Annotated in this window: 99 protein-coding genes, 12 tRNA genes, 6 rRNA genes, 5 pseudogenes and 3 riboswitches (2 of these 125 cut by a window edge); of the genes and pseudogenes, 16 read left to right on the plus strand and 106 right to left on the minus strand. The window is 45.9% G+C overall.

The window, feature by feature from the left end; genetic code table 11:
* From BV455_RS06955 to gatC, 21 genes and pseudogenes are all read right to left on the minus strand, one after another.
* Positions 1–1,436 carry the 5' portion of an alpha-glucoside-specific PTS transporter subunit IIBC gene (locus BV455_RS06955; RefSeq protein ID WP_042408857.1) on the minus strand. Its footprint begins 166 nt before the window's first position, so 1,436 of the gene's 1,602 nt are visible here — the first part of the coding sequence; the start codon lies at positions 1,434–1,436; its stop codon lies beyond the left edge, outside the window.
* Between the two features lie 287 nt (positions 1,437–1,723).
* Positions 1,724–2,797 carry an ABC transporter substrate-binding protein gene (locus BV455_RS06960; protein WP_042408861.1) on the minus strand — a complete coding sequence of 358 codons (1,074 nt, stop codon included), beginning with the start codon at positions 2,795–2,797 and terminating at the stop codon, positions 1,724–1,726.
* Positions 2,794–3,597: an ABC transporter permease gene (locus BV455_RS06965; RefSeq protein WP_042408865.1), complete on the minus strand. Its 804-nt coding sequence runs from the start codon at positions 3,595–3,597 to the stop codon at positions 2,794–2,796. The genes BV455_RS06960 and BV455_RS06965 overlap by 4 nt, the downstream gene beginning before the upstream one ends.
* Before the next feature lie 4 nt (positions 3,598–3,601).
* Positions 3,602–4,399, minus strand: coding sequence for an ABC transporter permease (locus BV455_RS06970; RefSeq protein WP_218687885.1), 798 nt, complete (start codon positions 4,397–4,399; stop codon positions 3,602–3,604).
* On the minus strand, positions 4,389–5,462 hold the full coding sequence (locus BV455_RS06975; RefSeq protein ID WP_042408869.1) for an ABC transporter ATP-binding protein: 1,074 nt from the start codon (positions 5,460–5,462) through the stop codon (positions 4,389–4,391). The genes BV455_RS06970 and BV455_RS06975 overlap by 11 nt, the downstream gene beginning before the upstream one ends.
* Before the next feature lie 646 nt (positions 5,463–6,108).
* The gene (gene cas6 / locus BV455_RS06980) at positions 6,109–6,858 is read right to left on the minus strand and encodes a CRISPR-associated endoribonuclease Cas6 (RefSeq protein ID WP_017434388.1); all 750 of its coding nucleotides are present in this window, start codon (positions 6,856–6,858) and stop codon (positions 6,109–6,111) included.
* 14 nt (positions 6,859–6,872) lie between these two features.
* Positions 6,873–7,055 (minus strand): annotated as a pseudogene (locus BV455_RS20910) (CRISPR-associated endonuclease Cas2); the annotation flags it as partial.
* A gap of 187 nt (positions 7,056–7,242) precedes the next feature.
* Positions 7,243–7,980 carry a type I-B CRISPR-associated protein Cas5b gene (gene cas5b / locus BV455_RS06985; protein WP_042408870.1) on the minus strand — a complete coding sequence of 246 codons (738 nt, stop codon included), beginning with the start codon at positions 7,978–7,980 and terminating at the stop codon, positions 7,243–7,245.
* A gap of 15 nt (positions 7,981–7,995) precedes the next feature.
* Positions 7,996–8,952, minus strand: coding sequence for a type I-B CRISPR-associated protein Cas7/Csh2 (gene cas7b / locus BV455_RS06990; RefSeq protein ID WP_042408872.1), 957 nt, complete (start codon positions 8,950–8,952; stop codon positions 7,996–7,998).
* A gap of 1 nt (position 8,953) precedes the next feature.
* The gene (locus BV455_RS06995) at positions 8,954–10,669 is read right to left on the minus strand and encodes a TIGR02556 family CRISPR-associated protein (protein ID WP_218687886.1); all 1,716 of its coding nucleotides are present in this window, start codon (positions 10,667–10,669) and stop codon (positions 8,954–8,956) included.
* 957 nt (positions 10,670–11,626) lie between these two features.
* Complete coding sequence (locus BV455_RS07000) at positions 11,627–12,262, minus strand: ABC transporter permease (protein WP_017434392.1); 636 nt, start codon at positions 12,260–12,262, stop codon at positions 11,627–11,629.
* Positions 12,263–12,276: 14 nt separating this feature from the next.
* A complete protein-coding gene (locus BV455_RS07005; RefSeq protein WP_042408873.1) occupies positions 12,277–13,404 on the minus strand; it encodes an ABC transporter ATP-binding protein in 1,128 nt (375 codons plus the stop codon).
* 29 nt (positions 13,405–13,433) lie between these two features.
* The gene (locus tag BV455_RS07010) at positions 13,434–14,300 is read right to left on the minus strand and encodes a glycine betaine ABC transporter substrate-binding protein (RefSeq protein ID WP_174407485.1); all 867 of its coding nucleotides are present in this window, start codon (positions 14,298–14,300) and stop codon (positions 13,434–13,436) included.
* A gap of 489 nt (positions 14,301–14,789) precedes the next feature.
* Positions 14,790–15,275 (minus strand): DUF6803 family protein, encoded by a 486-nt coding sequence (locus BV455_RS07015; RefSeq protein WP_017434395.1) that lies wholly within the window; start codon positions 15,273–15,275, stop codon positions 14,790–14,792.
* Positions 15,276–15,687: 412 nt separating this feature from the next.
* Positions 15,688–16,440, minus strand: a pseudogene (locus tag BV455_RS07020) (pre-toxin TG domain-containing protein); the annotation flags it as partial.
* 130 nt (positions 16,441–16,570) lie between these two features.
* Positions 16,571–16,867, minus strand: a complete 297-nt coding sequence (locus tag BV455_RS07025) for a contact-dependent growth inhibition system immunity protein (RefSeq protein WP_061580017.1) — start codon at positions 16,865–16,867, stop codon at positions 16,571–16,573.
* Positions 16,868–16,899: 32 nt separating this feature from the next.
* On the minus strand, positions 16,900–18,129 hold the full coding sequence (locus BV455_RS07030; protein ID WP_061580016.1) for an RNase A-like domain-containing protein: 1,230 nt from the start codon (positions 18,127–18,129) through the stop codon (positions 16,900–16,902).
* Positions 18,126–18,431, minus strand: a complete 306-nt coding sequence (locus tag BV455_RS07035; protein ID WP_061580015.1) for a hypothetical protein — start codon at positions 18,429–18,431, stop codon at positions 18,126–18,128. The genes BV455_RS07030 and BV455_RS07035 overlap by 4 nt, the downstream gene beginning before the upstream one ends.
* 462 nt (positions 18,432–18,893) lie before the next feature.
* Entirely contained in the window at positions 18,894–20,324 is a 1,431-nt protein-coding gene (gatB, locus tag BV455_RS07040; protein WP_042408883.1) for an Asp-tRNA(Asn)/Glu-tRNA(Gln) amidotransferase subunit GatB, read from the minus strand.
* 13 nt (positions 20,325–20,337) lie between these two features.
* Positions 20,338–21,798, minus strand: coding sequence for an Asp-tRNA(Asn)/Glu-tRNA(Gln) amidotransferase subunit GatA (gatA, locus tag BV455_RS07045; RefSeq protein WP_042408885.1), 1,461 nt, complete (start codon positions 21,796–21,798; stop codon positions 20,338–20,340).
* Between the two features lie 13 nt (positions 21,799–21,811).
* Positions 21,812–22,102 carry an Asp-tRNA(Asn)/Glu-tRNA(Gln) amidotransferase subunit GatC gene (gatC, locus tag BV455_RS07050; RefSeq protein WP_218687887.1) on the minus strand — a complete coding sequence of 97 codons (291 nt, stop codon included), beginning with the start codon at positions 22,100–22,102 and terminating at the stop codon, positions 21,812–21,814.
* A 312-nt stretch (positions 22,103–22,414) separates the two neighbouring features.
* Here gatC and BV455_RS07055 point away from each other — a divergent pair, with 312 nt between their 5' ends.
* From BV455_RS07055 to BV455_RS21050, 4 genes are all read left to right on the plus strand, one after another.
* Positions 22,415–23,212: a VOC family protein gene (locus BV455_RS07055; RefSeq protein ID WP_218688024.1), complete on the plus strand. Its 798-nt coding sequence runs from the start codon at positions 22,415–22,417 to the stop codon at positions 23,210–23,212.
* 71 nt (positions 23,213–23,283) lie between these two features.
* Positions 23,284–23,526, plus strand: coding sequence for a hypothetical protein (locus BV455_RS20290; protein WP_245005338.1), 243 nt, complete (start codon positions 23,284–23,286; stop codon positions 23,524–23,526).
* Positions 23,430–23,699, plus strand: coding sequence for a hypothetical protein (locus BV455_RS20775; protein ID WP_342393771.1), 270 nt, complete (start codon positions 23,430–23,432; stop codon positions 23,697–23,699). Before BV455_RS20290 ends, BV455_RS20775 begins: the two co-directional genes overlap by 97 nt.
* A gap of 103 nt (positions 23,700–23,802) precedes the next feature.
* The gene (locus BV455_RS21050) at positions 23,803–23,985 is read left to right on the plus strand and encodes a zinc ribbon domain-containing protein (RefSeq protein WP_425057547.1); all 183 of its coding nucleotides are present in this window, start codon (positions 23,803–23,805) and stop codon (positions 23,983–23,985) included.
* Between the two features lie 656 nt (positions 23,986–24,641).
* Here the strand turns inward: BV455_RS21050 and BV455_RS07065 are convergent.
* The 20 genes and pseudogenes from BV455_RS07065 to BV455_RS07160 all read right to left on the minus strand — a co-directional run bounded on the left by BV455_RS07065 (position 24,642) and on the right by BV455_RS07160 (position 48,091).
* On the minus strand, positions 24,642–25,166 hold the full coding sequence (locus BV455_RS07065; RefSeq protein WP_218687888.1) for a HEAT repeat domain-containing protein: 525 nt from the start codon (positions 25,164–25,166) through the stop codon (positions 24,642–24,644).
* Positions 25,167–25,211: 45 nt separating this feature from the next.
* Positions 25,212–27,248, minus strand: coding sequence for a sporulation killing factor system integral membrane protein (skfF, locus tag BV455_RS07070; protein ID WP_218687889.1), 2,037 nt, complete (start codon positions 27,246–27,248; stop codon positions 25,212–25,214).
* Positions 27,241–27,966: an ABC transporter ATP-binding protein gene (locus tag BV455_RS07075; protein ID WP_218687890.1), complete on the minus strand. Its 726-nt coding sequence runs from the start codon at positions 27,964–27,966 to the stop codon at positions 27,241–27,243. The genes skfF and BV455_RS07075 overlap by 8 nt, the downstream gene beginning before the upstream one ends.
* A gap of 9 nt (positions 27,967–27,975) precedes the next feature.
* The gene (locus BV455_RS07080; protein WP_218687891.1) at positions 27,976–29,478 is read right to left on the minus strand and encodes a CPBP family intramembrane glutamic endopeptidase; all 1,503 of its coding nucleotides are present in this window, start codon (positions 29,476–29,478) and stop codon (positions 27,976–27,978) included.
* Positions 29,479–29,520: 42 nt separating this feature from the next.
* Positions 29,521–30,756, minus strand: a complete 1,236-nt coding sequence (gene skfB, locus BV455_RS07085; RefSeq protein ID WP_218687892.1) for a sporulation killing factor system radical SAM maturase — start codon at positions 30,754–30,756, stop codon at positions 29,521–29,523.
* A 98-nt stretch (positions 30,757–30,854) separates the two neighbouring features.
* Positions 30,855–31,043 carry a sporulation killing factor gene (gene skfA / locus BV455_RS07090; protein ID WP_218687893.1) on the minus strand — a complete coding sequence of 63 codons (189 nt, stop codon included), beginning with the start codon at positions 31,041–31,043 and terminating at the stop codon, positions 30,855–30,857.
* Between the two features lie 139 nt (positions 31,044–31,182).
* Positions 31,183–31,854, minus strand: a complete 672-nt coding sequence (locus BV455_RS07095; protein WP_218687894.1) for a response regulator transcription factor — start codon at positions 31,852–31,854, stop codon at positions 31,183–31,185.
* A 25-nt stretch (positions 31,855–31,879) separates the two neighbouring features.
* Positions 31,880–32,815: a sensor histidine kinase gene (locus tag BV455_RS07100; RefSeq protein ID WP_245005339.1), complete on the minus strand. Its 936-nt coding sequence runs from the start codon at positions 32,813–32,815 to the stop codon at positions 31,880–31,882.
* A 265-nt stretch (positions 32,816–33,080) separates the two neighbouring features.
* Positions 33,081–34,316, minus strand: coding sequence for an IS256 family transposase (locus BV455_RS07105; RefSeq protein WP_218687209.1), 1,236 nt, complete (start codon positions 34,314–34,316; stop codon positions 33,081–33,083).
* Positions 34,317–34,427: 111 nt separating this feature from the next.
* Positions 34,428–35,702 carry a S41 family peptidase gene (locus BV455_RS07110; protein ID WP_245005340.1) on the minus strand — a complete coding sequence of 425 codons (1,275 nt, stop codon included), beginning with the start codon at positions 35,700–35,702 and terminating at the stop codon, positions 34,428–34,430.
* Positions 35,703–35,708: 6 nt separating this feature from the next.
* A complete protein-coding gene (gene comX, locus BV455_RS07115; RefSeq protein ID WP_166912124.1) occupies positions 35,709–35,864 on the minus strand; it encodes a competence pheromone ComX in 156 nt (51 codons plus the stop codon).
* A 19-nt stretch (positions 35,865–35,883) separates the two neighbouring features.
* Positions 35,884–36,798: a polyprenyl synthetase family protein gene (locus tag BV455_RS07120; RefSeq protein ID WP_218687895.1), complete on the minus strand. Its 915-nt coding sequence runs from the start codon at positions 36,796–36,798 to the stop codon at positions 35,884–35,886.
* 264 nt (positions 36,799–37,062) lie between these two features.
* Positions 37,063–38,610, minus strand: coding sequence for an L-glutamate gamma-semialdehyde dehydrogenase (gene pruA / locus BV455_RS07125; protein WP_218687896.1), 1,548 nt, complete (start codon positions 38,608–38,610; stop codon positions 37,063–37,065).
* A 107-nt stretch (positions 38,611–38,717) separates the two neighbouring features.
* Positions 38,718–39,881, minus strand: coding sequence for a CamS family sex pheromone protein (locus tag BV455_RS07130; protein WP_017434404.1), 1,164 nt, complete (start codon positions 39,879–39,881; stop codon positions 38,718–38,720).
* 9 nt (positions 39,882–39,890) lie between these two features.
* The gene (gene ligA, locus BV455_RS07135; RefSeq protein WP_218687897.1) at positions 39,891–41,903 is read right to left on the minus strand and encodes an NAD-dependent DNA ligase LigA; all 2,013 of its coding nucleotides are present in this window, start codon (positions 41,901–41,903) and stop codon (positions 39,891–39,893) included.
* Positions 41,904–41,919: 16 nt separating this feature from the next.
* A complete protein-coding gene (gene pcrA, locus BV455_RS07140) occupies positions 41,920–44,118 on the minus strand; it encodes a DNA helicase PcrA (RefSeq protein WP_218687898.1) in 2,199 nt (732 codons plus the stop codon).
* A gap of 60 nt (positions 44,119–44,178) precedes the next feature.
* Positions 44,179–44,864: pseudogene (pcrB, locus tag BV455_RS07145) on the minus strand (heptaprenylglyceryl phosphate synthase).
* A 99-nt stretch (positions 44,865–44,963) separates the two neighbouring features.
* Complete coding sequence (locus BV455_RS07150; RefSeq protein ID WP_017434408.1) at positions 44,964–45,290, minus strand: YerC/YecD family TrpR-related protein; 327 nt, start codon at positions 45,288–45,290, stop codon at positions 44,964–44,966.
* Positions 45,291–45,306: 16 nt separating this feature from the next.
* The gene (locus BV455_RS07155) at positions 45,307–46,272 is read right to left on the minus strand and encodes a DUF3048 domain-containing protein (RefSeq protein WP_081160969.1); all 966 of its coding nucleotides are present in this window, start codon (positions 46,270–46,272) and stop codon (positions 45,307–45,309) included.
* Between the two features lie 73 nt (positions 46,273–46,345).
* A complete protein-coding gene (locus BV455_RS07160; RefSeq protein ID WP_061578986.1) occupies positions 46,346–48,091 on the minus strand; it encodes an adenine deaminase C-terminal domain-containing protein in 1,746 nt (581 codons plus the stop codon).
* Positions 48,092–48,184: 93 nt separating this feature from the next.
* On the opposite strand from BV455_RS07160, the gene BV455_RS07165 reads away from it, so the two are divergent.
* On the plus strand, positions 48,185–48,430 hold the full coding sequence (locus BV455_RS07165) for a YgaP family membrane protein (RefSeq protein ID WP_026078391.1): 246 nt from the start codon (positions 48,185–48,187) through the stop codon (positions 48,428–48,430).
* 51 nt (positions 48,431–48,481) lie between these two features.
* Positions 48,482–48,586 (plus strand): EYxxD motif small membrane protein, encoded by a 105-nt coding sequence (locus BV455_RS20780; protein WP_323755019.1) that lies wholly within the window; start codon positions 48,482–48,484, stop codon positions 48,584–48,586.
* On the opposite strand, the gene purD is transcribed toward BV455_RS20780, so the two are convergent.
* The 12 genes from purD to purE form a co-directional block, all read right to left on the minus strand.
* Positions 48,540–49,832, minus strand: coding sequence for a phosphoribosylamine--glycine ligase (purD, locus tag BV455_RS07170; RefSeq protein ID WP_218687899.1), 1,293 nt, complete (start codon positions 49,830–49,832; stop codon positions 48,540–48,542). The genes BV455_RS20780 and purD overlap by 47 nt on opposite strands.
* A 15-nt stretch (positions 49,833–49,847) precedes the next feature.
* Complete coding sequence (purH, locus tag BV455_RS07175; RefSeq protein WP_218687900.1) at positions 49,848–51,386, minus strand: bifunctional phosphoribosylaminoimidazolecarboxamide formyltransferase/IMP cyclohydrolase; 1,539 nt, start codon at positions 51,384–51,386, stop codon at positions 49,848–49,850.
* A 15-nt stretch (positions 51,387–51,401) separates the two neighbouring features.
* Entirely contained in the window at positions 51,402–51,971 is a 570-nt protein-coding gene (gene purN / locus BV455_RS07180) for a phosphoribosylglycinamide formyltransferase (protein WP_218687901.1), read from the minus strand.
* Positions 51,968–53,008: a phosphoribosylformylglycinamidine cyclo-ligase gene (gene purM / locus BV455_RS07185; protein WP_218687902.1), complete on the minus strand. Its 1,041-nt coding sequence runs from the start codon at positions 53,006–53,008 to the stop codon at positions 51,968–51,970. The genes purN and purM overlap by 4 nt, the downstream gene beginning before the upstream one ends.
* Before the next feature lie 15 nt (positions 53,009–53,023).
* On the minus strand, positions 53,024–54,436 hold the full coding sequence (purF, locus tag BV455_RS07190; RefSeq protein ID WP_218687903.1) for an amidophosphoribosyltransferase: 1,413 nt from the start codon (positions 54,434–54,436) through the stop codon (positions 53,024–53,026).
* Complete coding sequence (gene purL / locus BV455_RS07195; RefSeq protein ID WP_218687904.1) at positions 54,412–56,640, minus strand: phosphoribosylformylglycinamidine synthase subunit PurL; 2,229 nt, start codon at positions 56,638–56,640, stop codon at positions 54,412–54,414. Before purL ends, purF begins: the two co-directional genes overlap by 25 nt.
* Entirely contained in the window at positions 56,624–57,310 is a 687-nt protein-coding gene (gene purQ / locus BV455_RS07200; RefSeq protein WP_061578989.1) for a phosphoribosylformylglycinamidine synthase subunit PurQ, read from the minus strand. Before purQ ends, purL begins: the two co-directional genes overlap by 17 nt.
* Positions 57,307–57,561, minus strand: a complete 255-nt coding sequence (gene purS / locus BV455_RS07205; RefSeq protein WP_017434419.1) for a phosphoribosylformylglycinamidine synthase subunit PurS — start codon at positions 57,559–57,561, stop codon at positions 57,307–57,309. Before purS ends, purQ begins: the two co-directional genes overlap by 4 nt.
* Positions 57,549–58,277: a phosphoribosylaminoimidazolesuccinocarboxamide synthase gene (gene purC, locus BV455_RS07210; protein ID WP_409993708.1), complete on the minus strand. Its 729-nt coding sequence runs from the start codon at positions 58,275–58,277 to the stop codon at positions 57,549–57,551. The genes purS and purC overlap by 13 nt, the downstream gene beginning before the upstream one ends.
* 76 nt (positions 58,278–58,353) lie before the next feature.
* Positions 58,354–59,649, minus strand: coding sequence for an adenylosuccinate lyase (gene purB, locus BV455_RS07215; RefSeq protein WP_042408930.1), 1,296 nt, complete (start codon positions 59,647–59,649; stop codon positions 58,354–58,356).
* Entirely contained in the window at positions 59,646–60,800 is a 1,155-nt protein-coding gene (gene purK / locus BV455_RS07220; protein ID WP_017434422.1) for a 5-(carboxyamino)imidazole ribonucleotide synthase, read from the minus strand. The genes purB and purK overlap by 4 nt, the downstream gene beginning before the upstream one ends.
* The gene (gene purE / locus BV455_RS07225; RefSeq protein WP_017434423.1) at positions 60,784–61,272 is read right to left on the minus strand and encodes a 5-(carboxyamino)imidazole ribonucleotide mutase; all 489 of its coding nucleotides are present in this window, start codon (positions 61,270–61,272) and stop codon (positions 60,784–60,786) included. The genes purK and purE overlap by 17 nt, the downstream gene beginning before the upstream one ends.
* Before the next feature lie 111 nt (positions 61,273–61,383).
* A riboswitch (purine riboswitch) is annotated at positions 61,384–61,485 on the minus strand.
* 140 nt (positions 61,486–61,625) lie between these two features.
* On the opposite strand from purE, the gene BV455_RS07230 reads away from it, so the two are divergent.
* Positions 61,626–62,066 carry an Hsp20/alpha crystallin family protein gene (locus BV455_RS07230; RefSeq protein WP_100225059.1) on the plus strand — a complete coding sequence of 147 codons (441 nt, stop codon included), beginning with the start codon at positions 61,626–61,628 and terminating at the stop codon, positions 62,064–62,066.
* A gap of 209 nt (positions 62,067–62,275) precedes the next feature.
* Here BV455_RS07230 and rrf (BV455_RS07235) read toward each other — a convergent pair.
* The 11 genes from rrf (BV455_RS07235) to BV455_RS07285 form a co-directional block, all read right to left on the minus strand.
* Positions 62,276–62,392 (minus strand): 5S ribosomal RNA (gene rrf, locus BV455_RS07235).
* A gap of 35 nt (positions 62,393–62,427) precedes the next feature.
* Positions 62,428–62,574, minus strand: a complete 147-nt coding sequence (locus tag BV455_RS07240; RefSeq protein WP_218687905.1) for a hypothetical protein — start codon at positions 62,572–62,574, stop codon at positions 62,428–62,430.
* 62 nt (positions 62,575–62,636) lie between these two features.
* Positions 62,637–65,567 (minus strand): 23S ribosomal RNA (locus tag BV455_RS07245).
* Positions 65,568–65,654: 87 nt separating this feature from the next.
* Positions 65,655–65,837, minus strand: coding sequence for a hypothetical protein (locus BV455_RS07250; RefSeq protein ID WP_218687906.1), 183 nt, complete (start codon positions 65,835–65,837; stop codon positions 65,655–65,657).
* A 21-nt stretch (positions 65,838–65,858) separates the two neighbouring features.
* Positions 65,859–67,415 (minus strand): 16S ribosomal RNA (locus BV455_RS07255).
* Together the 16S, 23S and 5S rRNA genes form the textbook arrangement of a ribosomal RNA operon.
* Positions 67,416–68,046: 631 nt before the next feature.
* A complete protein-coding gene (locus tag BV455_RS07260) occupies positions 68,047–68,589 on the minus strand; it encodes a GNAT family N-acetyltransferase (protein ID WP_017434425.1) in 543 nt (180 codons plus the stop codon).
* An 85-nt stretch (positions 68,590–68,674) separates the two neighbouring features.
* Entirely contained in the window at positions 68,675–70,000 is a 1,326-nt protein-coding gene (locus BV455_RS07265; RefSeq protein ID WP_017434426.1) for an NCS2 family permease, read from the minus strand.
* A 106-nt stretch (positions 70,001–70,106) separates the two neighbouring features.
* Positions 70,107–70,208, minus strand: a riboswitch (purine riboswitch).
* Positions 70,209–70,305: 97 nt separating this feature from the next.
* The gene (gene guaA, locus BV455_RS07270) at positions 70,306–71,838 is read right to left on the minus strand and encodes a glutamine-hydrolyzing GMP synthase (RefSeq protein ID WP_017434427.1); all 1,533 of its coding nucleotides are present in this window, start codon (positions 71,836–71,838) and stop codon (positions 70,306–70,308) included.
* 63 nt (positions 71,839–71,901) lie between these two features.
* Positions 71,902–72,003, minus strand: a riboswitch (purine riboswitch).
* A 42-nt stretch (positions 72,004–72,045) separates the two neighbouring features.
* A complete protein-coding gene (locus BV455_RS07275; protein ID WP_409993712.1) occupies positions 72,046–74,211 on the minus strand; it encodes a DUF4129 domain-containing transglutaminase family protein in 2,166 nt (721 codons plus the stop codon).
* A 5-nt stretch (positions 74,212–74,216) separates the two neighbouring features.
* Positions 74,217–75,401: a DUF58 domain-containing protein gene (locus tag BV455_RS07280; protein ID WP_061579163.1), complete on the minus strand. Its 1,185-nt coding sequence runs from the start codon at positions 75,399–75,401 to the stop codon at positions 74,217–74,219.
* Positions 75,402–75,408: 7 nt separating this feature from the next.
* Positions 75,409–76,359, minus strand: a complete 951-nt coding sequence (locus BV455_RS07285) for an AAA family ATPase (RefSeq protein WP_017434430.1) — start codon at positions 76,357–76,359, stop codon at positions 75,409–75,411.
* Positions 76,360–76,508: 149 nt separating this feature from the next.
* Here BV455_RS07285 and BV455_RS07290 point away from each other — a divergent pair, with 149 nt between their 5' ends.
* A complete protein-coding gene (locus tag BV455_RS07290) occupies positions 76,509–77,753 on the plus strand; it encodes an Nramp family divalent metal transporter (protein WP_017434431.1) in 1,245 nt (414 codons plus the stop codon).
* A gap of 42 nt (positions 77,754–77,795) precedes the next feature.
* Here the strand turns inward: BV455_RS07290 and fumC are convergent, their stop codons facing one another.
* The 3 genes and pseudogenes from fumC to BV455_RS07305 form a co-directional block, all read right to left on the minus strand.
* Complete coding sequence (fumC, locus tag BV455_RS07295) at positions 77,796–79,166, minus strand: class II fumarate hydratase (RefSeq protein WP_061579161.1); 1,371 nt, start codon at positions 79,164–79,166, stop codon at positions 77,796–77,798.
* A 626-nt stretch (positions 79,167–79,792) separates the two neighbouring features.
* Positions 79,793–81,427 (minus strand): APC family permease, encoded by a 1,635-nt coding sequence (locus tag BV455_RS07300; protein ID WP_218687908.1) that lies wholly within the window; start codon positions 81,425–81,427, stop codon positions 79,793–79,795.
* Positions 81,428–81,672: 245 nt separating this feature from the next.
* Positions 81,673–81,866: pseudogene (locus BV455_RS07305) on the minus strand (recombinase family protein); the annotation flags it as partial.
* A 157-nt stretch (positions 81,867–82,023) separates the two neighbouring features.
* Here BV455_RS07305 and BV455_RS07310 point away from each other — a divergent pair.
* Genes BV455_RS07310 through BV455_RS07320 form a run of 3 tightly spaced genes read left to right on the plus strand, consistent with a single transcriptional unit; the run spans position 82,024 to position 83,585 of the window.
* Positions 82,024–82,503 carry a DUF2975 domain-containing protein gene (locus BV455_RS07310; RefSeq protein ID WP_017434435.1) on the plus strand — a complete coding sequence of 160 codons (480 nt, stop codon included), beginning with the start codon at positions 82,024–82,026 and terminating at the stop codon, positions 82,501–82,503.
* Positions 82,504–82,513: 10 nt separating this feature from the next.
* Positions 82,514–82,735 (plus strand): helix-turn-helix domain-containing protein, encoded by a 222-nt coding sequence (locus BV455_RS07315; protein ID WP_017434436.1) that lies wholly within the window; start codon positions 82,514–82,516, stop codon positions 82,733–82,735.
* A gap of 16 nt (positions 82,736–82,751) precedes the next feature.
* Positions 82,752–83,585 carry a DUF817 domain-containing protein gene (locus BV455_RS07320; RefSeq protein WP_061579158.1) on the plus strand — a complete coding sequence of 278 codons (834 nt, stop codon included), beginning with the start codon at positions 82,752–82,754 and terminating at the stop codon, positions 83,583–83,585.
* 736 nt (positions 83,586–84,321) lie between these two features.
* Here the strand turns inward: BV455_RS07320 and groL are convergent.
* Together groL and groES are read right to left on the minus strand one after the other, a co-directional pair.
* Complete coding sequence (gene groL, locus BV455_RS07325; protein ID WP_017434439.1) at positions 84,322–85,941, minus strand: chaperonin GroEL; 1,620 nt, start codon at positions 85,939–85,941, stop codon at positions 84,322–84,324.
* Positions 85,942–86,024: 83 nt separating this feature from the next.
* Entirely contained in the window at positions 86,025–86,309 is a 285-nt protein-coding gene (gene groES / locus BV455_RS07330; RefSeq protein WP_017434440.1) for a co-chaperone GroES, read from the minus strand.
* Between the two features lie 277 nt (positions 86,310–86,586).
* Here groES and BV455_RS07335 point away from each other — a divergent pair, with 277 nt between their 5' ends.
* Both BV455_RS07335 and BV455_RS07340 read left to right on the plus strand, forming a co-directional pair.
* Complete coding sequence (locus BV455_RS07335) at positions 86,587–87,321, plus strand: CPBP family intramembrane glutamic endopeptidase (RefSeq protein WP_017434441.1); 735 nt, start codon at positions 86,587–86,589, stop codon at positions 87,319–87,321.
* A 3-nt stretch (positions 87,322–87,324) separates the two neighbouring features.
* Positions 87,325–87,519, plus strand: coding sequence for a YdiK family protein (locus BV455_RS07340; RefSeq protein WP_017434442.1), 195 nt, complete (start codon positions 87,325–87,327; stop codon positions 87,517–87,519).
* A 2-nt stretch (positions 87,520–87,521) separates the two neighbouring features.
* Here BV455_RS07340 and tatC read toward each other — a convergent pair whose 3' ends face one another.
* From tatC to moaC, 4 genes are read right to left on the minus strand one after another with little or no spacing between them, the layout of a single operon-like run.
* Positions 87,522–88,268, minus strand: a complete 747-nt coding sequence (gene tatC, locus BV455_RS07345; protein WP_017434443.1) for a twin-arginine translocase subunit TatC — start codon at positions 88,266–88,268, stop codon at positions 87,522–87,524.
* A 20-nt stretch (positions 88,269–88,288) separates the two neighbouring features.
* Positions 88,289–88,441 (minus strand): twin-arginine translocase TatA/TatE family subunit, encoded by a 153-nt coding sequence (locus BV455_RS07350; protein WP_017434444.1) that lies wholly within the window; start codon positions 88,439–88,441, stop codon positions 88,289–88,291.
* 16 nt (positions 88,442–88,457) lie between these two features.
* A complete protein-coding gene (locus BV455_RS07355; RefSeq protein ID WP_017434445.1) occupies positions 88,458–89,096 on the minus strand; it encodes a redox-sensing transcriptional repressor Rex in 639 nt (212 codons plus the stop codon).
* Positions 89,086–89,607, minus strand: a complete 522-nt coding sequence (gene moaC, locus BV455_RS07360) for a cyclic pyranopterin monophosphate synthase MoaC (protein ID WP_026078395.1) — start codon at positions 89,605–89,607, stop codon at positions 89,086–89,088. Before moaC ends, BV455_RS07355 begins: the two co-directional genes overlap by 11 nt.
* Before the next feature lie 119 nt (positions 89,608–89,726).
* Between moaC and BV455_RS07365 the strand changes: the two genes are divergently transcribed.
* Positions 89,727–91,673, plus strand: coding sequence for an ABC-F family ATP-binding cassette domain-containing protein (locus BV455_RS07365; RefSeq protein ID WP_017434447.1), 1,947 nt, complete (start codon positions 89,727–89,729; stop codon positions 91,671–91,673).
* Positions 91,674–91,984: 311 nt separating this feature from the next.
* On the opposite strand, the gene tsaD is transcribed toward BV455_RS07365, so the two are convergent.
* The 21 genes from tsaD to BV455_RS07465 form a co-directional block, all read right to left on the minus strand.
* A complete protein-coding gene (gene tsaD / locus BV455_RS07370; protein WP_017434449.1) occupies positions 91,985–92,998 on the minus strand; it encodes a tRNA (adenosine(37)-N6)-threonylcarbamoyltransferase complex transferase subunit TsaD in 1,014 nt (337 codons plus the stop codon).
* Entirely contained in the window at positions 92,995–93,447 is a 453-nt protein-coding gene (gene rimI / locus BV455_RS07375; protein WP_017434450.1) for a ribosomal protein S18-alanine N-acetyltransferase, read from the minus strand. Before rimI ends, tsaD begins: the two co-directional genes overlap by 4 nt.
* Positions 93,407–94,147 carry a tRNA (adenosine(37)-N6)-threonylcarbamoyltransferase complex dimerization subunit type 1 TsaB gene (gene tsaB, locus BV455_RS07380; protein ID WP_017434451.1) on the minus strand — a complete coding sequence of 247 codons (741 nt, stop codon included), beginning with the start codon at positions 94,145–94,147 and terminating at the stop codon, positions 93,407–93,409. The genes rimI and tsaB overlap by 41 nt, the downstream gene beginning before the upstream one ends.
* Positions 94,144–94,602: a tRNA (adenosine(37)-N6)-threonylcarbamoyltransferase complex ATPase subunit type 1 TsaE gene (gene tsaE, locus BV455_RS07385; RefSeq protein ID WP_017434452.1), complete on the minus strand. Its 459-nt coding sequence runs from the start codon at positions 94,600–94,602 to the stop codon at positions 94,144–94,146. The genes tsaB and tsaE overlap by 4 nt, the downstream gene beginning before the upstream one ends.
* Before the next feature lie 233 nt (positions 94,603–94,835).
* Positions 94,836–94,909, minus strand: a tRNA-Met gene (locus BV455_RS07390).
* Positions 94,910–95,065: 156 nt separating this feature from the next.
* Positions 95,066–95,182, minus strand: a 5S ribosomal RNA gene (rrf, locus tag BV455_RS07395).
* A 43-nt stretch (positions 95,183–95,225) separates the two neighbouring features.
* On the minus strand, positions 95,226–95,354 hold the full coding sequence (locus BV455_RS20665) for a hypothetical protein (protein WP_280638367.1): 129 nt from the start codon (positions 95,352–95,354) through the stop codon (positions 95,226–95,228).
* 62 nt (positions 95,355–95,416) lie between these two features.
* Positions 95,417–98,347, minus strand: a 23S ribosomal RNA gene (locus BV455_RS07400).
* Positions 98,348–98,732: 385 nt separating this feature from the next.
* A 16S ribosomal RNA gene (locus tag BV455_RS07405) occupies positions 98,733–100,288 on the minus strand.
* Positions 100,289–100,555: 267 nt separating this feature from the next.
* Positions 100,556–100,629: transfer RNA gene (locus BV455_RS07410), tRNA-Gly, on the minus strand.
* Positions 100,630–100,647: 18 nt separating this feature from the next.
* Positions 100,648–100,721, minus strand: a tRNA-Pro gene (locus tag BV455_RS07415).
* A gap of 3 nt (positions 100,722–100,724) precedes the next feature.
* Positions 100,725–100,801, minus strand: a tRNA-Arg gene (locus BV455_RS07420).
* Positions 100,802–100,866: 65 nt separating this feature from the next.
* Positions 100,867–100,949: transfer RNA gene (locus BV455_RS07425), tRNA-Leu, on the minus strand.
* A gap of 9 nt (positions 100,950–100,958) precedes the next feature.
* A tRNA-Leu gene (locus tag BV455_RS07430) sits at positions 100,959–101,043 on the minus strand.
* A 4-nt stretch (positions 101,044–101,047) separates the two neighbouring features.
* Positions 101,048–101,123 (minus strand) — tRNA-Lys (locus BV455_RS07435).
* Position 101,124: 1 nt separating this feature from the next.
* Positions 101,125–101,199: transfer RNA gene (locus BV455_RS07440), tRNA-Gln, on the minus strand.
* A gap of 13 nt (positions 101,200–101,212) precedes the next feature.
* Positions 101,213–101,288 (minus strand) — tRNA-Asp (locus BV455_RS07445).
* A gap of 45 nt (positions 101,289–101,333) precedes the next feature.
* Positions 101,334–101,405, minus strand: a tRNA-Glu gene (locus BV455_RS07450).
* Between the two features lie 16 nt (positions 101,406–101,421).
* Positions 101,422–101,514: transfer RNA gene (locus tag BV455_RS07455), tRNA-Ser, on the minus strand.
* Between the two features lie 5 nt (positions 101,515–101,519).
* Positions 101,520–101,591: transfer RNA gene (locus BV455_RS07460), tRNA-Asn, on the minus strand.
* A gap of 331 nt (positions 101,592–101,922) precedes the next feature.
* A complete protein-coding gene (locus BV455_RS07465; protein ID WP_017435865.1) occupies positions 101,923–102,393 on the minus strand; it encodes a SprT family protein in 471 nt (156 codons plus the stop codon).
* Between the two features lie 89 nt (positions 102,394–102,482).
* Between BV455_RS07465 and cmpA the strand changes: the two genes are divergently transcribed.
* Complete coding sequence (gene cmpA / locus BV455_RS07470) at positions 102,483–102,596, plus strand: cortex morphogenetic protein CmpA (RefSeq protein ID WP_017435866.1); 114 nt, start codon at positions 102,483–102,485, stop codon at positions 102,594–102,596.
* Here the strand turns inward: cmpA and BV455_RS07475 are convergent.
* The 6 genes from BV455_RS07475 to acpS all read right to left on the minus strand — a co-directional run bounded on the left by BV455_RS07475 (position 102,591) and on the right by acpS (position 108,801).
* Positions 102,591–104,777, minus strand: coding sequence for a Tex family protein (locus tag BV455_RS07475; protein WP_081161036.1), 2,187 nt, complete (start codon positions 104,775–104,777; stop codon positions 102,591–102,593). The two genes, cmpA and BV455_RS07475, sit on opposite strands and share 6 nt — an antisense overlap.
* A 459-nt stretch (positions 104,778–105,236) precedes the next feature.
* The gene (ndoA, locus tag BV455_RS07480; protein ID WP_003253417.1) at positions 105,237–105,587 is read right to left on the minus strand and encodes a type II toxin-antitoxin system endoribonuclease NdoA; all 351 of its coding nucleotides are present in this window, start codon (positions 105,585–105,587) and stop codon (positions 105,237–105,239) included.
* A gap of 4 nt (positions 105,588–105,591) precedes the next feature.
* Positions 105,592–105,873: a CopG family ribbon-helix-helix protein gene (locus BV455_RS07485; protein WP_017435868.1), complete on the minus strand. Its 282-nt coding sequence runs from the start codon at positions 105,871–105,873 to the stop codon at positions 105,592–105,594.
* 113 nt (positions 105,874–105,986) lie between these two features.
* Complete coding sequence (alr, locus tag BV455_RS07490) at positions 105,987–107,153, minus strand: alanine racemase (protein WP_026078517.1); 1,167 nt, start codon at positions 107,151–107,153, stop codon at positions 105,987–105,989.
* Between the two features lie 192 nt (positions 107,154–107,345).
* Entirely contained in the window at positions 107,346–108,359 is a 1,014-nt protein-coding gene (locus tag BV455_RS07495) for a LolA family protein (RefSeq protein WP_042409268.1), read from the minus strand.
* 82 nt (positions 108,360–108,441) lie between these two features.
* Positions 108,442–108,801: a holo-ACP synthase gene (gene acpS / locus BV455_RS07500; protein WP_218687909.1), complete on the minus strand. Its 360-nt coding sequence runs from the start codon at positions 108,799–108,801 to the stop codon at positions 108,442–108,444.
* 133 nt (positions 108,802–108,934) lie between these two features.
* Between acpS and BV455_RS07505 the strand changes: the two genes are divergently transcribed.
* Positions 108,935–109,552, plus strand: a complete 618-nt coding sequence (locus BV455_RS07505) for a rhomboid family intramembrane serine protease (RefSeq protein WP_081161017.1) — start codon at positions 108,935–108,937, stop codon at positions 109,550–109,552.
* Positions 109,553–109,618: 66 nt separating this feature from the next.
* Here the strand turns inward: BV455_RS07505 and BV455_RS07510 are convergent, their stop codons facing one another.
* The 6 genes and pseudogenes from BV455_RS07510 to BV455_RS07535 form a co-directional block, all read right to left on the minus strand.
* Positions 109,619–109,867: a hypothetical protein gene (locus BV455_RS07510; protein ID WP_042409264.1), complete on the minus strand. Its 249-nt coding sequence runs from the start codon at positions 109,865–109,867 to the stop codon at positions 109,619–109,621.
* Positions 109,868–109,892: 25 nt separating this feature from the next.
* Positions 109,893–111,194 (minus strand): annotated as a pseudogene (locus BV455_RS07515) (DEAD/DEAH box helicase); the annotation flags it as partial.
* Between the two features lie 131 nt (positions 111,195–111,325).
* On the minus strand, positions 111,326–112,021 hold the full coding sequence (locus BV455_RS07520) for an alpha/beta hydrolase (protein ID WP_218688026.1): 696 nt from the start codon (positions 112,019–112,021) through the stop codon (positions 111,326–111,328).
* 91 nt (positions 112,022–112,112) lie between these two features.
* Entirely contained in the window at positions 112,113–113,489 is a 1,377-nt protein-coding gene (locus BV455_RS07525; RefSeq protein ID WP_026078518.1) for a UDP-N-acetylmuramoyl-tripeptide--D-alanyl-D-alanine ligase, read from the minus strand.
* A 15-nt stretch (positions 113,490–113,504) separates the two neighbouring features.
* Complete coding sequence (locus BV455_RS07530) at positions 113,505–114,629, minus strand: D-alanine--D-alanine ligase (protein WP_017435876.1); 1,125 nt, start codon at positions 114,627–114,629, stop codon at positions 113,505–113,507.
* Positions 114,630–114,779: 150 nt separating this feature from the next.
* Positions 114,780–115,343, minus strand: partial view of an MGDG synthase family glycosyltransferase gene (locus BV455_RS07535; protein WP_061580358.1) — the final stretch only. The gene runs 579 nt beyond the window's last position; 564 of the gene's 1,143 nt are visible here — the last part of the coding sequence; the start codon falls outside the window, past its right edge; the stop codon is at positions 114,780–114,782.

The following is a 115,343-nucleotide window of genomic DNA, read 5'->3' on the forward strand; positions in this document are numbered from 1 at the left end:
TTTACACTAACGCGAAGGCGTGTGGCACAATTAGTAACCGACACGATATTTTCAGGACCACCGAGCGCATCTAAAAATTGCAATGCTTGAACTGTATAGCTGTTGCTACTGACATTTTGGTTAGCCTGTTTTTTTGCTTTATAATCTGCTTTCGTATATAATTTCGTCTCTGATGAATCATCCGCTTCGCGTCCCGGCGTCGCAACATTAAATTTAAGAATCAAATATCGGAAAACAAAGAAGTAAATAATCATAAACGCGAAACCGATTGCCCATTGGATGAGATAAGTCGTGCTGTGATATTTAAATAGTGGAATCCAGTTTGCCGTAGCGATTTCTAGCAGTCCCCCGCCCATATTTCCTACAACGCCGAATGCATACATCACCGCTGCCATTGTGGCTGCTAAAATTGCATGAACGGCAAATAACCAAGGTGCCACAAACAGGAAAGTAAATTCAATCGGTTCTGTAATTCCAGCAATAACAGCCGTTAAAGCGGCAGAGATTAATAGCCCTGAAACTTGTTTTCTTTTTTCTGGTTTTGCAGTAACATACATCGCTAATGCAATGCCTGGAATACCAAAGATTTTAGACATCCCATGCAATGCAAATCCGCCTTCTGGAAACATTTGTTTTAAAGAATGGGCAGATGTTGCGTATTCTGATAAATGCTCCATCCAATACTTAGCGATTCCTCCTTCAACAACCGCAGGACCAAAGACAAACGGACCGTAGATGAAGTGATGCAATCCTGTTGGAATAAGGATGCGCTCTAAAAATGTATACAACCAAACCCCAAACACTCCCGAACTTGCTAAAAATCCTTGTAAAGATGCGATGCCATGTTGTACGATTGGCCAAACATATGCTGTTATTAAAGCAACTGGAAGCATCACAAGAAACGCAATAATCACCACAAATGATGAACCTTGAAAAATGCCAAGAAAATCAGGAAGTTTCGTATCGAAATAGCGATTATGAAGCGCTACAACAATAGAAGATATAACGATCGCTCCAATAATGCTCGTATCTAATGTTTTGATTCCCGCAATCATTGTCAAACCGCTAACTCCGCCAGCTTCCTGGCTGAAATCTACACCAAATTTATCTCCCCAAAGAGTCAATATCGCGTTAATAAAATAGTTGAAGGTTAAATAAGTAACAATCGCTTCCATACAAGCTCTCGCATGGGCCTTTTTTGCCAACCCAATCGGAATGCCTATAACAAACAATAACGGCATTTGTCGGAAGACCGTCCATCCACCCTCTTCTACTACCGTCCAAAACTTGTACCACATTCCATTCGGATCAGCAATGGACCCCATGATATCAGGATTTTTAAATAAGATGGTCAAGCCAACGACTATACCAGCGAACGGAAAAAGCAATACCGGTACAAACATGGCCGCACCAAACCGCTGAATTTTTTGCATCATGTCCACTCACTCCCCCTTCTTAGGCTTTCATTTGAAAATGCAATGAAGATGCACCTTTTTGATAGCGCTTTCTTTTTTCTTTATAACATGATTGTTTTTGATAAAACAATAAAGCCGAAGCAAGCTGTTCGTTTTCACTTCTCTTGTTCCTTTTCCCAAAATTCAAGAAAATTCCCGAAATGAGCAGCTATATATATGAGCAGCTATATAATGGAATACTAGAGCTATGCCCACCCCCACTTTTAAGAAAAGAAAACAAAATGGCCTTTTCCGTATTGGAAAAGACCTTATTTCCGATGCATTTTAAACTGCAAAAACAGCTCGTTATAATATGCGAGCATCCGTTTTCCTAAATTCTTGTACACTTCCAAATTCCCGATGGAGTCAAAATCAGGATAAAACCGTTTATCTTCGGTGATCTCCTTTGGCATATAATCAAGCGCTTTTTTATTTGGCGTCGAATAACCGACATACTCTGCGTTTTGTGCGGCGTTTTTCGGGTCAAGCATAAAATTGATAAATTTATGCGCCCCTTCAATGTTTTTCGCCGTTTTCGGAATCACCATATTATCGAACCATAAGTTCGATCCTTCTTTCGGCACGACGTAATCGAGCTTATCATTTTCCGCAATAATTTCCGCCGCATCTCCTGACCAGACGACACCGATCGCTGCTTCTTCATTCGCCAAAAGCATTTTAATTTCATCACCCACAATCGCTTTGACATTCGGCACGAGGCGGTCTAATTTTTCTTTCGCTTCTTTGAGATGCTCCTTGTTCGTATCATTCAGCGAGTAATGCAAGCTGTTTAGCCCCATGCCGATCACTTCGCGCGCGCCATCTACCAATAAAATTTGATTGCGCAAATCCGGATCCCATAAATCATTCCAACTGGTGATTTTTTTGCCGCCAAGCATGCCCGGATTATAGACGATGCCGACCGTCCCCCAAAAATACGGAACGGAATAACGGTTGCCAGGGTCAAACGACAAATTTAAAAAGCGAGGGTTGATATATTTTAAGTTTGGCAATTTGGAATGGTCGAGCGGAATAAGCAGACCGTCCTCTTTCATTTTGCTGATCGCATATTCCGACGGCACGGCGACATCAAACGTCGCGCCGCCTTGAGCGATCTTCGCCATCATTGCCTCGTTCGAGTCAAACGTTTGGTAAATCACTTTTATGCCTGTTTGCTTTTCAAATTTTTTGATGAGCGCGGGATCAATATAGTCGCCCCAGTTATAAACGGTTAACGTATTTTTCCCCACATAGCCTTCCGTCCGATTCAACGCAAGCGAAACATAGTAAAGCAATAGTGCGGCGCCAAATACAGCGGCAAAAAAGATGGTCAGTTTTTTCATCTACGCCGCCCCCCCATTCCGGATACAGCACTTTTTTGGCTGATGAAGTAATAGCCGATGACAAGCGCAATCGTCAATAAAAACAACAGCGCCGACAGCGCGTTAATCGACAGCGAAATGCCTTGGCGCGCCCGCGAGTAAATTTCTACTGACAGCGTAGAAAAGCCGTTTCCGGTCACAAAAAAGGTGACGGCAAAATCATCGAGCGAATACGTCAGCGCCATGAAAAAGCCGGCAAAAATCCCAGGAGTAATATACGGCAGGACGACTTTCGTCAGCACATCCCATTGATTCGCTCCTAAATCACGCGCTGCGTCGATCAATGTCGAACTCATTTCCTGCAGTTTCGGAAGCACCATGAGTACCACAATCGGCACGCTAAACGCAATGTGGGATAATAAGACAGAGGTAAACCCAAGCTGAATGCCGATCATCGTAAACAAAATTAAAAATGAGGCGCCGATGATGACATCGGGACTGACGATCAGCACGTTGTTTAACATCAATAATATTTGCTTCATTCGCCAGCTTTTCACGTAATAAATCGCCAATGCCCCCATTACGCCAAGAATCGTGGAAATCGCTGATGACAGAAGGGCGATGGTGATCGTATTCAGCACAATAATCCATAGCCTCGTGTCATGGAGGACTTCTTTATACCAGTCTAGCGTCACTCCCTCAAAATCATGCATCGTACCGCCGCTGTTAAATGAATAGTAAATTAAATACACAATTGGCATATACAAAATGACAAAAACCACTGCTAAATATACTTTTCCCCATTTGTGATTGCTTCGCATCGCTTCACCCTCGCTTCCGGTTTCCTGTCACAGCGACAACGGCCGCCATGGCGATAATCAGAAACACCGCAATCGTCGAGCCCATGCCCCAGTTTTGCGTGACAAGAAAATGTTCTTCGATCGCCGTGCCAAGCGTAATCACACGGTTTCCCGCAATAAGCCTTGTGATCATAAACAAGGACAGGGACGGGATAAACACCGCCTGACATCCTGCTTTTACTCCATCAAGCGTCAGCGGGAATACAACACGGCGAAACGTCGTCCACGCCGAAGCGCCAAGGTCGCGCACCGCATCGACAAGCGATGGATTCAATTCCTCAAGCGCATTAAAAATTGGCAAAAGCATAAACGGAATAAAGATATACACCGATACAAACACAAAACTAAAATCAGTAAACAAAATTTGCTTGGGGCCAATGCCGACCGCCGCCAATATGGCGTTTGCCAATCCGTAAGTACCAAAAATCCCGAGAAACGCATACACTTTTAACAATAAGTTCACCCATGTCGGTAAAATCAGAAAAAGCAGCCAAAGCTGTTTATGCTTCGTTTTCGTCAGAGCGTACGCGGCCGGATAGGCAATCAACAAGGAAAAGAACGTCACCAACAACGCATACCAAACGGAACTCGCCGCCATTTTTAAATAAATCGGCGTAAAAAACATTTTATAATTGGACAACGTCCACTTTCCTTCAATATCAAAAAAGGAGTAATACACGATCAACAGAATCGGCGCGACGACAAATATCCCTATCCAAACGACATACGGCAATAAATAAACGTTGCGTATGCTAGTTTTCATCGATTTTCTCTCCATCCTCCTCGCTGATGCGCATAACATGAATCGCCTCAGGGTCAAAATAAAGACCGATTTCTTCGCCGACTTCCGCTTTTTTCGTCGAATGGACAAGCCACTCATTGCCATCCTCGTCATAGCAGCACAGCTCGTAGTGCACGCCGCGGAACAACTGCGAATCGACGCGCACTTGCAGCTTTCCTTGGGCGCGCGTCGTTATTTGCAAATCTTCCGGACGGATGACGACATCGACCGGTTCATTCGGACGAAATCCTTTATCAACGCACATAAACCGCTTTCCCGCAAATTCAACGAGGTAGTCTTTGAGCATAACTCCGCGCAAAATGTTGGACTCCCCGATAAAATCGGCGACAAAACGGTTAACCGGCTCATCATAAATTTCTTTCGGCGTGCCGCTCTGCTGAATCTTCCCTTTGTTCAGGACAAAAATTTGATCAGACATCGCCAATGCCTCTTCTTGATCGTGCGTGACAAAAATAAACGTAATTCCTAAACGGCGCTGCAGTTCGCGAAGCTCATACTGCATTTCCGTGCGCAGCTTCAAATCAAGCGCTGACAGCGGTTCATCGAGCAGAAGCACCTCTGGCTCGTTGACGATCGCGCGCGCAATCGCCACCCGCTGCCGCTGTCCGCCAGACATTTCTTGCACACTTCGATTCTCGTATCCTTCCAAATTGACAAACCGGAGTGCTTCCATCACTTTTTCACGAATCTCCGCTTGTTTTTTCTTTTTGATCCGCAACCCGAACGCCACGTTTTCGAACACGTTCAAATGCGGAAACAAGGCATAATCTTGAAATACCGTATTGACCTGCCGCTTATTGGCCGGAATATGATTGACCGGTTTTCCATGAAAATAAATCGTCCCTTCCGTCGGCTCCGTAAACCCCGCGATCAAACGAAGAATCGTCGTCTTCCCGCATCCCGACGGCCCCAGCAGCGTATAAAATTTGCCTCGTTCGATATCAAAGCTGATGTCATCCAACACTACTTGGCCGTCATATATTTTCGTCACCCGCTCAAAGCGAATGATCGCCTCTTTTTCCATCAGCCCTCACCCCTTGTTTCGAAAATAAAATTTTTTATATCATTCCCTACAAGAAAGACCAAGCTCTTCCTACATATTTTCTTATCAATCACTATTAGAACATGCGCACCATAAAGGTGCAATAAAAAACTCGTTTCTCCTTAGCATCGTGCTAGAGAGAAACGAGAATGCGCAAATAGGTCACAACGTGATATTGACATTATGAAGGAAAGACTGCCAGAACCACTATCACAATTGCTCGCAGGTATGATAAAAATGAACAGTTACCATTATCCTATCACGCTGGAACGCTGGCTCAATTTCTTACGATATTAGCACGTTTTCCATTTTTCGTACTTAAGATAAAAACAGAGGTTGGCCGGATGATGCCGATTTCTTTTAATTCCCCATAGGTAAGATAAAACTCACCGGCTTTCGCTTTCATCGTATCCCAATTTCGGTTTTCAATTCCTTATAGTTAAGATAAAAACCTAAAAAACGTTGATGTATCAACGTTTTTCCAATGTCGTTATGTTCAGTATACGCCATTTTGAAAATTCCGTCAATATACGAAAACGCCGATGGCTGTAGGGAGGTAAGGAAAAAATGTCGTCAATCCCCCACGCTTTTTGCACGATTGGAGGTCGACGACAAACAAAGGAAGTGCTCAGCGTTCGAAAAGAAGGCGAAACATGCCGAAACCTTGGGAGTTTCGTCCGCCAATACCTACGCGATACAAAAAGGTTAAGTTGCCTGGAGACGAACGAAGGCGATAATATCCGAGCCAAGCGGTAATATAAAATCCTTTAAAAACCGTTACGACTTTATGCTTTTCGGTTACGCGAATCGGTTCGATAAATAACCGTTCTTTTGGCGGAACGCCGTAATACGCTTCATATTTATTGCGGAAATTTAATTCGACTAAATGAGAAAATACTTCATCATATGGACTAAAAAATTGCGTTTTTTTGCTTCCGTCGACGGTTTCGTACGTGCTGTAAACCGTTAGCGGCGAAAGCATCTCTATTTCAATTTCTTCGCTTTTAATCTCTCGCTTTTCTACGTCAATTCGCTTTACTTCCACAGGCTGTCCACCTATTTGCACATCTGAACGCAACAACAAATATTCCCCAAGCTCTTGCGTTACTTCCGGCAATACGGTGCCGACATGCCAATGGAACTCATCGTAAAACGTAATCGTCTTTCGCTCTAAGTTTAGTTGATGAGAACCGAAAAGACGGCTAAACGTAAACAGTTTGAACGACCGCTTCCCCTTGCGAAATCCGACTTCATGTAAAAAATGAGCGAATGTTGGATTTTGCAAAGAATGATATAGCAATCCTTGCAGTTGTTGTTGATAATGAAGCGGGAGAGTAACCGGCTTCTCTCGCCCGCTCATCGTGATCGTCAATCGCATCGTTTCCCTACTTTCTAAAGGATGAATTCATCTCCACCTTTTTCAATCCCATTTCTTCCCGCATGGAATATTTTTGTGTACGAAAGGTGTAAAAAATGACGGAATCTTCGTCTGGAGCCATGATGTTTTTGTAGTTTCATTTTCAATTTTTGATAATTGGCGACAGCTATTTCGCACTCGAACACAGAATTTTGTACCTAGAAGATACCATTGAAAAAACCATCGCTTTGTTGATGTCATCAAAAACGGCAATCCGTTTGTTCCATTGAGAAAACTATGATTGCTTTGCGATTGAAGTTTTTCGCCGACAAAAACAGGAAGGAGAGATGCTCTACTCGCTCTAAATGTTTAGACAAGTGATAATGAAGATGAGAATACATCTCATCATTCCTTTCCGTGATCGTACAAAAATACAATACGCTCTCCCGTCTTGTTTTCCCAATAATGGGACACAACCGCACGGATGGCTTCTCCGCTCGCTTCAAACAAAATTTCTTCGTAATCGGACACAATTCGTTCCTCGTTGATCTGAAAAGCGAACCGTTCCTTTCTATATTCCTTTCCCGATTCGATACAAAGGGATGTCACATATTTTTCGGGAATCACCGAAGCAATCGAAACAGCCTCCGCATGGTTGTTCACTAAGCGAAATTCCTCCAAAGAAACGTATTGGACATCAGCGATGCACTCACTAAGCCCCATGCAGACAGTATATACACTTCGGTGTTGCTGTATATAATCGATTAACTGTTGAAACAAAGACTGCTCTTTTACATGGACATAGCAGCGAAAATGCGGAAACCGCAAAAACTCGGTACGGATTTGCGTCCGCGCCCCTTCGCGCCGTTGCTTTGGAACCCATATATTTCCCTTCGTATTGACATGGTTCAATCCCATCCGTATTTTCCGAACTGGGCTCATAATGCGAATCGCCATGTTGACCGTTTCATGATTCACATAGCTCAAATATGCGTTTTCCTCTTTTCCCAAACCAATAATGGCCCCCAATATGCCAAAAAAAGATGTGGGCGGAATGATCGAATAAGTCAAAGGCGATGACGTAGAATAGATTTTGCGAAAATGTCCGAAATCCGCACGAATATCAAATACAAGCACATTCATGTCCTTCATTCCTTGCTATTTGACCTCTACTGGAATTCTAGCAGCTTTCAAACTTTCGATAATATCTTCACTGCACACAAGGCGATCATCTTTTTTGATCTCCACTCTTTCAATTTTCTCTTTTTCTTTTTCCATAACACGGATCAATGGTGCAGTATCGAGCACATAGTCGGACACATCGCGGATTTCCTCATCGACTTTTTCTGAGTGCAAAGAAATATATTTATCTAGCTCGCCGATATGAAAATGTTTTTCCTTATAGACAACACGAAGCAATAAGCGGGGAATTTGTCCTGCTTTAGAGCGCGAAATCAAATTTTTCGTGCCATTCCACATCGCATCGAACAACAATTGCACATCTTCTTCCGTCAGTTTCGTATACGCGGCAGCCGTTTCATTGATAACCCCGTAAAAGGCAATAAGGGAATAAGGGAGAACATATTCTTCCCGGAATGTTTTTTGCATCATCCCGCTTCCCGATGCAAAAGCGCCTGTTCCTTTAATATATTCCAGTTTGACTGTGTGAAGCGACTGCCCCATTTTGAATTGAACCGGTCCTGTATGGGTAATAGAGCTTTTTTCTTTTGCGTTTTTTTCGATAGGCAGCGTCACGCCAAACAGACGAACATCAATGCACTGACGCAATATCTCCTCATTAATAATCCGTTTCATCTCGGCAAGCGACAGTTTGGATTTATCCAATTTTTCGCCGTCTTTGACTAAAAAATCTTCCGCCCGCATTTTCGCATCCTGGATGTACTCATTTTCTCCCGCAATTTCGCGCACAAAAATTTCTTGATGACAATAATCATATAAATAGTCTCGAATGGTGCGCTTTAGCCGAACATCTGTTACAATGTTTCTTCCCGTTTCTTCATCAATCCTTGGTTTATTCTCATCAACTGGATCCCCGTTTGGATTGGCCCATTGTACATCATATAAAAACAATAGTTCAGAGCGATTTTGCAGCATATTATGCCTCCTCCTTTGCCATTAATGATTCTCTAACCTTCGAAACTAGATTCATGCCGCAAGCAAAATAAAAATTCAATTCATCTACTGACATTTTCCACCTTGAGGATGAAAACAAAAATAAAGTGGAAATTTCCTCAGCTAACTGCTTATGGATAAAATGATAGGATTCATACTCTTCCAACTTATTGATTACTTTCGGAAGCAGCCCTTTTACGGCCCGCTCATCCATTTTCAGCCCCATTAATTGCTTTAGAAAAGGCTTGCTGCCGTACTTGTTTTGTTGAATGTCGAGAAGCATTTGCGTCAATGAACCAAGCAGAAAAACAGCTTTCTTTTCCGGAGTATCTAGCTGCTTTCCATACTTTTCAAACAGCGCACCAAATTTTTCGCTCATGGCAGTTCCTCCTTTAACCGGCAACACACCAGCCTGCTCTAAAAATACAATTATGGCAATAGCCTGCCTCGTTTTATAAAAGAAAGACGGTTCCCCTGATTGGTAAGCAGGCAATTCTTTGCGCAACTGTTCCATAATGAATTTGGCCAAAAAAGAAATAGAAAGCGACCGCTTTTTGAATACCGACTCGACGATGTGCAAAAAATATTTGTCGTACGAATTATGGAAGAAAGTCCGGATAAATCCAAAATGGAATGAATGATTTCCTTCCGCATATAGATGTTGTTCGACATAGGACTTGGCTTTGAACAGTTCGCTGATTCTTGAAGGCAACACATCTTCGATCAAAAGCAGAATTCGTTCCGCACTTTGAATTTTTTGCAAGAATAATAGCTGGATAGAAACGACATTTTTCATATCCTTCAACATGTCCATGACATCTTCTTCCGTGGTCATAAACGATTCGATCTGCTTCTGATGAATCCGCACTCCTTTTTTATGGGAAGATAAATATTCCAACACCTCTGCAAAACCATCATCCTCTGCAACAGGAACGATCGGCTTGGGGATAAGCAAATAGGAAAATCCATAAAATTGAAAACGAAGATTCTCTTCAATAAATCTTCTTCCTTCTTCAATATATGACTTACAAGAAAGACAAACAGGATAATTTCTCCACGCCTTTTCTTCATCCAATCCTCCGGTGATAAATCCCGGCTTATCAAGCGTATAAAAGCGGAACACCGACATTTTGCCAATAACAGTATCTTTCCGCTGCCCGCAAATGGAACAAACTTGATTAGACGCGGATAATTCCAAATCCTTTTCATTGATCAAAAACAGAAACGCATCACGAAACTCAGGAATATCATAGAGATACGACCCGTCCACCTTTAAAGAAAGAATCGTCCTTTCACTAGAAAGCGCCAACTTGCTTTGTAATTCTTGCAAAATGCGGTCTTTTTCTTTTTCCAATACTTTTTGAATGCCACGGAAGAAGTCATTTCTATTGACTTTGCACATTTTCTTAAACCATCCTAACACTTTTTGCTGGTACGTATTCTCTACTGTTGTGATTTTGGCTGTAGGCGAGTAGTTTACCCCGCGGGAAGAGCCGCTGCGAAATAAATATTTACGAAAATCAGATTTTTGTTCCTCTACTTCACAGCCTTTCCAAGCAAATGCACCGTCGCTCCCTCTTTGAAGAAGAATATGTATGCAATGGGGATAGCCTGGGTTTTCAATAAATTGGTCGATAGCTTCTCGGTACTTTCCTCCCGATTCTATACACCCTATTTGCGCTATTGTCTCTATCAACATACCACCCCATCATCATACTTTTTTACTACATTGTACCAAAATAGCACAAAAAAAAGAGCATTGAATTTTTAAATTTTGTGTTTTGCGAAATGAATGGTTATATCAATGAAAAACAAAAAAGAAGAGGCCGCATTCAACTGCCTCTTCTTGCTTTCACTATTAGTAAAATTTACCTATCACAGCCATTTTCCGGCCTATACCTTTTGGCAAGCAGGATACCAGCTCGATCGGGGAAGAAATTTGATCATTCATTTAGTTCCCATTCCTTATAGGTAAGATAACCGTTTGGATTGGTTAGCTTGCCATCATATTTCTTTCAATTCCTTATAGTTAAGATACAAACTCCTACTTTCAGAATAGTTTCAATTCCTCATAGTTAAGATGCAAACGATATTTTCAATATCATTATATTACTTTTCATTTAGGTTGCAATTCTCCGTCGTTACGATCACCCCAAAAACGGTGATGTATTAACGTTTTTCTAATATAGTTATGTCCAAGTATACGCCATTTTGAAAATTTCGTCAATAGATGAAAATGCTGATGGCTGCAGAGAGGAAAGGAAAAAAGAAGTCCCGTCGATCCTCTGCGCTTTTTGCACGATTGGAAGTCGACGACATTTTTTCGCCATGGATAATATTATATGACAGAACGATCATCCGCTTTAGAAGAAGACATAACGAGCATGAAAGAACGTTTAACCACGTAAAAACAGCTATTTGTGTTTCTCGATGAAAAAGTCAATGAAACAAAAGCAATCAGCGAAGCCGTCCACCATGGTCAAGAAGTCCTCACTGCGAAGTATGGCGCACTCTTCTCTTGATGTCCACGAACGGAAAGGAAAAGCCACCCAAATCATGTGTTAAAGACTAGCTACTTGTCCTCTAATTGGGCGAACAGCGGCAGGCACGTTTACGATAAAAAAGAGGAAGGAATACGGCCCTTCCTCTTTTTTTGCTATGATTTTAAGCCTTTTGGTGTTACTTTATTTTCTAGCTTCCGCAATAAAAGATCAAATAAAATCGCTAAAATCGCTGCTGGGATGGCACCGGCCAAAATCAAATTTTTATCGGCGATCCGCAGTCCGCGGTCAATGAGATCACCTAAGCCGCCGGCGCCGATAAAGGTTGCGAGCGCCGCCACGCCGATCGTCAAAACAGTAGACGTCCGTACGCCTGCCATAATCACTGGCAAGGAAAGGGGAAGCTCGACCATCCATAAAATTTGCCGCGATGTCATTCCCATTCCTCGGCCGGCATCGACAAGCGCGGGATCGACGCCAAGGATGCCTGTATACGTATTGCGCAAAATCGGAAGCAGTGCATATAACGTTAACGCAATAATAGCCGGCAATTTCCCGATTCCAAAGATCGGAAGCATAAATCCTAACAAAGCAAGGCTTGGAATCGTTTGAATAATAGCAGCGATGCCGATGATTGGTTCAGCCAGCTTTTTATATCTTGTCAAGACGATGCCAAGCGGAACGGCGAATAAAATCGCAATGATCATCGCGATTCCGGAAAGCAAAATATGTTCTTGGAAAGCGATCCAAATCTCTTGTTTTCGTTCTATCAGCGTGTTTAGCAAATCCATTTCTCATCCCACCTTCACGGTTGCTTTTGAAACTCCCATTCCGCCAGCCCGCGCATCATGCTCGATCTCGTGATGACGCCGACAAGGCGATCCCCGTCCAATACAGGGATGGCGCTGACGTCCCGTTGATGGAAAATTTCCGCGACGTCCGTCACATCCGCATCCTTTGTTAGTGTCGTCACATCGAAATCAGCAATGTCCGCCACAAGAAGATGTTCCTGATGATAATGTTTTTCTAGTTCTTTTAATGTCACGACACCAAGAAAGGATTGCTTTTTATCCGTAACGATTAAGCTGTCTACTTTTTTCTCTTTCATAAACCGGAAGGCCTCGGCCAATCCGCGCTTTGGCGATACCGTGGCGATGGAATGGGACATTAAATCTTCCGCTGTCGGCACGGCTGTCTGTCTTTGTGCCAGACGGTTCTCTCCAATAAAGCCGCGTACGAATGAGTTGGCAGGACGGCGCAAAATTTGATCCGGCGTAGCAAATTGCACGATTTCTCCGTCTTTCATAATCGCAATGCGGTTGGCAATTTTAATGGCTTCATCCATATCATGGGTGACAAACACAATTGTCTTTTGAATTTCTTCCTGCAATTTCACAATATCCTCTTGCAGCTGTTCACGGCTGATCGGATCGAGCGCGCTAAACGGCTCATCCATCAAAATGATGTCAGGCTCTGCGGCAAGGGCACGAATGACGCCGACCCGCTGCTGCTGGCCACCGCTGAGTTCCGACGGGTAGCGATGTTTAAACGTTGCTGGATCTAATCCGACAAGATCGAGCAGTTCGTCAACCCGTTTTTGATAGGCGGACGGCTCCCATTTTTTCAGTTTCGGCACTAAAGCGATATTTTCCGCAATCGTCATATGAGGGAACAGCCCGATTTGCTGGATGACATAGCCAATGTTGCGTCGAAGTTCCACTGGATTCATTTTTGCAATGTCCTGCCCGTCAATATATATCGTTCCAGACGTCGGTTCAATCAGGCGGTTAATCATCCGCATCGTCGTCGTTTTTCCGCATCCGCTTGGCCCGATTAAAGTGACCAATTCTCCTTTTTGAATTTCGAGATTAATATTTTTCAATGCGACAAAACCGTCGTCATATTGTTTCCATACATTTTCAAAGCGAATCATCCTCATCCCACCTTTGCTATGAGAAAACATTAATCTATCAATCCTTCTGCTTTCAAAAAGTCAATGGCCACTTGTTTTGGACTTTTTCCTTCCATATTTACTTGCGCGTTGAGTTCCATCATTTTTTCATCCGTTAAAACACCTTCGAGCTTATTCAAAACTTTCTCCAATCCAGGGTTGGCATCAAGTGCTTCTTGACGGATAATCGGCACAGCGTGATAAGGCGGGAAGTAGTGTTTGTCATCTTTAAGCACAACGAGGTGGTATTTTTTAATGCGTGCATCGGTCGTATAGGCGGTAATGACATCGATATCGCCGTTTTTTGCCGCTTCATACTGCAAGTCAGGATCAATGTTGGTAGTTTTCTTAAACTTAAAGCCGTATGTCTCAACTAACCCGTCATACCCGTCGCTCCGCTCAAAAAATTCCGCATCGGAGCCGAATACAAGCTGATCAGATTTCTTGGCGAGGTCGGAGTACGTTTTTACACCCAGTTTGTCGGCAAGTTCTTTGCGCATTGCGAGGGCGTAAGTGTTGTTAAAGCCGAGCGGCTTCAGCCATGCGATGTTAAACTTTTCTTTATACTGCTTTTTCGTTTCTTCATAAATTTCTTCCGGTGTTTTCGATGGATCGTATTTGTTTTTTAAAATGTTTAAGTAGCCAGTACCCGTATATTCCACGTATAAATCGACATCTCCCTTTTCCATGGCTTGCTGCAGCATAAACGCGCCGCCCAAACTATCTTCCACTTCTACGTCTAAATCGGTGTTCGCCTTCAAATATTCGGCAAGCAAGTGGGTTAAAATCACCTGTTCAGTAAACTTTTTACCCGCGACAACAATTTTCCCTTTCTCCGCTTTTTCGCCAGCTCCGCAGGCGCTTAAAGTGAACAACATGGCAGCGGATAAAAATAGAAACAAGCATTTTCGCAATGAAATTCCTCCTTTATGTGATTATGCATGCGTTATTGATATAGATTGTGCTGAAGTGATGTGCAGTGGCAAGGAGAGGCCATAAAATGGGAATAACGGGTGAAAACGGTCACAATAATAGCATATCGTCAATTGGATGTTGTTTACAAGTTTGGTATAGAGCTATATCTTTGCATATTTACCAATTTGCCATGTTGACTCAGGAGCAGATTCCGTATTCTTAGAAATGCTCTGATATACTCCCGTATCCTCAAAATTCAATAGGAATTATGGGAAAGAAAACAAAATAGCGATGCATGAAATAAGGGATGGCAACACAAAATGTGAAAATGCCATCCCGAGTTTGTTGGCAACTTTTATCATTCTTGATGCATCAATCGTCAGCCATTCTTCGCCCGTGTATGTAAAAAATAAAGCGGTATGATGCTTCTAAGCGCCATACCGCTTTATTTTTTACATATGCATATGATGAGAATGGCCGCCGATCGATGGATCGAGCATTCCAAAAATCATGGCAATATGGGCTACTACTAAAAATATACCAACGAAAGTGGAATGATATTTCAACTTTTGTTCCTCGCTCCATCTCCGCCCGATTATGCCTAAATCGATTAGACTTAATCCCAATAACGGAAGGACTCCCATTAAATAGAATCCTACCGCAATGATATCAATCCATCCGCGCCATTCCCCATTCAATGTAAACGGAATGACAGCATTAACAAATAAGTAAATAAAAATTACTAAAAAGTAAACACCAACAATGATGCTGCATATTTTGTTGACTTTACGCATCATTCCATCGAAACGGCGAGTAAAAAGAATGGCTAGCTCCGTTATTGCAATGGTCTCCGCAAGAGCAACGGGAATAGCCATAAATAAAATCAAATTCCAAGGTTGATTCACCGCTAACAGTTCCATGTAATGCGTCATGTTCATCCAATCACCCCCGGCATTTTGTTGACACATCTACATCTATTAACTTTAATCCCAATTTGTGCATTTTCTTTGGAAAATTTAAGAATAATTTATGGCAAAATTCACTGAATCCTCTATGTTGCAAGCGCCAGGTGGAGGAATATAGGAAGCACCGAAAAACGGTGATATGGATGTGATTGCCTCCTATACAACAGATGCATCCGTATTAAACCATTTGGATATTGGACGATGACCGGCCTGTTGGCGTCATCATGCGTTCAAGCATGATACATGGCCAGTGGAATGAGAATTTCGCAGATAAGTGAAGGAGGCTGACTCAAAGGCGAATTCAGCGACCTTTTGAGCCAGCCTCATATCATATGCTTATTTGATTACTGTTACGTTTCTCATGTACTTTAGACTTTACCTCTACCGCTTCTTTCTCTCTTCGCTCCATCCATACGCAGGGCGCTGGGCCGATTCCCGCCAAGTCCGGCTGCCACGGACAAATGGAATGCTGGCGAGAAGGTCATTTCATTGCTTTTTGAACGAACAGATTGTGTTGGTAATCGGCGCTTTTACCACGTGGAGATACGCCGCTTGAAGGGCAGGCATAACTTTATCATAGCGGAGAACATGTTTCGTTTGCGAGACTAATTGGAAACATCCGCTGCGGTTTCCGCCGCTTTCGCTCCTTTGATCCCCGCTTTGCCGGCTATTCCTATCCCTTTGACCGGAGGAATAAGAGAAGCCAATAGCATTCCTCCCGCCAGCCAGCGGTCTCCTGCCGAAATCCGTTCTCCGGTGATCGGTCGTATTCTCTAAACAATCGCTGCAAGTCATACCAACCACTAAGCTCCAGACCGAATTCTTTCATGTTGTCGGCAAGCGTTTGGTCTGCTTGTCTTATTGCCGCGGCCGTCCGATACAGCAGCTCCTCCGCTTCATTCAGCTTTTCTTCATAGCGGCGGAGCCAATGAAGCAGTTCGTCCTTGAGCTCATGAATGGCTCCAAAGCCGATGACGGGAATCTCCATGGCTAAAGAAGGAAGTGTCCAAGAAAGAGATTCCTGCGCACGCTGGCAAGCTTCTTCCGCATTTGGGATATGCTTTGCTACCGTTTCCAACTCTTCTGGTTTGACTAGAATCGTCGTCGTTGCAGTTTCTCTATATTTCGCTGTATTCAGGTGACTTCCTTTCTCATTTCATAAAAGTGTATAAGTTGTTGCTTTCGAGTTTTATTCGTCACTTCCCTCTTAGTAAAAAGAAACCTTGAAAGAGTTTTCACTCAGTCAAGGTATTCAAAAATTTATAGTCCTATTTTGTTTTTACAGCTTCTTTTAATTGTTCAATTACGTTTTCCAACCATTCTAAAGGTGTTAATCCCATAGCAGGAAAATAAATTTCCGCATGAGATTTAATGAATTCTTCTTTTTCTTTTTCGGTTGTATTTGTTCTCATAAAAACCAGTAAACTTTCTAAGGTAAACTCTAAACATTCCTTTGTGGATTCAACTATAAAATCAGCTAATGCTTGTTCTGGTGACCCCATATCTTGATGGAAAGTTCCAGCTAAAAAGTCAGCTACTTCCTCAAAAGCCTGATGATCATTCATTGATATTTCTCCTTTATATTGATATTTCTCTTTTATTTGGTTGGATAACCTGTCAGAATAAAGTTACCCTTTCCATCTTTTTTTAGCACGATTTTTGCGTTAGTTACATTTTCAACAACATTTGATCCTCTTTCAACGCTTCGTCCAATAACCTCGCCATCCCCTTTATATCTTAATGGTAAGGTCGGTCTACTATTAGGATTTGATAGCCACTTTTGTATTTTTTTTATGTTTTCTGGATCGTTTAGAACTTTACTAACAATTTTCTCAGCAGTAGCTCTATCTTTAAAAGTTGATGCACCTGTTATTTTAGGGTCATCTTTTAACCGTTGCAATAACTCAGCATCTGTCTTTCCAACGTGTTTGGCAATCAAATGCCCACCCTTTGCTTCATGTGCCGCTAGTCCGCCACCAGGTGCAATAGGACTACTGTCCCCGGGCTTAACATTACCCGTATCCTTATGTGCAACACCACCCTTTCCTTTCCCAATTACTCCATCCCCGGCTTGACTCATCGAAAAGCGTATGGAACTGGCGGATTCTTCTGCGGTCTCCTGTATCCCTGCCCTTGACACTGGACCTATCCCTGCAAATGCCGGTCGCCATTGGACAGATGGAACGCTGTCAAGAAGGTTGTCCCATTGTTTCTTAAATGAGCGGATCGTTTGAGTGATTGGCGCTTTTACAACTTGGAGGTATATCTCCCGAAGGGCAGGCATGATTTTATCATAGTGGAGGACATGTTTCATTTGCGAGACCAATTTAGAAACATCCGCTGCTGCTTCCGCCGCTTTCGCCCCTTTGATCCCCGCTTTGCCGGCGATCCCTGCCCCTTTGACTGGAGGAATAACCGAAGCCAACAGCATTCCTCCCGCAACCAGGCATCCCCATCCGGATATCCGTTCTCCGGTGATTGGGTCGTATTCTCCAAACAATCGCTGCAAGTCATACCAACCACTAAGCTCCAGACCGAATTCTTTCATGTTGTCGGCAAGCGTTTGGTCTGCTTGTCTTATTGCCGCGGCCGTCCGATACAGCAGCTCCTCCGCTTCATTCAGCTTTTCTTCATAGCGGCGGAGCCAATGAAGCAGTTCATCCTTGAGCTCATGAATGGCTCCAAAGCCAATGACGGGAATCTCCATGGCTAAAGAAGGAAGTGTCCAAGAAAGAGATTCCTGCGCACGCTGGCAAGCTTCTTCCGCATTTGGGATATGCTTTGCTACCGTTTCCAACTCTTCTGGTTTGACTAGAATCGTCGTCATTGCCGTTCCTCTATCTTTTGGCGAATCTGGGCGATTTCCCTGGTTATTTCATGAAGAAGACCGTCTGCCGTTGCATCCATCATTTGCCGCAAGCTCCCGGATATCGACTCATGCGCTTTCCCCGTTTTTTTCTGCCAATTCGGGACATTCTCGGCACTTACGGGATAAAATGCTAGAGTCCCATGCCGAAAATCCCCGATTGTTTCTTCGACCTGCCTCTGATAAGACTTAAGACCATCCATCATCGTCTCGTAGTCCTTGCGTTTCACTTCTTGTTTGATCGATTCTGATAAAGACGCCACCTTGATTTTCTCCTCCCAATTTATACCTTCTACTTAAATGGTAACATAGGGAAAATCAGGATAAATCATGATATATTCCTGTTTTGCCAGATGGCAATCAGGACTTTTTCCTTATTGATGATTCTGCCATGTGAAACATGTCAAAGTTCCTCCGAAAACAACCTGTTTGCGGAACAAACTTTTTCATACATGGAACGATCACGTTGAAGAGGATGATCAGAAAGACCAAAATGAAAAAACCAAACAGCCATGCAGAAACGATGATGATGTCCGTTCCGCCCCATCCAATGGTTGACGAGACGAAATAGATTGTTCTTCGCCGGAAGAAAACAATCCTAGTTTCTTTGCTTTGGCGTAATAGTATTCCTTTCTTTCACGCATGTGGATTATCCAAAACATCAATAGGAAGTTTTTTAAAATAAAGTAAAAGCTGGCTGTATATAACAGCCAGCTTTTGATTGTTTATCGTTTATTCATTTCTTCTATTAGCAACTTATTAACAAGCGGCGGGTTGGCTTGTCCTTTTGTCGCTTTCATCACTTGGCCAACTAAGAAGCCAAGCGCGCGGTCTTTACCGTTTTTATAGTCTTCGATCGATTGCGGATTGGCGTCGAGCACTTCAATGACGATTTTGCGCAATGTCGCTTCGTCGGAAATTTGCACAAGCCCTTTTTCTTTGACGATTTTTTCTGGGTCTCCGCCTTTTTCAACGAGCTCTTTAAATACCTTTTTCGCGATTTTCGATGAAATCGTGCCATTTTGAATGAGCTTAATCATGCCGGCCAAGCTTTCCGGCGTCAACGCGATCTCATGCAGTTCTTTTTGCTCGGCGTTTAAGTATCCCGACACTTCGACCATGAGCCAGTTGGAAGCCAGTTTCGGATCCGCTCCGTTTGCCACCGTCGCTTCGAAAAAGTCGGCCATTTCTTTTGTCAGCGTCAGCACTTTCGCATCGTATTCCGGCAGGCCAAGTTCTTCGATGTAGCGTTTTTTGCGCGCATCCGGCAGCTCTGGAATCGATGCGCGGACGCGCTCTTTCCATTCGTCATCGATATACAGCATGACAAGATCCGGCTCTGGGAAGTAACGATAGTCTTCCGAACCTTCTTTCACGCGCATGAGCACCGTTGTTTTCGTCGCTTCATCAAAGCGCCGCGTTTCTTGCTGGATGACGCCTCCGGAAAGCAAAATTTTCTCTTGCCGTTTCGCTTCGTATTCCAAGCCCATACGCACGAAGTTAAACGAGTTTAAGTTTTTCAACTCTGTTTTCGTACCAAATTCGGTCGCGCCAATTGGACGAAGGGAAATATTCGCGTCGCAGCGAAGCGAACCTTCTTCCATTTTACAATCGGACACGCCTGTATATTGGATGATTGATTTTAATTTTTCCAAATACGCATACGCTTCTTCTGGGGAGCGGATATCCGGTTCTGACACAATCTCAATTAATGGAGTGCCTTGTCGGTTAAAATCGACAAGCGAATAACCGTCGCCGGTATGCGTTAATTTTCCGGCGTCTTCTTCCAAATGAATGCGAGTGATGCCGATTTTTTTCTTTTTGCCGTTCACTTCAATTTCAATCCAGCCGTTTCTGCCAAGCGGCTGATCGTATTGCGAAATTTGATACGCTTTCGGGTTATCCGGATAGAAGTAGTTTTTGCGGTCAAATTTCGTTTCGGTCGCGATTTCGCAGTTTAGCGCCATCGCCGCTTTCATCGCAAATTCGACTGCTTGTTTGTTCAACACTGGGAGAACCCCTGGGTATCCTAAATCAATGACGTTCGTTTGCGTGTTTGGGGGCGCTCCGAACGCATTTGGGCTGCTGGAGAAAATTTTCGATTTTGTCTTTAGCTCGACGTGAACTTCAAGACCAATGACCGTTTCAAAATTCATCATGTTTCCCCCCTTATAACGCTGGTTTTTGTTTATGATAGTCGGTCGCTTGCTCGAACGCATGGGCGACACGGTAAATCGTGCTTTCATCAAAATGTTTGCCGATAATTTGTAATCCGACCGGCAAGCCGTTCACAAAGCCGCACGGTACAGAAATGCCAGGAACACCGGCAAGGTTTACTGGAATCGTTAAAATGTCGTTTGCATACATTGTTAACGGATCGTGCGTTTTTTCGCCGATTTTAAACGCTGGCGTCGGCGTCGTCGGCCCGATAATGACGTCGTATTTTTCAAATACCTTTTCGAAATCTTGTTTGATTAATGTCCGCACTTTTTGCGCTTTTTTGTAATATGCGTCATAATATCCGGAACTTAACGCGAACGTACCGAGCATGATGCGGCGTTTCACTTCATTTCCGAATCCTTCGCTGCGCGTTTGTTTGTACATATCAATTAAGTTTTTCGCATTATCCGTGCGGTAGCCGTAACGAACTCCGTCAAAACGGGCAAGGTTCGCGGACGCTTCCGAAGAAGCAAGCAAATAGTAAGTCGCTAGCGCATACTTTGAGTGCGGAAGCGATACTTCTTCCCATGTCGCTCCTAATTTCTCCAACACTTTTAATGCATCAAGTACGGATTGGCGAACTTCTTCTGATACGCCTTCGCCTAAATATTCTTTCGGCACGGCGATTTTTAGGCCTTTAATGTCACCGGTAAGCGCCTCTACATAATTTGGCACTTCTACATTTGCCGATGTTGAATCCATCGGATCTAAACCAGCGATGACTTGCAATAAGTAGGCGTTGTCCTCTACCGTACGCGTAATCGGGCCGATTTGATCAAGTGAAGAGGCAAACGCGACAAGTCCGAAGCGCGATACGCGTCCGTATGTTGGCTTCAAACCAACAACGCCGCAGAACGCTGCTGGTTGGCGAATCGAACCACCCGTGTCAGAACCTAAAGCAAACGGTACTTCGCCTGCCGCTACTGCCGCAGCGGAACCGCCGCTGGAGCCGCCCGGCACACGCTCTAAATCCCACGGGTTGCGCGTCAGTTGAAAGCCGGAGTTTTCTGTGGAAGACCCCATCGCAAACTCGTCCATGTTTAATTTTCCAATCGTAATCGCACCGGCTTCATGCAAGCGCTCCATGACCGTTGCGTCGTAAATCGGGTCAAAGTTATACAAAATTTTGCTTGCACATGTTGTGCGCAATCCTTTTGTCACAATATTATCTTTAATACCAATTGGCATGCCAAAAAGCGTACCGAAATCGTTTTCTTCTTTCGCCAGTTTGTCATCTAACTCTTTCGCTTTCGCGCGCGCGTTTTCCTCATTTAGTGTTAAAAACGCTTGCACTTTTTCTTCCACTTCGCCAATGCGGCGGAATGATTCATCGACTAAATCAGAAACAGAAATTTCTTTTTTATGTAATAAACGATGTAATTCGGAAATTTTATGGTCAAATAATGACATTGCTTCCCCCTCCTTACTCTAAAATCGCTGGCACGCGAAACTGACCGTCTTGGTGATCCGGCGCGTTTTTCAGCACTTCTTCGCGCGGAAGCCCCGGTGTCGGCACATCTTCGCGCATCACGTTTTTCATATCAAGCACGTGCGAGGTTGGCGGAACGTTCTCTGTATCGAGTTCATTTAATTGCTCAGCAAACGTAATAATCGCGTCCAACTGCTTCGCAAACATTTCCGCTTCTTCATCGGTAATCGCCAAACGCGCCAAATGCGCCACATGTTTGACTTGTTCGATGGAAATTCTTGACATCTTTTTCACCTCCAATGAGTTCGACCTACCACAATACTATGATGATACCAAACTTTCAACGAATGAAGCAACATTTGCCATACGTTCTGTACAAGAATATAAAAATGACTTCCAGCTATATTCTTGATGAAAACGAACATATGTGCTAGGATATAGAAAATAATCGGTTTTCAAATTGATGAGCGAGGCATTTTTTCTTCAAGTGCTTGACCGGCTCGGCAATATCGAAAGCATATTGCAACACCACCTTGTATGAGCAGGAACTACATATAATGAAAAGCAAACTGCCTAGTAAAAGGAGAAGCGATGATGATGGATATCATGTTTGATCATCTCGTCCACTTTACGAAAAATCCTGAAGAAGCAAAAACAGCATTTCAGTTAATGGGGTTTCAGGCGATCAACGGCGGAAAGCATTTAGCTTGGGGAACATATAATTGTCTCAATTATTTCCAAGATTTGCGGTATATTGAATGGATCGGCTTTACTGATTTCGAAAAAGCGAAAACCTCGGATAATCCACTCATTCAGCAAATTGTCGAAGATTTTTATAAAGGAGAAGGCTTCTCTCAATTCGCTTTCCGCACGGAGCAGATGGATGAGCTAGTGGCGCATATTGAAGCGAAAGGATTAAAGCCGATCGGTCCGTTTGCCGGAAGCCGTGAGCGGGAAGATGGTACCGTATTAAGCTGGTCGATGCTGTTTATTGAGGACGAGCAGGAAGATACGTGTCGCTACCCGTTTTTTATTCAGTGGGGCGAACCGGAACAAGTGCGCCTGCATGCCATGGCTCCGTTATGGCACCACCCTATCGGCACTCCATTGCTTTCTTCTATTGGAATCGCGGTAAAAGAGTTGGATCGGTCCATCGAAAAATATTGCCATCTCTTTGACGTGCCTGCACCATCGGTGACGTCATGCCAAGATGAATTTGGCGTTTATTCCGAACTTCTGATTGGAAATATAGCGGTACGCCTATATGACATAAAGGACCTTGCCTCTTCAATCGACAGCGCGCTCATCAACCGTCCGTTTTTATGTGGAATCACCGGAATGCTGGAAAATAAAGTTGTCCATATAAAAAATGGGATTTATCATTTTTCCATGTAACGTTTCAAAGCGTATGAAAACGGAAAAATTGAACTGTCGATGGGCATTCATCACGGGAAAAGCCGATCGTCGTGTATGCGTCGCGTCTGCCAAAGGGAGCGATCAAAGAAATCGAATGCTGCTTTGATCACGGTCTTTATTTGACCGTGACGTATGAAGATGGGCAAGAGGTCAAAGCGTATGAACTCGGTTCATCCGTCGAGTCGATCTTGGGAAAGTGTATACCATTGGAGCGTTTTGCGAAAACGGTCAAGCCCTTCTCATCACTGGAAGAAAAATACGCTCCCTTCACCAGTTGGGGAATAAAAAACTGACGGAAATTCAGTTGTGCCAATCTAAATGTCAAAAAGGATCGCGTCAATGGAAAAAGTATGAACGGGCAAAACAATATTTGTTATCAAAATCTGAAAGACAGTTGCGAGATGCGCTACATAAAATAACGAAACAGTTTGTCGACTGGTGTTTAAATAAAGCAGGCCGCCTCTGATGTGTATATCGGAAACGTCGAAGTAGTGCAGCGGAACACGAGAAAGAAAAAGCGGGCAAGCCGCAAACAAGCGCAAAAACTCCCGAATTGGTCATTTGGGAAAGTGAAGAAGTATTTCCCTTATAAGCTGACTCAGCATGGCATTCACTTGCATGCAATCGAAGAGTCATATACCAGACAGACATGTCCTGTCTGTCAAAAGAGAAAAAAGTGTCTTCCTGCCTGTTTGTGTGCCGGTGTGGGTATGAGGAACATCGTGACGTTCATGGAACGAGAAATATCTTAAGCAAAGCACCGCTCGGCACCTTCAAACACTGGAGCATACAAACGAAGATAACGTATCTACGGATTGCGCAAGCAAGAAGTAGTAGAAGGGTTGGACCGCCCCATCGGTGTGGTGCCGATGTTGCTTACGGAATCCATCGGGAAGGCTTCCGATGAATTCATCGAGTAGAAGGAGACCGCGTTCTTCTGCGCAGAAGCTTCTTCGACGGAGATAGTAAGAAACTCCCACCTCTTTATGGAATGAAGGTGGGAGAGGTTCATTTTAGATTGATGTACTTTGGAGGAGATATTTTCGCACATCGGAATGATCATCTAATTCATGCAATTATATACTGTGTGTATGATCTTTTAGCCAATCGATTTGAGAAGAAATATTATTTTTCGGTAAAGCATACGCTTATCGCCTTCTTCTTTTTCTTATCTTTGATAAACGAAGATGGTAAGCGGAAATTCCTCCATGGTTGATGATTTGCTCACCTTTACCATACAGGAAATTTCGCTTTTTTGTATCCTTACGTACCAAAAGACTTGATCGTCAAGTACATTTTGTGGTGAAGAGCCATAAATATATTTTTGTGATTGATCTCCTTTTAAAAAACTTGAATTTGTCTATCACGGATTCAGGTTATATAGTAAATTCCACTTTTTATACTAAACTTATTCTTTCAGTTCGTCGATCTTGCGATTCATCGCTTTGAACAAAGCTTCCGCCGCCGCCAGATGTTTATATTTGTCGTTGCTGTTGTTCCATCCTTCTTGCAAGATCGGGAGAGCATGTAGCTTGGTCGGATTGTTCATGACTAACGCCCAAGCTGCCCAAAACTGTACCTCCTTATCCTCATTTTTTAGACACTGTTCAAGCGCTTCCTCTGCAGCGGGACCGATTCTCATCAGGGACAAGGCAGCAGACATGCGTGCCTCCTGATTGCCATCTTTCAAGAACTGAATAAGTTCAGGGACCGCTTGCGACGCAACAGGTCCAAGCTCCCCGAGCACAACAGCAGAAATTGACCGTACATTGTGATCAGGATCCCTTAACCCTTCGACTAATGCAGGCACTGATGCATCTCCCTGTTTGATTAGCGTTTTAGCGGCCTCCCACATCGACTCCCTTTTTCCCAACGCTTGCACGTAAGAGGTGAGAGCGTTTGTTTCTTTCTTCATCAAATCTTTTGGATCCATATTATTTTCACATTCCTTTCTTTTTAATCATTTTCATCTAGCTTCTTATAAGTTTGGTGGAAACTTATAAGAACTAGGAGGTGTTACCCAGGAAGGGCCAATTTGCAAGACAATTTCCTCATGAGCATCTAAGATTATATTCGACGGGTCGCCTGTATATTCCTTGCCATTGACATAGGCTTTCACTTCCGTACCACTTGGTGCCACCCAATCAGCAACCTGCTTTTTCGACAATGGTTTGTGCCAGATTAGAAAAAATTCGCCTAGCGTATAATCCTTTTTCACTGGCGACTCTACATGAATAATACCGGAATCATCATGAGTATGTAGCCAATACATACAACCACCCTTTTCCGAGATTCCGATAAATTTTGGTAGTGTTTGGTGCTTTCCATCGACATAAATATCGAGATGCACATGGATGTGATAGCGGTCTTGCTCCATCATATCGCATTTGATGCCAGCGATAGCCGGTTGTGGTTCAAGATGAGTTCGGTTATAAATAAGATATCCTGTAAAGGCAAGAACTGCACAAATAGAGATTGCCAAAATGGAGGACGTGTAATCCCATTTTTTGGCCATCCCCGCCTGTCCTCCCTTTAGCGTGCTGCTTTTGAGAAACCGTAGGGCCGCTATCCAAGTCAACCATCCAGCCAGAAGATCACTCACCAACAACACTGGTGCAGGATTGCCGTCTAACCGAACAGTCACTTCCATCAGAAGAAAGTTAAGCAGAATAGCCACGAAAAATAAACGAAAGACATTATAAAAATACGAGACAGGAGTCACTCGACCGTCTTGGAAATTGGCCCGAGCAATGCTCATAATGCGAATACTATATGTAATTACCACCACTCCGATACAAATGGCAAAAAGATCAATAATTCGATCGATCTTCCACTGGGCAGCGAAACCACCCACGACCAAATACATCAACAGGTTAAACAGCGCAAATAACAGATAGGGTATCTCAGAACCGATCACTTTCTTGCTTAGTTTACCAGGCAAAAGCATCAAGTCTCCCGTCTGCAGATGACGCATCGTACCCGAGTAATAGCCGCTGAACAGAGTAGAAAAGGCAACTAGTATCGGCAAAAAATAGAGCAGCAAGGAGTACTTGCGAGCCACCAAAGCTACAACCGCAACCGACAACAGAAATTGAAAAGTCATTCGTAGCCGCCTTCTGCGTAACACTGCTAACTCCATCCATAGAAAAGCCCACTCTTTGCGATACTTTGCGCCCCCCCGCCAAGAAGTGGCGCCTTTCTTATACTTAGTTGTTGACATCGGCATGTTGTTCCGGCTTGCTATGTCTGCCCAATAAATGGCGTCCATCACAGCATTCTCTTTGATTTTGCTCTGCGAGGGAACGAACAAAAAGATCAACCCAACCAGGATGATAAGACCAATCTCCAAAAATCCCAAAGAATTAGTCAATCCAATCATAACTCCTCCCATACCTTGGGCAAGTACGAACAATGAGCCAGCCAACAAACCATGAACAATTTTTCCGTCCTTTAACAGCATCACGACCAAACTTAGGATAAGCAAACCACCAATCAACGAAAACCAAAAGAGCAATTTAGAAAGGAGTTTATGTCCACGGGTGCAGGAAGCTCCTACCTGCCACAAGGAAAGGGCAAAAAGGACGGGTAAACCGTACAGCACACTAAGAAAATCGAAATTTGAAATGCCCTTCAACAATAGATTTGCCAAGTTTGCCATCAGAGCTGACAACAGCCAAATACCAAATCGAAGCAATCCTCTCCAGACGGCAACGGCAAGAGCAACCTTTCGAATTGAATAAGGGGTCGTATATATCCAAAATACATCTTCCATTTTACTTGGCAATTGAGTGGAAGTAGGCCCTATCAATGAAAAAAACAAAAGCATTCCAATAAGACCCCATCCAATGGTAGTGGCACTTGATTGCATATCATTCAAATGGGACAAAACCAAGTATTGAGCGGCAAACGAAAGAGCGAAAAAAACACTCGAAACCAACAGCATTCCACGGACTCCCATCCCGGTGCGAAGTTGACGGATGCTGTTAAGCGCCAAAAGGTGTAGGATCCTAATCATCCTTTCTCTCCCCCTTAAGCAGATTGACAATCTGCTCTTGCCAGTGTTGAAATTTCTCTTCCTCCGTCGGAACCATATCTTCTCTAATCACTTGCCCCTGAGAGAGCACGACAACACGCGTTGCGACTTTACAGAGAAAATCAAGGTTATGCGTAGAAACCAGCACACCCGCTCCCTGTTGAGCTTTGACTTTCAGCCAATCGATTAGCCATTGGATCGAGACGGGATCTAGGCCAGCTGTCGGTTCATCCAAAACATAAAGAGAGGCATTTTGTAAAACCGCTCCTGCCAAAATTACCCGTTGACGCTGCCCACGAGACAACTCGCCACCCATACGAGTTGCAAATTCAAAAAGCCCTACTTCTTGCAAAGCCGCTTCTACAAGCGTCTTAATATCTCCTTTGAGATCAAATGCCTTTGCTCGGAAATAGAGGTGCTCTTCGACTGTCAAGAGCGGATACAGATTCGGATTATCGGGAATAAAGGCAATGGATTTCAAAGCTTCAGGTGACCCAGCTGGTAATTCACCAACTGTCACGCTGCCCGTATCCGGACCTAACAGACCAAGACAACAGCGAATGGTAGTGGTTTTTCCTGCTCCATTCGCTCCTAGTAGTCCCACAATTTCTCCTTGATTCACGGTAAAATGAACATTATGAATTCCTGAACCATTGCGGTATCGTTTGGTTATATTCTTAACAGTCAGAATATTATTCATTCTTCTCACCTATCCTTTAGTCACTGCGTTGTTGATTGGCAAAGCTTTACGATTTATCTTCGATTTGGTTAGAGCAATCGGTGCAAACATCAAAATGAAATTGTGAATGAAATGTGCAACCAATGCAGCAATAAAGCCATACTGTAGGTACAACTCTCCCATGACGAAACCCAATGCAACGATCTCGCTCCATCGGATGATGCGTGGATGCGTACCAGTCCCTGTATGAATAATAGCCCAAAGCAATGACGTAACCAACACAGCTAACCAAGGCTGATGGGTCAACCACACTATAACAGGAATTCCCATTAACCGATAGATCGCTTCTTCTCCGATCGAACTTTGCAAGCTCATGCTTAGGGCACCTTTCCAGTTGTATCCTGAAACAAACATCGTATAGTCAGACAGCTCTGGCGCAATGCGAACTTTTCCTGTCGATTGCAACATAGCATTGAGCCATGTCATTCCACCAAGACAAGCAATACCGGCTGTTACTCCAACAATTATCTGATTGACCGGATGTTCAAACGCGGAGATGCCGATCTGCTCTGTCAAAAATAGGCCGACCGACGTACTGATTAACACCACGCACATCGTTGCGATCGCTTGAAACAGTGACATTACAAGTGTTAGCATACGAATAGCGCGTTGATTGACCCGCACATCATACGAGTTAATCATAGAAAATTCAAATCCATCGTTGGTTACAAGTACAACAGCGAATAAGATGATTGCGGCCAACACTCCACCAAAATTCCAATTCAATTTACCGCCTTCTATGGTGATAATCAGAAGTCCGATCACAGCTGCAATAAAAGATCCCAGCACACCCGAAAGGTTCAGCACTTTATCCAAAAACTCACGTTGCACCACCTGGCTGAGAGTGGGAGCAAAAATCTCTGGCTCCATATGAACTTGCCAGACAATACCCTGATATATCGTAACAGATACGCGTAAACGAACCTTCGGTGATTGAATAAGATACCAGAACGTCCGCTCTTCTTCCCTGTCGGAAATCCCCTCCACCTGTCCCTCGCCAATTAGGCGTGCCTCGCTCCAAAAACCATGCGGGTTATCGATATTAAGTACAGCTAGCAAGTTGCTTGATTCAAACTTATGCACATCATCGGTCCTCAATTGTCCTTCAACCTGCAAATGGGTGATTTCCCCATTCGGTGCAATACCGACCAAAATGGTCGTGTCGTTTTTGACAAAACGCACTCTCCAAGACTCTAACAGACCCCAACGGTGCACCAGTGTCCGTACCTCATCGAGCATACCTAAATGATGTAGGCGATTAATCGTCTCACGATCATGCCAAAAGGCGGCATAAGTGTCCCAGTCAGAAACATCGATTGTTGTCAACCTTTTCACAGCTACAATCGCCCATTCAATAGCGACTTGCTTACTAGGTAGTACCAACTTATCATTCTCTTGTTTGTACGCTCTATCTCTGAATTTCAGAAACAAAAACAAACTAAGTATTGAAACTACAACTGCAATAAGCCACACAAATACCTACACCTCTCTTTCTCCTCCAAATCACCTTTTTTCTTAAACCAATTTACGGAATGGTTGATCCGGTTCCGGCAGTTCCACTCTATGGATACAGTAACAGGATTTAGACTTTGCACGAACCTCCAGCAGTCGTTCTTCCGCCCCTATTTCCAAAACCGAGTCTTTTAAAATATGGCCCATCGAGGCTTCCTCAATCTGGCAAGGTGTAACCATACCATCTGCTCGCACGTACCAGTTTAGGTAGCCAGGTGTACAAAAATCAGCTTCACCACCTTTGTGATGCTCGTTGGAGTCCTCTTCTCGCCAGTCCGGAATCACAATGCGATTTCCCCATTTTTTAATCGCCCGATCGATTTGTTCTTTCACTCTTTCGCGTTGTTCCTTCGATAGAAAAAAAATACCGTCTCCTGCACGCCCAACCGGCAACGTGATCCCAGCCCTGAAAACACGTGCACCAACCGCGCAAGCCTCTTCTGCCACTTTTTCCACATCAAGATAGTTAATTGGAGAGACGGTCATAGCAATAATGAGGGGAATACCAGCCTCGGCAATCTTGCGTGCATTAGACATCGTCTCTTTATAGGCTCCCTTTTTCCCTCGCATTTTGTCGTGTGTCTCCTCATATCCGTCAACACTCACTTGACAACGTACATTGTTAAATTGTTTGACGAAAGCAATATCATCATCCGTCCAGCCAAGCCCGTTACTAAAGAGATGAACGTTTATAAACAGACAGCTAGCAGTAGCGAGAAGGCGATGGAACCCTTTTACTAGTCTTGCTTCCCCTCCGGTGATCGTAATGTCAAAAACTCCGTTAGCAGCTAATTTTTCCATTACAAGAATCCACTCTTCGGTCGTCAATTCTTTTTCATAAGGACGCCCAGAACTTGCATAACAAAATGGGCAGCTCAAGTTGCAGGCATTTGTCAATTGAAGGGTACTTCGAATAGGAAGATACGCCTGAGACGATCCAGTAATCCTAATAGAAGAGGGTAAGATACCTTTTTCCCAAAGCGCTGTTAACGGATGATCGGCAAACATGTCTCGCAGTTCCTCGACCGTCAGTCCTTCTTCTAAACCGTTCATATGACTCCAAACGTACGCTGTCTTTTCCATATCCTGCAGCCGAGCCATCAACATAGCCAGTTCTGCCCCGGCACCACTCAAACGAAAATAGTTCAACGTGTTTGTTTCATAAAGAATGGCGCCACTTGGTTGCAAATGAATACCAAATTGAGGTGCTACCTTTTTCTTTGGTGTTCCAATTACCATGAACGTCGCCTCACTTTCCTTTGATTAGGAGAGGGGACTTTCTTTTACCAAAGGAAAGTCCCCTCCAAATTCATAAATATGTTAGGTAAAATTCTATATTAGATTGCGCATGCCACAAGGCTAATTTCACATTCCCAGCAGGCAGAAGTCAGGGAGATAGACTTCGCTGCCCAACAACCAGCACAACCTGCTGCCTTCACAAGAGGGATACCTGCACCTTTTTTCACGACACTCTTGGTAACTGGTTGCCACTGTTGTCCCTTATGTTCTTCCCTTGTTTTTTCCACATGTACCACCTCCTCCCTTTCTTTACCTCAATTATATCTCTACTTTTTTCCTTCTTCACCGCTAACATAATGTCGCAACTCCTCCATTTTTTGTCGGATCTCCGCCATAAATGGCGGACCTTGGAAAAAGAAAACGCCCTCACCGATCAGATGAAGGCGCTAGTAATATATGAGGCTCTGGAATGAGCCCTAATTGTTTTGCTTTTTCTACTGCTTCTAATCTCGAAGATACATATAGTTTAGTGAAGATGCGCGATAGATGTCTTTCTACACTTCGTTGGCTTATATAGTGTTTTTTAGCAATATCTTTATTGCTTAAACCGCTAGCGACCTCGAATAATATTTCTTGCTCGAGCTGGCTCAGCGCAACCTGTTCTTCATTTTCTGCCATCTTGGCCTTTACTTCGCAAAGATGCAATTGTCGCAGTAAATGCACAGGGATGACTGCTTCATCTCTTAATGCACAACGAATCGCTGTAATCAATTGCTCGCTTGTTGCCGTTTTACTGACAAAGCCTGTAATGCCTGATTCAATCAAATAATTAAAAAAAGGGGCAACATCATATCCGGTATAGATGACAATTTTCGCATTCGGTTGTTTTTGGAGAATTCGCTTACTTAATTCGGTGCCGCTTATATCCGACATACGCCAATCAAGCAAATACACATCGTATGTACGTTGTTCCATTATTTGTGCCGCTTCTGTGCCAGATGTAACGAGTTCTACTTGAAAATCTTGTTCGCTCTCGAGTATGTTCTTTGTCCCTTCACCAACAAGGCGATGATCATCGACAACCAAAATGTGAATCATCTAGTCATTTCTCTCCTTCTCATGCTTATAATGGAATGGTGATCCGTATATCTAGCCCCTCGCCAAGTTGTGGCGTCATCTCGCATGTTCCTCCTAAGCCTTGCACGCGCTCTTTTATGCCAAACAAACCAAGTTTTCCATCATAATGATTTAATTTTTCCATATCTATACCTATACCATTGTCAACATAATGAAGTTGAACTTCCTCATTTTGAGTCTCCAATGTTAGTTGAATATACGATGCCTGCGAATGTTTCAGCGCATTGTTTAATAATTCTTGGATAATCCGATAAATAGCAAGTTCCTGTTCTTCCTCCAATTTGGCTGATAAATGAACATTCCATTCTATTTTTATATTCGCACGTAATTGGAATCGTTGGATTAACTGTACGATCGCTTCCTTTAATCCGATTTGACTAAAAAATGGCGGTCTTAATTCATGGCATATCTCTCTTGTTAAATCAATCATATCTACGATTTCTTCTTCGATGTCGTTTAGCTGCTTTTTCATTTCTTCCATACGCATATTTTGAAAGCGCAAACTCTCCACTTTTCGTTTTAAAACAATTAAATCTTGAAGAATTGTATCGTGCAAATCAATGGCTAACTTTCTTCTTTCCTTTTCCGACCATTGAAAGATCAAACGAGTGAGCCAAACAGAATTGCTTCTCTCCTTTAAGCTACCTAACTCTTTTATGACATCCTCTACTTTTAACATATTTTCAATCGTGACGCTGGCATAATAGACAATGGTTGATAACCAATCTTTTTGTTCTGACCGAAATGGAATAGGATGTTTCTTTTTTCCTATTAATAGTAAAGGACTTTGCCGGAACGAGCCTACAAAAACCGCAAACAAACGCTTATTTTCAATAATTTTTCCAATCGAAAGTGGTTGTCTATCCATCTTTTTGGTTAACTTCGTCCACTCTTTTTCATCGCAATGAAAAGGTGCTTGCATATCTCTGATCGCTAATTGTACAAAAGCCAGATTCTCTATATCTAATACTTCTCGGTCAAGTCCAAATTATTGTGTAAATTCCCCTTTGATAGACAACATGGACCTGATGACTTGACGTATGGTAGGTAAGACCGGCAAGTCTCCCTGCCGGTCGCCTTCCCGGACAAATGATCATGTTGTCAAGGAACAGGCGTGTCAAGGAACTTTCGCGGCATATCCTCGCTTCGCTCCGGTATTCCACGTTCTCCTTGACACGGCGTAGAGGTTATCCCACTTTCTTGATCGCCGAAGCCTCCTGATTCACCGATCGGACTCCTTGCTCTTTCGTTTTCCGCCACTGCCAATATTCAGCCATATCCAAGTATTTGCGCCCTGACATCCATTTTTCATCGATTTCGATCAACACGGCACCAACGAGGCGATACACCGATTCCCGGTTCGGAAAGATGCGGATGACCCGTTCTCTGCGGCGAATTTCTTCGTTCAGCCGTTCCACTCCGTTGGTCGTGCGCAGACGCCGACGATAACGGTCCGGATAGTCCAATACGGCGGTGGCTTCTTCGAATCCCTCTTCGAGGATTTGCATGGCTTTTGGGGCTTTTTCTTCCCATTTGGCCAGCACTTGTTCCAATAACAGCCGGGCCGTTTGCTTATTTGGAGCATGAAGAATCCCACGAATCTCCTCGAGCAAGGCATCCTGCATATACTTTGGTGCGGCATCGAGGATATTGCGAATAAAATGTGTCTGGCATCGTTGCCATGTAGCGCCTTGGAAATGCTTTTCAATGGCTTGCACCAGCCCACCGTGCTGATCCGAGATGATCAAGTCCACTCCCCGGAGTCCCCGGTCTTTCAGCCATCCGAAGAACTCGCTCCAGCTGGACTCCGATTCACTGTTTCCGATTTGCAGGCCAAGAATTTCCCGATATCCTTCCTCATTCACTCCTGTAGCGATCAACACGGCTCTAGAGCGTACTCGTCCATCCTCCCGGACTTTCGTATAAATAGCATCTACTAGCACAAACGGATACACGTGTTCATGAAGGGAACGGTAATTCCAGTCTTGGATAATCGGATCCAGTCCCTTGCACAGTGAGGAGACCGTGGACTTGGAAAACGAAGTGCCGCATAATTCCTCCGTGATTTGAGTGATTTTTCGGGTAGACACCCCGTTTACCACCATTTCCATTAGTGCCAGTACCAGTGCTTGTTCGCTCCGTTGATACCGTTGGAACAGTTCCGTAGAGAACTCCCCATCTCTTGTCCGTGGAACGCGCAAGGTCAACCGTCCCACCCGGGTCGTCAGCTGGCGTGGATACGAACCGTTTCGATAGCCTTTTCGTTCTTCCGTTCGTTCATAACGGCGAGCTCCCAGCTGTTCTTCTACTTGTGCCTCGAGGATTTGATTGAGGACTTGTTCCAATAGCTTAGCTAATCCCTCATCTCTGGTGAATAACCCGTGCAAAAGTTCATCATTTAGGGTAATATGATATTGAGCCATGGTTGCATTCCTCCTTATGTTTGGTGTTTTTGGTCCACTGTTTATTCTACCAAAGGGGAAGCAACATGGCTCTTTTTCTATTTCCCTTTTTACACAATTATATGGACTTAACTATACTTCTCTCACCTCTTTTTCTAGGAATTGTATCACTTCTCGCATGTTTTTCTGTTTTTTTAATGTTTCACCGATTCGATATATACTTTCTTGATAAAAGTTTTTTTGTACATATAACTTCGCTCTTAATGTTCGATCGAAATATCCTTTTAAATAGAGAGCAAGGATATTTATTACATAAATCAGTAAAAACAACAAAACGAGTTCAGCAAGTCTCCCCGCTTTATTGACAAATTTGGCATAAAGCAATGTAACAAGAAAAGACGGAAGTAATGATAAAAAAGCATAGTACACAAAGTGATTGATGGAAAACTGTAATCGAAACAGCCGATCCATACCAATTAAATAAAGAAAGACGGATGGCAACACAAAAAGCGAAGTAACGGTTAATTCGGCTGGTAGTACCCATTTTCCAATGATTAGAACCGGGAGACTATAAAATAAAACAAATGGTGCGGCAGATAGTCCAATGGCTAAAAGCAAACCTCTGACCGTATGTTGCTGTTCATCTTTTTTAAGATAAACTAATCCTTTTCCTAACAAGGCCAAGATCGTAGCAACGTTAAGCAGCAATGCACCTAATAGAAATTTTTTCTCACTTATCCAATGAAGTTTTAAACCAACAAACTCGATTAAATTAACTCCATAAAGAAGAAAAACAATTTTTTTCGTAAACCACACTTTCTTCTCTTTTTCAAAATAATCATAAAGAAAATGCAAAAATATAACAGGTAGAAACAAAAATGTGCCAATAAATATTTGTCTTCCAATCGTTTCATATTTCGCTGATAAGCTAGCACTTATATAGCAAAGACCCGCCAATAATAAAAAATAAATAAGCACTGTAGATGGTTTATCATGTGTCCGCAAGCGAAGTAAAAAGACACTTAAACTAGCAACGAAAATAAAAAAACTTATCGGCAAAATGAGGTAGTACATGAATTGACTGATTAAATTTGGTTCATACGATATTGTGAATACTTGGATTTGATTTCCTCTCTGAATGGTAACGGTTTTTGCTTGCTCAATTGCACCGTATTCCCGAACAGTAAAATGGGACAAAGGGGGCTTTCCATCCACTTTAAGCACTCGATCATGTACTTGAATATTATGATTTTTTGCCCAACCAAACTCATAAATTTCTTTTACAAAGGTTTCCCCATTCTTTTCAACTACATTGATTCCGATTAATGGGTATTGCAAATTTAAAATGGTGAGGTATAAAACAAGAACAGACGCAACAATAAAGGCTATTATAGTTGTTCGATTCATTTTTCTCTACACCCAATATTCGAGTGGCTTAATTGATTCACCAAATACCTCTACAATCGCTTTTACCTCTAACTCACTTAAACCTATCAAGCTCACCGTACCATTTTGTAATTTTTCGATGACTTCTGGATGTTCTACTAAAAAGCGAATGATTTCTTGCATCGCAGATCCCCCTCCAACATTACAAAATAATTGTTTTCAGTGCGGATTTGTACCTATCGTCTACATCCAGTTTCTCGATTTCTTGCAAAGCCTTTTCCTTGTAAATCCGGCTCATCACTTTAGCATAATAAAACGCTCCTTCCTGTTCCATTTGCTGAATCACTTTTTCTTTTTGGGCATAAAGCTCATTGTAATCAATATGATTGCTAAAATACTGTTTCAATAAGTTATCCCGTTTACTTGCCAGCATGTACAATACCGGAAGCGACTTCTTCTTTGCTTTGATGTCGTTCTTCTCATCCCAACGATACAACGCATCGATATCATTGTCGATTTGCGCAGCGATTCCTATATCATTGGCATACTTTTCAATGATGACAGTGTTCCTTTCAGCACCTGCTAATGCAGTTCCGACTAAACAAGCCATTGCTACTAGAGAACCCGATTTTTTCTTCATCACTTCTAAATACTCAGCTTCTGTTTGTATATCATGTGTGAGATCCATATGTTGCCCATTTAAACTTTGAAACAATCGAGATAAAATATATGACTGTGCCTTTACTTTTTTATGATCATCGATGGGTAAATCTGCAATTGCTTTTTGTCCTAGGAGCAATAACCCGATAACGATATGAAGGAAGATGGCAAGAGGTGCATTGCTCCACGAAGTTTCCAAGCCGTCCTGATCAACGAGGTCATCGAGTAGATCCCCCGCTAACATCATCAGTTCTACAGCCGTTGCGATTTGTTCGGCTTCCTTGATGTTTTCGGAAAACATCTGATAATGCACACTAGCTAAGCGACCAAACAAAAAGTCGCTTCGTTTTGCTTGCTCTTTTATCAATGTCAATACCGCTTCTTTTAAAGATGGCGCAGAAAAAGATGCTTCGACGATCTCTCTCATTTTAATCTTAACTGTCTCTTTTTCCATCATTTCACCAACATCTTATATAATATTTCCTAAATAGATAAATTACGACAAAATTTGTAAAATTCCTTCTCCATATCGATAAAAAAATTCTAAAACAAAACCTCTTTGCCATTTGCAAAGAGGCCTTTCAAATTCAAGATTTAACTATTAGGAGCAGTATTTCAAAGAGAACAGTAATAGTTTTAGATGTGCCAGAGGTTAAAAATGAATTTATATCTGTTTTCATAAAGCTAAAACCCTCCCTGCCTGCGCAGAGAGGGTTTTTCATTAGAACATTTCCGATACCGTTTTTGCTTGCATATGAAGAATTAAGTAGTCAGGGCCGCCCGCTTTCGAGTCGGTGCCGGACATGTTGAAGCCGCCGAATGGCTGATAGCCGACGATCGCACCGGTGCAGCCGCGGTTGAAGTAAAGGTTTCCGACATGGAACTCTTCGCGCGCTTTTTCGAGGTTGGCGCGGTTGCGGGAGATGACGGCGCCGGTTAAGCCGTATTCGGTATTGTTGGCGATTTCGAGCGCATGGTCGAAATCTTTCGCTTTCGCAAACGCCACAACTGGACCAAAAATTTCTTCCTGCATGATGCGTGCGTTTGGATCCACATCGGCAATTACGGTTGGCTGAATGAAGAATCCTTTGGAGTCGTCTCCTTCACCGCCAGTCATGAGACGACCTTCTTGTTTGCCGATTTCGATATATTCCATGATTTTGTTATACGCCGATTGATCGATGACCGGGCCCATAAACGTGCTTTGTTCTGCCGGATCGCCAACTTTTAATTGTTTTGTCAGCTCAACGACGCGGTTTAATACTTGATCATACACATCTTCTACGACAATCGCGCGCGAGCAAGCCGAGCATTTTTGCCCCGAGAAGCCGAATGCCGATGCGACAATCGATTGTGCCGCTAATTCTAAATCGGCTTCTTTGTCGACGACAATGGCGTCTTTCCCGCCCATCTCGGCGATGACGCGTTTGAGCCAAATTTGGCCTGGATGCACTTTCGCCGCACGTTCATAAATGCGGATGCCGACATCGCGGGAACCAGTAAAGCTGATAAAGCGGGTGCGTGGATGGTCAACGAGGTAGTCCCCTACTTCCGAACCGCTTCCCGGAATGTAGTTTAACACTCCTGCTGGAAGGCCAGCTTCTTCCAACACTTCCGCGAATTTATATGCAACCACTGGCGTTGCGCTCGCAGGCTTCAGCAGCACCGTATTGCCGGTAACAAGCGATGCGACGGTCGTACCGGCCATAATCGCAAATGGGAAGTTCCACGGCGAAATGACGACGCCGACGCCAAGCGGAATGTAGAAAAACCGGTTCGTTTCGCCTGGGCGGCTTTCAACTGGAATGCCGTCTTTTAATTTCAGCATTTGCCGCGCGTAATATTCCATAAAGTCAATCGCTTCTGCCGTATCGGCATCCGCCTCTTTCCACGGTTTTCCCGCTTCTTTTACCATCAATGCGGAAAATTCATGTTTGCGGCGGCGCACAATCGCAGCGGCACGGAACAAAATATCCGCACGCGCTTCCGGCTTTGTTTTGCTCCACCATTTAAATGCTTCATCAGCAACTTTCATTGCTTTTTCGGCAAGTTCTTTATTCGCTTTCGACACGCGGCCGATTACTTCCGTCTTATTCGCGGGGTTAATCGAAACGATTTTCTCGTCGGTTGTGACCCGTTCACCGCCAATAATGAGAGGATAGTCTTGGCCAAGCTCCGCTTCGACTTTTGTCAGCGCCTCTTCAAACGCTTTTCGATTCGCTTCAACCGTAAAATCTGTGAGCGGTTCATGCTTATAAGGTTGTACCATCCGTGATTTCCCCCTTTACAGAATTTGCAAAAAAAGCGTTTACAACCTCTACCTACCATTCTAACGAATAAATCGGCATGATTCAATTTTTTAGAAAAGCGAAAAAACTATTGATAAATATGGACAAACGGCTGATCTGCCTTCGCTTGCCGAACAATAACGCTTTCCGGACCAACCGTGGAGGTGATATAAATGCTTACATTAATATAATCTGGAAACTTTTCCATCACTAATCCGGTCACGTATTGCGTAAATCCGATCACTTCCGCTTTTCCATAAAACGGCATGGTAATGTTAATCGTTAATTGCTGCAGCTGGTCATTCACATATAATCCCTTTCCAACAACTCCGGTATAATTTGGGAAAAATTCTTCAATATCGGATTTAAAGTTATTAAATTTTAACCAGTCGTCGCGGTGATTTTCCTCCGCTTCATCTGACGGGAATAAATAATATTCCTCTTTAATCGCTTCCCAATCATCAATTGTACTGCTTCCTTCATCGACATGGGTAACGGCAAAAAAGTGCCCTGGAATCACGGAAGCTCTCGGTGCCTGTTTATATAAAGCAATCGTAATCGGAACTTCTTTCAAACTTTTCATGCCGCGAAGCCGGGAGAGCACTTCCGCGGCGATGCGTTTTCCTTCCCGTTCGATGACATCGTCTTTTATTTTTTCTTCGCGCGGGTAGCCTTCTTCCGTTTCATAGTAATGAACCGAATTCAGCGCCAGCCCGATGACAACTCCTCCTAACTTCACTTTATCGTCGCTTATTTTCATTAAATAATCATGCTCTAAAATGCTTGCCAAATAAATCGGGCTTTTTTTGTTTTTCTCTTCATTCGTTCCTTTGTCGCTAATAGGCGGATTCAAACCGACGTTTTCTGATGGTTTCACTTTTTTCTTTTTCAGTTGCTCCGCCGTGAGTTTTCGTTGCAGCCAGCGCTGCACCGTTTCTTTATCTAAATATTGGCCTTCTTGAAATAAATAATCTTCCGGCGAAAAACGTTTTTGTGCGATGCGCATCAGTCCGGTTTCAAACTCATCGACGTCTAGGCGCGTATTTAAATCTTCGACTACTTCTCCGCGCGCTCCCGATGGTTGAAACGGCAACACAACACGGTAATAGGAGTCGGAAATATTGTATTTCGGAATGACAGCCTTTTGCTCTTTATCATTTTTTTTCTGTACTACCTCTTCCTCGCCGAATTTTGGCGCACAGGCGGAAAGAAGCAGAAGCAGAGTCATCCATATCATGAACTTTTTTTTCATGTTTCACACCTACTTATTTTGCTCAATTTCTTGCAGAAATCTCGTTTCATCCCAAATTTCGATATTTAGCTGCTTGGCTTTTGCCAGTTTCGAACCGGCATCAGCACCAGCGATGACTAAATCGGTATTTTTACTGACGCTGCCGGTGACTTTGCCGCCAAGCTGCTCAATTTTTTCTTTTGCTTCGTTGCGCGACAACGATTCCAGCTTCCCGGTCAGCACGACTGTTTTGCCGGCAAAGTAAGAATCAACATCGCCAGCCTTTGGCGTTTTTGGACCTTTATATTCCATGTTGACGCTATAAGCGCGCAGTTCATTTAACAGCTCTTTTACTTCCGGTTTCGCAAAATACGCAACAATCGAATCAGCCATTTTCTCGCCGATTTCGTGAATCGCCATCAATTCTTCTTTTGTCGCATTTTGCAGACGGTCCATCGTTTCAAAATGTTCCGCCAGCACTTTCGCCGCTTTGGCGCCAACATAGCGGATGCCTAACCCAAATAGAAGGCGCTCTAACGAGTTTTGCTTCGATGCTTCAATGGCGGCGAGCAAATTGGTTGCCGACTTTTCCCCCATCCGTTCCAAGTTAATTAACTGTTCTTTTGTCAACCGATAAATATCGGCAACATCATGGATAAGCCCTTCGCGGAACAGCTGGGAGATGACCTTTTCGCCAAGCCCCTCAATGTTCATCGCCTGACGCGAAACAAAATGAATGAGCCCCTCGCGGATTTGCGCCGGACATTTCGGATTAATGCAGCGGAGCGCTACTTCACCTTCGAGCCGGACCAACTCACTGCCGCACTCCGGGCAATGCGTCGGCATGGCAAACGGCACCTCTTGTCCTGTCCTCCGGTCCAATACGACGCTCACCACTTCCGGAATAATATCGCCCGCCTTTTTAATCACGACGGAGTCGCCGATGCGGATGTCTTTTTCACGAATGAAATCTTCATTATGAAGAGTGGCGCGCTGCACCGTTGTTCCCGCGACACGGACCGGCTCTAAAATCGCCGTCGGCGTCACAACCCCCGTGCGCCCGACATTTAATTCAATGCCAATCAGTTTTGTAACGACTTCCTCGGCCGGAAATTTATACGCGATTGCCCAGCGCGGGCTTTTTGCGGTTGCGCCTAGCTGTTCCTGCTGTTCAAATGAATCTACTTTGATGACAATGCCATCGATGTCATAAGGAAGATGCGAGCGTTTTTCATGCCATTCGCTGACAAAGCGAATGACTTCATCGATATTGGCGCATCTCCGCCGTTCTGGATTGACTTTAAATCCGAGCGTTTGTAAATAATCAAGGGCGGCGCTGTGCGAATCGATCCCTAGTTCTTCGGCATTGGCAAGACTGTAGACGAATAAATCGAGATGACGGGACGCCGCGATTTTTGGATCGAGCTGGCGCAGCGAGCCGGCTGCGGCGTTGCGCGGATTGGCAAACAGCTCTTCGCCGCGCTGCTTTCGCTGTTCATTCAGCCGCTCAAACGACGCTTTCGGCATATACGCTTCACCGCGCGCTTCGAGTGTCACGGCTTCCTTCAGGCGAAGCGGCAAAGAGCGGATCGTTTTTAAGTTTTCCGTAATATCCTCGCCGGTCACTCCGTCGCCGCGCGTCGCCCCTTGGACAAAATAGCCGTTTTCGTAACGGACGGAAACAGCCAGCCCATCGATTTTCAGCTCGCACACATAGGCGACATCATCGCCGACTTCCTGGCGCACGCGGCGGTCGAAGTCGCGCAAATCGCCTTCATGAAACGCATTGGCTAGGCTTAACATCGGAATGCGGTGCTCCACTTTTTGAAACGCATCTAACGGTTGGCCGCCGACCCGCTGCGAAGGGGAGTCTTTCGTTTTGAATTCTGGATATTGTTCTTCTAACGCAATCAGCTCTTGCATGAGCCGGTCGTATTCCGCGTCAGGCACGGACGGACGGTCAAGGACATAGTATTCATAATTGTATTTATTTAACAGTTCGCGCAGCTCTTCAATGCGTGTTTGCGCAGCTTGTCGGTCCATATCCGTTCTCCTTTCTTTACACTTTTGTAATCGGAGCGAACTTGGCAAGCAGCCGTTTAATGCCAATCGGGCTTGGGAAAGCAATGTCCAATTCCTGGTCTTCTCCTTCCCCGCGTACGCTGACTACCGTGCCAATTCCCCATTTTTTATGATCTGCTTTATCTCCCACTTTCCACACCGTCGTCCCGCCGCCAGCCGACCCTGACGCCATCGTCGTGCGGAAACCGGTTTGTTTTGCCTGGGAAGCAGCCGCGTGCAATGTCCGGCGGTTGATCATTTCCATTAATTCTTCCGGAATTTCGCGAATAAAACGGGATACTGGATTGACATGGATATTTCCAAACAACGTGCGCATTTGCGCGCTTGTTAAAAACAACTCTTCTTCCGCGCGGGTGATGCCGACATACGCGAGACGGCGCTCCTCTTCCATCTCGTCCTCATCGTCAAGCGAACGGTTATGCGGAAAAATTCCTTCTTCCATTCCGATGAGAAAGACCACTGGAAACTCCAAGCCTTTTGCGGAATGAAGCGTCATTAGCACAACGGAATCTTCGCTATTGCCATTCGCCTCATTCAGCTGGTCAATATCAGAAATTAACGCCAAATCCGTTAAAAACGCAATAAGCGACTTGTCTTCACTCACATTTTCAAAATGCTTGGTGACCGATAAAAACTCGTCAATGTTTTCCAAACGGCTTTGCGCCTCCAGCGTATTTTCCGCCTTCAGCATCTCGCGGTAACCGGACTTGTCCAGCACTTCTTCAACCAGCTCGGTGACGGAAACGTATTCTTGCAGCTGTGCCCATTGTTCGAGCTGGCGGCGAAATTCCAGCAAGGAAGCGGCTATGCGGGCAGAGAGTCCGATATGCTCGAGCTCAGCGAGCGCTTCAAATATCGATAATTCATTCTCGGAAGCATAGCGGACAATTTTATCGAGCGAAGACGCACCAACGCCGCGTTTTGGCACATTAATGATGCGAAGCAGGCTAATGTCGTCATTCGGATTGGCAATAACGCGCAAATAAGCCAAAATATCCTTAATTTCTTTGCGGTCATAGAACTTTAAACCGCCGACAATTTGATACGGGATATTGGACTTGAGGAATACCTCTTCAATGATCCGTGACTGCGCATTCGTGCGGTACAAAATAGCAAAATCGGAATAGCGTCGTTTTCCGCCATCGACATATTCTTTAATTTTGCCGGCGACAAATTGTGCTTCATCTGCTTCATTCATCGCTTCATAATAAACGATTTTCTTTCCTTCCGGATTTTCCGTCCACAGCCTTTTCGGCTTCCGGTTAATATTGTTTTCAATGACTTCGTTTGCCGCTTGCAAAATCCGCTTGGTGGAGCGATAGTTTTGCTCGAGCAAAATCACTTTTGCGTTCGGATAGTCCCGTTCGAACGATAAGATGTTTTGAATGTCCGCGCCGCGCCAGCGGTAAATCGATTGATCCGCATCGCCGACAACGCATATATTTTGAAAGCGCGCCGCCAGCATTTTGACCAGCATATACTGCGCATGGTTGGTGTCTTGGTACTCATCAATGTGGATATATTGAAATTTATATTGGTAGTATTCCAATACTTCCGGCACGCGTTCAAACAGCTGAATCGTCGTCATAATTAAGTCGTCAAAATCGAGCGAATGGTTGCGCAAAAGGCGCTGTTGGTATTCTTCATACACATCGCTGACGATTTTTTCATAATAGCTGCTTGCCCGTTTGGCAAATTTCTCTGGAGTCAGCAACTCGTTTTTCGCGCTGCTGATCGTGCCGAGTATCGTGCGCGGCTCAAACTTTTTCGGATCGATATTTTTTTCTTTTAAAATATTTTTAATCACCGAAAGCTGATCGGTCGTATCGAGAATGGAAAAATTGCGGTTGATGCCGATGCGGTCAATATCGCGGCGCAAAATGCGAACGCACATCGAATGGAACGTGGAAATCCACACTTCTTCCGCTGCGCCGCCTAACAGCGCCTGCACGCGTTCTTTCATTTCCCGCGCCGCTTTGTTCGTAAATGTAATCGCTAAAATATTCCACGGAGCCACATGCTTTTCCGCCATTAAATAGGCAATGCGATGTGTTAATACGCGTGTTTTGCCGCTTCCCGCCCCTGCCATAATGAGAAGCGGTCCTTCCGTCGTTTTCACAGCGGCTTGCTGCTCCTTATTTAAATTAGCCAGTAATTTTTCCGACAAAAAATTCACTTTTATCACCACCAGGAAACATATGTTCTATTTTACATCACTTTTTACGCCTTGACCAGCTTATTGCTTCACCGCTTTGACCGTAGCCAGCGCTTGCTCGATGTCTTCGTAAACGATGTTGCCCACGACGACCGTATCAGCGTATTTCGCCATTTCTTTCGCCTGTTTTGCCGTTTTAATCCCCCGCCGTAAAACAGCTGTGTTTTCATTAATACTTGTTTGACGCGCTGAACGAGCCCGGGGTCCCCATAGGAACCGCTATATTCCAAATAAAAAATCGGCAGGTGATACATATGTTCCGCCATGCGCGCATACGCGACGACATCCTCTTCCTCAAGCTCCGTGTCCGCCGCAGTAAGCATAGCTGCTTTGCAATGTTTATGTAAAATGCAATACCCTTCCATCCATATTTCATCCCAATTCATGACATCGCCAAACTGTTTCACCGCGTCGTGATGCAGATCGATGATCCACTTTGTTTCGCGGCTGTTCAGTACCATTGGGATAAAATAAAAATCAAAACCAGGGGTGATGGACTCTAGATTGGAGATTTCCAACACACATGGAACGGAAAAGCGGCGGACGCGCCCTAACAACTCCAGTACATTTTCTAATGTAACGCCGTCCGTTCCACCGACAATAATGGCGTCCGTCCCTGATTCACAAACACGTTCGAGATGTTCATCGCTAATTTCTTTGTTCGGGTCTAGCTTAAATACATGGCGCCACTCGCGAATATCATACATATAATAAAACCCTCCATTGATTTATCCATTTTTTCATTATAACAAATCGGCAAAAAGAAAAGGAGTTCCTTTTCATTGGAAGGAATCTCCTTGCTTTCATTAGGCGTTATGCGCTTCTTCGGAAGTTTGGCTTGTTTTTTCTTTAATGCGGTCTAATGCCATCGCATACGCATCGTTTCCATAGTTTAAGCAGCGTTTGACGCGCGAAATCGTTGCGGTGCTTGCTCCTGTTTCCGTTTCGATTTTATGATACGTATAGCCTTCGCGAAGCATGCGTGCTACTTCGAGGCGCTGCGCTAACGATTGAATTTCGTTGACCGTGCATAAGTCATCAAAAAAGCGATAGCACTCCTCTAAATCGCGCAAAGAAAGAATCGCTTTAAACAGCTGATCTACTTCTCTGCCGCGTAATTTATCAATTTGCATAAATAGAGATCCTCCTTTACCACTTTACTATATTTAAGTCAGGAACAACGTTGATCCATGTTTTCCCCGGCACAAAGCCGACCGGGTTTCCATTTATAAACGGCAAAATGCGACCGCTGACATTTTTCCATTGTATTTTTTGTACCACACCATTTTGGAATAAGTACCCGTCTCCCCCAGAATTCAGGTCAATGCTGCGCCGCCCTGCCGCATCAATCACCCGGTGTTTGGCGGCAATGACCATGATATTTTGCATGACGATCGGGTCATGCGTATCATAATCGACCGTTTGTTCTCCTGCACTATAGCGATAATAGCTTTTTTGACTCGGGACATACTTGTACTGTACTTGCGCATAGCTGCGATGCGAATACGCAATGGTAACGGTTTCCGCCTTCTCCCCTGTTGTGGCATCTTGGCGAAATGGAAGCGGCTTGACATCGTCTTGCAGCGTATAGCCGTTTTGGGCTGCCCCTTTTTCAATATTGGCAAATGTAATATAAGAATTATGCGGTGCTTTGCGGAACGAAGCCCGCTGAAACAACGTCCCATCATAAAACAAGCCGTTTAAATAATCCGTCGTTCCGTCTTCCAGTAAGGCTTTTGCCTCCGGGCTCCAGCCATGGCAAACATAGAGCGCATGATAGCCATTGCTCAAATCAATATAGTAGTCGCGCGCACTGCGTACTGGACCTACTTTTTCTGGAAATTCACTCTGATATAATGCTAAAAAGCGTGTAATATCCCCTTCTGCCAGTATCTCATAAACGATATCTGCTTTTTGCAGCCCCGACTGCGGCCGCGCTTTGGGATGATTGTTTACCATTACCGCAATAACGCGATGGTTCACCGTCCCCTCCGCTGGCAGCCCAGTTAGTGGAAACACTTGCTTTTTGGAAATGTCCTGCTGTTTTGGCGTTTCGACGGGTGCCGGTTTCGGCGCAGGGGCTTGCTGTTTGTCTTCATGCATACAACCGTTCATGAAAAGGTACAGCACACTAAACGCAACAAACCAATATTTTTTCAACAGTCACACAACCTTTTTCTTTTTTATTTTAACGCATTATCGGCGGAAAGAGTACTGTTTTATTCATTACATCATAAATTCCTCGTTGTGTAATACGCACATAAGGTAAATGGGTCGATTGTAAAAAGAATAGAGAATAAACTGGGTCAACAAAACGATATCCGCGCTGTTTTAATAGTTCCACAAGCTTTTTCTCTTCATCAATCAGCTGTTCTACGCTTTGTTCCGATGCCATGCCATTAAGAGGCAGCGGAATTTCGTGAATGACTTCACCATTTTCCGCCAGCACTATTCCGCCGCCGATTTCGCACATTCGCTGGAAAGCAAGAAACATGTCCTGCTTGCTTTTTCCAATGAAAATAATATCGCCTGTATTGGAATACGAACTGACAAGCCCGCGGACATTCGTAGCAAAACCTTTCAAAATTGTATTTACGCGCCATTTTCCATGACGGTCCATCAGCACCAAAAAGCTTTCATCGTGATCAGTAGACAGTTCATCGCGAGAGGTATCAATCGAAATAGAATATGGTTTCATAATCACCGCGTTTTTCATATGCATTCCCATTGGCATCGAAAATTGCAAATCATCCATCGATAAATTCCAGGATAGATGAAGCGGTTCAATTCCGTAGTCGTCCCACGATATCGATGGCCATGCAATCGAGTCATCTCCCTCCCGCTTTACCCATTTTCCTTTTGCAAGCACTTGCACAGGAGTCGGATCTTCTTTTGCACGTAAAAAGTTAATGTTTGCTATTCTCCCTGTCGCAATGCTGCCGTGAAGGTGCTCAATTCCGTAATGGCGCGCAACGTTCACCGTAGCCATATTGTAAGCGTCGATGACCGGGACGCCATGTTCCAATGCAATGCGAATCAATCGGTCTATTACTCCTTCTTCATAAAAAGATGGCGGCGAACCGTCTGTCGTGAGAATAAACTTATCATATTGATGAATGCCAAGTTCCTTTATTTCTTGGAGAAGCGTCGGTAAATCCGGGCGAATGGACGAATAACGTAATGACACGGTATATCCGTGCAGGAGCCGCGTATATACTTCTGTGCCCGTCATCGCTTCATGATCGCAATCAGCACCAAGAAGCATCATTTTTGTAAGCGTTTTCTCAGAAGCTCCAGGAAAATGGCCTTCAATTTTTCGTTTCATCCGCTTTGCTTCTTGAATCCAATGGAGCATAAGATTGTCTCCGGCAAGAAGCTTCGGCCATCCCGTTAGCTCTCCACCTTGCAATACCGTTTCTTGTTCCAGCCACCGTTTTACTCTGGCGTTGGATAACTGTTCTTCTTCTCTCTCCAGCTCCGTCTGTCCATCAAATCGGCACCACCAGTACATTGATGATGGAAGCGCATTCATTTTCTGCATCAATAAAAACGCCTGGTCATCTGACAATTGCAAAATAAGGAATAAATTATCGTTAATCAATGTTGTCGTTCCATATTTCGATGCATAGTGTGCAAACGTATGGGGATTATATAACTGAAATGAATGCGCATGCGGTTCCATATAGCCAGGAACTAACACATAACCGCTGCAATCAATGATTTCACATTGATCATCAACGTGATCGGGAAACCGCTCCCCGACGTACACAATTCGATCATGGTATATCCAAATATTCCCTTTTAACCATTCGTGAAGATATGAATGTAAATAAGTCGCATTCGTTAACAATTTTGTCGGTGATTTTTTTCCGTCAATAATCGCAACATGTTCACGTAATTCGTGACTTTTCCAACGATAACGTTGTTCGCTCATATACACCCCGTCCCTTTTTTCCTAATCATTCCATATAATCATTTTACCGCATTAAAGTCATTTTCACAATGAAAAAAGGAGGGAAAAATGGCCATGGCCAATATTGGTATCGTCAATGCACTCATTCGTATTACTTTCGGTCTGACCATGCTTGCATGGGCAACGGCAAAAATGACAAGACGTCCTTGGTGTACTTCTTACCTCATTATAGCGATGCTAGCCGCTATGAAAGTAGGCGAAGGAATCACCCGTTTTTGTCCAATGACTGCTTTATTGGAAAATTATCGCCGCGAGCAGGCGACTCGCATAAAAGAGGATGCTACAATCAATCCTACGTAAATAAAGACTGGCGTTTACATAACGCCAGTCCATTCAAAGGAGTGAATAAACATGTTGCTTGAATACATGACAGATATGTCGTTTGTGCTCGCTTCTCTTATTGGCGGCATTATCGCCCTTGCGTTTGTCTATGTGCGCCGGAAGCGCGTTCGATAGCCTTATTTCCAATATCATGGCGATAAAACAGCTGATCGCATGTAATATAGGAAATTTGCTTATATACAGTTTGTTGTGCTTGCTTTAGCGTCTCCCCTTTCGCCGCTACAAGCAGCACGCGGCCGCCGTTTGTATATAAAGTGTTATTTTCCTTCTTCGTTCCTGCGTGAAATAATAATGTTTTTTCCCCTAACTGATCCCAGCCGCAAATAACCGCTCCGCGTTCATAGGCACCTGGATACCCTTTCGCTGCCAATACCACGCCGATGACGGCCTCCTCCGACCAACGCAGTTCCATGTTCCGCCCTTCCATTACGGCTGTGATCACTTCAATAAGGTCATTTTCCAACCGCGGCAGCACCACCTGCGCTTCCGGATCGCCAAAGCGGGCGTTAAACTCGATCACTTTCGGACCTTGACTTGTTTCCATTAATCCCGCGTACAATACTCCGGTAAACGGTCGTCCTTCCGCCGCCAATGCTTTTGCCATCGGCTGAAGGATCGTGGACAGCGCAATTTCCACCGTTTGCTTGGAAATTTGCGGCACTGGGGAGTATGCCCCCATTCCGCCCGTATTTGGCCCTTCATCATTGTCATATGCTCGCTTATGATCCTGGGCAATCGCAAGTGGATAAACATGTTCGCCATGGACAAACGCCATGAACGAAAACTCTTCGCCTTCTAAGTATTCTTCCACGACCACTTTTTTGCTCGCATCGCCAAACTGGTTTTCGATCATCATCGCCTCTAGCGCCTGGAGGGCCTCCGAAAGCGTCGCAGCGACAATCACGCCTTTTCCTGCTGCCAATCCGTCCGCTTTAATGACAATCGGCGCACCTTTTTTCTCGATATACGCTTTTGCTTCCTCATACGAAGTGAACGTCGCATGTTCGGCCGTCGGAATGCCGTATTTTTTCATCAACTCTTTGGCAAACGCTTTACTTCCTTCAATTAACGCTGCATTTTTACGTGGACCGAAAATGCGCAATCCTTCCGACTCGAAACGGTCGACGATACCGGCAAGCAGCGGCGCTTCCGGGCCGACAATGGTAAGATCGATGCCTTCCTGTTTGGCAAAGCGAACAAGCGCGTCGATCTGGTGTTCCTCAATCGGAACAAGCTCCGCAACTTGCGCGATGCCCGGATTGCCCGGGGCGGCGTATAGCTTAGTAACAAGCGGGCTTTGCGCGGCCTTCCAGGCAATCGCATGCTCCCTACCGCCGCGGCCGACAATCAATACTTTCATAACGCTCCCCCCAACTTAATGTTTAAAATGGCGGATTCCCGTAAAGACCATGGCAATTCCGTATTCATCCGCTTTGCGAATCGAATCAGCGTCGCGAATCGAGCCGCCCGGCTGGATGATGGCGGTAATGCCGGCTTTGGCCGCCGCTTCGACGGTATCGTCCATCGGGAAAAACGCATCGGAAGCAAGCACCGCTCCGTTTGTTTTCTCTCCCGCCTGTTCAATCGCGATTTTCGCCGCGCCAACCCGGTTCATTTGTCCGGCGCCAACGCCGATCGTCATTCCGTCTTTCGCCAGCACGATTGCGTTCGATTTGACGTGTTTGACCACCTTCCAGGCAAACTGCAACTGCTTCCATTCCTCTTCTGTCGGTTCACGCTTCGTCACAACTTTCAGCTCAGCATCCTCAAGCGTGTGCGTATCCGCTTCTTGTACAAGCAGTCCGCCTTGCACGGAAACAAGCATTTTTTCTTTTGTCTTTGGAGCCGCGAAATCCACTGTCAAGAGACGAATGTTTTTCTTTTGCGTCAAAATCGCAAGCGCCTCATCGCTAAAAGATGGAGCGATGACGATTTCTAAAAAGATTTCGTGCATTTTTTCGGCCGTTGCTTTATCCACTTCGCGGTTTAAAGCGATAATGCCGCCAAAAATCGAAACCGGATCGGCCTCATACGCTTTTAGGAACGCTTCATAAATCGTCGCACCCGTGCCGACGCCGCACGGATTCATATGCTTCACCGCCACTGCCACCGGCTCGGTAAATTCTTTGACTAATTGTAGTGCGGCGTTCGCATCATTAATGTTGTTGTACGATAATGCTTTTCCGTGCAGCTGTGTTGCTTGCGCAATCGAGAAAGAGGAACAGAGCGGTTTTTTATAAAACGCCGCTGTTTGATGCGGATTTTCCCCATAGCGTAATGCTTGTTTTTTCTCAAAAGTGACCGTTAGCGTTTCCGGATATTCTTCCCCTGTCTTGTTGGTTAAATATTCGGCAATCAGCGCATCGTATGCGGCCGTATGGCGGAATACTTTCGCCGCCAGTTTCCGTTTCGTTTCCGCGGATATATCGCCATGTTCTTTTAGCTCTTGTATGACCATATCATAGTCGGCTGGGTCCACGACGACCGTTACATAGGAATGATTTTTCGCCGCCGCTCTAAGCATCGTCGGACCACCGATATCAATATTTTCGATCGCTTCCGCAAACGTCACATCGCTTTTGGCAATCGTTTGTTGAAACGGATATAAATTGACGACCACTAAATCAATCGGAGTAATATGATGCTCATGAAGTTCAGCTTGATGGCGCTCATTGTCGCGGATCGCCAGCAACCCGCCATGAATCGCCGGATGCAATGTTTTGACGCGCCCGTCTAAAATTTCCGGAAACCCTGTCACTTCGGAAATACCAATGACGGGAATTCCCGCTTCTTCCAGCGTTTTTTTCGTTCCGCCTGTGGAGATAATTTCCACACCTAATTCCACCAATTGTTTCGCCAGCGGTACAATTCCTTCCTTGTTCGATACACTTAGCAATGCCCGTTTCACTGCCATGATCCTCGATCCTTTCTATTGATGTTCCAGTAATGTTTTTAATACAGTGGGATATAGCTCATGCTCCACTTCGTGAATCCGCGCCTCGAGCTGTTCTAGCGGCTCTCCGTCGTAAATCGGGACAGTGCGCTGTGCGATGATCGGTCCGGTATCCATTCCTTCATCAACATAATGAATGGTTACGCCGGTTACTTTTACCCCCGCCCGGTACGCTTGCCCAATCGCATCTTTGCCCGGAAACGCCGGCAACAGCGATGGATGGATATTGACGATTTTTCCTTCATAAGCAGCAAGCAGCGTCGGACCAATAAGACGCATATAGCCGGCAAGAGCGATGAAATCAATATGATGTTTTCGCAACTGGGCTAAAATCGCCTGTTCAAATTCTGCTTTAGCAACATAATCTTTCGGCGAAAAAACGAACGCAGGAATATGCTCTCGCGCCGCCCGCTCAATGACTTTCGCTCCCGGTTTGTCGCATACTAATAATGCGACGCGTGCTGGCAATATCCCCTTTTTGGCCGCATCAACAATCGCCTGAAAATTCGTGCCGCTGCCGGAGGCAAAAACAGCAAGTTGTTTCATGCCATCGCCCCTCCGACAAATGAAACTCCTTTTCCTCGTTTCACACGGCCGATGACATACGCTTTTTCTCCTAGCTCTGTGAAAAGAGCAGACACACGATCCGCCACTTCACGGTCTACTGCCAGCACCATGCCAATTCCCATATTGAAAATAGAAAACATTTCGCCGTGCTCTAGGTTTCCTTTCTCCCGCAGCAGATCAAAAATCGGCGGCACCGGCCATGAACCATCGTCAATTTCCGCGCCCAGTCCTTCCGGAAGCATGCGCGGGATGTTTTCGATAAAGCCGCCGCCCGTAATATGCGCCATTCCTTTTATATCAAATTGTTTCATCACTTGAAGAAGCGGCTTGACATAAATGCGCGTCGGCTTTAATAGCTCTTCACCGAGCGGAACCGTCAGCGGCTCATAGATGCGGTCCAATTCCAGTTTCGCCTGTTCTATCATGATGCGACGCACGAGCGAATATCCGTTGCTGTGAAGGCCGTTGGAGGCAAGCCCGATTAGCACGTCCCCTTCTTGAATATTGCTCCCCGTCACAAGCTTTGACTTTTCCGCAATTCCAACGGCAAACCCAGCGACATCATATTCCTCTTCTTCATACATTCCCGGCATTTCCGCCGTCTCTCCGCCGATCAGCGCACAACCTGCTTCAGCGCAGCCATCGGCAATTCCTTTGACAATGTGTGCGATTTTTTCCGGCACCGCTTTGCCGCACGCAATATAGTCAAGAAAAAAGAGCGGTTCTGCTCCTTGGACGACAATATCATTGACGCACATCGCCACACAATCTATTCCAATTGTATCATGCCGGTCCATCATAAACGCAATCTTAAGCTTGGTCCCCACGCCATCCGTCCCCGAAACGAGCACCGGCTCCTTATATCCAAGCTTCGATAAATCAAACATGCCGCCAAATCCACCTAACCCGCCAAGCACTTCCGGACGCATCGTTTTTTGCACGTGGGGTTTCATCAAAGAGACAGCCCGATATCCTGCTTCAATGTCCACGCCCGCTTGTTTATATGCTTTTGCCACGTCAAGTCCCCCTTTTTATTTAACCGCCGTAAACGGCAAACGCGCTCGGCTGACATTGGTCGGGTAGTTTCCGGTAAAACAGGCCAGGCATTGCCCGCGTAATGGCAGATGATCCGGCCGACCAATCGCCTCTAACAACCCTTCTTGACTTAAAAATGCTAACGAATCGGCGCCAATGATTTGGCGGATTTCCTCGACTGTATACTTGGACGCAATCAACTCTTCGCGCGTCGATGTATCAATTCCGTAAAAACATGGATGTGTAATCGGCGGCGCGCTAATTCGGACGTGCACTTCCGTCGCCCCCGCTTCACGAAGCATCGCCACAATCCGTCTGCTTGTCGTACCACGCACAATCGAATCATCGACCATTACTACGCGTTTTCCGGCGACCACGCCGCGCACCGGCGACAGTTTCATTTTCACCCCTTGCTCCCGCAATGACTGGGACGGCTGAATAAACGTACGTCCGACGTAACGGTTTTTAATCAGCCCAAGCTCATACGGAATGCCGGTCGCCTCCGCGTAGCCGATCGCAACAGAAATGCTTGAATCGGGCACACCGGTGACAATGTCCGCTTCTGCCGGCGCCTCTAGCGCCAGTCGTTTCCCTAAATTTTTTCTTGCCGTATGAATGTTAATGCCATCCACATTGCTGTCTGGACGGGCGAAATAAATATATTCCATGCTGCAAATCGAACGTGGCCGCATCGGGGCGAACCGTTCGGAACGCATTCCTTCGCCACTAATGATAATTAATTCTCCCGGCTCGACTTCCCTTTCGTACGTGGCGCCGATCACATCAAAGGCACACGTCTCGGAAGCAACGACATAGGCGTCGCCAAGCCTTCCGATCGAAAGCGGACGAAATCCGTGTGGATCAAGGGCGATGTATAGCTCCTTTTCCGTCAATAACAGGAACGCAAATGCTCCTTCCACATAGGCGAGCGCCTCTTTTACCTGCTCTTTGAACGTCGGCGCCTGGCTGCGGCGAATGAGATGGGCCAGCACTTCCGTATCGGAAGTCGTTTGGAAAATGCTACCCTGTGCCTCAAGCTGCAGTTTTAAATCGATTGCATTCGTAAGATTGCCGTTATGGGCAAGGGCAATGCTTCCCGTTTGCGAGCGGAACAGAAGCGGCTGGACGTTTTCATAGCCTCCTCCCCCTGCTGTTGAGTAGCGAACGTGGCCGATTGCTGCCGCTCCATTTAGCGCTTGAAGCACCTCGTTGTGAAACACTTCGGTGACAAGACCCAACCCTTTATGGCTTTGCAGCGTTCCTTGATGGACAACGACGATCCCTGCTCCTTCCTGGCCGCGGTGCTGAAGGCTATGCAAGCCGTAATACGTGAGCTGCGCCGCGTTTTCATGTCCCCAAATGCCGAAAATGCCGCACTCTTCATTTAATCCTTTGATTTCAGCAAGCATGGAATAGCCCCTTTCCACACGCTTCTCATTTCTGCGACGGAAAGTTTGATGACTGCTTCTCCGTTTACGCTCTCAATAAGAAGCGTATTGTCGTCGGTTACCTCACCGATTTGCTTTGCTTCCACCAATTGCTCAAACGTTTCGCGATGTTCTTTTTTCACGGAAACGATAAACCGCGATTGTGTTTCACTAAATAGCTCGCTAGTCACATCCCCGGCGATCGTGACTTTCGCGCCAAGTCCATCCGCGCCCATCAAACATTCAGCCAAGGCAACAGCAAAACCACCTTCCGCAATATCATGCGCCGATGCGATCACTCCTGCCTGGATCGCTGTTAACAGTTGTTTTTGCCGTTTTGCTTCCACTGTTAAATCAATGGCTGGCGCTGGACCAAAAATGCGGCCTTCGAGCCATTTTTGCAGCTCGCTTCCGCCAAACTCCGGCTGCGCTTCGCCGATGACATAAATAAGATCGCCCGCACGTTTAAATGATTGCGTCGTAATATGACGAATGTCTTCAATAAGACCGACCATTCCGACAACCGGAGTCGGATAAATCGCTTCTCCGTTCGTTTCGTTATATAAAGAAACGTTCCCGCCGATGACCGGAGTTTCCAACGCACGGCAAGCGGCGCTCATTCCATCGACCGCTTTTTCGAGCTGCCAGAAGATTTCCGGTTTTTCCGGGCTTCCGAAATTTAGGCAATCCGTCAGTGCCAGCGGTTTGGCACCGGAACAGACCACATTTCTCGCCGCCTCGGCTACAGCAATTTTCCCGCCAGTTTCCGGATCTAAATAAAGGTAGCGCGAGTTGCAGTCTGTTGTCATCGCCAACGCCTTATTCGTGCCGCGAATGCGCACAACCGCCGCATCCGATCCTGGCGCAACCACCGTATTAGTTCGTACCATATAATCGTATTGATCATATACCCATTCTTTGCTGGCGATCGTCGGCTGCGCCAGCAACGCCAGCAGCGTTTTTGCATAGTCGGTGACAACAGGAACATACGGCTCCATCGCTTGGAACTCGCGATAATAGGCTGGCTCTTTTGCTGGTTTATGATAAACCGGCGCATCCTTTGCCAAGGCGTCTACCGGAATCTCGGCGACGACCTCGCCGCGGAAATAGAGGCGGAGCATTTTATCATCTGTCACTTTGCCGATCGCTTTTGCTTCCAAGCCGTATTTGGCGAACAAATCGTAAATTTCTTGCTCGCGTCCTTGTTTGACGACAAGCAGCATCCGCTCCTGCGATTCCGAGAGCATCATTTCATACGGCGTCATACCCGCCTCACGCTGCGGCACCAGATCCAAATTCATTTCAATGCCAAACCCGCCTTTGCTCGCCATCTCCGCCGAAGAGCTCGTCAACCCAGCCGCACCCATATCTTGAATGCCAACAAGCGCATCGGATTTCACTACTTCCAAACAAGCTTCAAGCAATAATTTTTCCATAAACGGATCGCCGACTTGCACAGCAGGCCTTTTCGCCTCCGATTGTTCCGTCAACTCCTCCGAAGCAAACGTCGCGCCGTGGATGCCGTCACGCCCTGTTTTCGCCCCTACATACATGACGGTGTTTCCTACCCCAGTTGCTACGCCGCGTTGAATGTCTTCATGGCGAATAATACCGACGCACATCGCATTGACAAGCGGGTTGCCTTCATAAGCAGGATCAAACTGCACTTCGCCGCCGACGGTCGGAATGCCGACACAATTGCCGTAACCAGCGATCCCAGCCACTACATTTTCAAATAGATACTTGACACGCGGGGACATTAACTCCCCGAAGCGAAGCGAATTTAATAACGCAATCGGGCGCGCCCCCATCGAAAAGACGTCGCGGATGATACCACCGACACCGGTCGCCGCCCCTTGATACGGCTCAATTGCCGACGGGTGGTTATGGCTTTCGATTTTAAATGCCACCGCCAAGCCGTCGCCGATATCCACGATGCCCGCTCCTTCGCCCGGGCCTTGAAGCACATGCTTTCCTTCCGTTGGAAACTTTTTTAATACCGGCTTCGAATTTTTGTAGCTGCAATGCTCGGACCACATGACAGAAAAAATCCCTGTTTCTGTGTAATTCGGCAGGCGGCCCAAAATCTTTTCGATCATCGCAAATTCTTCGTCCGTCAGTCCCATTTCCCGATATAATTTTTCGTCTTTAATCACTGTTGGACTTGGCTCAAGCAGTAACGACATGTGTTTCCCTCCAATATTTCACGATCGATTGGAACAGCTTCAACCCGTCAGCGCTGCCAAGCAGCACATCCACCGCCCGCTCCGGATGCGGCATCATGCCAAGTACATTACCTTTTTCATTGACAATTCCGGCAATATCGGATAAGCTTCCATTTGGATTTTCTCCGTAATAGCGAAAAACGATTTGCCGATTTTCGATCAGTCGCTTTAGTGTTGGTTCATCACAATAATAATTGCCTTCGCCATGGGCGATCGGGATCGTAATGATTTCGCCTTGTTCGTACGAAGACGTAAACATCGTTTCATTGTTTTCTACTTTTAACGACACCGGGCGGCAAATAAACTTCAGACTGTTATTGCGGCGCATTGCCCCCGGAAGCAGCCCTGCTTCTAGCAAAATTTGAAACCCGTTGCATACGCCTAATATCGGCTTCCCTTCATCTGCCGCTTTTTGGACCGCCTTCATGACGTTGGAGAAGCGGGCGATCGCTCCGGAGCGAAGGTAGTCGCCGTATGAAAACCCTCCCGGCAGCAAAATCGCGTCAAAACGGTCAAGGTTTTCCTCATCATGCCATACGTATTCGACTTCTTCTTGCAACTCATCAGCAATCGCATGATACATATCAACATCACAATTTGACCCTGGAAACACGATCACAGCAAATTTCACTGCACGACTACCTCCTCAATTTCATAACGGTAGTCTTCAATAACCGTATTGGCTAACAGCTTTTCACACATTTCCCGCACCAGTTTGTCGATATCGCGGTCGCTTTTCTCGATGACAAGCTCCATAAATTTCCCGATCCGCACGTCCTGCACTTCTGTATACGATAAGCTATGCAGCGCGCCTTTGACCGCCGTTCCTTGCGGATCAAGCACACTTTCACGCAACGTCACATATACCTTTACTTTATACATGCTGATTCTCCCCCTAATCGTTGTAAAATCGCTTCGTATGCATCCGTTAAGCTTCCTAAATCGCGGCGGAACACATCTTTATCCAGTTTTTCGTTCGTTTCCATATCCCACAGGCGGCACGTATCCGGCGAAATCTCATCGGCAAGCAATATTTCACCTTTTGCATCGATGCCAAATTCCAGTTTAAAGTCAACCAGTCGCACCCGCCGCGCGGCAAAGTGCTGCGTCAATACGTCATTAACCTTGAAAGCCAGTTCCTTCAAAACGGCAATCTGCTCTGAGGTGGCCAGCTTTAATATGGCGATGTGATCTTCTAATAAGAGAGGATCACCAAGGTCATCATTTTTGTAATAAAATTCGATAAGAGGTTTTTCCAGAGGGGTGCCTTCTGCGATGCCAAGCCGCTTCGCCAGACTCCCGGCCACAACGTTGCGGACAACCACTTCAAGCGGGATGATCGTCACTTTTTTGACAAGTTGCTCGGTAGCAGATACCTTTTGCAGAAAATGATTCGGAATTCCCGCCTCGCAAAGCTTAGAAAATAGCAAACTAGTAATTTCGTTATTTAAGCGTCCTTTGCCGGCAATCGTCGCTTTTTTCTCTCCGTTGAACGCCGTCGCGCTGTCTTTATATTCCACCCACAACGTATTCTCCTCATCCGTCGTATACACTTTTTTTGCCTTTCCTTCATATAGCAATCCTAGTTTTTCCACCATTTCCCAGGCCTCCGATACAGAATATTGGCAATTTTCTTTAGTGCAGATCGGCAAGAAGCTACTTGCCGATCTGCCGTTACGCTAACCCTAACCGTGCAAAAATCGTATCGATATGCTTTAAGTGGTAGCGATAATCAAAGCAATCGTCGAGCTGTTCTTTTGTCAAACGGCTTGTAATCCGCTCGTCCGCTTCAATCAAGGAACGGAACGGCACTTGTTTTTCCCATGCTTCCATCGCTTTCGGCTGCACTAAATCATACGCTTCTTCCCGCGTCATCCCCGTGTCGATAAGGGCGAGCAGGACCCGTTGCGAATAAATCAATCCTAACGTACGGTCCATGTTTTTCTTCATGTTTTCCGGGTAAACTCTCAAGTTCTTGACAATGTTGGCAAAGCGGTTGAGCATATAGTTTAGAGCGATCGTTGCATCCGGCAAAATAATGCGTTCAGCAGAAGAATGGGAAATATCGCGTTCATGCCAAAGCGGAACATTTTCGTACGCCGTCAGCATATACCCGCGGATGACGCGCGCCATTCCCGTCATGTTTTCCGAACCAATCGGATTGCGCTTGTGCGGCATCGCCGATGAACCTTTTTGTCCTTTCGCAAAAAACTCTTCCACTTCCCGCACTTCGCTTTTTTGCAGCCCACGAATTTCAACGGCAAATTTTTCAATCGATGTCGCAATCAGTGCCAGCGTCGCCATATAATACGCATGGCGGTCGCGCTGCAGCGTTTGTGTGGAGATCGGCGCTGGTTTCAATCCTAATTTTTCGCACACATATTGCTCCACAAACGGATCGATGTTCGCATACGTCCCGACCGCGCCAGAAATTTTGCCGACACGCACCGTTTCCGCCGCTTGTTTAAACCGTTCTAAATTGCGCAGCATTTCCGCATACCATAATGCCATTTTCAGGCCAAATGTTGTCGGTTCCGCGTGAACGCCGTGCGTGCGCCCCATCATGACCGTATATTTATGCTCCAACGCTTTCTCTTTCAATACTTGAATAAGATTTTCCAAATCTCTTAATAAAATTTCGTTCGCTTGTTTTAGTAAATAAGACAGGGCGGTGTCCACGACGTCAGTCGATGTCAGCCCATAATGCACCCACTTTCGTTCTTCGCCTAACGTTTCTGAAACAGCGCGCGTAAACGCCACGACATCATGGCGCGTTTCTTCTTCAATTTCTTTAATGCGCGCGATATCAAACGAAGCGTTTTGGCGGATGCGCTCGACATCTTCTTTTGGAATGACGCCAAGCTCTGCCCACGCCTCACAAGCTAAAATTTCCACTTCCAGCCATGCTTTAAAGCGGTTTTCTTCCGTCCAAATTGCTCCCATTTCCGGTCTTGTGTAACGTTCGATCATACGTATTCTTGCCTCCGATCCTTCCAAATTTGCCACGAATCCACCATTTCCAGCGCATCATCCACACGCTCGGCAAGCACCGTGACATGCCCCATTTTTCGCTTCGGTTTTGCCTCTTTTTTGCCGTACAGGTGCAAATGCGCCGCACCAAGCTTTCCAATATTTTGCCGTATCGGCTCGACATGCTCCCCTAAAATATTGACCATGACAGCCGGCTTTAGCAAGGCGGTGCTTCCTAACGGCCAATTGCAGATGGCGCGGATATGCTGCTCGAATTGGGACGTCGCACAAGCATTAATTGTATAATGACCTGAGTTGTGCGGTCTAGGGGCAAGCTCATTAATATAAATATCCCCTTCTTTTGTCAAAAACATTTCGACTGCCAGCGTTCCGACTAAAGAAAAGTAATCGGCGAGCGTTTCCGCATAGCGCATTGCTTTTTTTGCGACATCCGCAGCAATGCGCGCCGGGGCAATGGTCTGATGCAAAATATTATCGATATGAATGTTTTCTGCAACCGGAAATGCCGCCATCTCACCGAACCCATTTCTTGCGACGATCACGGAAATTTCTTTGTCAAATGAAATCCAGCTCTCCAATACGCAAGGACCAATTTCTAACAAAGAAAGCGCCGGTTCCATATCTTCTTGGCAGCGAATCACGTGTTGCCCTTTCCCATCATAGCCGCCACGGCGCGTTTTCAACACACACGGAATACCGATTTTTTCAACTGCAAAAGCAAGCTCTTCTTTCGTCTGTACTTCCGCATATGGAGCGACGGGAAGACCTGCAGCGATGATCTCCCGTTTCTCGGCCGCGCGATCTTGCGTGACGGCGAGCAACTGGCTTCCCTGCGGCACATAGGCGTGTTCAACGAGCCAATGTAAAGCATTAGCATCAATATTTTCAAATTCATACGTAATCACATCGCTTACTTTCGCCAGCTCTGCAATCGCCCCGCGGTCGCTATATTCGGCAGTAATTTCGATATCAGCCACCTGGCCACAAGGGGAATCAGGTGTTGGGTCGAGCACGGCGATACGAAACCCCATTGCTTTTGCCGAAAGCGCCATCATCCGTCCAAGCTGTCCGCCGCCGATAATTCCGATCGTCTGTCCGGGAAGGACTTGCCGCTTATCCAAGTTGATCACTACTTTCCATCACCTGTTTTTTTATTTGCTCTCTTCGCTCCTTTAACGCCTCCATGTATTGCGGATCATGAATGCCTAATATGGCAGCTGCTAAAAGCCCCGCGTTTGTCGCTCCCGCCTTTCCGATGGCAACGGTGGCGACTGGGACCCCGCCAGGCATTTGCACAATCGATAGAAGGGAATCTAACCCGTTCAACGCTTTTGACTGCACCGGCACGCCAATAACAGGGATGGTTGTTTTCGCTGCTACCATTCCCGGCAAGTGGGCTGCTCCGCCCGCTCCTGCGATAATCACCTTAATACCTCTTTCCTCTGCTGTTTCGGCATACTCAAACATATAATCAGGCGTTCGATGGGCAGAAACGACCTTTTTCTCAAATGGAATTTGCAACTCCTCTAATATATCACAAGCATATTTCATCGTTTCCCAGTCTGAATGGCTGCCCATAATTACTCCAACAAGCGGCGGCATAGAATATTCACTCCTTTATCATTCATAACAAAGCCCAGAGCGTACGTTCCCCTCCTTGATAAGGGAAAGTATCGCTCTGGGCATACTCCGACCATCTTGTCGAAAAAAAGCCAAACCGATCCTTTCCCTCATAGTCCAATAATTTACGGTTATTGGGTAGAGACTTTTGGGCCATATTCCCAAAATTATATGAGGGATCATCGACACTATGAAGTTACTATTATCTTAACAATATTTTTCATGAACTGTCAACAAAAATCGAACATTTAATTTATATATAATATAAATGTTCGTGTTTTCTGTCTCACCAAACGGTAGAGAAAACATATGATGAAATAGCGGAGGAGGGAAAAATTGTGAAAGGGAACCCATTTGATCCGTTTTCCGATTGGACAAAACATTGGCAGCAATTTTTCCAAGGAGACTTTTGGGGAAATTTTCAATCATTTTTGCCAACGACAAATAAACAATCAGGCATTAATATATATAAAAAAGACAACGAACTGCTGATCGTTGTCAGTTTGCCCGGATTAGAAAAAGTGGAAGACGCAGAACTTTATATATACTACAAAACATTAGAAATCAAGGCTAATATTAACTTAAACTTTAAAGGATTTGAATTAGTGGAGGAAGGAATCTTTCAAGGCACATGGGAAAAAACGATTCCCCTTCCATTTGCGGTAAAGGAAGATCGCATTGAGGCAACGTATCATAATGGTTTGCTATTCATTCATCTTCACCGTCTGATTCCGGATGAGCAAAAAAAGAAAATCGAAATTAAAAAAGGGGAATAAGCGAAAAAAAGAGGATGTCCCGATCATTTTGGGACACCCTGTTCCGATGTTCCGTTTCCTATACTAAATCAAAAAGGGGGTCTAGGAAACGATGATAACGCTTCTAGTTTTGGGGGAGAGGATTTAAATGGCGTCATTAAAACTTCAATGACCTGACCAGAGATAGGCAAAAAAATTAGAGAACTCATGCAGCTCTCTAATTTTTGCCTGCCTAGCGACGACCTACTCTTGCAGGGGCGCTGGCCCCAACTACCATCGGCGCTGGAGAGCTTAACTTCCGTGTTCGGGATGGGAACGGGTGTTTCCTCTCCGCTATAGTCACTAGGCAAGCTGTTCTATTGGACATATATTATTATATTCATCAGATTAATTTTGTCAAGAAGGAGTTCATTCCTTCAAAACTAGATAACCGTCTGCTTGGAAGAAGCCAAGCGCCTCCGCTTTTCGCGCTGTCTAGCTCCAGCTCACCGCCGCTCGGGGTCAAATAACCTTCGCCTTCGGGATGCAAGCATCCCTCCAGGCGAAGAACATTTGCCCTTCGCGGCGAACCGCTCGCCTACGCTTTTCTGATTGGTTAAGTCCTCGATCGATTAGTATCCGTCAGCTCCACGTGTCGCCACGCTTCCACCTCGGACCTATCGACCTCGTCATCTTCGAGGGATCTTACTCGCTTGACGCGATGGGAAATCTCATCTTGAGGGGGGCTTCACGCTTAGATGCTTTCAGCGCTTATCCCTTCCGCACATAGCTACCCAGCGGTGCCCCTGGCGGGACAACTGGTACACCAGCGGTGCGTCCATCCCGGTCCTCTCGTACTAAGGACAGCTCCTCTCAAATTTCCTGCGCCCGCGACGGATAGGGACCGAACTGTCTCACGACGTTCTGAACCCAGCTCGCGTACCGCTTTAATGGGCGAACAGCCCAACCCTTGGGACCGACTACAGCCCCAGGATGCGATGAGCCGACATCGAGGTGCCAAACCTCCCCGTCGATGTGGACTCTTGGGGGAGATCAGCCTGTTATCCCCGGGGTAGCTTTTATCCGTTGAGCGATGGCCCTTCCATACGGAACCACCGGATCACTAAGCCCGACTTTCGTCCCTGCTCGACCTGTCCGTCTCGCAGTCAAGCTCCCTTGTGCCTTTGCACTCTCCGAATGATTTCCAACCATTCTGAGGGAACCTTTGGGCGCCTCCGTTACCTTTTGGGAGGCGACCGCCCCAGTCAAACTGCCCACCTGACACTGTCTCCCACCCCGATAAGGGGTGCGGGTTAGAATTTCAATACCGCCAGGGTGGTATCCCACCGGCGCCTCCACCGAAGCTGGCGCTCCGGCTTCCCAGGCTCCCACCTATCCTGTACAAGCGATACCAAAATTCCATATCAGGCTGCAGTAAAGCTCCACGGGGTCTTTCCGTCCTGTCGCGGGTAACCTGCATCTTCACAGGTAGTATGATTTCACCGGGTCTCTCGTTGAGACAGTGCCCAAGTCGTTACACCTTTCGTGCGGGTCGGAACTTACCCGACAAGGAATTTCGCTACCTTAGGACCGTTATAGTTACGGCCGCCGTTTACTGGGGCTTCGGTTCGCACCTTCGCTTTCGCTAAGCGCTCCCCTTAACCTTCCAGCACCGGGCAGGTGTCAGCCCCTATACTTCGCCTTTCGGCTTCGCAGAGACCTGTGTTTTTGATAAACAGTCGCTTGGGCCTTTTCACTGCGGCTCCCTCGGGCTCATCACCCAAGAGAGCACCCCTTCTCCCGAAGTTACGGGGTCATTTTGCCGAGTTCCTTAACGAGAGTTCTCCCGCGCACCTTAGGATTCTCTCCTCGCCTACCTGTGTCGGTTTGCGGTACGGGCACCTCTCACCTCGCTAGAGGCTTTTCTTGGCAGTGTAGGATCGGGGACTTCGGGACCGATGGTCCCTTCGCCATCACGGCTCAGCCTTTGCGCCAGACGGATTTGCCTATCTGGCAGCCTAACCGCTTGGACAGGCTATTCCAGCAGCCTGCTCGCCCTACCTTCCTGCGTCCCCCCATCGCTCAAACGGTGAGGAGGTGGTACAGGAATCTCTACCTGTTGCCCATCACCTACGCCTTTCGGCCTCGGCTTAGGTCCCGACTAACCCTGAGCGGACGAACCTTCCTCAGGAACCCTTAGGCTTTCGGTGCAGAGGATTCTCACCTCTGTTTTCGCTACTCACACCGGCATTCTCACTTCTAAGCGCTCCACGAGTCCTTCCGGTCTCGCTTCGGTGCACTTAGAACGCTCCCCTACCGATGACCAACGGTCATCCCACAGCTTCGGTGGCACGTTTAGCCCCGGTACATTTTCGGCGCAGAGTCACTCGACCAGTGAGCTATTACGCACTCTTTAAATGATGGCTGCTTCTAAGCCAACATCCTGGTTGTCTTGGCAACTCCACATCCTTTTCCACTTAACGTGCACTTTGGGACCTTAGCTGGTGATCTGGGCTGTTTCCCTCTCGACCACGGATCTTATCACTCGTAGTCTGACTCCCAAGGATAAGTCGTTGGCATTCGGAGTTTGACTGAGTTCGGTAACCCGATGAGGGCCCCTAGCTCAATCAGTGCTCTACCTCCAAGACTCTTCCCTTGAGGCTAGCCCTAAAGCTATTTCGGGGAGAACCAGCTATCTCCAGGTTCGATTGGCATTTCACCCCTACCCACACCTCATCCCCGCACTTTTCAACGTGCGTGGGTTCGGGCCTCCAGTAGGTGTTACCCTACCTTCACCCTGGACATGGGTAGATCACCTGGTTTCGGGTCTACGACGACGTACTATACGCCCTATTCAGACTCGCTTTCGCTGCGGCTCCGTCTTTTCGACTTAACCTCGCACGCCATCGTAACTCGCCGGTTCATTCTACAAAAGGCACGCCATCACCCATCAACGGGCTCTGACTACTTGTAGGCACACGGTTTCAGGTTCTCTTTCACTCCCCTTCCGGGGTGCTTTTCACCTTTCCCTCACGGTACTGGTTCACTATCGGTCACTAGGGAGTATTTAGCCTTGGGAGATGGTCCTCCCTGCTTCCGACGGGATTCCCCGTGTCCCGCCGTACTCAGGAGCCACTCGGGAGGGAACGAAGTTTCGACTACAGGGCTGTCACCTTCTCTGGCGGGCCTTTCCAGACCGCTTCGTCTACCCCGTTCCTTTGTCACTCCCATCTGAGTGGTCCTACAACCCCAAGAGGCAAGCCTCTTGGTTTGGGCTGTTCCCGTTTCGCTCGCCGCTACTCAGGGAATCGCGTTTGCTTTCTTCTCCTCCGGGTACTAAGATGTTTCAGTTCCCCGGGTGTGCCCTCCATACCCTATGGATTCAGGTATGGATACTGCCCCATTACGGGCAGTGGGTTCCCCCATTCGGACATCTCCGGATCAACGCTTGCTTACAGCTCCCCGAAGCGTTTCGGCGTTTGCCCCGTCCTTCATCGGCTCCTAGTGCCAAGGCATCCACCGTGCGCCCTTTCTAACTTAACCAACATCAGCGCTTCTCGGCTTCTTCCTTTCGGTTATCTAGTTTTCAAGGAACGAACTTATTTTCCGCATCTGCTTATAGATACAGACCTAAACCATTGAAGGAATAACTAATATTCCTTCAAAACTGAACAAGGCTACTGCCTTGAATTCACTTCTTTGCTGCCTTGCGCCGAGGAATCCAGCTTCTTTGAATTCACTGGAAGACGCAGGCGCAAAACTCTTGAAGGAATAGTTATATTCCTTCAAAACTGAACAAAACTCTGCGTCCACCTTTCACGTTAACATCCTTAGAAAGGAGGTGATCCAGCCGCACCTTCCGGTACGGCTACCTTGTTACGACTTCACCCCAATCACTTGCCCCACCTTCGGCGGCTGGCTCCCTTGCGGGTTACCTCACCGACTTCGGGTGTTGCAAGCTCTCGTGGTGTGACGGGCGGTGTGTACAAGGCCCGGGAACGTATTCACCGCGGCATGCTGATCCGCGATTACTAGCGATTCCGGCTTCATGCAGGCGAGTTGCAGCCTGCAATCCGAACTGAGAGCGGCTTTTTGGGATTGGCTCCCCCTCGCGGGTTCGCAGCCCTTTGTACCGCCCATTGTAGCACGTGTGTAGCCCAGGTCATAAGGGGCATGATGATTTGACGTCATCCCCACCTTCCTCCGGTTTGTCACCGGCAGTCCCCCTAGAGTGCCCAACTGAATGCTGGCAACTAGGGGCGAGGGTTGCGCTCGTTGCGGGACTTAACCCAACATCTCACGACACGAGCTGACGACAACCATGCACCACCTGTCACCCTGTCCCCCCGAAGGGGGAACGCCCTGTCTCCAGGGTTGTCAGGGGATGTCAAGACCTGGTAAGGTTCTTCGCGTTGCTTCGAATTAAACCACATGCTCCACCGCTTGTGCGGGCCCCCGTCAATTCCTTTGAGTTTCAGCCTTGCGGCCGTACTCCCCAGGCGGAGTGCTTAACGCGTTAGCTACAGCACTAAAGGGTTTGACCCCTCTAACACTTAGCACTCATCGTTTACGGCGTGGACTACCAGGGTATCTAATCCTGTTTGCTCCCCACGCTTTCGCGCCTCAGCGTCAGTTACAGACCAGAGAGCCGCCTTCGCCACTGGTGTTCCTCCACATCTCTACGCATTTCACCGCTACACGTGGAATTCCGCTCTCCTCTTCTGCACTCAAGTCCCCCAGTTTCCAATGGCCCTCCACGGTTGAGCCGTGGGCTTTCACATCAGACTTAAGGGACCGCCTGCGCGCGCTTTACGCCCAATAATTCCGGACAACGCTCGCCCCCTACGTATTACCGCGGCTGCTGGCACGTAGTTAGCCGGGGCTTTCTCGTTAGGTACCGTCACCGTACCGCCCTATTCGAACGGTACTTCTTCTTCCCTAACAACAGAGCTTTACGATCCGAAGACCTTCTTCGCTCACGCGGCGTCGCTCCGTCAGACTTTCGTCCATTGCGGAAGATTCCCTACTGCTGCCTCCCGTAGGAGTCTGGGCCGTGTCTCAGTCCCAGTGTGGCCGGTCACCCTCTCAGGCCGGCTACGCATCGTCGCCTTGGTGAGCCGTTACCTCACCAACTAGCTAATGCGCCGCGGGCCCATCCGTAAGTGACAGCCGAAGCCGCCTTTCAACCAAAGACCATGCGGTCTTTGGTGTTATCCGGTATTAGCTCCGGTTTCCCGGAGTTATCCCGGTCTTACGGGTAGGTTACCCACGTGTTACTCACCCGTCCGCCGCTAACCGAACAAGAGCAAGCTCCTGCTCGGTCCGCTCGACTTGCATGTATTAGGCACGCCGCCAGCGTTCGTCCTGAGCCAGGATCAAACTCTCCATAGAAAGTTGATTGGCTTATTTTCAGCTTCAGCACCGACACCGCAAGGTGTCGCAGCGCTTCAGCTTTTCTTATTGTCCAGCTTCAGCGCCTAGCTCTCTTGCGCCAAATAACCTTCCCCCCTCGAAGTGCAAGCACTTCTGCGGGTGAAGAACATTTGGCTTCGAGAGCTGATCTCGGCGCTTCCGCTTTTCTATGTGGACGCTTCGTTTTGTTCAGTTTTCAAGGAACATTTGTTTCGTTCTCTAAAAGCGACTCTTATAATATATCACTTTCGATTTAACATGTCAATATGTTTTTTTAAATTTTTTCGCCGCATCAAAGCGGCTTTATTAATATAACATCATCGCTTATTACATGTCAACCATTTATCATAGGTATTTTTATCCACCCAAACGACTTTTTCTGCACTCTATACACCCACACATACCGCCAAACAAACAGCATATGTGTTTTATCCTTTATTATATGTTTCTAAAAAGCACCATATTAGCGGCAATGCCTTCATTTACAACCTGACACGATTGAATCGATTGCTTCTGCGAGGTGTTCCTACTGCAAGTTTAGTCATCAAATCTCTGAACAAAAAAGAAAGATGCCACAAAAGATCATTCATGTGACATCCTTTTCATTCGCTTAACGTTTCCACTCTCTCGATAGCATCCCATAAACAACGTGGTCAACGAAATGATCGTAAAGCCATTCTGCCTCGCGGATCGTTCCTTCATTCGTAAAACCTAACCGTTCCGGAATGGCCCTGCTTCGTTTATTTTCCACTGCGCAGCGGATTTCGACTCGATGCAAATGCTGTTCATCAAATAAATAATCGATACACGCTTTACACGCCTTTGTCATCAGCCCTAGCCCTTGAAACTGCTCTCCGAGCCAGTAGCCGATGCTCGCTTTTCGATTGGCGCGATCGATATAATGAACCCCGATCACACCGGCCAGCTGTCCCTTATGCCAAATCCCTGCTTCCAAGCCGTTTCCGGCGACAAACTTCTGCAATCCTCCGATGATAAACGCTTTCGAATCCTCTATTGCTTTTGTCGAGTCCACCCACGGAAGCCACTTCCGCAAATGCGGACGACACGAATCGACTAACACAAATAATCGTTCTGCATCTTCAGCTGTGAGCAACTTCAACCATGATTCGTCATCCAATCGGTGGATAAACACAACAACACTCTCCCTCCTCCACAAATTTTTCCTATTATTATAGCAAATTTCAATAAAAAAGCCCGCCGTTTCCGGCGGACTTTTTCTATTCTCTTAAAAAGGCAAAGTATAAGATAAAGATGACAAATAACACATATAAAAGCGGATGAACTTCTTTGCCTCGTCCTTTTAAAACCATTGTAATTGGGTAAAAAATGAACCCAACCGCGATTCCTGTGGCAATGCTGTAGGAAAGCGGCATCGTAATTAATGTGAAAAACGCTGGAATTGCTACCTCTAATTTTTTCCAATCGATTTCACCGATCGACGATACCATCAGCACGCCGACGATAATGAGTGCTGGCGCGGTGACTGGCGCAGTCACAACGCTTAGTAGCGGCGAGAAGAATAGTGCCAGCAAAAACAAAATTCCTGTCACAACTGCGGAAAAACCGGAACGTCCGCCGGCAGCGACACCTGCTGATGATTCGACGTATGAAGTCGTCGTTGATGTTCCAAGCACAGCGCCGACCATGACCGCTGTCGCATCGACAAGCAATGCTTTTCCTGCACGCGGCAGCTTATTATCTTTTAACAGACCCGCTTGGTTGGCCACCGCAAGCAACGTACCGGTGGCGTCAAAAAAGTCGACAATGAAAAAGGTTAAGACGACACCAAGCATTTTTAACGAGAAAATGTCTGGCAAATGTTCAATCGCAACACCAAATGTTGGCGAAATATCCGGAATGGCGCCGATGATTTTATCCGGCACGTCGATTAAGCCGAATATCATGCCGACAATCGCTGTAATGACCATGCCGTAAAACACGGCGCCATTAACTCTTCTTACCATTAAAATGACGGTCACGAACAAACCGAAAATCGCCAATAGCGTGTTGCCATCTTTCAAATCGCTTAACCCTACTAATGTTGCTGGGTTATCGACGATGATTTTCGCATTTTGCAGGCCGATAAATGTAATAAACAGCCCGATCCCCGCACCGACCGCATATTTCAATTCCACTGGGATCGCATCAATGATTTTCTCACGGATGCCTGTTAACGACAAAATCGTAAAAATCACTCCGGATACAAATACTCCCGCTAACGCCGTCTGCCATGGAATATGCATATGGAGCACGACAGTAAACGCAAAAAACGCGTTCAGCCCCATTCCTGGAGCGAGCGCAATCGGGTAACGCGCCAAGACGCCCATTAAAATACAGCCATATGCGGCAGCGAGCGCCGTGGCCACAAATACAGCCCCCTGGTCAATCCGCAGTTCGTTTGGAAAATCTTTTACCGCTCCTAAGGAAAGCGTGAACGGGTTGACAAATAAAATGTATGCCATTGACAAAAAGGTTGTCAGCCCAGCGATGATCTCTGTACGGTAATTCGTGCCGAGCTCTTCAAATTGGAAATATTTTTTCACTTCTTGTCCCCCCTATTAAAATAAAAACGCTTCTAGTAAGCTACCAGAAGCGTTGACTAAGAAGGAATAATGAACATAGAGAGGACGCGCAAGCCAAAAACACGCTCTCTATCCCATTATACCTCGTAGTCAAGCTATTTACGGTAGCTTGGTAGAAACTCCCGAGCCATATTCCCGGGATTATACGACGTATTTTGACAATATTCGCGATCTAGGTACATTGTATCAGCACGATAGCTTTATGTCAATAAAAAAGACGAACATTTAATAATAAATGTTCGTCTTTTGTTCGCTTTTTGTAGAAATCATTCCCACTCGATCGTTGCCGGTGGCTTGCTCGTAATGTCGTAAACAACCCGGTTCACATGCGGCACCTCGTTGACGATACGCGTGGAAATTTTCTCAAGTACTTCCCATGGAATGCGAGCCCAATCGGCGGTCATGCCATCGACCGATGTCACAGCGCGAATGGCAACCGTATAGTCATAGGTGCGGGCATCCCCCATGACACCGACACTACGGATGTCCGGCAACACCGTAAAGTATTGCCAAATTTCACGGTCTAACCCTGCTTTTTTGATTTCTTCGCGCAAAATCGCATCCGATTCGCGGACGATTTCTAATTTTTCCTCTGTCACCTCGCCAAGTACGCGGATGCCTAAGCCAGGACCTGGGAACGGCTGCCGCCAAACAATTTCGTCCGGAAGGCCCAATTCTGTACCGAGCGCACGCACTTCATCTTTAAAAAGCGTATTCAGCGGTTCAATCAATTTAAATTTCATATCTTCCGGCAGGCCGCCGACGTTATGGTGGGATTTAATCGTCTGCGCCGTTGCCGTGCCGCTTTCGATAATATCGGTATATAGCGTGCCTTGCACTAAAAATTCGATTCCTTCTAATTTTGCTGCTTCATCGTCAAACACATAAATAAATTCGTTGCCGATGATTTTCCGCTTTTGTTCCGGGTCCGTTACCCCTTTTAATTTCGCCAGAAAACGTTCTTTCGCATCGACTTTGATGACATTCATATGGAACCCTTCGCGGAACGTTTTCATGACGCTTTCTGCCTCACCTTTGCGCAGGAGGCCGTGGTCGACAAAAATACAGGTAAGCTGATCGCCAATCGCGCGGTGGACAAGCACGGCTGCGACCGAAGAATCAACGCCGCCGCTTAACGCGCAAAGCACTTTTTTATCCCCGACCAGTTCGCGAATCTTGCGCACTTCGCTTTCGATAAAGTTTTCCATCGTCCAATCGCCCTTGCATCCGCACACATCAAAAACGAAACGTTTTAAGATATCATTTCCGTAAACGGAATGACGCACTTCCGGGTGAAACTGAACCGCGTAAAACTTCCGCGCTTCATCACTCATTGCCGCAATCGGACAAGAGGCGCTCGTCGCATCGACCGTAAACCCTGTTGGAGGGGCGGTCACTAAATCGCCATGGCTCATCCAAACGACTTGTTCGTCTGGGAGCTGCTTGAAAAGCGGCGAAGCGTTTTTCACTTGAATCATCGCTTTTCCGTACTCCCGGTGAGTTGCTTTTTCTACCTTGCCGCCCAAATGATGGGTCATCAGCTGCATGCCATAGCAAATTCCTAAAATCGGCAAGCCGAGCTGAAAAATTTGCGGGTCGCATGTAAACGCATTGTTGTCATAGACGCTGTTTGGGCCGCCGGAAAAAATGATGCCTTTGGCGTTCATGGCGCGAATTTGTTCCGCCGTAATCGTATGCGGATGCAGCTCGCTGTATACACCAAACTCGCGAATGCGGCGGGTAATTAATTGATTGTATTGACTGCCAAAGTCCAGTACGACAATCATTTCTTGTTTCATGCCATCACCTCATTAAAAAATAAAAAACTAGAATCGCCTCAAAAACAACTATAAAGGCAGAATTCTAGCTCATTCTGCCTTCATAGTCAGGTCGTTTACGGCGACCCGGTAGAGACACTTGGACCATATTTCCAAGCATATATGAAGGTAACAACCATTGATGCTATGCAAATTTTAATTCATTCTATCAACTTCACCGGCAAACGGTCAAGATACTGTCTTTTTAATTAAATTTTCCCATAATTCTCTCACTTCATCCCAATCAATGGGGTTATTTTTTGGCAGATAAATCGACTTTTCATATAACATCGTCAGCCGCGTCATTTCCTTTGTTTTAAACCAATCGTCGACGTAGGCTGCATACTGCCGCAGCGTTTGATGCGGCTTCCGTTTTAAGCCGTAATCATCCAAATGGCGCAGCAGAGATAAGTACGCTGCCGCAAACAGGTTATCTCCTCTTTTCCTCTTATATTGAAAGCGGAGAATCGTCACATATGGCCACCATTTTCTTCTTGTCTTATATGCCGTCCATACAAAGGCGAAAAACGCAGCCAAAGCAATAGCGATACGTTTCCATGACCATGCAGCCAAAAATCTGTCCAATATCCCGCTGTCTTGCGATGGCAAAGAAGGTGACTGTTCTCTCACCCGCTCTAAAGGAACTCGGCTTTGTTCCGGGGTACGCTGTTCTGGAAGCGGCGCTGTCTCCGAATCCGGCGAAGAAGCAGTAAATACGTAAGGATTCACGAATCCTTGTGTCGGTTCAAATGGAACCCAGCCGATTCCGGAAAAGTATACCTCTACCCATGAGTGGGCATCATTGTTCGTAATTTCATAGATGTTTTTTCCGTCCTTTTCTTCCATTAGCCGTCCTGATGTATAGCCTTTTACCCAGCGCGCCGGTATGCCGAGCGAACGAAGCATGACAACCATGGAAGTAGAAAAATTGTCGCAATACCCTCTTTTTGTTTCAAATAAAAATTGGTCAACGTAATCGTCCTTTTTTCCAGGAACAGCTACATCGGTCGTTTCATACGTATAGCCGTTAGCATGAAAGTATTGTTCCACCGCTTTTACTTGTTCATATTGTGTTTGCTTCCCATTGGTAATCTGCTTGGCCAAGTCGCGTACTCGTTTTGGCAAATTTTCCGGAAGCTGCGTATAACGTTCAAGCAATTCCTTGTCCCCGACAGGCGGTGCCGCTTTTAACGCGTCAATCGAAAAGGTTGGATATTCATAAACAAGGTCATAGGACGTTAACGGCAACGTATAGGCAGAGCGGTCCGTCGTATAAATTTTTTCTGTCGCCGTCTCCATTCGATATACGACATCTTCCTGTGCCTTTACTTTTTTTAAGCCAAGCGGATAAACGAGATGGAAGTATGTCTTTTTCATATGAATGCTAGCCGTTATTTGCTTTTTTTTCAGCGCTGGAGACCACCACGAATAATCAATATCCATGTCGTTTTCCAATGTTCGCATCTGCTCGCTTTGGAAACTCGTCCATCCCTTTCCGGTATAAATGTCTTTTGTTTCGACCCGCCAATAATGACGGCGCTCATCCTCTGCCGTGAATACGACGGTATCATCGGCGATAAACGGGCCGCCAAGACGGGAGTCATTTTGTCCATAGCCGACTTTTTTGACCTTCAGAGCGGCAGGATCTATCTGTTTCTCTTCCGGCGCGGCGGCATAGCTTTTCACAAATGATACCGGGTCTGGCCATTGCGGCGGAAGCTTCGGACTAAAATAGCCGACAAGGACAGCTAGTCCCACGAAAGATAAGCAGGCTCCCCACCATCGTCTTATTCCGCCTATTGCTGGCGACTGTTCGCGAAGCCGTTCGATATGAAGCAGGCTTAAAAAGAAAAAACCAAAAGCAACCAGACGAACAATGGCGCCGTTTCCGCGAAACAGCGTAAATGTATCAAGCACGGTAACATAGATCACCGTCAACACGTAAAAGAAAAACAACCGTTTTCGCACAACCATCCAACGGTACGAGACATAAGCAACCAGCCACAATAAACCGAAAAACAGAAAACTGCGCAAAGAATTGCTAAGCTCCATCAGACGGGTCGTAAATAAGATAGCGGCATGGTCGGAAGTCTCTTGCCATATCCGCGTTGGCGCGGTAAAAAGTGAAGCATGATAGAACCACTGATTTAGCGCCCATAAAATGTAGATGCTTTTCACAAAAACGGATAGCCAAAAAGGGGGACGAAAAAAATAAAGCAGAAAGCAGAGCACGACAAACCCAATGAACACTTCCACACCCTCGGTATCGGATATCGTTTCGAGCGGCATTAGCCATTCGATCAGCAGCCAACAGGCTAGTCCGTATATAAGCATCTTTATGGCGATATATCTCATTGTCTTCATCGCTCATCCCTGCCTTGCAAAGTCGCCCGCATCGTGTGCGGGGATAGGATCGACACGCGGAAGCCGCTTTGACGCAGCATGTCCACTAAACGTTGTTCTTCTTTTGTCATCTCCTCTTTGAGCAAAAACAACATCCCGCGTCGCCGCATCGCCATCTCCCGAAGCAGAAAAACCATTTCCTCCTGCAAAGACGACGTGACGTAACAAAGGGTGGCCGAGGCCGCCCAGCTCCTTTTTTCATTGGCAATTACACGGGCGAACGGCTCATGGCTGTCACAATCGACCCTCGCCAAATGCAAAAATAAACGCTGTAAATGCTCCTCACTATTGCGCGCCGGAAAAACAAAGCGGTCACGGCCGACAGAGACGAGTCCCGTCCGCACTCCCGCGTGAATCGACGCCCGCAATAGTGAAGCGGTAAAGGTGACAAGCTCTTCAAACAACGGTGTCGGCGCGCGGTCGAGCACCAAGATGAAGTCGTCGCTCCGCTGCTCTTCAAATTCTTTCGTCATTAATTGCTGCTTGCGCGCCGATGCTTTCCAATGCACCCACGAAACCCTGTCTCCCGGCACATACTCCCGAACCCCGACTGCCATCGTTCTATCGCGGCGGAACGGGAGCGACGAAGCAGCCATTCCCTGGTCAAAAAACCCCCGCACTTGCTGATGTGTCATGGCGATATAGCGCGGATATACGACAATGGTGTCTTTAACGGCATGAATAGACTGTTTTTCAATGAGACCGAAAAAATCGCTTGCTGCCAGATAAACGAAGGCAAACGTATGCTCGCCGCGCGGCAAAGGCTCCAACTCATACGTATAAGAAAATTTCTTTTTCCAAATAAAGCTGATCGTGGTTTTAGATGGTCCCGTATTTAGCGAAGTAATATCTCCTTCAGCCATCGTTATAGCGACAAAGGGAAACCAAATCGGAAGCTGCACTTCGATGGCGGCAGTCAGCCGCTCGCCGGCATGGTGCTGCCGCTTCGGAATCACGCGGCGCACGCTCGCGCGATGAAACGGATATAAAGCAATCGCAAAAGAATATAAGCTAAACGGCAAAAAACTATAAAACAAAAACCAGCTCACAAACCCGCCTTGAAACATGGCATAGGCGAAAAGGGCAAAAAGCAAACTACATAATCCAAATATTTGTATCGTTAGGCGCTTTTTCTTTTTCATTCTTCCACTACCTTTGAATCGGCACCGGAGTCCGGACGATCATTTGTCTGACGATGTCTTCTGCACTTAGCCCGTTCAGTTTTGCTTCTGACTTCAGAATAATGCGGTGAGATAGCGCATACGGAGCTAAAAACTGAATATCATCAGGAATGACAAATTCACGGCCATGGATAAATGCGTAAGCTTGGGCCGCCTTCATCAGCGCCAACGAACCGCGCGGGCTCACCCCCAAGTAAACGGATGCGTTCGAACGGCTTCGCTGCACGATGTCAACGATGTAACGTTTTATACTGTCACCGACATATACTTCCGTCACTTTCTGTTGCAGCTCTAGCAGCTCATCCAAAGTCATTACAGGATGAATTTCCTCAATAGGCTGCACTTTTTCCACACGGCTTAATATTTCCACCTCTTCGTCAGGGGATGGATATCCCATGCTCAACTTTAATAAAAAGCGGTCCAGCTGGGCCTCCGGGAGCGGATAGGTTCCTTCATATTCAATCGGGTTTTGCGTCGCCATGACAAAAAATGGACGTGGCAGCGGTCTTGTCGCCCCATCCACCGTAACATTTCCCTCTTCCATCGCTTCGAGCAGCGCCGATTGCGTTTTCGGCGAAGTACGGTTGATTTCATCGGCCAACACGATATTTCCCATAATCGGTCCAGGCTTGTATTCAAATTGCATCTCTCGCGGGTTATAAATAGACACGCCTGTTACATCGCTCGGCAGCAAGTCAGGAGTAAATTGAATCCTCTTAAACTGTGCGTTAATCGATTTGGCCAGCGCCCGCACCAGCATCGTTTTGCCGACGCCTGGAACATCCTCCAAAAGTACATGTCCTTTAGCCAGCAACGCGACAAGACTCAATATTGCTACATTTCTTTTTCCAACAATCACTTTCTCAATATTTTCTACAACCTGTTCTATCGAAGGCTGTAACATTTCTTTTGCCGCCATGAATAGAACTCCTTTGCTTTTAGGATGGCAGTCATATTGTTATGGTGACAAAACTTTTAGCTGTAGACATTTCATTTTCCCACTATTAATAATATAATAACTAATATACATAATTTTTAAAATAGTTTTTATTCATAAGGAGGGGGAAGATGGAAACATCAAATAGCCAAACCAACAAGAAAAAATGGACCATTATTGGTCCCGGTCTCATTGTCGCAGCTACCGGTGTCGGTGCCGGGGACCTCGTTGCCGCTCTTGTCGCCGGCACAAATTACGCTCTTGTGTTCGCATGGGCAATCATCGTTGGAGCTATCTTTAAATTTGTGTTAAACGAAGGGGTAGGACGCTGGCATTTGCTGAGCGGCAAAACGATTTTTGAAGGCTGGCAGTCGATGGGGAAATGGGCCTCCGGCTATTTTGGCGTCTACGCGCTTATTTGGGGCTTTGTATACGGCGCCGCCGGCACATCTTCATGCGCCTTGGCGATGTCAGCGATGGTTCCGGTCATTCCTCTCTGGGCCTGGGCAATTATCCATGGAATCGCCGGGTTTGCGATCACTTGGTCGGGCCGTTTTCAGCTATTTGAGCGTGTCATGAACGTACTAGTCGGTCTCATGTTTATCACCGTAGTCGGCTCGGCCATTCTCGTTCTTCCGCAGCTAAACGGACTATGGCATACGGCCGTTCCTGACCTGCCGAAAGGATCTCTCCTTTACGCGCTTGGATTAATCGGCGGTGTCGGCGGCTCGATTACGATGGCGTCATACGGCTATTGGATTCAAGAAAACGGCTGGAAAGGCCGCTCCTACGTTTCGCCGATGCGCTACGATTCCGCTATCGCTTACATTGTCACAGCGATCTTTACGTTGTCGCTGCTTGTGCTCGGTGCCGCCTTGTTATATGGAACGGACACAAGCATCAGCGGCGAGCAAGGACTTGTCTCCTTCGCCTCGATCATGGGCAATGAACTGCATCCGGCAGCGCGCTGGCTGTTTTTGCTTGGATTTTGGTCTGCTTCCTTTACATCCGTAATCGGCGTATGGAATGGGGTATCGTATTTGTTCGCCGATTTTATCCGCAATGTGCGAAAATTGAACATTGATAAGGAAAAGCTCAATCAAACAAAAGCATTCCGCTTTTACGTCTTTTGGCTCACGTTCCCGCCGATGCTTTTGCATTTTATCGGCAAGCCGGTCGGACTCATTATCGTCTATGGGGCGTTAGGGGCATTGTTTATGCCGTTTTTAGCGGTTACGCTGCTTTGGCTTTTAAATTCAAAAAAAGAACTGCCCGAAGAAGGGCGAAACCATTGGCTGTCGAACTTACTATTGATTCTTTGCCTCTTCTTGTTTGCCGTGTTGGCGGTAAACGAACTGCGCAACCTTTTTGCCTGAATAAAAAAACATCCTGGAGCTGCCAGGATGTTTTTTCTATCGTCACACCATGTTCTCCGGTTTCACCCACTGGTCATACTGCTCGGCGGTGACATATCCCGTTTTCAGCGCCGCTTCTTTAAGCGTCAATCCTTCCTTAAACGCCAGTTTCGCTATTTCAGCCGCTCGATCATATCCTATATGCGGGCTCAAGGCGGTCACCAGCATGAGCGAGCGGTCGACATATTCCTTCATTTTGTCTTCATTCGCTTCAAGACCTTTAGCGCAGTGAATATCAAACGAATGAATCGCATCACCCAGCAGTTGGAGCGACTGCATTATATTATAAAGAATCACCGGCTTAAATACGTTTAATTGAAAATTCCCTTGGCTGGCGGCAAACCCTATTGCCGCATCGTTTCCAAATACTTGCACCGTCACCATCGTCAGCGCTTCGCATTGAGTCGGATTCACTTTCCCCGGCATGATCGAGCTTCCTGGTTCATTGGCCGGAATCGTAATCTCGCCCAGACCGGAGCGCGGGCCGCTTGCCAGCCAGCGCACATCGTTTGCGATTTTCATCATATCTGCCGCCAGCGCTTTTAAGGCGCCGTGAACGTAAACGATTTCATCATGGCTTGTTAAAGCATGGAATTTATTGATCGATGAACGGAACGGATAGCCTGTTTGTTTATGCAGCTGCTCAGCCACTTTATCGCCAAACGGATCCGGCGCATTCAATCCCGTGCCAACCGCTGTCCCGCCGACCGCTAAATTTAACAGCTGTTCGCTTGCCTGTTTGATCATGTTCCTGCTTTTCTCAAGCATCGTCCGCCACCCCGAAATCTCTTGGGCAAAGGTCAGCGGTGTGGCATCTTGCAAATGCGTCCGTCCGATTTTTATCGTATTGTTGTATTTCGCTTCTTTTTCGAAAAAAGTGCTGATCAGGCCGTCTAACGCCGGCAATAGATGCTCGTGCAGTTTCGTATAGACGGCAATATGCATCGCCGTCGGAAACGTATCGTTCGAGCTTTGCGACATATTGACACCGTCGTTTGGATGAATGCGTCCTTCTCCTTCCGGCAGCAGCTCGTTCGCTCTTCTGGCGATGACTTCGTTTACATTCATATTCGTTTGCGTCCCGCTGCCTGTCTGCCAAACGACGAGCGGAAAATGTTCATCCCACTTTCCAGCTAGTATCTCGTCACATGCGCTGCAAATGGCATTCTTTTTCGCCTCGCTTAATTTGCCGCACTCATGGTTAACGATCGCCGCCGCCTTTTTGAGCTGGGCGTAGGCGTAAATCAGCTCCAGCGGCATTTTTTCCGCACCGATTTTAAAATTATTTCGGCTTCGCTCCGTCTGCGCGCCCCAATATTTATCGGCCGGCACTCTCACCTCTCCTAACGAGTCGCGCTCGATTCTTTCTTTCATGAAAATAAGCCTCCTTTGCCATTTTCATCGCCTATTATGTTTTATACCCATTCCTACAAAAGTAAACTCACTTCTAAGCAGGAGCGAAGCATTGATGAAGAGAAACCATGTTTCTCATTACTTCGCCGGCATCATTGAGACCATGGGTAGCGCCCGTTCATGCATAATATTACAGTATGTATGGTGTCGGAAAAATTTTATTAAATTTTGTTTCACGAGTGGTGTAAAGGAGCAAAGATAATGATTGTTTTAGGGGTTGTTCTGCTTGTGCTTGGAGCCGGATTATCGCCCTTCGCTGTTTACAAATGGCGCGAAGAGTGGAAGCAATGGAAAGAAAGCGAAAATAAAAAGTGCATTGTGCCGTTGGAGATGCTTTTTTGCGGCCGATCGGCTGGGCAGTTTTGCCTTTTTTGCTTTTCCTTTCTCTTTTGTTCATTGTTAGTGGGATCGTGCTTATTTATCTATTAAATTAGGAAAAAGCCGGCTGAAAACCGGCTTTTCTTTACATACCCTGGAATATCCGAAGCAATGGTGCCATTATTCGTCACCACTTATGGATAAGTAGTTTAAAGATGAAAGACTTAATAGCCCCCCTCTTACCATCTTGGCAATTAGAAAGCAGCTTTTTACAAAGCTACTTTCTGTTTGGAATCAGCCACCATAATGGCGTCTCTGTCTCTCATCTCTTTATTTACTTTATTAGCTTCTTGCAGGTATTCTGTTTCAAATCCGCTTTTTACGGCCCAAGCATAAAAAACAAGAGATAAGCATGCAATAATAATCATATCCCAACCATATGGGATGATGTTTATCCCCCCGAACTTTTCACTTCCCAAATAGGAGATACACATCATGGATAACAAGTAGACAACCATCCAAATACCTGCTCGGAAATCTTGGCGAAAACCCTTCCATTTCATTTTTGCTTGATAGTAGAAATAAACAGGAAGCCCGATGATCATAATAAACAATACTTGTCCTGTAAGCGGCCAACGCGCCCAATATAGTGTTAAAGAAGCAAAGATAAATCCGCACGGCGCAATAATACGCAGTCCCTTAAGACGAAGAGGACGGTACAAATGCTTTCCTGTTCGTCTTAATGTCATTACAGTAATAGGACCAGTAATATAAGAAATTAAGGTGGCAACGGAAATGACCTCTGCCAATACGCCCCAGCCTTTAAACAAAAACAAAAAAATAAAACATACGGCCAAATTAAAAAACATAGCTGGACGTGGAACTCCGTAAATAGGATGCAGCTTACCTAAAACCCCCGGCAAATATCCATTCTTTTGCATACCGTAAATCATACGCGCTGTTGTAGCGGTATAAGTTGTTCCTGTACCGGAAGGAGAAACAAAAGCATCAACGTATAATAAGATCACTAACCAATTGATATTTAAAGCAATGGCTAAATCGGCAAATGGAGAGTTAAAGTTTAAATGATGCCAACCGTGCACAAGCATGGAAGGATCAACAGAACCGATAAAAGCCACCTGCAACAGCGTATATATAACCGTCGCAATCAGAACAGAACCCACTACTGCAACAGGAATGGATCGACCTGGTTTTTTAGCTTCTCCCGCCATATTAATTGGACTTTGAAATCCATTAAACGCGAACACAATGCCAGACGTAGCCACCGCTGTCAACACACTTGACCATCCATAAGGCGCCACACTATGACCGTAGGTAAAGTTTTCCCCATGAAAGCCAACAAACAAGAGTGCGCCAATGGTTAATCCAGGGATGATAATTTTAAATATGGTTATAAGTGAGTTTGCTTTTGCAAACAAACTTACGGTCCAGTAATTGAGGAAAAAGTAAATAAGAATTAACACGGAAGCAATAGCAAGACCTTTTGGCGTAAGCATTCCGTTTTCTACTAAACTATGTGTCCACTTCGCCCAATCCCATGGCCACGAGCTCATATATTGCACGGAAGCGATTGCCTCCACCGGAATAACAGAAACAATAGCAATCCAGTTCGCCCAGGCAGCAAGAAATCCCACAAAAGATCCATGAGAGTACTGCGTATACTTTACCATTCCCCCGGCTTCGGGAAACATAGCACCCAATTCACTATAAGAAAGAGCAATACATAGGATAACAACCATCCCAATTATCCAAGAAAAAATAGCCGCTGGACCGGCGATTTCGGCAGCCTTCCAAGCACCAAACAGCCAACCGGATCCTATGATGGATCCGAGCCCCGTCATCATAAGCGCGAAAGTTCCCATCTTTCGGTGCATAGTATTCATCCATTTTACCCCTTTCATAAGTATGTAGTAACTATAGGGAGAGAAGATTGCTTGATAGATCCATTCCAGGGGACAAATCAATGTATTTATTTTATTTTAATAATATCAAAAACATTTTCAAATTAGTAATAAATCAAATTTTGGTATGATAAAGGCGTGATTTTTCTAAATAGTATTAAAATTATTCAGCTAATGATCGAGGTTATCGCAATTTACTCTTTTATTAAATCCTATGCTAAAAAAATGATGATTTCAATTCCCTCTTTTGTATTTCTTGCAAGTCGGTCTAGCTTTGTTACCACTAAAGTGTTGCCCTCTTGCAATTGCTGAGTAACTTCTTGAACTGAGGTCTATCTGTTTTTGTTCCTGTGAACTTCTCTTCAAAGATGACCTCACATCCTTCTTTCTTTAATTCCTCGATTTGTAATTTCTTTGTAATGAGGAATGCTTTTTATCTTTGTCTAAAATTAAAAGGATATTTCTATAAAACAATAAAAATATAATAAAAATAAATAATAATTTATTGTAAAACGATAAAATGCGTATTAAAATCAAATTAACAATAAAATTAACAATAAATAAGTGAGGTGCTTTTTATGAAACGAGAAACACTCTTTTTAAAGTTCGCTGTTGTTCTTATGGGACTTCCTGTCCTTGCTTTGTGTATATTTTTGTTACCTGGGATAGCTGAATATTTTGCAGAATTAAATCCAAAGTTAGATTTTTTGCAATATCCTTTTTTAATTGGGTTGTATGTAACAGCGATAGTATTTTTCGTTGCATTGTACCAGGCTTTAAAACTTTTAAGCTATATTGACAAGAACCAGGCGTTTTCGGAATTATCTGTAAAGGCTTTAAAGAATATCAAATACTGTGCCATCACCATCGGTGCCTTATATGTGGTATTTATGCCACTCTTATATCTCATGGCAGAGGTAGACGATGCCCCAGGTATTATACTAATCGGAATGGTCATTATTTTTGGTTGCATGGTGGTTGCAGTCTTTGCTTCTATTCTTCAAAAACTATTAAAAAATGCCATAGATATAAAATCAGAAAATGATTTAACGATCTGAGGTGAAAACAATGGCGATTATAATCAATCTTGATGTGATGTTGGCTAAAAGGAAAATGAGCGTTACAGAACTTTCGGAGAGGGTTGGAATAACGATGGCTAATCTTTCTATATTGAAAAATGGAAAGGCAAAAGCGATTCGATTATCAACTTTAGATGCGATTTGTAAGGCTTTAGAATGTCAGCCTGGAGATATTTTAGAATACAAAAGTGACGAAGACACTCAAGGATAATAAAGAGGCACAAATCATGAGAGCGCTAAAACAACTCGTTCGTTTTGGTTGGGAGCAGGCCCTATCATGTTTGTTTCCTGTCGTTATTTTTGCCTCTTTGGCTTTTACAAAATTCATGCCACTTCCCTTCCTACCACGGTATGACTGGCTGCTCATCATCTGCCTTCTGATGCAGTGGTGGATGGTGCGTTCCGGGCTTGAAACACGGGATGAACTAAAGGTTATCACATTGTTCCACCTTATTGGACTTGCTCTTGAACTTTTCAAGGTACATATGGGCTCCTGGTCTTATCCAGAAGAAGGATATTTCAAAATTTTTGGAGTGCCTTTGTATAGTGGATTCATGTACGCAAGTGTAGCGAGTTATCTTTGCCAGGCGTGGAGGAGGCTTAAGGTTGAACTGGTTAATTGGCCACCGTTTTTGGTAGTTGTACCTCTTGCAGCTGCGATTTATTTAAATTTTTTCACCCACCATTATTGGATTGACGTTCGTTGGTGGTTATCTGGGCTTGTAATTATCGTCTTTTGGCAATCATGGGTCACATTCGAGGTTGATGGAACTCGTTACCGTATGCCACTCGCACTTTCTTTTGTGCTCATCGGATTTTTTATATGGATAGCCGAAAATATCGCAACGTTCTTTGGAGCTTGGGAATATCCAAACCAAACCGATGCATGGAGTCTCGTACATCTAGGAAAGGTGAGTTCATGGTTCCTATTAGTGATTGTTAGCTTTCTTATAGTAGCGACGTTAAAGCAGGTTAAGGGAAAAATTGTTTCACCCAAGAAGGATAAGGTTCAAGAGGCGTTGGATAATCATTTAAAGGAACGGGATAGAGGTTCTTTTTAAGCTATACCCACTAATGAAAGCTCACGTGTTATTCAGTTATCGGGCGCTTTTTCGGAGTAACGATAAGAGGGGCTGACTCAAAACATCGCCTTTAAGCGATGTTGAGTCAGCCCCGTGTGGAGAAAAACCAGTCCCCTATTCATTCCAAATCCATTCAGAGAAACCCTACTCCATTACATTACACAAAATTCTTGACGGTACCGATGGACAATTATATGTTAGTGTAACTAAAATGCATGGAGCACCTTTTAAATATCCAATACACCCTGTTTCCATCACTAAAGATTATGTCCGGTGTCAAGCTGAATATGTTGATGAAACACTATTATTTAATATTAACCAAACCTCCACTTTATTAATGTATAGAGAGATGGGACAGACACATTTGGCCTTTCAGTTAAATTAAGTCTAATCTTCAAGCTTAAGCCGATTTCTATCTTTTAGGAAAATTGACGGAGAGAACCCTATATGTAGTGCAATACAGCCTTCCAAGAATATAAATCTAAAAACTAATGTAACTCAGGATTTATATCATTCAGCCCAATTAGTTCTGAACACAGGTCAACACAATCTGCCAACGATTTATGCTCATATGACTAAAAACTTAGAAGAAAAAGCTTCCCAAAAGTTCAGCGAACGAATGGGAAGCTTCATAAAAAATTTATGATTTTTCCGCGGTCAAAAAAGAAAGGAACACCAGGGGGAACCCTAGTGTTCCAAGGCTTTTAGGCGATTATTACATCATTCCGCCCATGTCAGGCATTCCGTTGTTGCCGCCTTTGTTTTCTTCTGGTTTGTCAGCGACAACTGCTTCAGTTGTTAAGAACATAGCGGCAACAGAAGCTGCGTTTTGCAGAGCGGAACGAGTTACTTTTGTTGGGTCTACGATACCAGCTTCAATCATGTCTACCCATTCACCAGTAGCAGCGTTGAAGCCGATGCCAGGTTTTTCTGTTTTTAAGCGTTCAACAATGATAGAGCCTTCCAAACCAGCGTTTTGCGCGATTTGGCGAACTGGCTCTTCGATTGCGCGAAGAACGATTTTCACACCAGTTGCTTCGTCGCCTTCTGCTTCGATCGCAGCCACTTTGCTGTATACGTTCATTAATGCCGTACCACCGCCGGCTACGATACCTTCTTCGACAGCTGCACGAGTAGAGTTGAGCGCGTCTTCAATGCGCAATTTGCGTTCTTTCAATTCTGTTTCTGTAGCTGCACCAACTTTGATTACTGCTACGCCGCCAGCTAATTTTGCAAGACGTTCTTGTAATTTTTCGCGGTCGAATTCCGAAGTAGTTTCTTCTAATTGCGCACGGATTTGGTTGATGCGAGCTTTAATGCGGTCAGAATCGCCAGCGCCTTCCACAATCGTTGTTGTTTCTTTCGTTACAACGACTTTCGAAGCACGGCCAAGCGATGCGATCGTTGTCGATTTCAATTCGCGTCCTAGTTCTTCGGAGATGACTTCACCGCCAGTTAAGATTGCGATGTCTTCCAGCATTGCTTTACGACGATCGCCAAAGCCAGGCGCTTTAACCGCTACCGCATTGAATGTACCGCGAAGTTTGTTCACAACTAATGTTGCAAGCGCTTCGCCTTCCACATCTTCTGCGATGATTAATAATGGTTTGCCTTGTTGTACCACTTGCTCTAATACAGGCAAGATTTCTTGGATGCTAGAAACTTTTTTATCTGTAATTAAGATGTATGGATTTTCAAGCACTGCTTCCATTTTTTCTGTATCTGTGATCATGTATGGAGATACATAACCACGGTCAAATTGCATACCTTCAACAACATCTAGTTCTGTTGTGAAGCCTTTCGATTCTTCTAATGTGATAACACCGTCGTTGCCGACGCGTTCCATTGCTTCTGCGATTAATTGACCAACTTCTTCGTCAGCCGCAGAGATCGCTGCAACTTGGGCAATCGATTCTTTTCCTTTGATTGGTTTAGAGATTGCTTTTAATTCTTCTACTGCCACAGCGACCGCTTTTTCAATACCTTTGCGGATGCCCATTGGGTTAGCGCCAGCTGTAACGTTTTTCAATCCTTCACGGATCATTGCTTGCGCTAAAACTGTTGCCGTTGTTGTACCGTCCCCAGCAACATCATTCGTTTTGCTTGCAACTTCCGCAACAAGTTTCGCACCCATGTTTTCAAATGGGTCTTCTAATTCGATTTCTTTCGCGATTGTTACACCGTCGTTTGTAATTAATGGCGAACCAAATTTTTTCTCTAATACGACGTTACGGCCTTTTGGTCCTAATGTTACTTTTACCGCATCTGCTAGTTTGTCCACACCGCGTAACATCGCGCGACGAGCTTCTTCGCTGAATTTAATTTCTTTTGCCATACCCCGTTACCTCCTTATAAAATGGAATCGTTAAGTATTTTGGTTAAGTATTTTGTATATATCTATGTTATAAACGCTGTATATTAGCCAATAACAGCCAAAATGTCGCTTTCACGCAAGATTAAATATTCCTTGCCGTCATATTTTACTTCTGTTCCAGCATATTTCGAGAAAATAACGCGATCGCCAACTTCTACTTCCGGAGCTACACGCTCACCGCTGTCAAGCACACGTCCTTTGCCAACAGCAACTACTTTGCCTTCTTGCGGTTTTTCTTTCGCAGTGTCTGGCAATACGATACCGCTTGCAGTTTTTTCTTCCGTTTCAATCACTTCAATGACAACGCGATCACCTAATGGCTTTAACACGGAAAACAACCTCCTTAACAATAATTTTCGCCGTTCTTATTAGCACTCATCTTAATCGAGTGCTAACACACTTATAATATTAATGAACTTCTCCTTTTTTTGCAAGTAGGAAATACAAAAAAAATAACTGCTTTTCTTTACTCCTTCTATACCCTTTTCAAGTATTTCACATTTCCATGATCGATAAACGGCGGCAATCAATTTTTTTATATTTTTGCAAAAGATGTGCTAAAATACGGGAAGTATCACTATTTTGTTGGCAAAGGGGTTAGTTTCCTTGAAACGACAATATTGGTATGTCATTATTACGTATATCATCATGCAACTGTCTGGTATTGTAGGAGTTCCGCTTTTGCGCTTTCTCGGCGTGGGAAAACATGTCGAAAATAAACTCGTTGCCGCAAAGCTCGCCTCTGGCTATTGGGCGGTCATTAGCTTTGCTATTGCGTTTTTTATTATTATCTTTTTCTTGCGTGAGGATATAAAACAACGGCATACTCGTCATCGCGTTTCTTTGCCCGTCGCTTGGATGTGGGCGGTCAGCGGCGTCTTTTTGTCGCTCTTTGCCCAAAGCCTTGCCGCTAATGTTGAATGGCGTTTGCTTGGTATCGAACCAGGCTCGGAAAACACAAAACGAATTGTTGAAATCATTCAAGTCACCCCTTTATTAATGGTCGTGACTTCCATTATCGGTCCGATTTTAGAAGAAATAATTTTTCGTAAAATTATTTTTGGAACGCTATATCAAAAATACAACTTCTTCATTTCCGCGCTAGTTAGTTCGCTTTTATTCGCCATCGTCCATATGGAACTCGAACACCTGCTCTTGTACGCAGCAATGGGATTTACGTTTGCCTTTCTTTATGCGAAAACGGGACGCATTTTCGTTCCGATTTTCGCCCATGTTACCATGAATACGTTCGTGGTCGTCATACAAACATTGTTTGCCGATGAAATTGAAAAAATAATGCGGCAGACAGAGCAGATACAACTCATTATTGGGGGCTTTTAAACAATGAAAGGGACGCCATTACAATTTGGTTTTTTCTATTTTCTGATGGGAGTGCTATTTACTTACTTGTCCATTCAAAGTGCAAAAGATACGATTTGGAACTTTTTCACGATCTTCCTTGCCATCCTGGCTACGCTTGATTTTGGAGCAGCAATACGTCTATTCGCACTCCACTTTCGCAATAAACCTCCCGTTTGATTTCACGGGAGGTTTTCTTGTTCCTGTTGCGCCAATAGCACTTTGCGGTAAGCCATCTTGGAAATCCAAATGCTTGCCTCATATAAAATCGAAAGCGGAATCATCACGATGACTTGCGATAATACATCCGGCGGCGTAATGACCGCAGCTACAATCAGCAAGGCCAAATAAGCGTATTTTCGTATTTTGATCAATAACATCGGTGTAATCAAACCAAGTCTTGTGAAAAACATCACTACTACCGGCAGCTGAAAGACAATGCCAAACGGCAAGATGAGCTGAAGCAAAAATTCAAAATATTCATTAATACCGATGACTTGATGAATACCCAGGCGTTCCGCCAAATTTTGCATAAAGCGAACGACAAACGGAAATAAAACAAAATACGCAAAACTAACGCCAGCGAAAAAGAGAACAATCGAAATGGGGATATAACTTAAAGTGACCTTTCGCTCTTTTTCATACAATCCCGGACTGACAAACGCCCAAAGTTGATAAAGCAAAACCGGAGCAGTAAGAACAAAGGCAATGACAAAAGCAAACTGAAAATAAATTTTGATCGGATCTGTCAAACGAAACGCATTCATCGTCAATTCTTTTGCTTCATCCGTCCGCTGCAAATATAAAATGACCGGTTCTACAAAAAAGAAGCTTCCTATCAAAGCAATGCCAAAAAAAACAAGAACAATGATAAGCCGTTTTCGCAACTCTCCTAGGTGCTCATACACCGACATTTCTTTATCGTTCATATGTCAACCATCCTAACTCATCATTGGTCGGCTTTTTTTTCATCCTCATCGGCTAATCCTTTCGTCGCATCCTTAAATTCGCGGAGCGATTGACCGAGCGACTTGCCCAATTCCGGAAGTTTTTTTGTTCCAAACAATAATAAAATGACAAGCACGATTAATAAATATTTCACGTTTCATTCTCTCCTTTTATTCAAGCGGGTAGTTTTTCAAAAAATAAACGAGCGACTGCAATTCGACCGCTAAGTCAATATGATGGACGCGAATATGCTTGGGTACGTTTAAGCGCGCTGGTGTAAAATTTAAAATTCCTTTAATTCCTCTTTGGACAAGACGGTCGGTAATCCACTGAGCGACATGGGCCGGCACCGTTAAAATCGCTACTGGAATCCCCTCGTGAAGACGGTCTTCCAATTCATCCAAATGATAGACAGGCACCCCGCCGACTTCTGTACCGACTTTCCTTTCATCTACGTCAAATGCCATCACAATTTTCGTATTATTGTTTTTCGAAAAATTATAATTTAAAAATGCGGTGCCTAAGTTCCCGACTCCAAATAGTGCAACTTCCGTTACCTCATCTTGATCGAGCGTTTTCCGGAAAAATGACAGCAAATAGTTGACATTATATCCGTATCCCTTTTTGCCAAGCGCTCCAAAATAGGAAAAATCGCGGCGGATCGTCGCAGGATCGACTTTGACCGCCTCGCTCAGTTCGGCAGAAGAAACGCGTTGTTTTCCAGAAGCGTGTAAATTTTTTAAAAAACGATAATATAACGGCAAACGTTTGGCCGTTGCTTGCGGAATTTTTGGCTGTTCATTGCTCATTGATGAATCCCCCAGCACTTCTTTTTTCGCGTTGATAATGTCCTGACTTTCCACCTGTTTTCTCTACCAAATAGGTTGGGCCAATAACCATTCCTTTATCTAACGCCTTACACATATCATATACTGTCAGCGCACATACAGAGGCAGCCGTTAGCGCTTCCATCTCCACCCCCGTGCTTCCCTTCGTTTTCACCGTTACGGTAATCAACAATTGATACAACGCTTTTTCTTCTTCGACATGCCAGGCAAACTGAATGTCGACACCTTTTAGCATAAGCGGATGGCACATTGGAATGAGATCGGCTGTTTTTTTCGCTGCCATAATACCTGCCACTTGCGCAACGGCAAGCACATCCCCTTTTTCGATCGCGTGGTTTGTCATTTTTTCATAAATTTCCTTATTTACTGTCACACTTGTTTGCGCGACCGCTATGCGAACCGTATCCTCTTTGTCCGTAATATCGACCATTTTTGCCCGGCCTTGTTCGTTGAAATGGGTAAATGATGACAACATAATCTCCTCCACTTATAAACTATACACTATTTTTCGTCATCTGTCTTTTATCGTTTTATTGCGATAAGAAAGTCACTTACGCTACACTATTATTGTCAAACGCGAGGTGAAAAACAATGATCATTTTACAAGTTAACCAACTGACAAAATATTTTGGCGCTGACCTTATTTTATCGAATATAAAATTAGAAATACAATCAAAAGACCGTATCGCTCTCGTTGGGAGAAACGGAGCCGGGAAATCGACCCTATTAAAGATCATTGCCGGTGAAATGTCTTACGATAGCGGGGAGATTATTAAACCAAAAGAAGTAACAATCGGCTATCTTGCCCAGGACAGCGGGCTTCACTCTTCGTTGTCGATTTGGGAAGAAATGATGACGGTATTCGCCCCGTTAAAGGCGATGGAGAAGCAATTGCGAGCGATGGAAATGCAAATGGGCGATCCCGATTTGCTTGCAGACGTTTCCCGTTATGAAAAACTATTAAAAGACTATGACGCGTTGCAAGAGCGCTATAAAGAACAAGGTGGTTACCAATACGAAGCTGATATTCGCTCCATTTTACACGGTTTGCAGTTTTCTAAGTACGATTATATGACGACTCCTGTCCAATCGCTAAGCGGCGGACAACGAACGCGGCTGGCGCTCGGAAAATTGCTGTTAATGAAGCCCGATTTGCTTATTTTGGACGAGCCGACCAACCATTTAGACCTCGAAACATTAACATGGTTGGAGCAATATTTACAAACGTATCCTGGCGCTATTTTAATTGTATCGCATGACCGCTATTTTCTCGATAAAGTAGTCACCCAAGTATACGAACTGTCACGTGCAACATTAAAGCGGTATAGCGGCAATTACAGCCGTTACCTAGAGCAACGGGCGGAGGAATACGAACGGGAACGAAAACTATATGAAAAACAGCAAGAAGAAATTGCAAAGCTGCAAGATTTTATTCAGCGCAATATTGCCCGCGCTTCGACAACCAAGCGCGCGCAAAGCAGAAGAAAACGGCTCGAAAAAATGGAAAGAATGGAGAAGCCGATCGGGGACGAAAAAGCTGCCTCGTTTTCCTTCGAAATCGAGCGGCAAAGCGGCAATGACGTGTTAATCGCTGAAGATGTCGCAGTAGGATACGATGCGGATCAGCCAATTTTTCGCAATGTCCGCTTTCGCATCACGCGCGGGGAAAGCGTCGCTTTGATTGGACCGAACGGAATCGGCAAATCCACGTTGCTAAAAGCGATTGTCAATAAACTCCCGCTACAAGCAGGGCATTTCCGCTACGGCTCGAACGTACAAATCGGCTACTATGACCAAAACCAGGCCGACTTGTCCTCAAATAAGCGCGTGCTCGATGAACTTTGGGATGAATTCCCTGACAAAACGGAAAAAGAAATCCGCACCGTGCTCGGAAACTTCTTATTCTCTGGGGATGATGTGCTAAAGCATGTATCGGAGCTAAGCGGCGGGGAAAAAGCAAGACTGGCGCTTGCCAAATTGATGATGCAAAAAGCGAACTTCCTTGTTTTAGACGAACCGACCAACCATCTTGATTTAGACAGCAAAGAGGTGCTCGAGAACGCCTTAATTGAATACCCTGGAACGATTTTATTCGTCTCTCATGACCGCTACTTTATCAATCGCATCGCCACGAAAATATACGAACTTTCTAGTGATGGAATTACCGAATATTTAGGTGACTATGACTACTATATCGCCAAAAAAGAAGAAATGCTGGAACTCGAACGTCTCGCTGCTGCGGAGCAGCGGCAAACCAATGCGAACCTTCCTGATGGAGAATCAACGAAAAAATTGAATTATGAACAAGAAAAAGAAGCAAAAAAACTAGAGCGGCAGCGCAAGCGCCGCATTGAAGAAATCGAAGCGGAAATTAGCGAATTAGAACAACAAATTGCGCACGTGGAAGAACAATTATGCGATCCTGACATTTACCAAGATCATGAAAAAGTGCAACAGCTGACAAAAGAGAACGAGGAAATGAAACAAAAACTGGATCTATTATTAGTGGAATGGGAAGAACTTCATACACTAAAATAACAAAATACACAAACATCCACCCGTTATGAACAGGTGGATGTTTTTTTAGTTAATCACATACCCACAAACTTATCCCCAATTTTATTCCCGTTATTCAAGTTATTCACCGGTTTTTCCACATTATCCACAAAAAATAGAGGGGTTATGCAAAAAAAACTGTGATTATTTCTTCCCTGATATCATAGAGATTTTTTTATTTTTCCACAATATCCACAACTTGTGGATAAATATATGCACAACCTTTATTTTTTTAATAAAAAAACGGACTTCTTCCAAGAATAAATCCTGAAAAAAAGCCCGTATCATTCCCCTTATTCTAACTCCAGGCCTGGGTTTGCATTTAATGCCATATCCGCCCGTTTTCCTTGCATATACAATACGGTTCCGGCCGCCGCGATCATTGCCGCATTATCAGTGCATAATGATAACGGCGGTATCACCAGCTCAACGTTGTCTAATTTCGCCATTTGCTTTTGTAATTCTGTCCTTAATCCTCGATTAGCGGCGACCCCGCCTGCAAGCAACACTTGACGAACATGATATTCTTTTGCCGCCTGGATCGTTTTGGTCACCAGCACATCGATGACGCTGGCCTGAAAGCTGGCTGCCATATCTTTTGGATCTATTTCTTCACCGCGCTGTTTGGCGTTATGCAGCGTATTTAATACGGCCGATTTCAAACCGCTGAAGCTGAAATCATACGATCCTTCTTCGAGCCAGGCCCGTGGCAAATCGATTGTTGCCTTTCCTTCCTGGGCAAGACGGTCAATATGCGGCCCGCCTGGATAAGGAAGGTTTAACGCTCTCGCCACTTTATCATATGCTTCTCCTGCCGCGTCATCCCGCGTTTCGCCAATCACTTGAAACTTTCCATGTTTCTCCATATAGACGAGTTCCGTATGTCCACCAGAAACAACAAGAGACAACAACGGAAATTTCATCTCAGCAACAAGACGGTTGGCGTAAATATGTCCTGCGATATGATGAACGCCGACTAGAGGAATATTATAGGCAAACGATAACGCTTTTGCCGCGTTGACCCCGATTAACAGCGCACCGACTAATCCTGGGCCTTGTGTTACCGCAATCGCGCTTAACTGTGAAAAAGAAACGCCCGCCTTATTCATCGCTTCTTCAATCACAAACGTAATCTGCTCGACATGATGGCGCGATGCGATTTCCGGCACGACGCCGCCGAATCGTTTATGACTTTCCATTTGCGAGGCGACGATATTGGATAAAATTTCTTTGCCGTTTTTCACTACTGCCGCTGCTGTTTCATCGCAGCTCGTTTCAATTCCAAGCACATATATGTCATGATTCATGATAAATTCACCCACATTACTAGCGCATCTTCTAAATTATCTGGATAATACTGTCTACGAATGCCACCATTGCGAAATCCTAATTTTCGATATAACGATTGGGCGACATGATTAGAAACACGAACTTCCAACGTCATCGTTACAGCCCCTAGCTGTTTGGCCGTTTCCATCAATTTGCGCATGAGCGCTTCTCCTAATTTTTTGCCGCGAAATTCCGGCAATACCGCTACATTCGTAATATGCGCCTCATCGATCACTACCCACATCCCGCCATAACCGATAACGCGGCCGCGATGCACCATGACAATATATTTGGCATAGCGATTGTGAACAAGTTCATTATAAAACGCTTCCCTGCTCCAAGGAGTAGTAAACGAGGCACGCTCTACTTGCAACACAGCATCAATATCATTTAACGTCATGGATCGAAATTGAATATCCATCCCCATGTTTATTTTCCCCTTCTTGTTTGGCAAGCCATTTGGCTTCTGCTTCGGCCAAACGAATGTAATTCGGTACGAATGCATGTGCATCTTCCCGCTCTTTTTTCTTTCCAAGGAACGCTAGTTCGCTTGGCCGCGGCAATTGTAATGCAGCGGGAGCAAAATGGGAGTATTCGCCCAAGTGCCGCTGAAAAATATTTTTATATAGAGCAACATCTGTCCCGATAAACAGCACCGCTTCTTTTCTTGCTTTTAGCTCGCTAGCCCATTCTTCCGCCAGCACAATTCGATCATGTTTTATACATTCGAGTTCTGTCCCATTGTAACGGTATAATCCGGTGTAAATTTGCCCTCTTCGAGCATCAAAGAACGGAGAAATGGCACCCGAAAAATACCGGCCATTAGCCGCCAGCACCTCTAAACTAGATACCCCGACGATTGGAATGTTTAAGGACCATGCTAGCGTTTTCGCAATCGTCACACCGATGCGTACCCCTGTATATGAACCTGGTCCTCTTGCGACAGCGATTAAATCAAGCTCCTGTGGAGTAACGCCACAATGTTTCATCAATGATTGGACCGCAGGCATAACACGCGTAGAATGGTCTTTCTTGATGTTGGTTGTTATTTCTCCTTTTACGACGTCATCCTCCACTAACGCAATTCCCATTACGACATTGGATGTATCAATCGCCAATATTTTCATGCTTCCAAAATCTCCTTACATAACTGTTCATACCATTCTCCCATTGGTTCCATTACTAATTTACGCTGATGATCTCCATGATGAAACAAATAAATGTTTAATCTTTCTTTTGGTAATTGCGTCTTGATAAGGTGTGCCCATTCAATAACAGTGACTCCATCTCCTTCAAAGTATTCATCAAAGCCAAGGTCCTCCATCTCATCCTCTAGACGGTACACATCCATATGATAAAGAGGAAGGCGCCCTTGATATTCTTTTACGATCGTAAAGGTAGGACTATTAATCGTTTTTTCAATTCCCAGTCCTTTTGCCAATCCTTTTGTAAAAGTCGTCTTTCCTGCCCCTAAATCTCCTTCTAGCGTAACAACAGATCCTGCTTCTAATTTTTCTCCCAATTTGCGAGCAAGGCTCATCGTTTCTTCCGGGGAATGCATTATCAGCTCATAACGTTTCATTGATTGTCACCTTAACACATTTTATCATGATAATCTTCGCTGTTGAAATTTTACCATATTTCCGCCATGTGTTACCACTGTTCATGATATAAAGGAAAGATAGCGGCTGCCTTATTATCAAAAGAAGGATGTTTCCACACCAGTTTGCGGTTAGGGAAAAGGGGAAGCAGACATTGTATGCACATAAAAATAAAAAAACCTTAGGAAATCTTATATTTCCTAAGGCAAACGGATTGCGGGGGCAGGATTTGAACCTGCGACCTTCGGGTTATGAGCCCGACGAGCTACCGGACTGCTCCACCCCGCGACGATAAAAAGAATCATTTAATTTAGAAAGATTTCATGAAATTCGTTGCCTCTTCCTCAACTAGCTAATTCAAAGATGTCAAATGCGTCGAGGCAACTCATTGAAAAAAAGTAAAGGGAATTTAGGCGTGTTTCACTCCCTGGTATAATAGAAACTGCCTAGCGACGACCTACTCTTGCAGGGGCGCTGGCCCCAACTACCATCGGCGCTGGAGAGCTTAACTTCCGTGTTCGGGATGGGAACGGGTGTTTCCTCTCCGCTATAGTCACTAGGCAAGTAATGGACAAGTTTTATTATAATGGAACTATACTCATTGTCAAGAGGTTTTCATTCCTTCAAAACTAGATAACCGTCTGCTTGGAAGAAGCCAAGCGCCTCCGCTTTTCGCGCTGTCTAGCTTCGGACGCCATCGGCTCGCGACGCTTCGGTCCCGTTGCGGCGGCAACAGCCTCCTCACGGGCCCTCCAGCGCGTATCGCCGATAGGCGGGCGTCCTCCGCTTTTCTGATTGGTTAAGTCCTCGATCGATTAGTATCCGTCAGCTCCACGTGTCGCCACGCTTCCACCTCGGACCTATCGACCTCGTCATCTTCGAGGGATCTTACTCGCTTGACGCGATGGGAAATCTCATCTTGAGGGGGGCTTCACGCTTAGATGCTTTCAGCGCTTATCCCTTCCGCACATAGCTACCCAGCGGTGCCCCTGGCGGGACAACTGGTACACCAGCGGTGCGTCCATCCCGGTCCTCTCGTACTAAGGACAGCTCCTCTCAAATTTCCTGCGCCCGCGACGGATAGGGACCGAACTGTCTCACGACGTTCTGAACCCAGCTCGCGTACCGCTTTAATGGGCGAACAGCCCAACCCTTGGGACCGACTACAGCCCCAGGATGCGATGAGCCGACATCGAGGTGCCAAACCTCCCCGTCGATGTGGACTCTTGGGGGAGATCAGCCTGTTATCCCCGGGGTAGCTTTTATCCGTTGAGCGATGGCCCTTCCATACGGAACCACCGGATCACTAAGCCCGACTTTCGTCCCTGCTCGACCTGTCCGTCTCGCAGTCAAGCTCCCTTGTGCCTTTGCACTCTCCGAATGATTTCCAACCATTCTGAGGGAACCTTTGGGCGCCTCCGTTACCTTTTGGGAGGCGACCGCCCCAGTCAAACTGCCCACCTGACACTGTCTCCCACCCCGATAAGGGGTGCGGGTTAGAATTTCAATACCGCCAGGGTGGTATCCCACCGGCGCCTCCACCGAAGCTGGCGCTCCGGCTTCCCAGGCTCCCACCTATCCTGTACAAGCGATACCAAAATTCCATATCAGGCTGCAGTAAAGCTCCACGGGGTCTTTCCGTCCTGTCGCGGGTAACCTGCATCTTCACAGGTAGTATGATTTCACCGGGTCTCTCGTTGAGACAGTGCCCAAGTCGTTACACCTTTCGTGCGGGTCGGAACTTACCCGACAAGGAATTTCGCTACCTTAGGACCGTTATAGTTACGGCCGCCGTTTACTGGGGCTTCGGTTCGCACCTTCGCTTTCGCTAAGCGCTCCCCTTAACCTTCCAGCACCGGGCAGGTGTCAGCCCCTATACTTCGCCTTTCGGCTTCGCAGAGACCTGTGTTTTTGATAAACAGTCGCTTGGGCCTTTTCACTGCGGCTCCCTCGGGCTCATCACCCAAGAGAGCACCCCTTCTCCCGAAGTTACGGGGTCATTTTGCCGAGTTCCTTAACGAGAGTTCTCCCGCGCACCTTAGGATTCTCTCCTCGCCTACCTGTGTCGGTTTGCGGTACGGGCACCTCTCACCTCGCTAGAGGCTTTTCTTGGCAGTGTAGGATCGGGGACTTCGGGACCGATGGTCCCTTCGCCATCACGGCTCAGCCTTTATGCCAGACGGATTTGCCTATCCGGCAGCCTAACCGCTTGGACAGGCTATTCCAGCAGCCTGCTCGCCCTACCTTCCTGCGTCCCCCCATCGCTCGAACGGTGAGGAGGTGGTACAGGAATCTCTACCTGTTGCCCATCACCTACGCCTTTCGGCCTCGGCTTAGGTCCCGACTAACCCTGAGCGGACGAACCTTCCTCAGGAACCCTTAGGCTTTCGGTGCAGAGGATTCTCACCTCTGTTTTCGCTACTCACACCGGCATTCTCACTTCTAAGCGCTCCACGAGTCCTTCCGGTCTCGCTTCGACGCACTTAGAACGCTCCCCTACCGATGACCAGCGGTCATCCCACAGCTTCGGTGGCACGTTTAGCCCCGGTACATTTTCGGCGCAGAGTCACTCGACCAGTGAGCTATTACGCACTCTTTAAATGATGGCTGCTTCTAAGCCAACATCCTGGTTGTCTGGGCAACTCCACATCCTTTTCCACTTAACGTGCACTTTGGGACCTTAGCTGGTGATCTGGGCTGTTTCCCTCTCGACCACGGATCTTATCACTCGTAGTCTGACTCCCAAGGATAAGTCGTTGGCATTCGGAGTTTGACTGAGTTCGGTAACCCGATGAGGGCCCCTAGCTCAATCAGTGCTCTACCTCCAAGACTCTTCCCTTGAGGCTAGCCCTAAAGCTATTTCGGGGAGAACCAGCTATCTCCAGGTTCGATTGGCATTTCACCCCTACCCACACCTCATCCCCGCACTTTTCAACGTGCGTGGGTTCGGGCCTCCAGTAGGTGTTACCCTACCTTCACCCTGGACATGGGTAGATCACCTGGTTTCGGGTCTACGACGACGTACTATACGCCCTATTCAGACTCGCTTTCGCTGCGGCTCCGTCTTTTCGACTTAACCTCGCACGCCATCGTAACTCGCCGGTTCATTCTACAAAAGGCACGCCATCACCCATCAACGGGCTCTGACTACTTGTAGGCACACGGTTTCAGGTTCTCTTTCACTCCCCTTCCGGGGTGCTTTTCACCTTTCCCTCACGGTACTGGTTCACTATCGGTCACTAGGGAGTATTTAGCCTTGGGAGATGGTCCTCCCTGCTTCCGACGGGATTCCCCGTGTCCCGCCGTACTCAGGAGCCACTCGGGAGGGAACGAAGTTTCGACTACAGGGCTGTCACCTTCTCTGGCGGGCCTTTCCAGACCGCTTCGTCTACCCCGTTCCTTTGTCACTCCCATGTGAGTGGTCCTACAACCCCAAGAGGCAAGCCTCTTGGTTTGGGCTGTTCCCGTTTCGCTCGCCGCTACTCAGGGAATCGCGTTTGCTTTCTTCTCCTCCGGGTACTAAGATGTTTCAGTTCCCCGGGTGTGCCCTCCATACCCTATGGATTCAGGTATGGATACTGCCCCATTACGGGCAGTGGGTTCCCCCATTCGGACATCTCCGGATCAACGCTTGCTTACAGCTCCCCGAAGCGTTTCGGCGTTTGCCCCGTCCTTCATCGGCTCCTAGTGCCAAGGCATCCACCGTGCGCCCTTTCTAACTTAACCAACATTGCGCTTCTCGGCTTCTTCCTTTCGGTTATCTAGTTTTCAAGGAACCAACTTGTTTCCTGCATCTGCTCATAGACGCAGGCGCAAGGCGACTACTGAGCCTGCTTCCTTGCAGCCTTGTGTCGAGAAATTGAGCTTCCTCGAACCTGCTTGTAGACGCAGACACAAAACCAACGAATAGAGAAGGAACACTAAAATGTATGTTCCCTCAAAACTGAACAAACCCGAAGCGTCCACCTTTCATTTAATGATGTCTAGCTCCAGCGCCTAGCTCTCTTCTGCCAAATAACCTTCCCCCTCGAAGTGCAAGCACTTCTGCGGGTGAAGAACATTTGGCTTCGAGAGCTAATCGCGGCGCTTCCGCTTTTCGTGTCATCCTTAGAAAGGAGGTGATCCAGCCGCACCTTCCGGTACGGCTACCTTGTTACGACTTCACCCCAATCACTTGCCCCACCTTCGGCGGCTGGCTCCCTTGCGGGTTACCTCACCGACTTCGGGTGTTGCAAGCTCTCGTGGTGTGACGGGCGGTGTGTACAAGGCCCGGGAACGTATTCACCGCGGCATGCTGATCCGCGATTACTAGCGATTCCGGCTTCATGCAGGCGAGTTGCAGCCTGCAATCCGAACTGAGAGCGGCTTTTTGGGATTGGCTCCCCCTCGCGGGTTCGCAGCCCTTTGTACCGCCCATTGTAGCACGTGTGTAGCCCAGGTCATAAGGGGCATGATGATTTGACGTCATCCCCACCTTCCTCCGGTTTGTCACCGGCAGTCCCCCTAGAGTGCCCAACTGAATGCTGGCAACTAGGGGCGAGGGTTGCGCTCGTTGCGGGACTTAACCCAACATCTCACGACACGAGCTGACGACAACCATGCACCACCTGTCACCCTGTCCCCCGAAGGGGGAACGCCCTGTCTCCAGGGTTGTCAGGGGATGTCAAGACCTGGTAAGGTTCTTCGCGTTGCTTCGAATTAAACCACATGCTCCACCGCTTGTGCGGGCCCCCGTCAATTCCTTTGAGTTTCAGCCTTGCGGCCGTACTCCCCAGGCGGAGTGCTTAACGCGTTAGCTACAGCACTAAAGGGTTTGACCCCTCTAACACTTAGCACTCATCGTTTACGGCGTGGACTACCAGGGTATCTAATCCTGTTTGCTCCCCACGCTTTCGCGCCTCAGCGTCAGTTACAGACCAGAGAGCCGCCTTCGCCACTGGTGTTCCTCCACATCTCTACGCATTTCACCGCTACACGTGGAATTCCGCTCTCCTCTTCTGCACTCAAGTCCCCCAGTTTCCAATGGCCCTCCACGGTTGAGCCGTGGGCTTTCACATCAGACTTAAGGGACCGCCTGCGCGCGCTTTACGCCCAATAATTCCGGACAACGCTCGCCCCCTACGTATTACCGCGGCTGCTGGCACGTAGTTAGCCGGGGCTTTCTCGTTAGGTACCGTCACCGTACCGCCCTATTCGAACGGTACTTCTTCTTCCCTAACAACAGAGCTTTACGATCCGAAGACCTTCTTCGCTCACGCGGCGTCGCTCCGTCAGACTTTCGTCCATTGCGGAAGATTCCCTACTGCTGCCTCCCGTAGGAGTCTGGGCCGTGTCTCAGTCCCAGTGTGGCCGGTCACCCTCTCAGGCCGGCTACGCATCGTCGCCTTGGTGAGCCGTTACCTCACCAACTAGCTAATGCGCCGCGGGCCCATCCGTAAGTGACAGCCGAAGCCGCCTTTCAACCAAAGACCATGCGGTCTTTGGTGTTATCCGGTATTAGCTCCGGTTTCCCGGAGTTATCCCGGTCTTACGGGTAGGTTACCCACGTGTTACTCACCCGTCCGCCGCTAACCGAACAAGAGCAAGCTCCTGCTCGGTCCGCTCGACTTGCATGTATTAGGCACGCCGCCAGCGTTCGTCCTGAGCCAGGATCAAACTCTCCATAGAAAGTTGATTGGCTTGTTTTCAGCTTCAGCACCGACACCGTAAGGCGTTGCGGCGCTTCAGCTTTTCGCATTGTCCAGCTCCGGCTCGCAACGCCTTGCGGAAAATAACCTTCCTCCGTCGACATGCAAGCATGTCTCGTCGGAAGAACATTTTCCTTCCGGCGTTAAACGCTCGCCTTCGCTTTTCTATGTGGACGCTTCGTTTTGTTCAGTTTTCAAGGAACATTTTCAGATTAATGAAGTCAAGTATTAATTTAGTTTATTATAATGGAGCGGGTGATGGGAATCGAACCCACGACATCAGCTTGGAAGGCTGAGGTTTTACCACTAAACTACACCCGCATATTTTTATTAAACAAGTCGGGAAGACAGGATTCGAACCTGCGACCCCATGGTCCCAAACCATGTGCTCTACCAAGCTGAGCTACTTCCCGCTATGGCGCGCTCGAGAGGATTCGAACCCCTAACCTTCTGATCCGTAGTCAGATGCTCTATCCAATTGAGCTACGAGCGCGCGATATTAAGACAACAAATTTTACTATAACACAATAAATTGTTAAATGCAAATGTTTTTTGTTATGCGGTCGAGAGGACTTGAACCTCCACGGGGTTGCCCCCACTAGGCCCTCAACCTAGCGCGTCTGCCATTCCGCCACGACCGCATATTCAACTGGTGCGGGTGGAGGGACTTGAACCCCCACGCCGTGAGGCGCCAGATCCTAAGTCTGGTGCGTCTGCCAATTCCGCCACACCCGCAAGGTGGTGAGCCATGGAGGACTCGAACCTCCGACCCTCTGATTAAAAGTCAGATGCTCTACCTACTGAGCTAATGGCTCATGGCTGGGCCAGCTGGATTCGAACCAGCGCATCACGGAGTCAAAGTCCGTTGCCTTACCGCTTGGCTATGGCCCAATGATTCATGTAATGGCGGTCCCGACGGGACTCGAACCCGCGATCTCCTGCGTGACAGGCAGGCGTGTTAACCACTACACTACGGGACCATCATGAAGGTTGGGGTTTCACAACCCCAACACATCTTATAAAAGTGACCCGTACGGGATTCGAACCCGTGTTACCGCCGTGAAAGGGCGGTGTCTTAACCACTTGACCAACGGGCCACGATATATATCAAAGTGGCGGAGAAGGCGGGATTTGAACCCGCGCGCCGTAAAGACACGACCTAACGGTTTAGCAAACCGTCCCCTTCAGCCACTTGGGTACTTCTCCAAAGGCTCCGCAAGTAGGATTCGAACCTACGACCTACCGGTTAACAGCCGGTTGCTCTACCGCTGAGCTATTGCGGAATAATGAATCCTAACAACAGACAGCTTTTCGGTATGCTTGCTGCCTCTTCCTCTGCTAGCCGTCTCCAAGAAGCTAGATGCGTCGAGGCAACTCGGAGTGGATTCATTGATGTATTCCTCGTCGCTGAGCTATTGCGGAATAATTAATTTTTAAATGATCTGTTGTGTGCAACCGACATTCTTTATTATATTTAGGTAACTTAGCGTTGTCAATATGTTTTTTGCAACCCGTCGTTTGGCGACGGCTTTTATAATTTAGCATAATAAATAATCCATGTCAATAACTTTTTATCATTTTTTTGCTTCTCGTTATCAACCAATTTGAAAAATTTTACTTTGCTTCACCGCTATCATCTGATGTTAGCCTTCCCCCACATTTCCCGCAAACATACCGATTCGTATTGACCCGTTTTTTTCTTTCATAAGTCAAACCGCACCAGGAACAAACGTACACGTGTATCTTTTTTGCTTTTTTTCGTGTTTGTTGCGGAAGCGGGCGGCAATAACGCGGGGCCTGAACTTGCCGCAATAAATCGCGGAAATCTTTATCGCGATGACGGTAACCTTTCCCCTCTAAATGAAGATGGTAATGGCACAATTCATGTTTAATAATGGCGATCAGTTCTTCTTCGCCAAATGATTCGTAATACTTTTTATTTATCTCAATGTTATGGGTTTGTACGATGTAACGTCCTCCTGTTGTTCGCAGCCGTGGGTTGAACGTCGCCATATGTTTGAACGGTTTTTGAAAAAATTGCAAAGATACCCTTTCGACAAGTTTTTGTAAATCACTTTGTTCCATTGCTCTTTACTCCTCACTTTTCTGGCACAGGACAGACTGGCAGTACATACATTATATACTAACCTTTTCATTATAGGAGGTTGGACACGATGCCAACTTGGCTAAAAAATCAAATGAGACGAGCCTACTATGAAAAAAATCGTTATCAAATCAAACTGTTAAACCAATGCTGGTTTTTTTATCAGAGAAAACACTGCTCATGAAGGCAGTGTTTTCTCTAGCTCCGCTGGCGCAATCATTGATAAAGAGATTCTTTCTTTATTCACATCTACATGATCCACCCAAACTTTTACGACATCGCCGACCGATACAACATCAAGCGGATGTCGTACGTATTGCTTGCTTAATTTAGAAATATGCACAAGCCCGTCCTGCTTGACGCCGATATCGACAAACGCGCCGAAGTCAACGACATTCCGTACGGTGCCTTCTAGTTCCATCCCCGCTTTTAAATCTTCCATTTTTAAAACGTCCTTGCGCAATAACGGCTTTGGCAGTTCATCACGGGGATCGCGTTCCGGGCGGATTAAGGCGTCGATAATATCTTGTAACGTTAATTCGCCGATACCAAGCTTCGCGGCCGTATCGGAAATATTCAGCGATTGCAGCGCCTCGCGAAGTTCTTTGCTTCCGATATGCGCTGTGGAAAAGCCTAAATTTTGCAATAGCTTTTTCACTTCTTCGTATCGCTCTGGATGGATCGGCGTCCGGTCGAGCGGTTCATCTCCGTCAATAATACGCAAAAAGCCAATACATTGCTCATATGTTTTCGCACCGAGCCGCGGTATCGATTTTAATTCTTCGCGGCTTCTAAATTTTCCTTGTTCTTCCCGTCGCTTTACAATATTTTCCGACACCGTCTTTGTAAGCCCCGATACATATTGCAATAAGGAAACAGATGCGGTATTGACATTGACACCGACTTGGTTCACGACCGTTTCTACGACAAAGCGCAGCGATTCGGCTAATTTCTTTTGCGAAACATCATGCTGATATTGGCCGACACCGACGGACTTTGGATCGATTTTTACCAATTCTGCCAATGGGTCTTGTACGCGCCGGGCGATCGAAACGGCGCTCCGCTCTTCAACTTGCAAATCTGGGAATTCCTGGCGTGCGAGATCAGAGGCAGAATATACGCTGGCACCCGCTTCATTGACAATTAAGTAAAAGATTTCCCTATCCACCTGCTTCAGCGTATCGGCGACGAACTGTTCCGTTTCCCGTGATGCTGTTCCATTCCCAATCGCAATCATTTCTACATGATATTCTGCGATTAGACGAATTAACTTTTCCCTTGCTTCGTCTACCCGTTGCTGCGGTGGATGTGGATAGATGACATCAATTTTCAATAGTTTGCCTGTTTCATCAACAACAGCAAGCTTACATCCCGTTCGGTAGGCCGGGTCAATGCCAAGCACGATTTTTCCTTTCAATGGCGGCTGCAGCAAAAGCTTCCGCAAGTTTTCAGAAAAAATGTGAATCGCCCGCTCTTCCGCTTTTTCCGTTAGCCCATTGCGGATGTCGCGTTCAATGGCCGGCTCGATAAGCCGTTTATAGCCATCTTCTATTGCTTCAGATAAAAGCGGAGCGGCAGGAGATTGCGGATTTGTGATCACGTTTTTTTGTAAATACACCATAATCTCTTCTACTGGTGCCTTTATGGTGACACGCAGCACCTCTTCCTTTTCGCCGCGGTTTAACGCTAACACACGGTGCGGCACAATCTTATGTACAGGCTCTTCGTATTCGTAATACATTTCATATACTTTCTTCTCATCCTTTTCCGGCGCTTTGGCCGTTGATACAATGACTCCCTTTTTCCACGTTTGCTGGCGAATCCATTGGCGGAATTGCGCATCATCAGACACTTTTTCAGCAATGATATCTTTTGCTCCTTGGAGCGCTTCTTCCACCGTAAACACTTCTTTTTCCGGGTTGATAAATTCCTGTGCTTTTTCTTCCGGTCTCGGTTCCGCTGGACATGTCCATAGCCATTCAGCAAGCGGTTCGAGCCCTTTTTCTTTGGCGACCGTAGCTTTCGTGCGTCTTTTTTGCCGATAAGGGCGATACAAATCTTCGACTTGCTGCAGTTTCGTGGCGCTCATAATCGCGTTTTTCAACTCATCCGTCAATTTCCCTTGCTCATCGATAAGACGAAGAACTTCTTCTTTACGTTGTTCTAGGCTTTGCAAGTAGCTCCATTTCTCTAAAATATCACGAATCTGCACTTCATCTAGCGCGCCTGTCATCTCTTTGCGATAGCGGGCGATAAACGGTACTGTGTTCCCCTCCTCGGAAAGGGTAATGACATTGCTCACTTGATTGGCAGACAACTGCAACTCATTGGCGATCAAGCCGATCAACGCTTCTCTATTGAACAAATCGATTATCCCTCCAATGGCGAAAATAAAAATAGCTACAAAGATGCAGCTATTTCCGATCAACCATACTATAAATAGTTGGACAGATCGTTTCTCCCCGCGACCTGTCCTTTTTTATGCACAGCAAAACAAACTATCTACCACTTTGTTTATACATTGCAGAGGCGATAGATGGCTCAGTACGCTGCAAACACAGAATAAGCCCTTTTTCGAAATCGAAACAGGAGAATGATAGGACAAAGCACTGCAAACGGAATCTTCGCACGACTAAAGTCGGCAGGTTCTTGTGTACCAAAGAGCTTCTTCCGTGCTTCGCATGGACACTGACTCTTGTTCCACAAGACTTTCATGAGCAAACACTTGGGGCGATGTTTCCCACCCTGTGCACCGGATTCAAGATGCCCACTTCAAACTAGGCTTCGTATGTTTTCGAAGTGGGAAAACTCTTGCCGGTTTATGTTAAAAATCGATAAGTCCTAAACTGATCTGCAGCGCTTCATCCACTTTATCCATCATTTCATCATCTAAATGGGTGATTTTATCCGTGAGCCGCTGTTTATCAATTGTCCGAATTTGTTCTAGCAAAATGACGGAATCCCGCTCAAACCCGTAGCGTTTTGCATCAATTTCAACGTGCGTTGGCAGCTTCGCTTTTTGAATTTGCGCTGTAATCGCCGCTACGATCACCGTTGGGCTAAAGCGATTGCCAATGTCATTTTGGATGACCAATACGGGGCGGACACCGCCCTGCTCTGAGCCAACTACCGGGGAAAGGTCCGCAAAATAAACGTCGCCACGTTTAACAATCAAAGCATTACCCCCCGCTAACTAAACGTTCAACGGTGTGGTCGGCTTCATATTCTGCAAGAAACGCTTCTGAAGCGATCGATAAATTGATTTTTGCCATTTCCATGTAGCCTCGTCTCATCGCTTCGCGGATTTGCCGTTTCTTCCGCTCACGAATATACATTTTCGTCGCTTGGTAAATCAGTTCATTCCGATTGCCGTTTTCTTGTTTCACCAGCACATCTAATTCTGTTACTAATGATTGAGGCAAACGAACGACGATTTCCGTTGTTGCGCTAGACTCCGACACAAATATACACCTCCACGAACTGCAGCCATTCATTGCTTCCATTTCATCATACCACTAAATAAAGGCGCTGCAAAGTCATTTCTGCGTTTTCTGCGTATTATCTTCTGAAAAGTTTATACATAATCATTGCCATTCAAAACAACATTTCTCACTTCCATTATACTCTTATTTCTGAAAAAAATACGGGGAACGCGATAACTTACTGTACAAGGAACCTCATAGTTAATCGTTCCAAGATATTGGGCCACGTCATCAACGGAAATATATTCGTCGCCCTGCCGCCCAATTAAAGTCACTTTCGTTCCGACCGGCATTGGTTCAGGCAGACGGATCATGAGTTGATCCATGCAGATTCTCCCGACAATCGGCGCTTTTTTTCCGTTCACCAGCACATGGAAATTTTGCAGTTTGCGCAACCAGCCGTCTGCATAGCCGATTGGCACAGTGCCTATCCATTGTTCCGTCTCCGCCGTATAGGTTGCACCGTAGCTCACTTTTTCTCCTGGTTGTAGCTTTTTAACGTGAACAAGGCGGCTATGCAAGGAGAAAGCTTCTTTTAGCTCGTATGGCAAGTATGGCTTTATAGCTGGCGAAGGCGACAATCCATACATTGAAATGCCAAAGCGCACCATATTAAATACTTTATCCGGAAACCGCAAAGCCGTCGCGCTGTTCCCGCAATGGATCATCGGTGGTTTATACGGAAGCCACTCTAACATTTGCAGAAAACGACGATACTGAAAGGAAAAATAATCGGTATTGATTTCATCGGCTGTGGCGAAATGAGTATAAACGCCTTCCAGCGAAAAATACGGATGGCCGTCGATTAATTCAACAATGCGTTTTGTCTCCGCTTCCTCTCTGACTCCTAACCGTCCCATTCCCGTATCCATTTTTAAATGGAACCGCACTCGTTCCGTTCCCTTGTATAAATCGGCCGCTTGCTCGACCCAGTCCGGTTGAAACACCGTAAGTGAGATTTGGTGCTTGGCGGCAAGATGGACATCGCTAGGACGAGAAGCGCCTAATACGAGAATCGGAGCAGTGATTCCTTTTTCTCGCAATGCAAGCGCTTCATCTAAAAAAGCTACGGCCAAATAGGAAGCGCCGGCCTCCAGCGCTGTCTTCGCCACTTGCGCATCGCCGTGGCCGTATGCATTCGCCTTTACCACTGCCATAATGCAAGTTTCATCCGGCAAAAGCTTCTTAAGTTGAGAAACATTGTAATAAATCGCGTCTAAATCAATTTCAGCCCACGTATCACGGTAAAATGAATTCATCATTTCTCGCTGTCCTTCCTTGTCTAGCAGATCTCAGAGTTATTTTTTGAATGTAAACGCTCTAATTTGCGCTATCCTTTTTTAGTTTACCACTTTCTAAACAAGGAAGGAATATATCATTGTCTTAAGAGTCTGCCTTTTCCTAAAAAAAACAGGCTCGGCAAGCCGCGAGCCTGTTGCCTAGCAAATCAATTATTTAATCGCCTTTCCTTGCACGGAGCGGGCTACCATGACCATTTCCTCCGGTGTTAAATCATCGGAAGCAATCGTAAAGTCGACACCTTTATACGACCATGTCAATGTTTTGTCCGTCAGCGTACCAATCGCAAAACCTAAATCGACCGGCTCGCCATTGACCAGCATCGGTGTGCTTGTTGCCGGTAAAACTTTTGCTTTTTCCTGAACTAATGTAAATGTTTTTTCGCCGCCGAACGTCATAATCACTCGTTTTCCGTTTTCACTGGCAACTTCCTTCTCATCGATTTGCTTTACTCCTTCCGGCAGCTGCACCGGATACATGACTTCCATCGCTTTGTCTTTCGCTTCTGCCATCGTCGGCACTTCTAAACGCGCTCCCGTCATATTTTTCGATGTGTCAAATGCATCATCATCAAACTTTTTATTAAATTCGACCTTGGAGAATTGCACGGTTAACAAAGCTTTTCGGTCGGTATCCATCACTTTGACCGATACCGGTGATAAATCCTTTTTGTTTAACGTAATTTCTTGCGTCGGCACGACATTGCTGTTTGGATAGTTTGTTTTCGTTTCAAATACGTAATGATTTTTTGTCGCTTTAAACTTCGCCTTCGAATCGCTCAAAATGTCTTTGACCAATGACTCATACAAATAGGCCTGACTGCTGTTTTTCGGCCAATCACTTTGGAACCGGAAGCTTTTATTAAGCGCCGGCGTAAACACAAAGACCCCTTCATCATTGCGCAAAATCATCTGACTTTGCTCTTTGTCCGCATTTTTTAAGCTGACACGGTAATAGGCAGGATGTTTATACCAGATTTCGACGTTATATACTTGCGGTTTTGAACCTGTTTGAAACGTCATTTTTGCTTCTGCCTGGTAGCTTGTGATCTCATCCATTTTTTCATCGAGCGCTTTGATGACATCTTCCTGTGATTTTGACCCACAGCCAGCTAAAGCAATAAGCAATATGATGCCAACCAATACACTGAGCACCTTTCTCCTCATTCATTTCAACCCCTTTGCCTCATATCGATTTCCCTTTTCGCATTACAATATATGAGACAACTTCGGGGAATATGCAGACTAGCTATGACAAGCGCTCAATAATTACTTGAGCGATTGCATAATCACGGCTATGAGAAATGGAAAGATGGATGCGGCAGTCATTCGCATCTGAAACGACGATTGGCTTTCCATGCAGGTCGTTCATAATTTGAATATCGTGGAATGACAGATGTTTTCCAATTCCTGTGCCGACGGCTTTTGCGTACGCTTCTTTCGCCGCAAACCGCCCCGCTAAAAATTCCACTTTGCGTTTTGGCGATAATTGTGCAAACACATTTTTTTCGTCCCTCGTTAAAATGCGGTCAATCAATTTTTCATTTTTTTTCATCAACTGTCTAACCCGCTCTAATTCCACAATATCAATGCCAACTCCGATAATCATTGTCCTTCTATCCTTTCTACTTCTTACATACCATTTTAATAAGCCGATTCATCTTTCACTTATTCGTTTTGCCCGCCAAAGCGGAAGCTTTCCTAGCCATTTTTTGATAAACAAAGATGAAGGAGAGAATGACATGTTTGTGCGCAGGGAAAACGCCCGTGTTTTTTTTCGCCTTTATCCCGTTGTTTCTATCCTTATGATCCTTCATGTAGTCATATGGTTTATGTTTTTTTTGCGTCTTTCGAGTGCGGAACCATTATGGGAACGAATGATTGGATTTAATGCCGCCATACGCGAAGGGGAGTATTGGCGGCTTGTAAGCCCTCTTGTTTTTCATGTGCGGTTTGAACATATGATGATCAATTCCATTTCTCTTCTTTTATTCGGCCCTGCATTAGAGCAAATGTTAGGGAAAAGCAAGTTTTTGCTTCTTTATATAGGGAGCGGAGTCGGCGCCAACATCGCCTCCTTTTTCCTTCTGCCGGCTATGTACAGTCACGTTGGAGCGTCTGGCGCTATTTTTGGCCTGTTCGGCATGTATGGCTATTTAATCGTATTCCGCCGCGATATAATCGACCATCAGCATGCCCGCCTTCTTCTCGCCGTTATCTGTATTAGTTTATTTATCGCATTTACCACTCCTGATCTGAATATGGTCGCCCACCTATTTGGTTTTTTAACAGGAGGGATTATTGCTCCTTTTATCTCGTCTCGCCTGCGTCCGCATCGGCCTTTTCTTCTTCATCGCTAACCATCATCGCCGCTTTTTCGACAATGAAAGCGGGATCTGATGAATTAGCGGATGAAAATGACGCCGTCAACCCATTCGATTTCTAAAAAAGGGCGCAAACGTCATCGTTTGCGACAGGGAACACTGCTGCAAATGAACGCTCATGGCGACATAGCCAAGCAGGACGATCGCCATAAAAATTTCTTTTCCCCAATGGATATATTCATTCTGTTTGCTGCCCGGCTGTTGTTCGCGCATATACATTTTACCATAGCAAAAAACGGCGCCTGTTGCACCGTTTTTAACGGGCAACGCGCCGTTTTTTGGCACGCTCACGGAATGGGCCTTCCGCGCGGTTTCCCCGCTTTTTCTCCCGTTTAACCGGAAGCGGCGGCTCTTCCGTTAACCGCACCGGCGTCGTATCCGGTTCTTTTGTCAACATTTTAATACATGCGGCTACCAGCGAAACCGAATCATGTTCCTCTAATAGCTCTTCAGCAGCTCGTTTATAGAAAGACAAGTTTTCGCTTTCTACCACATTCACCAATTTTTCCACCGCGATACGCTGCTGCCCTTCCAGCGCTTCGTCCAATGTTGGCGGTTTCATACGCTCCATTTTCCGCTTTGTCGTCCGTTCAATGTTATGAAGCTGTCCGATTTCCCTTGGTGTCACAAACGTCATCGCGACGCCTGTTTTCCCTGCGCGGCCGGTGCGGCCAATGCGGTGAACGTAGCTTTCCGGATCTTGAGGGATATCAAAATTGTACACATGCGTCACGCCGGAAATATCCAGCCCGCGCGCCGCTACATCCGTGGCGACCAAAATCTCGATCGCACCTTCTTTAAATTTGCGCAACACAGAGAGACGTTTCGCCTGGCTTAAATCGCCGTGAATCCCTTCCGCCGCATAGCCGCGCAAATTTAGCGCTTCTGCCAATTCATCGACACGCCGCTTTGTCCGCCCGAACACAATCGCCAGCTCGGGGGCCTGAATATCCAATAAACGCGTCAAAATATCGAATTTCTTTTTTTCTTGCACTTCGAGGTAATATTGTTGAATATTCGGAACGGTCATTTCTTTTGCTTTTACTTTTACGAGCTGCGGATCATTCATAAACCGCTCGGCAATGCGGCGGATCGGTTCCGGCATGGTCGCTGAAAACAATAACGTTTGCCGCTGTTTCGGAACATTGCTTAAAATCGCCTCAATATCGTCAATAAATCCCATATTCAGCATTTCATCCGCTTCATCGAGCACCACTGTATGCACCTGCTCTAGCCGCAGCGTCTTGCGGTTGATATGGTCGATAATGCGCCCCGGTGTCCCGACAATAATGTGTGGATGTTTTTTCAACGCGCGAATTTGCCGCTCAATATCCTGACCGCCATAAATCGGTAATACGCGCACGCGCTTGACGGCACCAATTTTATATAGCTCTTCCGATACTTGAATCGCCAGCTCGCGCGTCGGCGCCACCACTAGCCCTTGCACCGCTTCGCTTTGCACATTTACTTTTTCAATAAGCGGAATGCCAAACGCCGCCGTTTTCCCGGTACCGGTTTGCGCTTGTCCAATCACATCTTTATTTTGCAAGCTTAGCGGAATCGTCTTTGCTTGAATCGGGGTTGTTTCTTCAAACCCCATGCGGCTGATTGCCTTCATTAATTCATTGCTTAATCCTAACTCCTGAAATGTCGTCAATGTTATTCAAACTCCTTTAATCATCCTTACTGATCGATATAAAATCAAATAAAAATGTTTGACAGTTATCATACCATTTTCATCTGTTGTTTTCAATCATTACCACTTTCCCGTAAAAACTTTTCGACTTCGGCAAATAATACATGCCGGTCTGCGCTATGGCAGACGTGATGATAAGACTCGGGCAAGAATAATAGTTTCTTTTTGGATGAACCAATTCTTTGATATAAATAATGGGCGCTTTTTAGCGGAACAATCCCGTCTTTTTCTCCCTGCACAATCAACACCGGGACATGAACGTAGGGAAGACGCGGCCGTACTTCATTCACTAGTTTGCGAAACTCTAATACCGCAGCAATTGGCGTGGATCGCATCTTATTTTTATAGCGGATAAACAGCGGATGTTCACCGATGCGACGCCATCCATTGCGAAACATATCACGAATGTCTTCCCACAATTGACGCGGATTGACATAATAAAATGCCGCGCTTAACAGCACTAACTTATCAATGTGGTATTTTTCTGCTAAATAGACGGCGATCACTCCGCCCATCGAAAAGCCGATGACATATACCGTTTCACACTCGTTCATTAACGCTTGCAGCTCCCGTTCCGCCGCTTGAAACCATTGATCATACGTAATTCCTTTCAGCTGCAGCTCTTCTCCGTGGCCGGGAAGAGTGGGGGTTTTGATCATCCAATCCGTCCGCTTTCGCAAATACTCTGCCAGTGGGGCAACTTCATCAGGGCTTCCCGTAAATCCATGTATACATAGACAGCCGATCATGATTATCACCGTTTCCTAAAAATCAAAAGCGGCGATCGACAACGCCGCTTTTATTTTTTCACCGTTGTTTTCATTTTACACGATGATACCGTTATTGCAAATCGCAAAGCAGTTCTTCTAATTTCATCCCACGGGAAGCCTTTAACAAAATCACATCACCCGAAGAAACGATGGCAAGCAAATCATTCACCAATGCTTTTTTCTCATCGTATGCGTTTACCCGCCCATCCGGGAAAGACGGCGCAGCTGTTAGCGCAATATGGCGCGCCAGCGGTCCATAGGTGAAAACATAATCGACCATTTCCGGACGAAGCATCGCGCCGATTTCGCGATGAAAGGCTACTTCTTGGTCACCGAGCTCCAACATATCGCCTAGCACCGCAATTTTTTTCGTATATCCCGTCAATTCCCCGAGCAGCTTCAAAGCCGCCTTCATGGAAGTAGGGCTGGCGTTGTACGCATCGTTAATGACCGTAAAGCCCCGTTTCGTTTCGATCAACTCCATGCGCATGCGGGTGACCTCTAAATGGGCAAGCGCTTCTTGAATACTCTCCCAGCTGATCCCAAAAAAGCGGGCAACCGCAATGGCAGCCAATGCGTTATTAACATGATGCTTCCCTAAAATCGGAATAAACAACGTTCGGTTTGGAAGCTGGTTGATCGTAAATGTTGTCCCCTTTGCTTCCATCCGCACCGCATTCGGATAATAATCGTTTTTCGCTTCTTGGCCAAACGTTACGACATGTTCCGGCAGCGGCAAATTTGACACGCGGCTTGTCAATAACGGCTCATCGCCATGATAAACAAACAGACCGTTTTTGCGCAAACCAGACAAAATTTCCAATTTTGCTTGTGCAATTCCTTCACGCGAACCTAATTCTTGCAAATGGGATTCCCCAATGTTCGTAATAATCGCCGCATCCGGCTCAGCGATGTTGGACAAAAGTTCAATTTCACCGAAATTGCTCATTCCCATTTCGACGACCGCCATTTCCGTATCTTCTGCTAAACGAAGGAGCGTCAATGGCACGCCAATATGGTTGTTTAAATTCCCTTCTGTTTTTTGCACCTTATAAGAAGTGGCCAATAGCGCCGCTGTCATATCTTTTGTCGTTGTTTTGCCGTTGCTTCCTGTAATGCCGATCACTTTTACGGCCAGCTGCCTGCGGTACCTGTGGGCCAGGCGCTGCAGCGCGCGCAGCGTATCATCAACAACAATCACTGGGGCGTTCTCTGGCGGATTTCCTTCCGTTTCCGACCAAAGCACCGCACTGGCGCCTTTTGCAAACGCCTCTTGCACAAACGCATGCCCGTTAAACTTAGCTCCTTTGAGCGGGACGTATAAATTGCCCTGCTGAATCGTCCGTGTGTCGGTCGAGACGCCGCTGATCGTAACATCCGCAAATTCGTCAGCCACCAAGCGGCCATCCGCCATCGCTTGTATCTCCTTTAACGTGCGAGTGATCATCTTTCTCCACCTTCTCTATTTCTCAAACGTGTACGTGATCGTTTGCTTTTCTTCATGCCGCTCGATCGCTAGCTGAATGAGGCGCTCGATTAATTCTGGATACGAAACGCCGCTATGTTTCCATAGCAATGGGAACATGCTGTATGGCGTAAACCCAGGCATCGTATTAATTTCGTTAATATACACCGTGCCATCTTCCGCCAAGAAAAAGTCGGCGCGCACAAGCCCGGAAAGATCAAGCGCCTTAAAGGCCGTAATCGCCATCTGCTTGATCGTTTCATACTGTTCTTCCGTCACTTGCGCCGGAATGATGAGTTCCGTATTGCCATCTTCATATTTTGCCTGATAATCATAAAATTCTTTTTTCGGAATAATTTCTCCTACGACCGAACAAATTGGTTCATCATTACCGATTACGCCAATTTCGATTTCACGGCCGACAATCGCTTCTTCCACAATAATTTTTCGGTCATACTTAAACGCTTCGATAAAAGCGGTCTTCAAATCGGCGCGCTGTTTGCATTTCGTAATGCCAACGCTTGACCCTGCGTTTGCCGGCTTGACAAAACAAGGGTAGCCGAGTTTTCGCTCAACCTGGTCGTATGCGGCTTCTTCATCTTTACTCCAATCCCGCTTCGTAAACGCTACGTATTTCGCCTGGCGCAGCCCGGCCTGGGCAAATAAGTTTTTCATCACCACTTTATCCATGCCGACCGCTGAGGCAAGCACGCCGTTTCCGACATATGGAATATTCAAAATCTCGAGCAAGCCTTGCACGGTGCCGTCTTCTCCATTTGGGCCGTGCAATAATGGAAAAATCACATCAATAGCCGTTTCCGATTCCTTATTGTCATCCATTTCAGAAGGATGCTGATTTTTATCATCCGCTAATACCGGCACTTGGTTTAACGCTACCGGTATCATTGCTTTCGCATCCGACTGGAACTGCAGCTGCTTGACTTCCGTAATCGTTCCGGTCAGCCGCTCCCCTTTGATCCATTGTCCTTCGGTGGTGATATAAATCGGAATCACATCAAATTTATTTTTATCCATAGCGTTCATGACCGCCATCGCTGTTGATAGCGAAACGTTATGCTCCGGCGATTTGCCGCCGTATAAAATCCCGACTCTCGTTTTCATGTAGGTTCCTCCTCTTTGCTTCCCATCGTTCCTATTTTAACACTTTTCGCGCGCAATCGTATGGTATTTTTATATGAGCAATGCAGGTTGTTTCGTCACTTCAAAAACAGCAAAAACACCATCTAACCGATTCGTTAGATGGTGAAATCGCTATTTCCGGAGAGCGCGATACGATCCTTGGCACATCACCGCCACCATCTCTTCTAATGCATCTTGGGCCGTTTTTTCGATCTCTGCAAAATATTCGTGCACCCGGCGGTAAAAGCGGTTTTTTTCGATTTCATCTGTAAGCACATGAAAAACTTTTTGTTCGTAATGGCGAAGCCCAGACAAATTATAAACTAACCCGCGTTTTTCAAGATACTGTAAATTAATTTGTTCCTGGCCAGGCAAATAATCGACTGTAAAAATCGGCAATTGCTTATGCAATACCTCGCTTACCGTAACGCCGCCCGGTTTCGTGATCACCGCATCAACCTCGTTATATAAACGGTTCATCTCCTGCGGGCTCGATATGTAGGAGAAAGGCCGAATATGCGGATGTTCCCAGCTTGCGATTTCATCATAAAGCTTTTTGTTTGCCCCGCATAATACCGAATAACGAAACAAATGAGAATTCCTTGCTTTTTTGAGAAAATCGATGATATTTCCTAATCCCTGGTTGCCGCCTGCCAATAGCAAATGAAACGAACGTCTTTTCCTTCTTGCCTCTGA

It is taken from the genome of Parageobacillus caldoxylosilyticus (genome assembly GCF_019272935.1).
GTDB lineage: Bacteria > Bacillota > Bacilli > Bacillales > Anoxybacillaceae > Saccharococcus > Saccharococcus caldoxylosilyticus.

Coding starts and splice junctions, on each gene's coding strand:
- BV455_RS07160 (WP_061578986.1), bottom strand. CDS start 48,091: ATGAGCGAACAACGTTATCGTTGGAAAAGTCACGAATTACGTGAACAT.
- BV455_RS07290 (WP_017434431.1), top strand. CDS start 76,509: ATGGAAACATCAAATAGCCAAACCAACAAGAAAAAATGGACCATTATT.
- pruA (WP_218687896.1), bottom strand. CDS start 38,610: ATGGTACAACCTTATAAGCATGAACCGCTCACAGATTTTACGGTTGAA.
- BV455_RS07005 (WP_042408873.1), bottom strand. CDS start 13,404: ATGATTCGCTTTGAAAATGTATGGAAACAATATGACGACGGTTTTGTC.
- BV455_RS07320 (WP_061579158.1), top strand. CDS start 82,752: ATGAGAGCGCTAAAACAACTCGTTCGTTTTGGTTGGGAGCAGGCCCTA.
- gatB (WP_042408883.1), bottom strand. CDS start 20,324: ATGAATTTTGAAACGGTCATTGGTCTTGAAGTTCACGTCGAGCTAAAG.
- BV455_RS06965 (WP_042408865.1), bottom strand. CDS start 3,597: ATGCGAAGCAATCACAAATGGGGAAAAGTATATTTAGCAGTGGTTTTT.
- BV455_RS07280 (WP_061579163.1), bottom strand. CDS start 75,401: ATGAAAAAGAAAAAGCGCCTAACGATACAAATATTTGGATTATGTAGT.
- BV455_RS07465 (WP_017435865.1), bottom strand. CDS start 102,393: ATGGAACAAAGTGATTTACAAAAACTTGTCGAAAGGGTATCTTTGCAA.
- BV455_RS06960 (WP_042408861.1), bottom strand. CDS start 2,797: ATGAAAAAACTGACCATCTTTTTTGCCGCTGTATTTGGCGCCGCACTA.
- purE (WP_017434423.1), bottom strand. CDS start 61,272: ATGCCGCCGCTTGTTGGAGTAATTATGGGCAGCCATTCAGACTGGGAA.
- gatA (WP_042408885.1), bottom strand. CDS start 21,798: ATGTCATTATTTGACCATAAAATTTCCGAATTACATCGTTTATTACAT.
- BV455_RS07275 (WP_409993712.1), bottom strand. CDS start 74,211: ATGAGATATATCGCCATAAAGATGCTTATATACGGACTAGCCTGTTGG.
- cmpA (WP_017435866.1), top strand. CDS start 102,483: ATGCCAACTTGGCTAAAAAATCAAATGAGACGAGCCTACTATGAAAAA.
- BV455_RS07030 (WP_061580016.1), bottom strand. CDS start 18,129: ATGACGACGATTCTAGTCAAACCAGAAGAGTTGGAAACGGTAGCAAAG.
- BV455_RS07120 (WP_218687895.1), bottom strand. CDS start 36,798: ATGATGGAAAAAGAGACAGTTAAGATTAAAATGAGAGAGATCGTCGAA.
- tsaE (WP_017434452.1), bottom strand. CDS start 94,602: ATGAAACGTTATGAGCTGATAATGCATTCCCCGGAAGAAACGATGAGC.
- BV455_RS07340 (WP_017434442.1), top strand. CDS start 87,325: ATGAAAGGGACGCCATTACAATTTGGTTTTTTCTATTTTCTGATGGGA.
- purN (WP_218687901.1), bottom strand. CDS start 51,971: ATGAAACAACTTGCTGTTTTTGCCTCCGGCAGCGGCACGAATTTTCAG.
- BV455_RS07065 (WP_218687888.1), bottom strand. CDS start 25,166: ATGGATCCAAAAGATTTGATGAAGAAAGAAACAAACGCTCTCACCTCT.
- cas6 (WP_017434388.1), bottom strand. CDS start 6,858: ATGCGATTGACGATCACGATGAGCGGGCGAGAGAAGCCGGTTACTCTC.
- BV455_RS07150 (WP_017434408.1), bottom strand. CDS start 45,290: ATGCAAATTGATAAATTACGCGGCAGAGAAGTAGATCAGCTGTTTAAA.
- BV455_RS07105 (WP_218687209.1), bottom strand. CDS start 34,316: ATGGCTCAATATCATATTACCCTAAATGATGAACTTTTGCACGGGTTA.
- BV455_RS07075 (WP_218687890.1), bottom strand. CDS start 27,966: ATGAATAATATTCTGACTGTTAAGAATATAACCAAACGATACCGCAAT.
- tatC (WP_017434443.1), bottom strand. CDS start 88,268: ATGAACGATAAAGAAATGTCGGTGTATGAGCACCTAGGAGAGTTGCGA.
- BV455_RS07505 (WP_081161017.1), top strand. CDS start 108,935: ATGTTTGTGCGCAGGGAAAACGCCCGTGTTTTTTTTCGCCTTTATCCC.
- acpS (WP_218687909.1), bottom strand. CDS start 108,801: ATGATTATCGGAGTTGGCATTGATATTGTGGAATTAGAGCGGGTTAGA.
- cas5b (WP_042408870.1), bottom strand. CDS start 7,980: ATGAATGTGCTTGTATTTGATATTCGTGCGGATTTCGGACATTTTCGC.
- purH (WP_218687900.1), bottom strand. CDS start 51,386: ATGGCAGTGAAACGGGCATTGCTAAGTGTATCGAACAAGGAAGGAATT.
- BV455_RS07315 (WP_017434436.1), top strand. CDS start 82,514: ATGGCGATTATAATCAATCTTGATGTGATGTTGGCTAAAAGGAAAATG.
- BV455_RS06975 (WP_042408869.1), bottom strand. CDS start 5,462: ATGGAAAAAGAGGCGATCATTCGCTTTGAGCGGGTGACGAAAATATAT.
- skfB (WP_218687892.1), bottom strand. CDS start 30,756: ATGGTAATTGGAACACCAAAGAAAAAGGTAGCACCTCAATTTGGTATT.
- BV455_RS07055 (WP_218688024.1), top strand. CDS start 22,415: ATGGATATCATGTTTGATCATCTCGTCCACTTTACGAAAAATCCTGAA.
- alr (WP_026078517.1), bottom strand. CDS start 107,153: ATGAATTCATTTTACCGTGATACGTGGGCTGAAATTGATTTAGACGCG.
- BV455_RS07155 (WP_081160969.1), bottom strand. CDS start 46,272: ATGAACGGTTGTATGCATGAAGACAAACAGCAAGCCCCTGCGCCGAAA.
- cas7b (WP_042408872.1), bottom strand. CDS start 8,952: ATGCTGCAAAATCGCTCTGAACTATTGTTTTTATATGATGTACAATGG.
- comX (WP_166912124.1), bottom strand. CDS start 35,864: ATGCAAGAAATCATTCGCTTTTTAGTAGAACATCCAGAAGTCATCGAA.
- fumC (WP_061579161.1), bottom strand. CDS start 79,166: ATGAAAGAAAGAATCGAGCGCGACTCGTTAGGAGAGGTGAGAGTGCCG.
- BV455_RS07365 (WP_017434447.1), top strand. CDS start 89,727: ATGATCATTTTACAAGTTAACCAACTGACAAAATATTTTGGCGCTGAC.
- gatC (WP_218687887.1), bottom strand. CDS start 22,102: ATGTCAAGAATTTCCATCGAACAAGTCAAACATGTGGCGCATTTGGCG.
- purL (WP_218687904.1), bottom strand. CDS start 56,640: ATGTCGTTACTGCTTGAGCCAAGTCCAACAGTGATTAAAGACGAAAAA.
- BV455_RS06995 (WP_218687886.1), bottom strand. CDS start 10,669: ATGTTGATAGAGACAATAGCGCAAATAGGGTGTATAGAATCGGGAGGA.
- BV455_RS07130 (WP_017434404.1), bottom strand. CDS start 39,881: ATGAAAAAAAAGTTCATGATATGGATGACTCTGCTTCTGCTTCTTTCC.
- tsaD (WP_017434449.1), bottom strand. CDS start 92,998: ATGAATCATGACATATATGTGCTTGGAATTGAAACGAGCTGCGATGAA.
- BV455_RS07095 (WP_218687894.1), bottom strand. CDS start 31,854: ATGATTCACATTTTGGTTGTCGATGATCATCGCCTTGTTGGTGAAGGG.
- purS (WP_017434419.1), bottom strand. CDS start 57,561: ATGTATAAAGTAAAGGTATATGTGACGTTGCGTGAAAGTGTGCTTGAT.
- purB (WP_042408930.1), bottom strand. CDS start 59,649: ATGATCGAACGTTACACAAGACCGGAAATGGGAGCAATTTGGACGGAA.
- guaA (WP_017434427.1), bottom strand. CDS start 71,838: ATGAAACAAGAAATGATTGTCGTACTGGACTTTGGCAGTCAATACAAT.
- skfF (WP_218687889.1), bottom strand. CDS start 27,248: ATGATTAGGATCCTACACCTTTTGGCGCTTAACAGCATCCGTCAACTT.
- tsaB (WP_017434451.1), bottom strand. CDS start 94,147: ATGAAAATATTGGCGATTGATACATCCAATGTCGTAATGGGAATTGCG.
- BV455_RS07285 (WP_017434430.1), bottom strand. CDS start 76,359: ATGGCGGCAAAAGAAATGTTACAGCCTTCGATAGAACAGGTTGTAGAA.
- BV455_RS07000 (WP_017434392.1), bottom strand. CDS start 12,262: ATGGATTTGCTAAACACGCTGATAGAACGAAAACAAGAGATTTGGATC.
- BV455_RS07110 (WP_245005340.1), bottom strand. CDS start 35,702: ATGAATCGAACAACTATAATAGCCTTTATTGTTGCGTCTGTTCTTGTT.
- BV455_RS07165 (WP_026078391.1), top strand. CDS start 48,185: ATGGCCAATATTGGTATCGTCAATGCACTCATTCGTATTACTTTCGGT.
- BV455_RS07355 (WP_017434445.1), bottom strand. CDS start 89,096: ATGAGCAATGAACAGCCAAAAATTCCGCAAGCAACGGCCAAACGTTTG.
- ligA (WP_218687897.1), bottom strand. CDS start 41,903: ATGGACCGACAAGCTGCGCAAACACGCATTGAAGAGCTGCGCGAACTG.
- purF (WP_218687903.1), bottom strand. CDS start 54,436: ATGCTTGCTGAAATCAAAGGATTAAATGAAGAGTGCGGCATTTTCGGC.
- BV455_RS07310 (WP_017434435.1), top strand. CDS start 82,024: ATGAAACGAGAAACACTCTTTTTAAAGTTCGCTGTTGTTCTTATGGGA.
- BV455_RS07015 (WP_017434395.1), bottom strand. CDS start 15,275: ATGAACATGACGCATTACATGGAACTGTTAGCGGTGAATCAACCTTGG.
- rimI (WP_017434450.1), bottom strand. CDS start 93,447: ATGGGGATGGATATTCAATTTCGATCCATGACGTTAAATGATATTGAT.
- BV455_RS07010 (WP_174407485.1), bottom strand. CDS start 14,300: ATGTTGTTCACTTTAAGCGCCTGCGGAGCTGGCGAAAAAGCGGAGAAA.
- BV455_RS07100 (WP_245005339.1), bottom strand. CDS start 32,815: ATGCAAGCACCTTTTCATTGCGATGAAAAAGAGTGGACGAAGTTAACC.
- BV455_RS07495 (WP_042409268.1), bottom strand. CDS start 108,359: ATGAGGAGAAAGGTGCTCAGTGTATTGGTTGGCATCATATTGCTTATT.
- groL (WP_017434439.1), bottom strand. CDS start 85,941: ATGGCAAAAGAAATTAAATTCAGCGAAGAAGCTCGTCGCGCGATGTTA.
- purC (WP_409993708.1), bottom strand. CDS start 58,277: ATGGTGGAAAAACTAGGATTGCTATATGAAGGAAAGGCAAAAAAAGTG.
- BV455_RS06970 (WP_218687885.1), bottom strand. CDS start 4,399: ATGAAAACTAGCATACGCAACGTTTATTTATTGCCGTATGTCGTTTGG.
- BV455_RS20780 (WP_323755019.1), top strand. CDS start 48,482: ATGTTGCTTGAATACATGACAGATATGTCGTTTGTGCTCGCTTCTCTT.
- BV455_RS07525 (WP_026078518.1), bottom strand. CDS start 113,489: ATGATCACTCGCACGTTAAAGGAGATACAAGCGATGGCGGATGGCCGC.
- BV455_RS07520 (WP_218688026.1), bottom strand. CDS start 112,021: ATGATCGGCTGTCTATGTATACATGGATTTACGGGAAGCCCTGATGAA.
- BV455_RS07025 (WP_061580017.1), bottom strand. CDS start 16,867: ATGAATGATCATCAGGCTTTTGAGGAAGTAGCTGACTTTTTAGCTGGA.
- BV455_RS07530 (WP_017435876.1), bottom strand. CDS start 114,629: ATGAAAACGAGAGTCGGGATTTTATACGGCGGCAAATCGCCGGAGCAT.
- purD (WP_218687899.1), bottom strand. CDS start 49,832: ATGAAAGTATTGATTGTCGGCCGCGGCGGTAGGGAGCATGCGATTGCC.
- BV455_RS07300 (WP_218687908.1), bottom strand. CDS start 81,427: ATGAATACTATGCACCGAAAGATGGGAACTTTCGCGCTTATGATGACG.